The sequence below is a fragment of the Enterobacter sp. ENT02 genome (assembly GCF_019219165.1).
Classification (GTDB): domain Bacteria; phylum Pseudomonadota; class Gammaproteobacteria; order Enterobacterales; family Enterobacteriaceae; genus Enterobacter; species Enterobacter mori.
Map to the genome: position 1 here is coordinate 975572 of NZ_JAHUWD010000001.1, position 115343 is coordinate 1090914.

103 protein-coding genes and 1 tRNA gene (2 of these 104 running past the window's edge) are annotated in these 115343 nt (G+C 56.3%); 33 read left to right on the forward strand and 71 right to left on the reverse strand.

The features are described from left to right. On the forward strand, positions 1-568 hold the 3' portion of the coding sequence (locus KW829_RS04455; RefSeq protein WP_010433477.1) for an ABC transporter permease. The gene continues 458 nt to the left of window position 1, outside the view; only the last 568 of its 1026 coding nucleotides appear in the window; its start codon lies beyond the left edge, outside the window; it ends in the stop codon at positions 566-568. Continuing rightward, positions 569-2158: a microcin C ABC transporter ATP-binding protein YejF gene (gene yejF / locus KW829_RS04460; protein ID WP_218307687.1), complete on the forward strand. Its 1590-nt coding sequence runs from the start codon at positions 569-571 to the stop codon at positions 2156-2158. Positions 2159-2161: 3 nt separating this feature from the next. On the opposite strand, the gene KW829_RS04465 is transcribed toward yejF, so the two are convergent. From KW829_RS04465 to rsuA, 3 genes are all read right to left on the reverse strand, one after another. Then, positions 2162-2506 (reverse strand): YejG family protein, encoded by a 345-nt coding sequence (locus tag KW829_RS04465; RefSeq protein WP_010433471.1) that lies wholly within the window; start codon positions 2504-2506, stop codon positions 2162-2164. Positions 2507-2785: 279 nt separating this feature from the next. Continuing rightward, the gene (locus KW829_RS04470; RefSeq protein ID WP_042714271.1) at positions 2786-3982 is read right to left on the reverse strand and encodes a Bcr/CflA family multidrug efflux MFS transporter; all 1197 of its coding nucleotides are present in this window, start codon (positions 3980-3982) and stop codon (positions 2786-2788) included. A gap of 16 nt (positions 3983-3998) precedes the next feature. After that, the gene (gene rsuA, locus KW829_RS04475) at positions 3999-4706 is read right to left on the reverse strand and encodes a 16S rRNA pseudouridine(516) synthase RsuA (protein ID WP_108416614.1); all 708 of its coding nucleotides are present in this window, start codon (positions 4704-4706) and stop codon (positions 3999-4001) included. Positions 4707-4857: 151 nt separating this feature from the next. Here rsuA and KW829_RS04480 point away from each other — a divergent pair, with 151 nt between their 5' ends. After that, entirely contained in the window at positions 4858-6618 is a 1761-nt protein-coding gene (locus KW829_RS04480; protein ID WP_100165857.1) for a DEAD/DEAH box helicase, read from the forward strand. Between the two features lie 125 nt (positions 6619-6743). Beyond that, positions 6744-7028, forward strand: a complete 285-nt coding sequence (gene rplY, locus KW829_RS04485; protein WP_010433464.1) for a 50S ribosomal protein L25 — start codon at positions 6744-6746, stop codon at positions 7026-7028. A 52-nt stretch (positions 7029-7080) separates the two neighbouring features. Here the strand turns inward: rplY and yejK are convergent, their stop codons facing one another. Further along, on the reverse strand, positions 7081-8088 hold the full coding sequence (gene yejK, locus KW829_RS04490; protein WP_008500957.1) for a nucleoid-associated protein YejK: 1008 nt from the start codon (positions 8086-8088) through the stop codon (positions 7081-7083). Positions 8089-8222: 134 nt separating this feature from the next. On the opposite strand from yejK, the gene KW829_RS04495 reads away from it, so the two are divergent. The 3 genes from KW829_RS04495 (at position 8223) to KW829_RS04505 (ending at position 10377) form a co-directional block, all read left to right on the forward strand. Continuing rightward, complete coding sequence (locus tag KW829_RS04495; protein ID WP_001135586.1) at positions 8223-8450, forward strand: YejL family protein; 228 nt, start codon at positions 8223-8225, stop codon at positions 8448-8450. A gap of 19 nt (positions 8451-8469) precedes the next feature. Further along, entirely contained in the window at positions 8470-10227 is a 1758-nt protein-coding gene (gene yejM, locus KW829_RS04500; protein WP_010433458.1) for an LPS biosynthesis-modulating metalloenzyme YejM, read from the forward strand. Positions 10228-10300: 73 nt separating this feature from the next. Further along, a tRNA-Pro gene (locus KW829_RS04505) sits at positions 10301-10377 on the forward strand. 35 nt (positions 10378-10412) lie between these two features. On the opposite strand, the gene KW829_RS04510 is transcribed toward KW829_RS04505, so the two are convergent. Continuing rightward, positions 10413-11600: an MFS transporter gene (locus KW829_RS04510; protein ID WP_218307688.1), complete on the reverse strand. Its 1188-nt coding sequence runs from the start codon at positions 11598-11600 to the stop codon at positions 10413-10415. A 126-nt stretch (positions 11601-11726) separates the two neighbouring features. Beyond that, positions 11727-11987, reverse strand: coding sequence for a DUF2534 family protein (locus KW829_RS04515; protein ID WP_010433451.1), 261 nt, complete (start codon positions 11985-11987; stop codon positions 11727-11729). Positions 11988-12195: 208 nt separating this feature from the next. Here KW829_RS04515 and eco point away from each other — a divergent pair, with 208 nt between their 5' ends. Continuing rightward, entirely contained in the window at positions 12196-12696 is a 501-nt protein-coding gene (gene eco / locus KW829_RS04520) for a serine protease inhibitor ecotin (protein ID WP_218307689.1), read from the forward strand. A 135-nt stretch (positions 12697-12831) separates the two neighbouring features. On the opposite strand, the gene mqo is transcribed toward eco, so the two are convergent. Then, positions 12832-14481 carry a malate dehydrogenase (quinone) gene (mqo, locus tag KW829_RS04525; RefSeq protein WP_089597942.1) on the reverse strand — a complete coding sequence of 550 codons (1650 nt, stop codon included), beginning with the start codon at positions 14479-14481 and terminating at the stop codon, positions 12832-12834. A 187-nt stretch (positions 14482-14668) separates the two neighbouring features. On the opposite strand from mqo, the gene KW829_RS04530 reads away from it, so the two are divergent. Then, positions 14669-15958: a SulP family inorganic anion transporter gene (locus tag KW829_RS04530; RefSeq protein ID WP_010433440.1), complete on the forward strand. Its 1290-nt coding sequence runs from the start codon at positions 14669-14671 to the stop codon at positions 15956-15958. On the opposite strand, the gene mgtE is transcribed toward KW829_RS04530, so the two are convergent. The 6 genes from mgtE to KW829_RS04560 form a co-directional block, all read right to left on the reverse strand. Further along, positions 15921-17357 (reverse strand): magnesium transporter, encoded by a 1437-nt coding sequence (mgtE, locus tag KW829_RS04535; protein ID WP_218307690.1) that lies wholly within the window; start codon positions 17355-17357, stop codon positions 15921-15923. The two genes, KW829_RS04530 and mgtE, sit on opposite strands and share 38 nt — an antisense overlap. 148 nt (positions 17358-17505) lie before the next feature. Next, positions 17506-19149, reverse strand: coding sequence for a multidrug ABC transporter permease/ATP-binding protein (locus KW829_RS04540; RefSeq protein WP_218307691.1), 1644 nt, complete (start codon positions 19147-19149; stop codon positions 17506-17508). A gap of 75 nt (positions 19150-19224) precedes the next feature. Then, the gene (alkB, locus tag KW829_RS04545) at positions 19225-19875 is read right to left on the reverse strand and encodes a DNA oxidative demethylase AlkB (protein ID WP_218307692.1); all 651 of its coding nucleotides are present in this window, start codon (positions 19873-19875) and stop codon (positions 19225-19227) included. Then, the gene (gene ada / locus KW829_RS04550; protein WP_218307809.1) at positions 19875-20933 is read right to left on the reverse strand and encodes a bifunctional DNA-binding transcriptional regulator/O6-methylguanine-DNA methyltransferase Ada; all 1059 of its coding nucleotides are present in this window, start codon (positions 20931-20933) and stop codon (positions 19875-19877) included. The genes alkB and ada overlap by 1 nt, the downstream gene beginning before the upstream one ends. A gap of 72 nt (positions 20934-21005) precedes the next feature. Next, a complete protein-coding gene (gene apbE, locus KW829_RS04555) occupies positions 21006-22061 on the reverse strand; it encodes an FAD:protein FMN transferase ApbE (protein WP_218307693.1) in 1056 nt (351 codons plus the stop codon). Positions 22062-22165: 104 nt separating this feature from the next. Next, positions 22166-23257 (reverse strand): porin OmpC, encoded by a 1092-nt coding sequence (locus KW829_RS04560; protein ID WP_218307694.1) that lies wholly within the window; start codon positions 23255-23257, stop codon positions 22166-22168. A gap of 742 nt (positions 23258-23999) precedes the next feature. Here KW829_RS04560 and rcsD point away from each other — a divergent pair. Both rcsD and rcsB read left to right on the forward strand, forming a co-directional pair. Next, positions 24000-26672 carry a phosphotransferase RcsD gene (gene rcsD / locus KW829_RS04565; protein ID WP_218307695.1) on the forward strand — a complete coding sequence of 891 codons (2673 nt, stop codon included), beginning with the start codon at positions 24000-24002 and terminating at the stop codon, positions 26670-26672. Positions 26673-26688: 16 nt separating this feature from the next. After that, on the forward strand, positions 26689-27339 hold the full coding sequence (rcsB, locus tag KW829_RS04570) for a response regulator transcription factor RcsB (protein ID WP_003859405.1): 651 nt from the start codon (positions 26689-26691) through the stop codon (positions 27337-27339). A gap of 90 nt (positions 27340-27429) precedes the next feature. On the opposite strand, the gene rcsC is transcribed toward rcsB, so the two are convergent. Together rcsC and gyrA are read right to left on the reverse strand one after the other, a co-directional pair. Further along, positions 27430-30276: a two-component system sensor histidine kinase RcsC gene (gene rcsC, locus KW829_RS04575; protein ID WP_108416623.1), complete on the reverse strand. Its 2847-nt coding sequence runs from the start codon at positions 30274-30276 to the stop codon at positions 27430-27432. A 135-nt stretch (positions 30277-30411) separates the two neighbouring features. Continuing rightward, positions 30412-33048, reverse strand: a complete 2637-nt coding sequence (gyrA, locus tag KW829_RS04580) for a DNA topoisomerase (ATP-hydrolyzing) subunit A (protein WP_089597934.1) — start codon at positions 33046-33048, stop codon at positions 30412-30414. 146 nt (positions 33049-33194) lie between these two features. Between gyrA and ubiG the strand changes: the two genes are divergently transcribed. The 4 genes from ubiG (at position 33195) to yfaE (ending at position 38046) form a co-directional block, all read left to right on the forward strand. Beyond that, the gene (gene ubiG / locus KW829_RS04585; RefSeq protein WP_023336386.1) at positions 33195-33923 is read left to right on the forward strand and encodes a bifunctional 2-polyprenyl-6-hydroxyphenol methylase/3-demethylubiquinol 3-O-methyltransferase UbiG; all 729 of its coding nucleotides are present in this window, start codon (positions 33195-33197) and stop codon (positions 33921-33923) included. Between the two features lie 347 nt (positions 33924-34270). Further along, complete coding sequence (nrdA, locus tag KW829_RS04590; protein WP_023312513.1) at positions 34271-36556, forward strand: class 1a ribonucleoside-diphosphate reductase subunit alpha; 2286 nt, start codon at positions 34271-34273, stop codon at positions 36554-36556. Between the two features lie 105 nt (positions 36557-36661). Then, a complete protein-coding gene (gene nrdB, locus KW829_RS04595; RefSeq protein WP_010433416.1) occupies positions 36662-37792 on the forward strand; it encodes a class Ia ribonucleoside-diphosphate reductase subunit beta in 1131 nt (376 codons plus the stop codon). Continuing rightward, positions 37792-38046 carry a class I ribonucleotide reductase maintenance protein YfaE gene (gene yfaE / locus KW829_RS04600; RefSeq protein WP_218307696.1) on the forward strand — a complete coding sequence of 85 codons (255 nt, stop codon included), beginning with the start codon at positions 37792-37794 and terminating at the stop codon, positions 38044-38046. Before nrdB ends, yfaE begins: the two co-directional genes overlap by 1 nt. A gap of 102 nt (positions 38047-38148) precedes the next feature. Here the strand turns inward: yfaE and glpQ are convergent, their stop codons facing one another. Both glpQ and glpT read right to left on the reverse strand, forming a co-directional pair. Continuing rightward, positions 38149-39201: a glycerophosphodiester phosphodiesterase gene (gene glpQ / locus KW829_RS04605; RefSeq protein WP_218307697.1), complete on the reverse strand. Its 1053-nt coding sequence runs from the start codon at positions 39199-39201 to the stop codon at positions 38149-38151. A gap of 11 nt (positions 39202-39212) precedes the next feature. Then, entirely contained in the window at positions 39213-40565 is a 1353-nt protein-coding gene (gene glpT, locus KW829_RS04610; protein WP_089597932.1) for a glycerol-3-phosphate transporter, read from the reverse strand. A gap of 252 nt (positions 40566-40817) precedes the next feature. On the opposite strand from glpT, the gene glpA reads away from it, so the two are divergent. From glpA to glpC, 3 genes are read left to right on the forward strand one after another with little or no spacing between them, the layout of a single operon-like run. After that, on the forward strand, positions 40818-42446 hold the full coding sequence (gene glpA / locus KW829_RS04615; protein WP_218307698.1) for an anaerobic glycerol-3-phosphate dehydrogenase subunit A: 1629 nt from the start codon (positions 40818-40820) through the stop codon (positions 42444-42446). Then, the gene (gene glpB, locus KW829_RS04620) at positions 42436-43653 is read left to right on the forward strand and encodes a glycerol-3-phosphate dehydrogenase subunit GlpB (RefSeq protein WP_218307699.1); all 1218 of its coding nucleotides are present in this window, start codon (positions 42436-42438) and stop codon (positions 43651-43653) included. The genes glpA and glpB overlap by 11 nt, the downstream gene beginning before the upstream one ends. Next, positions 43650-44840, forward strand: coding sequence for an anaerobic glycerol-3-phosphate dehydrogenase subunit GlpC (gene glpC, locus KW829_RS04625; RefSeq protein ID WP_218307700.1), 1191 nt, complete (start codon positions 43650-43652; stop codon positions 44838-44840). Before glpB ends, glpC begins: the two co-directional genes overlap by 4 nt. 33 nt (positions 44841-44873) lie before the next feature. Here the strand turns inward: glpC and KW829_RS04630 are convergent, their stop codons facing one another. From KW829_RS04630 to tctD, 4 genes are all read right to left on the reverse strand, one after another. Then, complete coding sequence (locus tag KW829_RS04630; protein WP_089597928.1) at positions 44874-46073, reverse strand: nicotinamide mononucleotide deamidase-related protein YfaY; 1200 nt, start codon at positions 46071-46073, stop codon at positions 44874-44876. 94 nt (positions 46074-46167) lie between these two features. Beyond that, positions 46168-46707: a YfaZ family outer membrane protein gene (locus KW829_RS04635; RefSeq protein ID WP_218307701.1), complete on the reverse strand. Its 540-nt coding sequence runs from the start codon at positions 46705-46707 to the stop codon at positions 46168-46170. 129 nt (positions 46708-46836) lie between these two features. Further along, positions 46837-48246, reverse strand: a complete 1410-nt coding sequence (locus KW829_RS04640; RefSeq protein WP_218307702.1) for a sensor histidine kinase — start codon at positions 48244-48246, stop codon at positions 46837-46839. Beyond that, entirely contained in the window at positions 48233-48907 is a 675-nt protein-coding gene (gene tctD, locus KW829_RS04645) for a transcriptional regulator TctD (protein ID WP_042716616.1), read from the reverse strand. Before tctD ends, KW829_RS04640 begins: the two co-directional genes overlap by 14 nt. A 151-nt stretch (positions 48908-49058) precedes the next feature. On the opposite strand from tctD, the gene KW829_RS04650 reads away from it, so the two are divergent. Genes KW829_RS04650 through KW829_RS04660 form a run of 3 tightly spaced genes read left to right on the forward strand, consistent with a single transcriptional unit; the run spans position 49059 to position 52008 of the window. Then, a complete protein-coding gene (locus tag KW829_RS04650) occupies positions 49059-50039 on the forward strand; it encodes a tripartite tricarboxylate transporter substrate binding protein (RefSeq protein WP_089597926.1) in 981 nt (326 codons plus the stop codon). A gap of 11 nt (positions 50040-50050) precedes the next feature. Further along, on the forward strand, positions 50051-50482 hold the full coding sequence (locus KW829_RS04655; protein ID WP_218307703.1) for a tripartite tricarboxylate transporter TctB family protein: 432 nt from the start codon (positions 50051-50053) through the stop codon (positions 50480-50482). Positions 50483-50493: 11 nt separating this feature from the next. Beyond that, positions 50494-52008 carry a tripartite tricarboxylate transporter permease gene (locus KW829_RS04660; protein ID WP_174339878.1) on the forward strand — a complete coding sequence of 505 codons (1515 nt, stop codon included), beginning with the start codon at positions 50494-50496 and terminating at the stop codon, positions 52006-52008. On the opposite strand, the gene menE is transcribed toward KW829_RS04660, so the two are convergent. From menE to KW829_RS04700, 8 genes are all read right to left on the reverse strand, one after another. Beyond that, entirely contained in the window at positions 52009-53370 is a 1362-nt protein-coding gene (gene menE, locus KW829_RS04665; RefSeq protein WP_218307704.1) for an o-succinylbenzoate--CoA ligase, read from the reverse strand. After that, positions 53367-54332, reverse strand: a complete 966-nt coding sequence (gene menC / locus KW829_RS04670; protein WP_218307705.1) for an o-succinylbenzoate synthase — start codon at positions 54330-54332, stop codon at positions 53367-53369. The genes menE and menC overlap by 4 nt, the downstream gene beginning before the upstream one ends. Further along, positions 54332-55189: a 1,4-dihydroxy-2-naphthoyl-CoA synthase gene (menB, locus tag KW829_RS04675; protein ID WP_010433380.1), complete on the reverse strand. Its 858-nt coding sequence runs from the start codon at positions 55187-55189 to the stop codon at positions 54332-54334. The genes menC and menB overlap by 1 nt, the downstream gene beginning before the upstream one ends. Further along, positions 55186-55962, reverse strand: a complete 777-nt coding sequence (menH, locus tag KW829_RS04680) for a 2-succinyl-6-hydroxy-2,4-cyclohexadiene-1-carboxylate synthase (protein ID WP_089597921.1) — start codon at positions 55960-55962, stop codon at positions 55186-55188. The genes menB and menH overlap by 4 nt, the downstream gene beginning before the upstream one ends. Next, positions 55959-57629 (reverse strand): 2-succinyl-5-enolpyruvyl-6-hydroxy-3-cyclohexene-1-carboxylic-acid synthase, encoded by a 1671-nt coding sequence (menD, locus tag KW829_RS04685; RefSeq protein ID WP_218307706.1) that lies wholly within the window; start codon positions 57627-57629, stop codon positions 55959-55961. Before menD ends, menH begins: the two co-directional genes overlap by 4 nt. Before the next feature lie 88 nt (positions 57630-57717). Next, positions 57718-59013: an isochorismate synthase MenF gene (gene menF / locus KW829_RS04690; RefSeq protein WP_218307707.1), complete on the reverse strand. Its 1296-nt coding sequence runs from the start codon at positions 59011-59013 to the stop codon at positions 57718-57720. 95 nt (positions 59014-59108) lie between these two features. Continuing rightward, on the reverse strand, positions 59109-59414 hold the full coding sequence (gene elaB / locus KW829_RS04695) for a stress response protein ElaB (protein WP_029485146.1): 306 nt from the start codon (positions 59412-59414) through the stop codon (positions 59109-59111). A gap of 53 nt (positions 59415-59467) precedes the next feature. Next, positions 59468-59929, reverse strand: coding sequence for a GNAT family N-acetyltransferase (locus KW829_RS04700; RefSeq protein WP_218307708.1), 462 nt, complete (start codon positions 59927-59929; stop codon positions 59468-59470). Positions 59930-60000: 71 nt separating this feature from the next. Here KW829_RS04700 and rbn point away from each other — a divergent pair, with 71 nt between their 5' ends. Further along, positions 60001-60918, forward strand: a complete 918-nt coding sequence (rbn, locus tag KW829_RS04705; protein ID WP_218307709.1) for a ribonuclease BN — start codon at positions 60001-60003, stop codon at positions 60916-60918. A gap of 64 nt (positions 60919-60982) precedes the next feature. Further along, a complete protein-coding gene (locus KW829_RS04710) occupies positions 60983-61987 on the forward strand; it encodes a chemotaxis protein (RefSeq protein WP_218307710.1) in 1005 nt (334 codons plus the stop codon). Positions 61988-62096: 109 nt separating this feature from the next. Here KW829_RS04710 and nuoN read toward each other — a convergent pair whose 3' ends face one another. The 14 genes from nuoN to lrhA form a co-directional block, all read right to left on the reverse strand. Next, complete coding sequence (nuoN, locus tag KW829_RS04715) at positions 62097-63554, reverse strand: NADH-quinone oxidoreductase subunit NuoN (RefSeq protein WP_010433361.1); 1458 nt, start codon at positions 63552-63554, stop codon at positions 62097-62099. Positions 63555-63560: 6 nt separating this feature from the next. Further along, positions 63561-65090, reverse strand: a complete 1530-nt coding sequence (nuoM, locus tag KW829_RS04720) for an NADH-quinone oxidoreductase subunit M (protein WP_218307711.1) — start codon at positions 65088-65090, stop codon at positions 63561-63563. Positions 65091-65166: 76 nt separating this feature from the next. Next, positions 65167-67008 carry an NADH-quinone oxidoreductase subunit L gene (gene nuoL / locus KW829_RS04725; RefSeq protein ID WP_089597915.1) on the reverse strand — a complete coding sequence of 614 codons (1842 nt, stop codon included), beginning with the start codon at positions 67006-67008 and terminating at the stop codon, positions 65167-65169. Further along, the gene (gene nuoK, locus KW829_RS04730) at positions 67005-67307 is read right to left on the reverse strand and encodes an NADH-quinone oxidoreductase subunit NuoK (protein WP_006176506.1); all 303 of its coding nucleotides are present in this window, start codon (positions 67305-67307) and stop codon (positions 67005-67007) included. Before nuoK ends, nuoL begins: the two co-directional genes overlap by 4 nt. Then, positions 67304-67858, reverse strand: coding sequence for an NADH-quinone oxidoreductase subunit J (gene nuoJ / locus KW829_RS04735; RefSeq protein ID WP_010433354.1), 555 nt, complete (start codon positions 67856-67858; stop codon positions 67304-67306). Before nuoJ ends, nuoK begins: the two co-directional genes overlap by 4 nt. 10 nt (positions 67859-67868) lie before the next feature. Then, positions 67869-68411: an NADH-quinone oxidoreductase subunit NuoI gene (nuoI, locus tag KW829_RS04740; protein WP_010433353.1), complete on the reverse strand. Its 543-nt coding sequence runs from the start codon at positions 68409-68411 to the stop codon at positions 67869-67871. Positions 68412-68424: 13 nt separating this feature from the next. Continuing rightward, the gene (gene nuoH, locus KW829_RS04745; RefSeq protein ID WP_010433351.1) at positions 68425-69402 is read right to left on the reverse strand and encodes an NADH-quinone oxidoreductase subunit NuoH; all 978 of its coding nucleotides are present in this window, start codon (positions 69400-69402) and stop codon (positions 68425-68427) included. Then, positions 69399-72122: an NADH-quinone oxidoreductase subunit NuoG gene (nuoG, locus tag KW829_RS04750; RefSeq protein ID WP_126816631.1), complete on the reverse strand. Its 2724-nt coding sequence runs from the start codon at positions 72120-72122 to the stop codon at positions 69399-69401. Before nuoG ends, nuoH begins: the two co-directional genes overlap by 4 nt. A 54-nt stretch (positions 72123-72176) precedes the next feature. Continuing rightward, positions 72177-73514, reverse strand: coding sequence for an NADH-quinone oxidoreductase subunit NuoF (gene nuoF / locus KW829_RS04755; RefSeq protein ID WP_089597913.1), 1338 nt, complete (start codon positions 73512-73514; stop codon positions 72177-72179). Then, the gene (gene nuoE / locus KW829_RS04760) at positions 73511-74011 is read right to left on the reverse strand and encodes an NADH-quinone oxidoreductase subunit NuoE (RefSeq protein WP_006176513.1); all 501 of its coding nucleotides are present in this window, start codon (positions 74009-74011) and stop codon (positions 73511-73513) included. Before nuoE ends, nuoF begins: the two co-directional genes overlap by 4 nt. A gap of 2 nt (positions 74012-74013) precedes the next feature. Continuing rightward, positions 74014-75816, reverse strand: a complete 1803-nt coding sequence (gene nuoC, locus KW829_RS04765; RefSeq protein WP_089597912.1) for an NADH-quinone oxidoreductase subunit C/D — start codon at positions 75814-75816, stop codon at positions 74014-74016. 89 nt (positions 75817-75905) lie between these two features. After that, on the reverse strand, positions 75906-76580 hold the full coding sequence (nuoB, locus tag KW829_RS04770) for an NADH-quinone oxidoreductase subunit NuoB (protein ID WP_003861482.1): 675 nt from the start codon (positions 76578-76580) through the stop codon (positions 75906-75908). Positions 76581-76595: 15 nt separating this feature from the next. Further along, complete coding sequence (gene nuoA / locus KW829_RS04775; protein ID WP_010433335.1) at positions 76596-77036, reverse strand: NADH-quinone oxidoreductase subunit NuoA; 441 nt, start codon at positions 77034-77036, stop codon at positions 76596-76598. Positions 77037-77667: 631 nt separating this feature from the next. Beyond that, the gene (gene lrhA, locus KW829_RS04780; RefSeq protein ID WP_218307712.1) at positions 77668-78606 is read right to left on the reverse strand and encodes a transcriptional regulator LrhA; all 939 of its coding nucleotides are present in this window, start codon (positions 78604-78606) and stop codon (positions 77668-77670) included. A 938-nt stretch (positions 78607-79544) separates the two neighbouring features. Here lrhA and alaA point away from each other — a divergent pair. Both alaA and yfbR read left to right on the forward strand, forming a co-directional pair. After that, positions 79545-80759 (forward strand): alanine transaminase AlaA, encoded by a 1215-nt coding sequence (gene alaA / locus KW829_RS04785; RefSeq protein ID WP_008500204.1) that lies wholly within the window; start codon positions 79545-79547, stop codon positions 80757-80759. Between the two features lie 118 nt (positions 80760-80877). Continuing rightward, positions 80878-81477 carry a 5'-deoxynucleotidase gene (gene yfbR / locus KW829_RS04790; protein ID WP_010433329.1) on the forward strand — a complete coding sequence of 200 codons (600 nt, stop codon included), beginning with the start codon at positions 80878-80880 and terminating at the stop codon, positions 81475-81477. Positions 81478-81531: 54 nt separating this feature from the next. Here yfbR and KW829_RS04795 read toward each other — a convergent pair whose 3' ends face one another. The 4 genes from KW829_RS04795 to yfbV form a co-directional block, all read right to left on the reverse strand. Next, positions 81532-83364: an SLC13 family permease gene (locus KW829_RS04795; protein WP_010433326.1), complete on the reverse strand. Its 1833-nt coding sequence runs from the start codon at positions 83362-83364 to the stop codon at positions 81532-81534. Positions 83365-83439: 75 nt separating this feature from the next. After that, positions 83440-84099: a sugar phosphatase gene (locus KW829_RS04800; RefSeq protein ID WP_010433324.1), complete on the reverse strand. Its 660-nt coding sequence runs from the start codon at positions 84097-84099 to the stop codon at positions 83440-83442. Between the two features lie 11 nt (positions 84100-84110). Beyond that, positions 84111-84605 (reverse strand): YfbU family protein, encoded by a 495-nt coding sequence (locus tag KW829_RS04805; RefSeq protein ID WP_010433320.1) that lies wholly within the window; start codon positions 84603-84605, stop codon positions 84111-84113. A 92-nt stretch (positions 84606-84697) separates the two neighbouring features. Then, positions 84698-85153 carry a terminus macrodomain insulation protein YfbV gene (gene yfbV / locus KW829_RS04810; RefSeq protein WP_010433317.1) on the reverse strand — a complete coding sequence of 152 codons (456 nt, stop codon included), beginning with the start codon at positions 85151-85153 and terminating at the stop codon, positions 84698-84700. 337 nt (positions 85154-85490) lie between these two features. Between yfbV and ackA the strand changes: the two genes are divergently transcribed. Together ackA and pta are read left to right on the forward strand one after the other, a co-directional pair. Then, complete coding sequence (gene ackA / locus KW829_RS04815; protein WP_010433314.1) at positions 85491-86693, forward strand: acetate kinase; 1203 nt, start codon at positions 85491-85493, stop codon at positions 86691-86693. Positions 86694-86769: 76 nt separating this feature from the next. Beyond that, positions 86770-88911 (forward strand): phosphate acetyltransferase, encoded by a 2142-nt coding sequence (pta, locus tag KW829_RS04820; RefSeq protein WP_218307713.1) that lies wholly within the window; start codon positions 86770-86772, stop codon positions 88909-88911. Between the two features lie 112 nt (positions 88912-89023). On the opposite strand, the gene KW829_RS04825 is transcribed toward pta, so the two are convergent. The 5 genes from KW829_RS04825 to KW829_RS04845 all read right to left on the reverse strand — a co-directional run bounded on the left by KW829_RS04825 (position 89024) and on the right by KW829_RS04845 (position 93006). Then, the gene (locus KW829_RS04825) at positions 89024-89977 is read right to left on the reverse strand and encodes a transketolase family protein (RefSeq protein ID WP_089597910.1); all 954 of its coding nucleotides are present in this window, start codon (positions 89975-89977) and stop codon (positions 89024-89026) included. Next, positions 89970-90800: a transketolase gene (locus KW829_RS04830; protein WP_218307714.1), complete on the reverse strand. Its 831-nt coding sequence runs from the start codon at positions 90798-90800 to the stop codon at positions 89970-89972. Before KW829_RS04830 ends, KW829_RS04825 begins: the two co-directional genes overlap by 8 nt. After that, positions 90797-92188, reverse strand: coding sequence for a PTS ascorbate transporter subunit IIC (locus KW829_RS04835; protein WP_089597908.1), 1392 nt, complete (start codon positions 92186-92188; stop codon positions 90797-90799). The genes KW829_RS04830 and KW829_RS04835 overlap by 4 nt, the downstream gene beginning before the upstream one ends. A gap of 21 nt (positions 92189-92209) precedes the next feature. Further along, on the reverse strand, positions 92210-92482 hold the full coding sequence (locus KW829_RS04840) for a PTS sugar transporter subunit IIB (RefSeq protein WP_218307715.1): 273 nt from the start codon (positions 92480-92482) through the stop codon (positions 92210-92212). Positions 92483-92562: 80 nt separating this feature from the next. Continuing rightward, complete coding sequence (locus KW829_RS04845) at positions 92563-93006, reverse strand: PTS sugar transporter subunit IIA (RefSeq protein ID WP_010433295.1); 444 nt, start codon at positions 93004-93006, stop codon at positions 92563-92565. A 236-nt stretch (positions 93007-93242) separates the two neighbouring features. On the opposite strand from KW829_RS04845, the gene KW829_RS04850 reads away from it, so the two are divergent. Further along, positions 93243-94262: a LacI family DNA-binding transcriptional regulator gene (locus tag KW829_RS04850; protein WP_010433293.1), complete on the forward strand. Its 1020-nt coding sequence runs from the start codon at positions 93243-93245 to the stop codon at positions 94260-94262. Positions 94263-94265: 3 nt separating this feature from the next. Here KW829_RS04850 and yfcD read toward each other — a convergent pair whose 3' ends face one another. The 3 genes from yfcD to yfcF are packed head-to-tail and all read right to left on the reverse strand — an operon-like array spanning position 94266 to position 96140. Beyond that, positions 94266-94832 (reverse strand): NUDIX hydrolase YfcD, encoded by a 567-nt coding sequence (gene yfcD, locus KW829_RS04855; RefSeq protein WP_010433290.1) that lies wholly within the window; start codon positions 94830-94832, stop codon positions 94266-94268. Positions 94833-94887: 55 nt separating this feature from the next. Continuing rightward, positions 94888-95439 carry a phosphodiesterase gene (yfcE, locus tag KW829_RS04860; protein ID WP_010433287.1) on the reverse strand — a complete coding sequence of 184 codons (552 nt, stop codon included), beginning with the start codon at positions 95437-95439 and terminating at the stop codon, positions 94888-94890. 56 nt (positions 95440-95495) lie between these two features. Continuing rightward, complete coding sequence (gene yfcF / locus KW829_RS04865) at positions 95496-96140, reverse strand: glutathione transferase (protein ID WP_218307716.1); 645 nt, start codon at positions 96138-96140, stop codon at positions 95496-95498. 139 nt (positions 96141-96279) lie between these two features. On the opposite strand from yfcF, the gene yfcG reads away from it, so the two are divergent. The 4 genes from yfcG (at position 96280) to KW829_RS04885 (ending at position 98814) form a co-directional block, all read left to right on the forward strand. Continuing rightward, positions 96280-96909, forward strand: coding sequence for a GSH-dependent disulfide bond oxidoreductase (gene yfcG, locus KW829_RS04870; protein WP_010433282.1), 630 nt, complete (start codon positions 96280-96282; stop codon positions 96907-96909). A gap of 75 nt (positions 96910-96984) precedes the next feature. After that, positions 96985-97353 (forward strand): dihydroneopterin triphosphate 2'-epimerase, encoded by a 369-nt coding sequence (gene folX, locus KW829_RS04875; RefSeq protein WP_010433280.1) that lies wholly within the window; start codon positions 96985-96987, stop codon positions 97351-97353. Between the two features lie 13 nt (positions 97354-97366). After that, positions 97367-98260 carry a TIGR01777 family oxidoreductase gene (locus KW829_RS04880; RefSeq protein ID WP_218307717.1) on the forward strand — a complete coding sequence of 298 codons (894 nt, stop codon included), beginning with the start codon at positions 97367-97369 and terminating at the stop codon, positions 98258-98260. A gap of 44 nt (positions 98261-98304) precedes the next feature. Further along, entirely contained in the window at positions 98305-98814 is a 510-nt protein-coding gene (locus KW829_RS04885; RefSeq protein ID WP_218307718.1) for a GNAT family N-acetyltransferase, read from the forward strand. A gap of 119 nt (positions 98815-98933) precedes the next feature. Here the strand turns inward: KW829_RS04885 and hisP are convergent, their stop codons facing one another. The 15 genes from hisP to pdxB form a co-directional block, all read right to left on the reverse strand. Then, positions 98934-99707, reverse strand: a complete 774-nt coding sequence (hisP, locus tag KW829_RS04890; protein ID WP_010433274.1) for a histidine ABC transporter ATP-binding protein HisP — start codon at positions 99705-99707, stop codon at positions 98934-98936. A gap of 8 nt (positions 99708-99715) precedes the next feature. Further along, the gene (locus KW829_RS04895) at positions 99716-100429 is read right to left on the reverse strand and encodes an ABC transporter permease (RefSeq protein ID WP_218307719.1); all 714 of its coding nucleotides are present in this window, start codon (positions 100427-100429) and stop codon (positions 99716-99718) included. Then, on the reverse strand, positions 100426-101112 hold the full coding sequence (locus KW829_RS04900) for a histidine ABC transporter permease HisQ (protein ID WP_218307720.1): 687 nt from the start codon (positions 101110-101112) through the stop codon (positions 100426-100428). Before KW829_RS04900 ends, KW829_RS04895 begins: the two co-directional genes overlap by 4 nt. Before the next feature lie 88 nt (positions 101113-101200). Beyond that, the gene (gene hisJ / locus KW829_RS04905) at positions 101201-101983 is read right to left on the reverse strand and encodes a histidine ABC transporter substrate-binding protein HisJ (protein WP_218307721.1); all 783 of its coding nucleotides are present in this window, start codon (positions 101981-101983) and stop codon (positions 101201-101203) included. 225 nt (positions 101984-102208) lie between these two features. Next, positions 102209-102991 carry a lysine/arginine/ornithine ABC transporter substrate-binding protein ArgT gene (gene argT / locus KW829_RS04910; protein ID WP_014171026.1) on the reverse strand — a complete coding sequence of 261 codons (783 nt, stop codon included), beginning with the start codon at positions 102989-102991 and terminating at the stop codon, positions 102209-102211. Between the two features lie 290 nt (positions 102992-103281). Then, on the reverse strand, positions 103282-103851 hold the full coding sequence (locus KW829_RS04915; RefSeq protein ID WP_010433259.1) for a UbiX family flavin prenyltransferase: 570 nt from the start codon (positions 103849-103851) through the stop codon (positions 103282-103284). A gap of 88 nt (positions 103852-103939) precedes the next feature. Beyond that, complete coding sequence (gene purF / locus KW829_RS04920; protein WP_010433256.1) at positions 103940-105457, reverse strand: amidophosphoribosyltransferase; 1518 nt, start codon at positions 105455-105457, stop codon at positions 103940-103942. 33 nt (positions 105458-105490) lie between these two features. Further along, the gene (gene cvpA / locus KW829_RS04925) at positions 105491-105979 is read right to left on the reverse strand and encodes a colicin V production protein (RefSeq protein WP_000262116.1); all 489 of its coding nucleotides are present in this window, start codon (positions 105977-105979) and stop codon (positions 105491-105493) included. Positions 105980-106199: 220 nt separating this feature from the next. Further along, a complete protein-coding gene (gene dedD, locus KW829_RS04930) occupies positions 106200-106886 on the reverse strand; it encodes a cell division protein DedD (protein WP_010433250.1) in 687 nt (228 codons plus the stop codon). Then, positions 106876-108144, reverse strand: coding sequence for a bifunctional tetrahydrofolate synthase/dihydrofolate synthase (folC, locus tag KW829_RS04935; RefSeq protein WP_174339894.1), 1269 nt, complete (start codon positions 108142-108144; stop codon positions 106876-106878). The genes dedD and folC overlap by 11 nt, the downstream gene beginning before the upstream one ends. A 70-nt stretch (positions 108145-108214) precedes the next feature. Further along, the gene (accD, locus tag KW829_RS04940) at positions 108215-109120 is read right to left on the reverse strand and encodes an acetyl-CoA carboxylase, carboxyltransferase subunit beta (protein ID WP_218307722.1); all 906 of its coding nucleotides are present in this window, start codon (positions 109118-109120) and stop codon (positions 108215-108217) included. A 154-nt stretch (positions 109121-109274) separates the two neighbouring features. Then, positions 109275-109934: a DedA family protein gene (locus KW829_RS04945; RefSeq protein WP_003861406.1), complete on the reverse strand. Its 660-nt coding sequence runs from the start codon at positions 109932-109934 to the stop codon at positions 109275-109277. 28 nt (positions 109935-109962) lie between these two features. After that, the gene (gene truA, locus KW829_RS04950; protein WP_042716992.1) at positions 109963-110775 is read right to left on the reverse strand and encodes a tRNA pseudouridine(38-40) synthase TruA; all 813 of its coding nucleotides are present in this window, start codon (positions 110773-110775) and stop codon (positions 109963-109965) included. Then, on the reverse strand, positions 110775-111788 hold the full coding sequence (locus KW829_RS04955) for an aspartate-semialdehyde dehydrogenase (protein WP_148400461.1): 1014 nt from the start codon (positions 111786-111788) through the stop codon (positions 110775-110777). Before KW829_RS04955 ends, truA begins: the two co-directional genes overlap by 1 nt. A 67-nt stretch (positions 111789-111855) precedes the next feature. Then, the gene (gene pdxB / locus KW829_RS04960) at positions 111856-112992 is read right to left on the reverse strand and encodes a 4-phosphoerythronate dehydrogenase PdxB (protein ID WP_148400462.1); all 1137 of its coding nucleotides are present in this window, start codon (positions 112990-112992) and stop codon (positions 111856-111858) included. Between the two features lie 112 nt (positions 112993-113104). Between pdxB and flk the strand changes: the two genes are divergently transcribed. Then, entirely contained in the window at positions 113105-114112 is a 1008-nt protein-coding gene (gene flk / locus KW829_RS04965) for a flagella biosynthesis regulator Flk (protein ID WP_218307723.1), read from the forward strand. Between the two features lie 85 nt (positions 114113-114197). Here the strand turns inward: flk and KW829_RS04970 are convergent, their stop codons facing one another. Beyond that, positions 114198-115343, reverse strand: the 3' portion of a protein-coding gene (locus tag KW829_RS04970) for an MFS transporter (RefSeq protein WP_218307724.1). 33 nt of this gene lie beyond the right edge of the window; the window shows 1146 of its 1179 coding nt (coding positions 34-1179); the start codon falls outside the window, past its right edge; it ends in the stop codon at positions 114198-114200.

The following is a 115343-nucleotide window of genomic DNA, read 5'->3' on the forward strand; positions in this document are numbered from 1 at the left end:
TTCCAGCGTGATGGGTGTCGTCGCGGGTGCCGTTCAGGGCTATTACGGCGGAAAGCTCGATCTCTGGGGGCAACGCATCATTGAAGTCTGGTCGGGAATGCCAACGCTGTTTCTGATCATCCTGCTGTCCAGCGTAGTGCAACCTGGCTTCTGGTGGCTGCTGGGGATCACCGTCCTGTTTGGCTGGATGGCGCTGGTGGGCGTAGTGCGCGCGGAATTTCTGCGCACGCGGAACTTTGACTATATCCGTGCCGCACAGGCGCTGGGGGTCAGCGATCGGGCGATTATTTTCCGCCATATGCTCCCCAACGCCGTGGTCGCAACCCTGACCTTTCTGCCCTTTATTTTGTGCAGTTCCATCACCACCCTCACCTCGCTTGATTTCCTTGGTTTTGGGCTGCCGCTCGGCTCGCCATCGCTCGGCGAACTGTTGCTACAAGGCAAGAACAATCTTCAGGCGCCGTGGCTTGGCATCACTGCGTTTCTCTCAGTGGCCGTGCTGCTTTCGCTGCTGATCTTTATTGGCGAAGCCGTGCGCGATGCTTTTGATCCCGACAAGGCGGTATAGATGACGCAACCTCTTCTGAGCATTGAAAACCTGTCTATTGCCTTTTCGAAGCAGGGCGAGACCCGCACGGTGGTGAATGACCTGTCACTGCAGATCCAGCGCGGCGAAACGCTGGCGCTGGTGGGGGAATCGGGTTCCGGTAAGAGCGTTTCGGCCCTCTCCATCCTGCGTCTGCTCCCTTCCCCGCCGGTCAGCTATCCGCAGGGTGACATTCTGTTCCATGGTAGTTCGCTGCTGCATGCGGATGAGCAAACCCTGCTCGGGATCCGCGGCAATAAGATTGCCATGATTTTTCAGGAGCCGATGGTCTCGCTCAACCCGCTGCATACGCTGGAAAAACAGCTCTACGAAGTGCTGTCACTCCACCGGGGCATGCGCAAAGAGGCGGCGCGGGGTGAAATTCTCGATTGCCTTGAACGCACGGGCATTCGCAATGCCGCCAAACGGCTGACCGATTTTCCGCACCAGCTTTCCGGCGGAGAACGTCAGCGCGTGATGATCGCCATGGCGCTGTTGACGCGTCCTGAACTGCTGATCGCCGATGAACCGACGACGGCACTGGACGTGACGGTTCAGGCGCAGATATTGACGCTGCTGCGGGAACTGCGTGACGAGCTGAACATGAGTCTGCTGTTTATTACGCACAACCTGGGCATCGTAAGAAAGCTGGCTGACAGCGTGGCGGTGATGCAAAACGGACGATGTGTTGAGCAGAATACGGCAGCCTCGCTGCTGACGGCACCTCAACACCCCTATACGCAGCGCCTGCTCAACAGCGAACCCTCCGGCGATCCCGTTCCCCTGGATGCCGACAGCGAGCCGCTGCTGCGCGTTGAGGGACTGGGCGTTTCATTTCCCGTTCGTAAAGGCATTTTACGGCGCGTTGTCGAGCGGAACCCGGTTCTGAAAGATATCCGCTTCTCTCTGCGTCCTGGTGAATCGCTGGGGCTGGTTGGTGAGTCGGGTTCTGGCAAGAGCACCACCGGTCTGGCGCTGCTGCGCTTAATCGCCTCGCAGGGTGAGATCCTCTTTGACGGCATGCCGCTTCACACCCGGAACCGTCGCCAGATGTTGCCTGTGCGTCCACGCATGCAGGTTGTTTTTCAGGATCCCAACTCCTCCCTTAACCCAAGATTGAGTATTTTGCAGATTGTTGAAGAGGGTTTACGCGTTCATCGCCCCACGCTGAGCGCTCAGCAACGTGAAGAAGAGGTGATGCTTGTCATGGCTGAAGTGGGATTAGATCCCGCCACGCGCCACCGCTATCCTGCGGAATTTTCCGGCGGTCAGCGCCAGCGCATCGCGATTGCCCGCGCGTTGATCCTGAAACCTGAGTTGATCATTCTTGATGAACCCACCTCTTCACTGGACAGAACCGTACAGGCGCAGATCCTGACGCTGTTAAAAGGGTTACAGGAGAAGCATCGGCTGGCCTATATCTTTATCAGCCACGATTTACAGGTGGTGCGGGCGTTGTGCCATCAGGTGATTGTGTTGCGGCAGGGAGAAGTCGTCGAACAGGGAGAGTGCCAGCGCGTATTCACTGCGCCGACGCAGAGCTACACGCGCCAGCTACTGTCAGCAGACTAGCGCTCAGAAAGGATATTGACCAGAGAAAGGCTCGGCAATCGCCACGCCGAAGTTTTTCAGACGGCAGGTGGCAGCGAATTCATCCTGGCTGTTCACAAATAGGCAAGGCTCGCCTTCGCATTCCAGCACGGAGCTATCCACTTCGATATCCGTCAGCGCCTGACTGAGGCGCTCCATGACCGGCCATGCATTTTCGTCGCTCGGACTCAGCAGTTTGAGCGCAACCAGACAATTCTCGCACCCTGCGCCGCTTTGCGGAATCGGTTCAACTTTCGAACCTGCAAAACCCGCCGACCAGCGATAGCTCTGGGGCAAGCGATGGACAATGGAGAGTTGTAATGTATTCACGTTCGTTCCCCGGAAGCAAAAATTACTTCACAATTTATTTACATTTATAGTATCACATGATTGCAAACCTGCACTATTTAGCGGTTTTTATAGGCATTGCAGGCTCGCGTGGGCGCTATATGTACCCGTTTCTGCGATCTAACTCAACCTTTTTAAATACAATGATGTGACTTTTTACATAAATAGATTTTACATAAAAGAAACAAACACAGGGTAAACGAACAGCGCTTTGGTTGATATGCATCAACAAAAAGGCCCGAATCGGGCCTTCATTGTGCTTTAGTGAGCGGCTTTACGCGGCCGACTGGCATAAAGATAGAAGAGAATGGAGCTGGTTGCGCAGAAAGCGATAGCCCACAGCATCGGCCATGCAGTGTTAAACGTGGCCATCGAGAGCAGCGCCCCAACGACAGCGCCAATCCCAAAGCGGAACGTCCCCGCCAGTGACGACGCCGTGCCTGCCATATGCGGGAATTCGTCAAGGATGACCGCCATCGCGTTGGAAGAGATCATCGACACGCAGCCGACAAACGCCGCCACGCCCACCACCAGCGCCCAGAAGCCAATCCCCAGGAACGCGCTCACCACCATCCAGATAGCCATAACGAACTGGATCCACAGCCCGGCGCGGAACATATTGATCGCCCCTACCCGCCGTACAAAGCGGCTGTTGATGATGGTCATAACAAACAGGAACACGATGTTCAGCGCAAAGTAATAGCCAAAGTGTTGCGGCGAAACGTGGTTCAGTTCGATATAAACAAACGGCCCGGCGCTCAGGAAGGAGAACATCCCGGCAAAGCTGAATCCGCTCGCCAGCATGTAGCTCAGCACGCGCTTATGGCGAAACAGCGAGGCAAAATTCCCCATTGTGGTACGAATGTGGAACTTCTGCCGACGCTCGACGGGAAGCGTTTCATCAATAAAGAAGAAAATCATCGCCGAGGCCAGCAGCGCGGCAACCGCCAGGATCCAGAAAATGGCGTGCCAGCTGAACCATACCAGCACGGCACCACCGACCATCGGGGCCACCAGCGGCGCAATGGTGGTGACCAGCATGACGAACGACATCATGCGGGAGAACTCTTCTTTCGGGTAGACATCGCGCATCAGGGCGTTGATCACCACGCTCGCGGCGGCGGCGGCCAGACCGTGGAAAAAGCGCATGATAATCAGCTGATCGATACTCTGCGCCAGCGCACAGGCGACGGCTGCACCCGCAAAGACCAGCGTTCCGCCCAGGATAACAGGCTTGCGCCCAAGGCTATCCGCCATCGGCCCATACAGAAGCTGACCGATAGCAAAACCGAGAATATAGGTACTGAGCGTCATCTGCGCGCTGCCCGCCGGTACGCCAAACTGCGCGGAAATCACCGGCAACGCGGGCAGATACATATCGATAGAGAGCGGCATCAGCATCGCCAGCAGGCCAAGGATGAAAACGATTTTGAAAGACGAGTGTGGCCTGGTGGTCACAGAGTTCTCCTGAAATTTAGCGTGAAGGCAGACCGACGCTGGCGATCTCTTCTTCCGTTAACGGGCGGTATTCGCCCGGCTCGAGTTCCGGGTCAAGCTCAATCGCACCAATACGTTCACGATGCAGGCCCACAACGTGGTTGCCCACTGCGGCGAACATCCGTTTCACCTGGTGATAGCGACCTTCGCTGATGGTCAGACGCACTTCCGTCGGGGTGATGACTTCAAGCACCGCCGGTTTGGTCAGATCTTTTTCATTATGCAGCTGAACGCCTTTGGTGAATTGCTCTGCCGTGTCATCCGATACCGGCGACTCCAGCGTGACCAGATAGGTTTTCTCGCAGTGATGGCGCGGAGAGGTGATGCGGTGAGACCACTGACCGTCATCGGTCATCAGCACCAGACCGGTAGTATCGATATCCAGACGACCCGCGGCATGCAGCTTGTGCGCCACTGGCTCATCGAGGAAATAGAGCACCGTCGGGTGATCCGGATCGTCCGTTGAACAGACGTAGCCTTCCGGTTTATTGAGCATGAAATAGCGCGGACCGTGCTGCTGGGTCAGCGGATTGCCGTCATACTCTACCTGATGTTCAGGCTGGAGTTTGAAAGCGGTGTCTTTCACAATGTCGCCATCCACGGTAACGCGGCTGGCGCGAATTTCGCGCCCGGCAATAGCGCGGCTTACGCCGAGTTGCTGAGCGATAAACTTATCAAGTCGCATGAAATCTTTTTAGCCTTAATGGTGCTGGAAGTCGGACAACGCGCCCGAAAAAGAAGCAGTCAAGAACGGTTCAGTATAATGGTCTGGTTGCGCCACTCAAGGGAAAAAGTTTCGTGGCATACTATGTGCGGAATAACGAAACCGAGACCCTATGACTTTTACACTTCGCCCCTATCAGCAAGAAGCCGTCGACGCCACCCTCGCCTGGTTCCGTAAACATCGGGAACCGGCAGCCATCGTGCTCCCGACAGGTGCAGGCAAAAGCCTTGTCATCGCCGAGCTGGCGCGTCTGGCACGCGGGCGCGTGCTGGTGCTGGCGCACGTTAAAGAGCTGGTAGCGCAAAACCATGCCAAATATTGTGCGCTTGGACTTGAGGCCGATATTTTCGCCGCCGGGCTGAAGCGCAAAGAGAGTCACGGCAAAGTGGTGTTTGGCAGCGTGCAGTCGGTCGCCCGTAACCTGGACCTGTTTCGCAGCGAGTTTTCACTGTTGATTGTCGACGAGTGCCACCGCATCAGCGATGACGACGACAGCCAGTATCAGCAAATCCTGACGCATCTGAAGGAAGTGAACCCTCACATTCGCCTTCTCGGCCTGACGGCCACGCCGTTTCGTCTGGGGAAAGGCTGGATTTATCACTTCCATTATCACGGCATGGTGCGCGGGGATGCGAAAGCCCTGTTCAGCGACTGCATTTATGAGCTTCCGCTGCGCTACATGATCAAACATGGCTATCTGACGCCGCCGGAGCGGCTGGATATGCCGGTGGTGCAGTACGACTTCAGCCGCCTGCAGGCGCAAAGCAACGGGTTATTCAGCGAGGCCGATCTTAATCAGGAGCTGAAAAAACAAAAGCGCATTACCCCGCACATCATCAGCCAGATTGAAGAGTTTGCGCAGACGCGCAAAGGGGTGATGATCTTTGCGGCCACCGTTGAGCATGCCCGAGAAATTACCGGGTTGCTGCCCGCTGACGACGCGGCGTTGATCACTGGCGAAACGCCCGGTCCGGAGCGCGACAGCCTGATCGAGGCCTTCAAAGCGCAGCGGTTTCGCTATCTGGTCAACGTGTCGGTGTTAACCACCGGGTTTGATGCGCCGCACGTTGACCTGATTGCTATTTTACGCCCGACCGAATCGGTGAGTCTGTATCAGCAGATTGTGGGCCGCGGCCTGCGCCTCTCGCCGGGCAAAACCGACTGCCTGATTCTGGATTACGCCGGGAATCCGCACGATCTGTACTCCCCTGAGGTCGGCACACCGAAAGGCAAAAGTGACAACGTGCCGGTCCAGGTGTTTTGTCCCGCCTGCGGGTTTGCCAATACCTTTTGGGGGAAAACGACCGCTGACGGTACGCTGATCGAACACTTTGGCCGCCGCTGTCAGGGCTGGTTTGAAGACGATGAAGGCCATCGCGAGCAGTGCGATTTTCGTTTCCGCTTTAAAAATTGTCCGCAGTGCAATGCCGAAAACGATATTGCCGCCCGTCGCTGCCGGGAGTGTGACACGATCCTGGTCGACCCTGATGACATGCTTAAGGCTGCGCTGAAGCTGAAAGATGCCCTGGTGCTGCGTTGTTCCGGCATGGCGCTGCAGCCCGGTGCGGATGAAAAAGGCGAATGGCTGAAAATCACCTACTACGATGAGGATGGCGCAGACGTCAGCGAGCGTTTTCGGGTGCACACACCGGCGCAGCGAACGGCTTTTGAGCAGCTCTTTATCCGCCCGCACACCCGTACGCCGGGGGTGCCGTTGCGCTGGATAACCGTTGCCGATATCGTTCATCAGCAGGCGCTGCTGCGCCACCCGGATTTTGTTGTCGCCCGCAGGAAAGGCCAGTTCTGGCAGGTGCGTGAGAAGGTCTTCGACTACGAAGGACGCTTCCGCCGGGCAAATGAATTGCGCGGTTAACGGGACTTTTCGTTGATGTGAGGGGCATTTGAGTATAAAATGCCGCCCGCTTCACATCCGTGAGGCAGAACACTCACCTGCTGCTGGGTCGCCTGTAGTAGGGTTTTAAATACAGAGAGAAATCAATGTTCACTATCGAAGCAGAAGTACGTAACGTGCAGGGTAAGGGTGCGAGCCGCCGCCTGCGTAACGCCAACAAGTTCCCAGCTATCGTTTACGGTGGCGAAGCTGCTCCAGTTGCAATCGAACTGGACCACGACAAAGTATGGAACCTGCAGACCAAAGCTGAATTCTACAGCGAAGTTCTGACCATCGTTGTTGGCGGTAAAGAAGAAAAAGTGAAAGTTCAGGCTGTACAGCGTCACCCGTTCAAGCCAAAACTGTCTCACATCGACTTCGTTCGCGCGTAATCGCAAACTCGTCGAATAAAAACCCCGCTTCTGCGGGGTTTTTTTATGGCTGCTATTTACCGCCAGAGGTGCGGCGCTGCAGCTGATCGCGCAGGTTCGGCGGCGTGCCTTTGATGGTCAGCGTGTCGGTGGCCGGATCCCAGAAGATGCGTTCCCCCAACAGCATGGCGTCAAAGTTGATGGTTAATCCACCGCCGCTACCGGCAAATTTGGTGAGCTGACGCAGCGTACTGCGGTCCGCCGGGAAGCTCTCTTCCAGTTCATAGCCTTTTTCAGCCGTAAATTCCTGGAAGCTGACTTCACTCACACCTGCCAGCTCTTTTGACAGTGATTCCAGCTCAATCTCTTCGCCTGCCTGTAGCTGCTCGTTGCAGTAGCTGTAAACCTGCTGACGCACGGTCTGACGCTCGGATTTATCGAGTTGCGCTTCCGCCGTAAAATCATCAACCGCCTGCAGCAGACCTTTGTTCTGCGCTTTGGCATTCAGACCTTCGCTGGCGCCGAGGAAGTCCATAAAGAAATCGGCGACTTTGCGCCCCACGCGCCCTTTCAGGAAAGTCAGATAGCGGGTCGATTCCGGATTGGTTTCCCACTCGGTCAAATCAATACGCGCCACGATATCCGCATGGTTGATATCCAGATAGTGCGTCGAGCTGATGTCCAGCTGCTCATTCACGCGCATGCTGCTTAAGTTGTTCAGGACGGTCACCAGCAGGTATTCCACCGCCAGGTAACGGTAATGGCAGAACAGGACGATACCGCCATCGGCGAACGGATATTTTGCCAGCTCGTCACGCAGACGCCCGGTTGCGGCACGGCTGAATGCCAGGAAATCTTCTTCGCCCTGACGCTGAAGACGAAGGCTATCCGCCAGTTCGCTCTCTTCGCTGAACAAACCATAGGCTTTATTTTTAGCACTGTAGACGCGGTGCAACTCCGCCATCATTTCCACAACGGTCGCCGTGGGTTCAAGTAACGAATCGCGCAGCACCACTTCAAGGGTTTGCTCATCACGCTTGATAAGCTGGTGCAAGGCAATCTGGTTGATTTCCAGACTCATGATAAACTCTCCTTTTAGACCGGGCGGTATTCAACCACCACCAGCGCATGTGTGCAACAGAAGATAAAAAAGGGGAAAAAAAGCTGTTGCTACGGTAATATGTCGCCCTTCTCTCAACAAACTGATTTTGATTTATGCCACAACATTCCCGCTACAGTGACGAACACGTTGAACAACTGCTCAGTGAGCTTGTCAACGTACTGGAAAAACATAAAACGCCAACCGATCTCTCCCTGATGGTTTTGGGAAATATGGTTACCAACCTTATCAACACCAGCGTTGCTCCGGCTCAACGTCAGGCGATCGCCAAATCTTTCGCCCAGGCACTGCAGTCCTCGGTTAGCGACGACCAGGCACACTAAGGGAAACGAACAACAGTTTATGGTGACGAATCGTCAGCGCTACCGTGAAAAAGTCTCCCAGATGGTCAGCTGGGGGCACTGGTTTGCCCTGTTCAACATTCTGTTGGCGATGGTTCTCGGCTGCCGTTATCTGTTTGTGGCGGACTGGCCCACCACGCTTATCGGACGTGTTTACTCCTGGATAAGCCTGGTCGGTCACTTTAGCTTTCTGGTCTTCGCCACCTATCTGCTCATCCTGTTCCCTCTGACGTTTATCGTCATGTCGCAGCGTCTGATGCGGTTCTTGTCCGCCATCCTTGCGACCGCGGGCATGACGCTTTTGCTGATCGACAGCGAAGTCTTTACCCGTTTCCACCTGCATCTCAACCCTATTGTCTGGGAGCTGGTCATTAACCCCGATCAGAACGAGACCGCACGTGACTGGCAGCTGATGTTTATCAGCGTGCCCATTATTCTTCTGATTGAGATGCTGTTTGCCACCTGGAGCTGGCAGAAGCTGCGAAGCCTCACCCGGCGGCGCCATTACGCGAAGCCCGTTGCCGCGCTCTTTTTCATCTCATTCATCAGTTCGCACCTCATGTATATCTGGGCGGATGCGAACTTCTATCGTCCTATCACCATGCAGCGCGCCAACCTGCCGCTCTCGTATCCGATGACGGCACGCCGTTTCCTTGAGAAACACGGTCTGCTGGATGCGCAGGAGTATCAGCGCCGCCTGGTCGAGCAAGGTAATCCGGAAGCGGTCAGCGTGCAGTATCCGCTGAGCGATTTGCGCTATCGCGACATGGGCCGCGGGCAAAACGTTCTGCTGATCACCGTTGATGGTCTGAACTATTCGCGCTACGAGAAGCAGATGCCCGCACTGGCGGCGTTCGCGGATAAGAACATCACCTTTACGCAGCATATGAGCTCGGGCAACTCAACCGACGCGGGTATTTTCGGCCTGTTCTATGGGATATCGCCGAGCTACATGGATGGCGTACTGTCTTCACGCACGCCAGCAGCATTGATTACCGGGCTTAACCAGCAAGGTTATCAGCTGGGGCTGTTCGCGTCCGATGGCTTCAACAGTTCGCTGTACCGTCAGGCTCTGCTCTCTGATTTCTCTCTGCCTGCCGCGCAGAGCCAGTCTGACACCCAGACGGCAAACCAGTGGATTAACTGGCTGCAGCGCTACGCTCAGGAAGATAACCGCTGGTTCTCCTGGGTTGCGTTTAACGGCACTACGGATGACAGCAATCAGAAAGGCTTCACCCGTCGTTACACTCGTGCGGCAGGTGATGTTGATGCACAAATTGCGCGCGTGCTGACCGCTCTGAACGACTCGGGCAAGCTGGACAATACGGTAGTGATTATCACTGCGGGCCATGGCGTGCCACTGGGCGACGATATGGAGAGCATGGCCTGGTCACGTCCGAACCTGCATGTGCCACTGATCGTTCACTGGCCGGGTACCCCTGCGCAGCGCATCAATATGCTTACCGATCATAAAGATGTGATGACCACATTGATGCAGCGCCTGTTGCACGTCAGCACGCCGGCTAACGAGTACTCTCAGGGACAAGATCTCTTTAGCGCCACTCGTCGTCACAACTGGGTGACTGCCGCAGGTGGCAATACGCTGGCGGTCACGACGCCTGAGCTGACGCTGGTACTGAACAGTAACGGGAGTTATCAGACCTATAACCTGAAGGGCGAGAAGCTGAAGGACCAAAAACCACAGCTCAGCCTGCTGTTGCAGGTCCTGACGGACGAGAAACGGTTTATCGCTAACTGATTAATAATAAACCAGTTAGCGCGTTCTTCCCCTTGCATTCAAAAAGGAATCGAGTAGTATTCTTTTCATGCGTCGGCACGTAGCGCAGCCTGGTAGCGCACCGTCATGGGGTGTCGGGGGTCGGAGGTTCAAATCCTCTCGTGCCGACCAAAACTTTTAAAACCAGCCTTTCACGGCTGGTTTTTTTATTGCAGCGCGTCCGGCGTTTTACGCAAGTAAACCAGCGTAGCCAGGCAAATCACCGCCCCGGCATAAAACGTATATTCTGCGCCTGCCGCTTCCCAGATCGCTCCTGCCCCCACGCTGGCAATAAGCAAGCCAACGCCACTGACCATGCTGAAAATGCCGTAGGCGGTGCCGCGTAAATCCGCTGGTGCAGTTTTCGCAATCATTGCCGCCAACAGTCCCTGCGTCATCCCCATGTGCAAGCCCCACAGCGCGACGCCTAAAAGAATCCCGCCCCAGTGGGAACTCAGCGCCAGCACAACGTCGGCACCTATCAATACCACCAACCCCCACTGCAGCAGCCGGGTGTGGCTCATTGAGTCTGAGAGCTTGCCAAAAGGATAGGCTGAAAGGAAATAGAGCAGGTTCATAGCCACCATCACCAGTGGGATCAACGCCAGCGGGACGCCCGACTGCTGCGCGCGAAGCACCAGAAACGCTTCACTAAAGCGAGCCAGATTGAAGACGGCCCCCAGTCCAATGACCCACCAGCAGCCTTTGCCCAGCCGCTTCAGGTTCTCTTTTTTAATCGGATTGGTTCGCTTATGTTCGACAGGGGTTTTCGGTTCACGAAGTCCGAAGAAAAGTAACGCTACGGCGAGCACGCCGGGGATCACAGCGATCCAGAATATGGTGCGAAAATCGTCGTTCCACAGCAGCATTAACCCGACGGCCAGCAAGGGGCCAAGAAATGCACCGATGGTATCCATAGACTGGCGCAGACCGAACGCCGCACCGCGCAGTTCGGGCGGCGTCACGTCAGCGACCAGCGCGTCCCGCGGTGCGCCGCGGATGCCCTTCCCCACCCGGTCGATGAGTCGTGCCCCCAGAATCATGCCGGACGACGAGGCGGTGGCGAACAGCGGTTTGCTCAGCGCGCCCAGCCCGTAGCCCAACACCGCCAGCCCTTTTCGCTTGCCGAGGTAGTCGCTGATTGCACCGGAAAAGACTTTAATAAACAGCGCCGTGGCTTCTGCCAAACCTTCAATAAGACCGATGAAAATCACGCTGGCACCGAGCGTTGTGACCATAAACAACGGCAGCAGGCTGTGAATGATCTCCGAGGAGATATCCATCAACATGCTAACTCCACCTACAACCCAGACTCCTTTCGGGATCCGGCTGAGCGTTGCAAACCGGGATAACATTGAGCATCTCCTGCTTTCTGTAGAACAATCTCGTTCGACACAGAATATCCTGGAAATGCGAATAAATATCATCAGACATAAAAAAAGCCAGCCCGGGAGGCTGGCTTGATTCTCGCCGATAAACGATCAGTGCTTATCGCGTCCGCCCAGGAAGAAAATGCCCAGCGGAATGGCAAGCAGAACGGTGAACACCAGGCTGTAAACAAAGATCATCGCCGATTGCAGAACGTACATGCTGGTCGTCCATGCAGAGAGGGGAATGTTGTACTGTTCAATGACGCCAACAATGGTTGCCCGTCCAACGCATGCAGCAGCAATCATAAACACAACCAGCAGCGCCAGCAGGAATTTACGGCCTTCAGGTGTTTTCAGTTTTGCGCGAACCATCTCTCTTCCCTTTACAGATGAATAACATTATCTGAGGCTTAAAATAACACGATCTCCCCACCGACTCCATACCAGCATTAAAAACCATTTTTAATGCAAAAATGCAGTTTATTACACTGCACTCAATGAAAATATAAGTAAATCACTCCAATCATTCATGGTGGTTATGTTAATCTCGGCAGGATCGTTTTGACTGAAAGGAATGACTGTGAAAAACGCACCTAAATTTGCTATCGCTCTTATCGCCGCCTGTGTCAGCACCGGGGCTTTCGCCAGTAACACGCAAAGTGAACAGCCGCTTGAAAAAGTCGCACCGTATCCGCAAGCGGAAAAAGGGATGAAACGTCAGGTAATTCAGTTACCGGCGCAGCAGGAAGAAGCGAACTTTAAAGTCGAGCTGTTAATCGGCAAGACGCTGGAAGTGGACTGCAACCAGCACCGTCTGGGCGGTCAGCTGGAAAGCAAAACCCTGGAAGGCTGGGGTTACGACTACTATGTCTTCGACAAAGTGACGTCGCCGGTTTCCACCATGATGGCGTGCCCGGACGGCAAAAAAGAGAAGAAATTTGTCACCGCGTATCTGGGTGATAACAGCCTGCTGCGCTATAACAGCAAGTTGCCGATCGTGGTCTATACGCCTGAAAACGTGGAAGTGAAGTATCGCGTGTGGAAGGCAGATGAGAACATTGGACAAGCCGTAGTACGTTAAATATAAGTCGGGTGGCGGCTTCGCCTTACCCGACCCGGAAAGGGTGCGTTCTGATGCCCTCACCCCAACCCTCTCCCACAGGGAGAGGGGGGAAATACCAAAAACGGCAACGTATGTTGCCGTTTTGCTTTTATCTTACAGCGCGATATCCGCAACCGGTTTGTTTTCCGCCTGAGGCTTCAGCTCCGCTTTTGGCGCAGCATCCGCCGCCTGTGGCTTCACGTATTGCAACTGCAGTACACGGCTGGTGTACTCCAGCTCCTGCTCCGTCGCATCCACGTTACCGTTCAGCTTCGTACCGTATGATGGAATAATGGTTTTCAGCTTCGCCTGCCATTCCGGGCTGGCGACTTTATCTTTAAACACTTTTTCCATCAGGTGCAGCATGATTGGCGCAGCGGTAGACGCACCCGGTGACGCACCCAGCAGCGCGGCAATGGTGCCATCTTTATCGCTCACCACTTCGGTACCCAGACGCAGCACGCCGCCTTCTTTAGGATCGCGCTTGATGATTTGTACGCGCTGACCCGCCTGCCATAAACGCCAGTCTTCTTTCTTCGCCTGCGGATAGTACTCTTTCAGCGCCTCGAAACGATCGTCATCAGAGAGCATCACCTGGCTAATCAGGTATTTCACCAGATCGAAGTTATCCAGCCCCACGTCCATCATTGGCTTCACGTTAGAGGTGGTGGTTGCGCTGAGCAGATCCCACAGGGAGCCATTTTTCAGGAACTTGGTGGAGAACGTCGCGAACGGCCCGAACAGTACGACGCGTTTACCATCAAGCATACGGGTGTCGATGTGCGGAACGGACATCGGTGGCGCGCCCACGGAAGCCTGACCGTACACTTTCGCCAGATGACGGTTCACCACTTCCGGGTTTTCAGAGACCAGGAACTGGCCGCCGACCGGGAAGCCCGCATAGTCGTCAGCTTCAGGAATACCGGACTCCTGCAGCAGCTTCAGCGCCGCACCGCCGGCACCGATGAAGACAAATTTCGCCTTGATCACGTGTTCGGCTTCATTGTTTTTCAGATCGGCAACGGTCACGCTCCAGCTGTTGTCCGCGTTGCGCTTAAAGCCGCGCACTTCGGTGCTGAGCTGCAGATTGAAGTTCTCTTTTTTCTTCAGAGACGCGACCAGCTGACGGGTAATTTCACCGTAGTTGACGTCAGTACCAATTTCGGTACGGGTCGCCGCCACTTTCTGATTCGGGTCACGACCTTCCATCACCAGCGGCGCCCACTCCTTGATCTGGGCATGATCTTCAGAGTATTTCATCCCGCGGAACAAGGTGCTCTGCTGCAGAGCGGCATAGCGCGCGCGCAGGAAGTTGACGTTCTGGTCGCCCCACACAAAGCTCATGTGCGGTACGGTGTTAATGAAGGAGTGCGGATCGTGCATCACGCCGCTGTTGACCTGGTGTGACCAGAACTGGCGTGAGATCTGGAACGCTTCGTTGATCTCTACCGCCTTCTCGATACTAATGGAACCGTCCTTTTTCTGCGGCGTATAGTTCAGTTCCATGAGTGCCGAGTGTCCGGTACCGGCGTTGTTCCAGCCGTTAGAGCTCTCCTGCGCCACGCCATCGAGGCGTTCAACCATGGTCATGGACCAGTCCGGCTGCAGTTCGTGCAGATAAGTTCCCAGCGTGGCGCTCATGATACCGCCACCAATTAATAGGACGTCCGTTTCCTGCTCTTTTGGTGCGTCTGCTTTCGCCGCCATTGAGACGGTGTTAAGCCCCACGGCCAGAGAAAAGAGCATGGCAGTCATTTTTTTCATAATTTATGCCTTAGTGTAAAAGTGCTTGATGCGTGGAAATTGCAGGTGAAAAAAGCTGCGGGGGCACGGTAACAACTTTTAAATATTGTTTAAAGGTTACGAAATTATTGTAATTGTGAAATTTAATGATGGATTGTTTGTAGGGGATTACGCTGGCAACTGGCAATCACTGAATTTTGTGGATACTATGCTGCACTTTGTGATCGCGCGCACGGAAGCCTGCCCTAACCAGCGAACTGTTATGTCCTTACCTCATTCAGCTGTATCCCCCGAAGACCGCGTAGCCAACGTGCTGCGTTCCCCTAAGCTGCTGACGCGTGAAATGCTGGCGGGCGTGATCACTGCTCTGGCGCTGATCCCCGAGGTCATCTCATTTTCCGTGGTGGCGGGCGTTGACCCGAAGGTCAGCCTGATCGCCTCCGTGGTGCTGTGTCTTGCCCTATCTGTGCTCGGTGGTCGTCCGGCAATGGTCACGGCCGCGGCCGGTTCCGTGGCGCTGGTCATTGGCCCAATGGTGCATCAGCATGGTGTACAGTACATTCTTCCCGCCGTGCTGATGGCTGGCGTGATTCAGATTCTGTTTGGCGTACTGGGCATGGCAAGACTGATGCGCTTTATTCCCCAGTCGGTCATGACCGGGTTTGTTAACGCCCTGGGCATTTTGATCTTCTTCGCACAGGTGCCGCATTTCTGGAGCCGAAGCCCGCTGATTGTGGGCCTGTTCGTGCTGACGCTGCTGATCGTGCTGTGGGTGCCGCGCTATATCAAAAGCATCCCTTCCCCGCTGATTGCGATTGTGCTGTTAACCTTGTTCACCGTTTCAACCGGCCAAATCCTGCCGACCGTGGGCGATGAAGGCTCCATGAGCGGCGGTTTGCCGGGGCTTACCGAGCTGTTGGTTCCGCTCAATGTGCAGACGCTGAGCATTATCTGGCCGTGCGCGTTGAGCATCGCGTTTGTCGGCCTGCTGGAATCCCTGCTGACGGCAAAGCTGGTGGATGAGCTGACCGCAACGCCGTCAAGTAAACGCCGCGAAAGCATTGGATTAGGCGTCGGCAATATTCTGTCTGGTTTTTATGGCGGCATTGCGGGCTGCGCGATGATCGGACAAACCATCGTCAACGTGGAGATGGGCAAGGGCCGAAGCCGTATTTCAACGCTTGCGGCGGGCATCGTGCTGCTGATCCTGGTGACGGCGCTCAGCGAAGTGATGGCCAAAATCCCGATGGCGGTGCTCGCGGGAATCATGGCGATTGTCGCCGTTAAAACCTTCAGCTGGCACAGCCTTCAGCCTGCAACGGTAAAAAATGCCCCGATAGCGGAAACGGTGGTCATGCTGGTCACCGTTGCCGCCACGGTATCAACCGGGAATCTGGCGATTGGCGTACTGGGCGGGATTATCGTCATGGCACTGCTTCCCGCCCGCATTAAACGTCGGGCTACAGAAGAAAAATCGTCGCCAGCCCAAGAAAAATAAAGAAACCACCGGTATCGGTGATGGCGGTAATCATCACGCTCGACCCCACCGCGGGGTCGCGCCCCAGTTTGGTCATGGTCAGCGGGATAATCACGCCCATTATCGACGCCACCAGCAGGTTCAGCACCATCGCCAGCATCATTACGCCGCCCAGCGCCATATCGTCGTATAACCACCAGGTGATGCCGCCCATAATCCCGCCCCACACCAGGCCGTTAATAAGCGCGACGCCCATCTCTCTAAAAATGAGCCACGAAAAGTTACCCGGCTGAATATTTTCCAGCGCCAGGGCGCGAACGATCATGGTTATCGTCTGGTTTCCGGTGTTACCACCAATCCCTGCGACGATCGGCATCAGCGAGGCGAGCGCCACCAGCTGTGAAATGGTGTGCTCAAAGCCGTCAATCACCCGAGAGGCGATAAACGCGGTACAGAGGTTAATGGCCAGCCACGCCCAGCGGGTTTTGACCGCTTTGCCCACAGACGCATGGACGTCATCTTCCGCGCTGATCCCACCGAGAGCACGTAAATCGTTATCGGTCTCTTCATAAACCACGTCAATGATTTCATCGATGGTCAGACGCCCCATCAGCTTGCCGACGGAATCCACTACCGCCGCGCTCACAAGGTCGTCACGTTCGAAGGTTCGTGCCGCTTTTTCCGCATCGTCTTCCGGGGAGAAGACCATCGGCTCGGTTTCCATCACCTCGCTCACCCGCCGCTGGGTACTGTTCAGCAGGATGGTTTTCAGCTCCAGCTCGCCGAGCAGAGTTTTGTCCCGGGAGGTAACGAACAGTTTATCGGTGTTGTCCGGCATGTTGCCCAGACGTCGCAAATAGCGCTGCACCGTACCGAGCGTGACGTCAGGACGCACCATGATGACGCCGAACTCCATGATCGCGCCGACGCTGTTTTTCTCGTAGTGCATCACCTGACGCACGCGCGCCCGCTCCTCCGCAGGCAGTGACGCCAGCAGGCGACCGGTCAGGTTTCGCGGCAGGTGCTGAACGAGGTAAATCTGCTCGTCGATATCCAGCGTTTGCAGGGCATCCAGGATATCGCGGTCGCTCATCTCATCGATCAGGTCGTCCCAGACGTTTTCCGACGCCTCAAGCAGCACCTGTCCGCGCTCGTGATCCTGCACCAGCCGCCACAGGGCGTGACGTTCTTCCGAGGGAAGCGCTTCGAGAGTATCCGCCAGATCCGGCGGGGGTAAATGAGCAACCAGCGCACCTACCTCAGCAATATCGTCGGCTAAGGTGCCGACATCATATTGCTCAGCCAGGGTCAGTTTGCCTAATAACGCAGAAGTGACCGCTTTATCGGTCGTGAGAAGCCAGATAAGTCGCGCACGCTCCTGGTCACGCTGTCTGGCGCTGTTTTTCTTTAATACCGACATCAATCATAAATCCATTAAATGAGTTGGCATTAAGCATAGCGCGGGGATATGTAAATAAGAATAAACAACGGGGTAGGATGGAGAAAAAATCGCCACTACGGCCACGATCTATCCCCTCTCCCTGTGGGAGAGGGTTAGGGTGAGGGCATCAGGCCGTGCGCGCCACCGCGTCACGCGATGCTGCATCGCGTTCTTCACCGGTCAGCTCGCTCAGCGTGCCGTCGCGCATCTCCAGCAGACGGTCGGCGTGAATGAAGTAATGATCGTCGTGGCTGATGGCGAAAATGGTTTTGCCCATCTCCTGCATCAGCGGCAGCAGCACCTGATAAAACTCGCGGCGGAAATGCGGGTCCTGATCGGCCGCCCATTCATCCAGCAGGATGATGTCACGCTCTTCCGCCAGGGCCAGCAGCAGCGCCACGCGCTTTTTCTGCCCTTTCGAGAGCTTAAGGTTCAGGATCTTGCCGTCCTGAAGCTCAAGCTTGTGCGACATCTGCAGATGCCCAAGCCACTTCTCCACCAGCGCCGGATTGGCCTGCTGGCCTTCCGGCCCCAGCAGCCGATCAAACAGCCATACGTCGGTAAATACCGCCGAGAAAAGCTTGCGGTAATCCTCCGGTTTCTCTGCACTCAGCGGCTTACCGTCCAGCAAAATCTCGCCCGACTGCGGTTGATAAAGCCCGGTCAGCAACATCGCCAGCGTGGATTTACCGCTGCCGTTGCCGCCAATCAGGAACAGCAACTCACCACGGTGAATCGTCAGGTTAACCGGCCCCACGGAGAAGGCGTTATCCTGATAGCGGAACGTGACGTTACGCAGTTCCAGCGTCTGCCAGTTCGGGAAGGCCTGCGGACGCGGGAATTCAGCCTTAAACGGCGCGAGATCGAATTTTTTGAGCTTGTTAAACGCCACCTGCGCACTCAGCAAGGTGGGCAACGCGCCGACGGCCGAGAGCAGTGGCGTGCGCAAAAACAGCAGCGTCAGCGAGTAGGTTGCCGCCACGTTGGTGTCCGCCCAGCCCAGGCTGTTCGCCATCCAGAACACCAGGCCAATGGCACCCAGCATCATAATGTTCGACCAGTTCACCGCGCTCAGGTGGAAGGTATCGGCGCGAATGATGTGATGCCGGTATTCGCGCGCGTCCGGGATATAGAGATTATTGAAAATATGCTCGGCGCGCTCGCGGTTAAGGGTCAGCTCTTTGCGCCCTTCCAGCACCGTCTGGTAATCGTTGTAAAGTTTATCTTCGGTTTCGCGAAGTACCGCCATGTGTTTGTAGACGCGCGACACCAGCAGGAACCCGCCCCAGATGGTGATGACAATCCACAGCGCGGTAACCGCCAGCATTTTAGTGGAGAGCCAGGCAAGGTAGGCCGCCGAACCGAAGGTCAAAATGATACCTTGCACCAGCTCCGGCAGACGCACAAAGGCGATGGTTATGGCGCGCACGTCGCTGGTCAGCCCTGCAAGCAGGGAGGCACTGCCGAGTTGCTCCACGCGCTCAACCTGCGTGTCGAGGATCCGCTTGATAAATTCGCTGCGCAGACGGAAAACGAAGTGGTGGCCGAGCGCGGTCAGGGCCAGCTGTGAACCCAGCGTGACCGCCATCAGCAGCAGCAATAAACCCAGGAATTCCGGCAGAACGGCCAGCGAGGAGTCGACCATTTCAATCAAACGGACGTTGATAAAGGCGATCAGGCCGATACCCAGCGCGGCGCTGGCAAGGCTTAACGCCATCACCGCAATAAAAGGCCAGCGATACTGACGCCAGACAAGAAGAAGTAGTTGCATGCAGAGCAATCCGGACAAGAAAATCAGCCCGCAGTGTAAACTGCCTTGCGTTTACATCAAGAATAATTCTTATTTTTATTCGCCATAAGCCGCCTGACGGAACGTCAGGTTAAAGCGAAACGCCCCCGTTTGCGGGTGAACACCAGGTTTAAGCGGTTGAATGCCGTGATAAAAGAGCCTCGACTCGCCGCCCCAGACCACCACATCACCGTGCTCCAGCATCAGACGCTTAAGCGGATCGTTACGACGTAATCCACCAAACTGAAAGACAGCGGGCAGACCCAGAGAGACCGAAACGATTGGCGCGCGCAGATCCGGCTCATCCTTATCCTGATGCAGCGACAGTTTTGCCCCGACGGCATAGCGGTTGATCAGACAGGCATCCGGCTGAAAATCGGCATACCCGGCGGCAACCGCAGCCTCGTGGCAGAGTCGCTGAAACGCATCCGGCATCAGCGGCCACGGCTTGCCGGTGGTGGGATCATTGGGCGCATACAGATAGCCGCGTTCGTTGGTCGCCCAGCCGAGTTGACCGCAGTTGGTCATCGCCACCGACATGGTATACCCGCCCGGCGTCACCATATGGCGAAATGGCGAGACGGCCGCCACCTCATCAATGCCAGTCAGTAACGCCGCTGCGCGGGAAAGCGCAAAGCGGCGCAGGATCACCGCCCCCGGCGCGAGCGGCTCCTGCCAGGGCTCTGCATCGGCAAAAAGATCGAGCATTATTCCTCCCGGTGACTCGCCTCACGTTTAAGCAATATCGCTTTTCGTGCCGTCCCCCAACGATAACCCGAAAGCGTCCCGTCGTTTCGCACTACGCGATGGCAGGGAATGACGATCGCCAGTTTGTTTGCGGCGCAGGCACCTGCCACGGCGCGTACGGCATTGGGTTTACCCATCGCCTTTGCCACCTGTTGGTAGCTTGCTGTTTCACCACAGGGAATGTTGCGAAGGGCCTGCCAGACCTGCTGCTGAAAAGCCGTTCCGCGGATATCCAGCGGAAGCGCCAGCGGCACCGAGCGGCTGTCAATACTGCTCATCACCTGCTGGATGCGCTGCGCGAACGGACCTTCAAGCACTTCTCGCTCCGCGCGGGGAAACAGCGTCAACAGTTCCCCTTCTAAAGTCGCATCGTCGTCACCCAGCAGGATTGCGCAGATCCCGCGCTCGCTTTCGCCAACCAGACAACGCCCCAGGGAACAGTCGCTGATGGCGTAACGAACCGCGACATCCCCGCTGCGGTACTGCTTCGCCGTCATCCCCAACGCCTCATCGGCTTTCCGGTAATAACTGCTGCTGTCGGGAAACCCTGCCGCCAGTACAGCGTCGGTAATTTTATCCCCCTGCGCCAGCGCGCTGCGCAGACGGTGTTCCCGCGCGGCCTGCTGCCAGGCTTTAGGTGTCATGCCGGTCACGGATTTAAACAGACGGTGGAAATGGAAAGGACTGCTGGCGACCTTCTGCGCCAACGCCTCCAGCGTTAACGCCGGATCCTGCTCCAGCAGGCGGCAGGCCTGTTCAACTTTCGCCAGCGTCTGCTGATGTGGGTTGAGCTTGTCCGGCATACAGCGTTTGCAGGGGCGAAAGCCGTCCTGAACAGCGTGCTGAGCATCAGGATAGAAGCGGACATTTTTACGCAGCGCATGGCGGGCACGACAGGACGGACGGCAATAAATCCCCGTCGTCTGAACCGCAAAGACAAACTGATTATCGGCGCGAGGATCGCGGCCAAGCACGGCTTGCCAGCGATCTTCATCGGTAGTAAAGGTTACGTTTTTCATCATCAGCTCCTCTTACAAGCATAATCCTACCTTGCCCGAGTGCCACCGAACAAAAACCCGCAACCTTGCTTTTTAATTTTTTTCGCTCACCAGGAAGCCTGTAAACTGCGGCGAGCACCAGGTTTTGAACCCGTCGCCCTCTTTGGTGATCATATAGACCGCGAGCTGTTCCTGCCGCGCCACCTCTTTGGCCTTTTCCGGGCCGAGTACCATCAGGCCGGTATCCCAGGCATCCGCTTCCAGTGCCGTCGGCGCGATCACCGTAACGGAAACAAGATTATGGGTAATCGGACGGCCGGTCTGCGGATCGATGACATGCGAAATGCGTTTGCCGTCGAGCTCATAATAGTTGCGATAGCTTCCCGAGGTGCTGATCCCGTGGCCGTTGATATCCACAATAGCCTGCACCGCGTTTTGCCGATCGGTGGGTTTTTGAATGGCCACCCGCCACGGTTTGCCACTGGCGTTCATCCCCCGGCTGACGAGCGCACCGCCCACCGAGACCAGATAGCGGGAAATGCCTTCACGCTCCATCAGCGCCGCAAGATGATCTGCCGCATACCCCTCGCCTACCGTTGAGAGATCGACAAAGAGATCGGGAATGTCTTTTTGCAGATATTGTTGACCGTACTGGTTAATGACCGTCAGGTGTTGCAGCCCGGTGCGCGCGCGGGCGTCATCAATCGCCGCCTGGTCAGGCGTGGTCACCGGCTGCTTGTTGGGGCCAAATCCCCACAGATTCACCAGCGGCCCGACGGTCACGTCCATCGCGCCGTTGGTTTTATACCCCACGCGCATTGACTCCGTCACAATATCGGCCATGGCTTCACTCACCGGCCACAGAGAGGTGCTGGTTGAGAGGTTAAAACGCATGAGCGCGGAGTCGTTTTTATAGGTTGAAAGCAGCTGGTCGTCAGCGTCGAGCTGGGACTGAATTTTGCCGCGAAGTTCGTCAGCCCGCGCCGTGTCGAGATGCATGACGCTCACGCGCCAGAAGGTGCCCATCGTTTTCCCTTCCAGCACCGTCGCCGCTGGCGCGTCAGTTTGTGCTGAGGGTGCAGGCGCGTCACACGCTGTCAGGAAAAAAAGCGTAGCCAGAACGCTGGCGCGTAAAAAAGTCATATCCATTCATTATTATCCTCATGCCAGGGCGGCAAGAGTACACCAAAATGGTCTCGTTGTAAGACCCAAAAAAAGGGGCCAGAAGGCCCCTTAGTCACGCAATGAAGCGATTAGAACTGGTAAACCAGACCCAGCGCGACGACATCGTCAGTGCTGATGCCAGCGTTACGAGTGAAGTCGTTCTCGTCCAGCAGGTTGATTTTGTAATCAACATAGGTGGACATGTTTTTGTTGAAGTAGTAGGTCGCGCCCACGTCAACGTATTTCAGGATATCCTGGTCGCCGTAGCCGTTTTCCAGATCCTTACCTTTAGACTGCAGGTAAGCCACGGATGGACGCAGACCGAAGTCGAACTGGTACTGTGCAACCACTTCGAAGTTCTGTGCTTTGTTAGCCCAGCCCAGATCGCCCGCGCGGGTCGCGTTGTAGGTCTGGGTGTACTGTGCAGCCAGGTAGAGGTTGTTCGCGTCGTATTTCAGACCACCGGTGTAGGTGTCAGCACGATCGCCGGTACCGAAATCCATGTCGTTCTGGGAGCTGGTACGTTTAGAACTGGTGAGAGCAGTACCGATACCGAAGCCTTCGCCCAGATCGTAAGTGATAGAACCACCGTAGCCATCACCGTTCTGACGGAGTGCAGAACGACCGTTGTTGGTCTGATCTTCACCGCTTACGCTACCGTTTTTACCCTGATACTGCAGCGCGAAGTTCAGGCCATCAACCAGACCGAAGAAGTCCTGGTTACGGTAGGTCGCGAAGCCATTACCACGCTGCTGCATGAAGTTGTCAGAACCGTAGGTGTCGCCGCCGAATTCTGGCAGTACGTCAGTCCAGGAGGTGACATCGTAAACAACACCGTAGTTACGACCGTAATCGAAAGAACCCGCGTCAGCAAATTTCAGACCCGCGAACGCCACACGCGTCCAGGAGTTGTTTTCGTTTTCGCCGGAGTTACCCTGAATCTGGTATTCCCACTGGCCGTAACCGGTCAGCTGGTCATTAACCTGCGTTTCGCCCTTGAAGCCAAGACGCATGTAGGTCTGGTCGCCGTCAACGCTGTCGTCATCAGAGAAATAGTGCAGACCATCAACTTTACCGTACAGATCTAATTTGTTGCCGTCTTTGTTATAAATTTCAGCCGCATTTGCTGCGCCTGCTACCAGCAGTGCTGGTACCAGGAGGGACAGTACTTTAACTTTCATTTTATTAACCCTCTGTTATATGCCTTATTATTACCACTGCTTACTGATTAACCCTCTTAACCAGTCGGCAACTTCATTCTCCTCAAAAATACAGAATAATCCAACGGGAATATGATACGAAAACTTTTAAGATGTTTCATTTATCTATCAAGATGTTTCAATTTGTAAATATCAAGGAACTTTTACAAAGCACGCAGGGGTCAAAAATATAGCACCAATAATCAAAATGAAAAAAAAGAAGCTTAAAATCATACTATTACATAAAAACCCATGACAGCACTGAATGATAAAACAAAACAAGCCAATATCACTAAAATAACTCTCGCTATCATCATTAACTTTATTTATTACCGTCATTCAGTTTTGAATGTCTGTTTATCCCTAATTGAACCGAATGCCGAGCGTTCGGTTTTTTTTTACCTTTCTTTACGCAATTATATTTTTCTTGTGCTACCGCCCCGAAATCGTAACGACTATTAACTAAATCGCCCCCTGCCCCTCCGCGGACCCGCATCATTTCTACAAAACTCAATTTCTTGTTTATTCGTGCTATTCCTGAAGAGATGTTGACTTATATTTATACATCCCGCTGTCATTTGTACATATTTTACGCACCGAGCGCTGTGGACATTCTCAGTGGAAAAAGTCCGTCATTCTCAGACCATGACGCTGGAAATTCAGGTTTTACCCTTTATACTGCCGTATCCCCTTAAAGCACGGCCATCACGGGTTAAAGATATCAATGAGTCAGACTGAAACTACCGCCCTGAGCAAATTCTCCCTCCTTCCGGGGAGCATCACCCGTTTCTTTCTACTATTGATCGTTGTGCTGTTGGTCACGATGGGGGTCATGGTTCAAAGTGCGGTCAATGCCTGGCTGAAGGACAAGAGTTACCAGATCGTTGATATCACTCATGCGGTCCACAAACGGATCGACACATGGCGCTATGCGACCTGGCAGATCTACGACAACATTGCCGCCGCGCCCGCAACCACCACCGGGGAAGGATTACAGGAGACACGCCTTAAGCAGGATGTGTATTACCTGGAAAAACCTCAGCGTAAGACAGAAGCCCTGATTTTCGGTTCGCATGACAGCGCGACGCTTGAGATGACGCAGCGCATTTCAACCTATCTTGATACTCTCTGGGGCGCAGAGACCGTGCCCTGGTCGATGTACTATCTGAACGGTCAGGACAACAGCATGATCCTGATCTCTACCCTGCCGCTCAAAGACCTCTCATCCGGATTTAAAGAGACGACGGTAGGCAGCATTGTGGATTCACGCCGCGCAGAAATGTTGCAGCAAGCCAACGCCCTGGATGAGCGCGAGAGTTTCTCCTCATTGCGCCGTCTGGCCTGGCAAAATGGGCATTACTTTACGCTGCGCACGACGTTTAACCAGCCGGGACATCTCGCAACCGTGGTGGCGTTCGATCTGCCGATCAATGACCTGATCCCGCCGGACATGCCGCTGGACAGCTTCCGCCTGGAGCCTGACAACAGCACGCAAAACCTGCGCAACCCGCCGGATAAAGAAGGGACAGAGAGTGTCTCTATTTCATTTAACGGCTCAAAAATAGAAATTGCGTCATCGTTAAATTCAACCGGCATGCGTCTGGTGTGGCAGGTGCCGTTTGGCACCTTGCTGCTTGATACATTGCAAAACATCCTGCTGCCGCTGCTGCTGAACATCGGTTTGCTGGCACTGGCGCTGTTTGGCTATAGCACGTTCCGCTTCCAGCCGGGACGTCAGAGTGACGCCTCTGCCGTATCTGCGGGCACCAGTAATGAACTTCGCGTATTGCGCGCCCTGAATGAAGAGATTATTTCGGTGCTGCCGCTCGGGGTGCTTGTTCACGATCAGGAAGCCAACCGCACGGTGATGAGCAACAAGATTGCCGATCACCTTCTGCCCCACCTCAACCTGCAGAACATCACGACGATGGCGGATCAGCACCAGGGGGTAATTCAGGCAACCATTAATAACGAGCTGTATGAGATCCGTCAGTTCAGCAGCCAGGTTGCATCCCGTACGCAAATCTTTGTTATTCGCGATCAGGACCGTGAAGTGCTGGTCAACAAAAAGCTCAAGCAGGCGCAGCGGCTTTACGAGAAAAACCAGCATGGCCGCACGGCGTTTATGCAAAATATTGGTGATGCGTTCAAACAACCGTTAAAAACGCTGGCTGCTCAGGCTGCGGGTCTGAATACGCCAGAAGGCCAGCAGTTGACGAGCCAGGCCGAGTCGCTGGTGCGTATGGTCGACGAAATCCAGCTTGCAAACATGCTGGAAAATGACATCTGGAAAGGCACTCCAACGCTCTTTTCTATCCAGGATCTGATCGATGAAGTGGTTCCGGAGGTGCTCCCGGTCATTAAGCGCAAAGGGCTGCAGCTGCTGATCAACAACCACCTCCCGGCGAATGACGAGCGCCATGGCGATCGCGAAGCGCTGCGTCGGATCCTGCTGATGCTGATCCAGTATTCGGTCACCACCACCCAGATCGGGAAGATTACTCTCGAAGTCAGCACTGACGAATCGACGGAGGATCGCCTGACGTTCCGTATTCTGGACACGGGTGAAGGCGTCACCGTAAGTGAAATTGATAATCTGCACTTCCCGTTCCTGAACGATACCCAGAGTGACCACTACGGCAAAGCGAACGCCCTCACCTTCTGGCTGTGCGATCAGCTGGCACGTAAACTGGGCGGTCACCTGAATATTAAGGCGCGTGAATCCCTCGGCACACGCTACTCGCTGCATGTCAAAATGGCGGCGAATCCACAGGAAGAAGATGAAGAACGTCTGCTGGATGATGTGGTGGTGATGGTCGATGTGACCTCAAACGAGATCCGCAATATCGTGGTTCGCCAGTTAGAAAACTGGGGTGCGGCCTGCATCACGCCGGACGAAAGGCTTGCGAGTCAAGAATTTGATCTATTTTTAACTGATAATCCGTCTAATCTTACTGCCACAGGCTTGCTTTTAAGCGATGATGAGTCAGGCGTGCGAAAAATCGGCCCAGGCCAGCTGCGCGTCAACTTTAATATAAGCAATGCGATGCAGGAAGCTGTACTACAACTTATAGAAGAGCAACTGGCGCAGGAAGAGATAGCGGAATCACCGTTAGGCGGCAATGAAAATGCCGAGCTCCACGCCAGCGGATACTATTCACTCTTTGTTGATACAGTACCAGATGATGTTAAGCGGTTGTATACTGAGTCCGCTGCGAATGATTTTGCAGCGCTGGCACAGACAGCACACCGGCTTAAAGGGGTGTTTGCCATGCTTAATCTGGTTCCCGGCAAGCAGTTATGTGAAACGCTGGAACATCTAATTCGTGAGAAAGATGCCTCTGGCATTGAAAAATACATCAGCGACATTGACACCTATGTCAAGAGCTTGCTGTAGCAAGGTAGCCTTATACATGAACAATATGAACGTAATTATTGCCGATGACCATCCGATTGTACTGTTCGGTATTCGCAAATCACTTGAACAGATCGAGTGGGTGAATGTAGTCGGTGAATTTGAAGACTCTACAGCACTGATCAATAACCTTCCTAAACTTGATGCACACGTGCTCATTACCGACCTGTCCATGCCTGGAGACAAATACGGTGATGGGATCACGCTCATCAAATACATTAAACGTCACTTCCCGGACATCTCGATCATCGTTCTGACCATGAACAACAACCCGGCGATCCTGAGCGCAGTGTTGGATCTGGATATCGAAGGGATTGTGCTGAAGCAAGGTGCACCAACCGACCTGCCAAAAGCGCTGGCAGCGCTGCAGAAAGGCAAGAAATTCACGCCTGAAAGCGTCTCCCGCCTGCTGGAGAAAATCAGCGCGGGTGGCTATGGCGACAAGCGCCTGTCTCCAAAAGAGAGCGAAGTTCTGCGTCTCTTCGCAGAAGGTTTCCTGGTAACCGAGATTGCCAAGAAGCTGAACCGCAGTATTAAAACCATCAGCAGCCAGAAGAAATCAGCAATGATGAAGCTGGGTGTGGACAATGATATTGCGCTGCTCAACTATCTCTCCTCCGTGACGCTGAGCGCAACGGATAAGGATTGATCCCGGGCAGGTGTGCGGCCTGATGCCCTCACCCCGCCCCTCTCCCACAGGGAGAGGGTGAAAAACGTAAAAGGCCCTCGCGGGCCTTTTTTATATTCTGGTTTTTCTCACGCGATCCGCATAGACGGACAACGTCTGCTTCAATACGTCCAGCGTCACCGGCTTCGACAGGCAGCTGTCCATGCCAGACTCCAGGCAGCGCTGCTTCTCTTCCGCCAGGGCGTTAGCCGTCACGCCAACGACCGGCAGCGTCAGGCCAAGCTGGCGAATACGCTGCGTCAGACGGTAGCCGTCCATGTTTGGCATATTCACGTCGCTCAGCACGATATCAATATGGTTTTTACTCAGCACGTTCAGCGCATCAACGCCGTCGTTGGCGGTTTTACACTGATATCCGAGCGAGCCAAGCTGGTCGGCCAGCAGGCGGCGGTTGATCGGATGGTCGTCCACCACCAGAATCATCATGTCGTCATTCACCGACGCCAGCGCATCCGGTGACGGCAGTGCCGTTGCGCCATCGCTGTCTTCAAGCTGTACGCTGTAAATGCGCGCCAGTAGCCCTAACAGCTCATGCGGGGTTGCCACGCTGTGCACCCATTCCCCCGGCGCGCGCTCCAGCGGAATACCAATGTGGCGACGGCAGAACATGATCACCCCTCTTCCCGGCCACGCCTGTTCCGGCATGTCGTCAGCGATCAGCATATCGTCCACGTCCGGAGTCTGCCCTTCATATCGGCATACCCGTACGCCACTGTGGTTAAGCAGCGCCGTCAGATAATCATTGAGCGAAGCGTTATGCACCGCCAGCCAGCAGCGCTTGTCGCTCAGCCCATCGACCGTCGTTTTAGCCGGATACTGCGCCGAGTAGAGCGGAATACGGATGGTGAACTGGCTTCCCATGCCCGGCTCGGTGTCAACCGAGATATCCCCGTCCATCATGCTGATGAGCTTTTCACAAATCGCCAGCCCCAGCCCGGTCCCCTGGAAGTTGCGCTGCACGCCCGTCCCGACCTGGAAGAACGGGTCGAACAGACGGACCACCTCCTTCGCCGGGATGCCCACGCCCGTATCACGCACGCGGATAGTCAGATAGTCCCCTACGCGGCACACGTGCAGCACAATACAGCCGATATCGGTAAATTTGATAGCGTTGCTCAGCAGGTTGGATATGACCTGCTGCAGGCGCATCGGATCGCCGTGCAGCGTCAGCGGCACGTCCGGTTCGATAAAGCAGTACAGTCCCAGCTGTTTACGCACCACCAGCGGCAGATAGTTGGCGCTAATATGGTTCATGACCTCGCGCGGGGAAAACTCGCGCGGCTCGATTTTCAGCTGCTCTGACTCAATTTTTGAGAAATCGAGAATATCGCTGATGATTTTCAGCAGCAGGCTCGAAGAGTTGTTCATCGCCGTGACCAGGCGATCAACCCCTTTCGGCAGCTCTTTCGTCTGCAGCAGATCGAGGTTACCGATGATCCCGTAAAGCGGCGTGCGCAGCTCGTGGCTGACGGTAGCAAGGAACATCGATTTCGACTGGCTGGCCTGCTCGGCCGCCTGCGCCATCTCCTGAAGCGACTCTTCCATTTTCACGCGCGCGGAGACATCCACCAGCACGCAAATGGCCACGTTTTCATTGCGATAGCGCGAATGCACGAAGCTGATTTGCAGGTTGGTGTGGGTGCTGGTCAGCACGTCCACAAAGTTAACCTGCTGCCCGCAGATAATCTGCGTCAGCCGCTGCCTGTCCTCATGCGTCAGCATGTTCAGGTAGTTATGCGCCAGCTCGTTACTGAGGATATTGGTGCCGTCCTGGGTGCGCAGGATACAGATCCCCACCGGCGCAGAGGCGACAATCTTACGGTTAAACTGCTCATGTTCTTCGAGACGCTGGGCGTCTGCCTCTGCCGGAATAAATATCCGGCGCTCATACATGCGCGCCAGCATAAACAGTGCCACGCCCACCGCGATATTCAGCAAAATGGCGTTGAGGATCAGGATGCGAATGCGTTCAAGCACCATATCCACCGGCACCGAATAGACAATGCTGAGCGACGAAGGCGGCAGACTTTTCTTCAACACCAGCTCGCGGAAACCGGAGGTGTAGCCAAACCACGACCGCTCCTGCATCCAGTGTGGATCAACGTTCAAACGGTTATCCGGCCCGGCGAGGGAGATCAGGGAATGACCGTTTTCATCGAGAATGGTCACCCCCATCGGCAGGCTGCCCGGCGTGAAGAAATTTTCCATGCGGATGGTTTGTTCAATGCCCAGCAGCGCCTGCAGGCGGTTGCCCAGATACACCGGCGTCAGGGCATAGAAGTAGCCCACGCCCGTGCGCGGGCCCTGGCTAATCCAGAAGATGTTATTCCCGCGCTCGTCCTGCGGCGCATTGCGGTATTTCACAATACGCTCATGCAGGCTTTTCAGCGCGTCATCACGCTCTACGGGCATGTCGCGCAGGCCAAAATCGGCCATGCAGAGATTTTCGCTGCCAATAAGATAGACGCGGTTCAGGTCATAGGCCGCGGAGAAGTTGTCACGCCAGTAGCGCATAAACCACGCCAGCGATTCCAGCGAGCCGCGCCAGGTGCTGCCCATTGCGGAGCAGTCAGAGTCCGGGAACAGGGGCTCAAAGTCGGGCACTTCGGTTTTATCATTGCGCCCACGAATGGCAAGAATACCGTTTTCCGCCGTCAGGCGATTCTCGGCAATGTACTTCAGCTCCTTCATGACGTCAGAGGTGCGCTGAATGTAGCGCTGGGCCTGATCGGAGCTGAGATTAAACTCCTGGCGGATCTCCGCTTCTTTCTGGTGTAGCGCATTAACGATGAAAAACACCGAGAACAGAGCCACCAGCAACCAAAGCAGTAGCGCCAGCGCCCGGAACAGATAGCGAGAGACTTTCAGCGTGGTACGAAAGGAGACGAGGTATTTCAAAGGGGCGAGGCTCCGCCATCGGGGTCAAAAAGAATGTGGTTAAGGTAGCGGTAAACGCGGCTTGTCGCAACGTTCACTTGTCTGCTTGTGCAAAAGAAAAGGGCCGGAAACCGGCCCTTTTTGCGTCAGGAGACATTACTCGTCAGCGTCATCCGCTGCATCTTCGTCGGTGTCCGCTTCCGGCGCGATTTCATCATCGCCTTCCGCTACCGTACCATCGATGGAGTCGAGTTCTTCGTCATCCACAGGCTCAGCAACGCGCTGCAGACCCACCACGTTTTCATCTTCCGCTGTACGGATGAGGATCACGCCCTGGGTGTTACGACCCACCACGCTGATCTCAGATACGCGAGTACGCACCAGCGTACCGGCATCGGTGATCATCATGATCTGGTCGGCGTCGTCCACCTGCACCGCGCCGACAACGGAACCGTTGCGCTCGGTCACTTTGATAGAGATAACGCCCTGCGTACCACGGGACTTAGTCGGATATTCGCTTTCCGCCGTACGTTTACCGTAGCCGTTCTGCGTGACGGTCAGGATAGCCCCTTCGCCGCGTGGAACGATCAGGGAAACAACGGAGTCTTCACCCGCCAGTTTGATCCCACGAACGCCTGTTGCCGTACGGCCCATTGCGCGGACCGCGTTCTCTTTGAAACGCACCACTTTACCGGCGGCGGAGAACAGCATCACTTCATCGGAACCGGAGGTCAGATCCACACCGATCAGTTCGTCGCCTTCGTTCAGGTTCACGGCGATAATACCGGCCGAACGCGGACGGCTGAATTCGGTCAGCGCGGTTTTCTTCACGGTACCGCTCGCAGTCGCCATAAAGACGTTCACGCCCTCTTCGTACTCGCGTACCGGCAGGATAGCGGTGATACGTTCATTCGCTTCCAGCGGCAGCAGGTTGACGATTGGACGGCCACGCGCGCCACGGCTTGCTTCCGGCAGCTGATAGACTTTCATCCAGTAGAGACGACCACGGCTTGAGAAGCAGAGGATCGTGTCATGGGTGTTCGCCACCAGCAGACGGTCAATAAAGTCTTCTTCTTTAATACGTGCCGCAGATTTCCCTTTACCGCCACGACGCTGTGCTTCGTAGTCGGTCAGCGGCTGATACTTCACATAGCCCTGGTGAGACAGGGTGACCACCACGTCTTCGCGGTTGATCAGATCTTCAATGTTGATATCAGAGCTGTTTGCGGTGATTTCAGTGCGTCGCGCATCGCCGAACTGATCGCGGACCAGCTCCAGCTCTTCGCGGATCACTTCCATCAGGCGGTCTGCGCTACCCAGGATATGCAGCAGCTCAGCAATCTGTTCCAGCAGCTCTTTGTATTCGTCGAGCAGTTTTTCATGCTCAAGGCCGGTCAGTTTCTGCAAGCGCAGATCCAGAATCGCCTGTGCCTGCTGCTCGGTCAGATAGTACTGACCGTCGCGCACGCCGAATTCAGGCTCCAGCCACTCAGGACGTGCCGCGTCGTCGCCAGCGCGTTCGAGCATCGCAGAAACGTTACCCAGCGCCCAAGGACGGGCCACTAATGCCGCTTTCGCTTCCGCCGGCGTCGGCGCACGGCGAATCAGCTCAATGATCGGGTCAATGTTTGCCAGGGCAACGGCCAGCGCTTCAAGGATGTGGGCACGGTCGCGCGCTTTACGCAGCTCGAAGATTGTACGGCGGGTCACCACTTCACGGCGGTGACGCACGAACGCGCTCAGGATCTCTTTCAGGTTCATGATCTTCGGCTGACCATGGTGCAGTGCAACCATGTTGATACCGAAGGAAACCTGGAGCTGAGTCTGGGAGTACAGGTTGTTCAGCACAACCTCACCCACCGCGTCACGTTTGATCTCAATCACGATACGCATACCGTCTTTGTCAGACTCGTCACGCAGCGCGCTGATACCTTCAACACGTTTTTCTTTTACCAGCTCGGCGATTTTTTCAATCAGACGCGCTTTGTTCACCTGATACGGGATCTCGTGAACAATAATGGTTTCACGACCCGTTTTGGCGTCCGCTTCCACTTCGGCGCGGGCACGGATGTAAATCTTGCCACGACCGGTGCGGTAGGCTTCTTCAATACCACGACGACCGTTGATGATCGCCGCCGTCGGGAAGTCCGGGCCCGGGATGTGTTCCATCAGCCCTTCAATGCTGATCTCTTCATCGTCGATATAGGCCAGGCAGCCGTTGATCACCTCGGTGATGTTGTGTGGCGGAATGTTGGTTGCCATACCGACCGCGATACCGGACGAACCGTTCACTAACAGGTTCGGGATCTTGGTTGGCATAACATCAGGAATGCGCTCGGTGCCGTCGTAGTTATCGACGAAATCAACGGTCTCTTTTTCCAGGTCGGCCATCAGCTCGTGGGCGATTTTCGACATACGGATTTCCGTATAACGCATCGCCGCTGCGGAGTCGCCGTCAACAGAACCAAAGTTACCCTGACCATCTACCAGCATGTAGCGCAAGGAGAATGGCTGCGCCATACGGACGATGGTGTCATAAACGGCGGTATCACCATGCGGGTGATATTTACCGATGACGTCACCCACGACGCGGGCAGATTTTTTATAGGCTTTATTCCAGTCATTGCCCAATACGTTCATGGCGTATAGTACGCGACGGTGTACCGGCTTAAGGCCATCGCGGACGTCCGGCAGCGCACGGCCAACAATGACCGACATCGCATAGTCCAGATAGGAGCTCTTCAGCTCTTCCTCGATGTTAACCGGTGTAATTTCTCTCGCAAGGTCGCTCATCTAACCGCTATCCCTCTACTGTATCCCGGATTCAAAGGTCGCAAATTATAACACAGCCGCGGTGATTGAGGTAAACCAATAAGCTTTATTCACCCGCGCGGGCTGATATACTCCTTTGTCTTGCTAAATAAGGAGTAAAAGCGCCCATGAATGCCGAAAAATCCCCGGTGGCTCACAACGTTGACCACGAAGAGATTGCCAAATTTGAAGCGGTGGCGTCCCGCTGGTGGGATCTCGAAGGTGAGTTCAAACCTCTGCATCGCATTAACCCGCTGCGTCTGGGCTATATCGCGGAGCGTTCCGGCGGTCTGTTCGGTAAGAAAGTGCTCGACGTCGGCTGCGGCGGCGGCATCCTGGCTGAAAGCATGGCGCGCGAAGGGGCCACCGTTACCGGCCTGGATATGGGCTTTGAACCGCTGCAGGTTGCCCGCCTTCACGCGCTGGAGTCCGGCATTCAGGTGGAATACGTGCAGGAAACCGTGGAAGAGCACGCGGCAAAACATGCTCATCAGTACGATGTGGTGACCTGCATGGAGATGCTGGAGCACGTTCCCGATCCGCAGTCCGTGGTGCACGCCTGTGCAAAACTGGTGAAACCGGGTGGACAGGTCTTCTTCTCGACCATCAACCGTAACGGTAAAGCCTGGCTGATGGCCGTTGTTGGCGCAGAATATGTGCTGCGCATGGTGCCGAAAGGCACGCACGACGTGAAGAAATTCATCAAGCCTGCGGAGTTGTTAAGCTGGGTTGACCAGACGTGGCTCAAAGAGCAGCACATCACCGGCCTGCACTACAATCCGCTGACCGATAAATTCAAGCTCGCACCGGGCGTAGATGTTAACTATATGTTGCATACCACCGCCAAAAACGACTAACGTCATTCGTTATTCTTATAAAGATTGCGCGACATCATGTTGCGCAATTCTGACCTCCCGTTGAAGAAATCAGCACTCGATCAAATTTTGAATTTTTTTTCTTAATTATTGACATGTCTTCCAGGCCTTACGGTACGAGGACTTAGCCTTTTTTACCCTTTCACAACCTCAATTTAACGTCAAAATCAACCCTTGTGCTGAAAAGATTCGATACTAGAATACTCACCATATAGCGTTTTTCTTATCGCAAACCCCCTATATGTAGTATTTATCCACAGAGTTAGTCACAAGACGGATCTGTGGATAAGCGGGGGATATTTTTTATTTCACGGACAGGTAAACCCCACATGAATCAGAGTCTGCTGGTGACAAAGCGCGACGGTACCACCGAGCGTATCAATCTGGACAAAATCCATCGAGTTCTCGACTGGGCAGCAGAAGGACTGAACAACGTATCTATCTCCCAGGTTGAACTGCGTTCCCACATCCAGTTCTACGACGGCATCAAAACGTCTGATATCCATGAAACCATCATCAAGGCAGCGGCGGATCTGATCTCCCGTGAAGCACCGGATTATCAGTACCTCGCTGCACGTCTGGCGATTTTCCACCTGCGTAAAAAAGCCTACGGCCAGTTTGAGCCGCCTAAGCTGTACGATCACGTGGTGAAAATGGTCGAGCTGGGCAAATACGACACGCATCTGCTGGAAGACTATACGGAAGAAGAGTTCGAGCAGATGAACGGGTTTATCGATCACTGGCGCGACATGAACTTCTCCTATGCGGCGGTGAAGCAGCTCGAAGGCAAATACCTGGTTCAGAACCGCGTAACCGGTGAGATCTACGAAAGCGCCCAGTTCCTCTATATTCTGGTGGCTGCCTGCCTGTTCTCTAACTACCCACGCGACACCCGTCTGGAATACGTGAAGCGTTTCTACGATGCGGTATCGACGTTCAAGATTTCTCTGCCGACGCCAATCATGTCTGGCGTGCGTACCCCAACCCGTCAGTTCAGCTCCTGCGTACTGATTGAGTGTGGTGACAGCCTGGATTCCATCAACGCCACCTCCAGCGCCATCGTGAAATACGTTTCCCAGCGCGCCGGTATCGGTATCAACGCCGGTCGCATCCGTGCGCTGGGCAGCCCGATTCGCGGCGGTGAAGCGTTCCACACTGGCTGTATTCCGTTCTATAAGCACTTCCAGACGGCAGTGAAATCCTGCTCTCAAGGCGGCGTGCGCGGCGGTGCAGCGACCCTGTTCTACCCAATGTGGCACCTGGAAGTGGAAAGCCTGCTTGTTCTGAAAAACAACCGCGGCGTGGAAGGCAACCGCGTGCGTCACATGGACTACGGCGTGCAGATCAACAAGCTGATGTACACCCGGCTGCTGAAGGGCGAAGACATCACCCTGTTCAGCCCGTCCGACGTCCCGGGCCTGTATGACGCGTTCTTCGCCGATCAGGACGAGTTCGAGCGTCTGTACACCAAATACGAAAAAGACGACAGCATCCGCAAACAGCGCGTGAAGGCGGTAGACCTGTTCTCCCTGATGATGCAGGAACGTGCCTCTACCGGTCGTATCTACATCCAGAACGTGGACCACTGCAACACCCACAGCCCGTTTGACCCGGTTGTTGCACCAGTGCGCCAGTCGAACCTGTGCCTGGAGATCGCCCTGCCGACCAAACCGCTGGAAGACGTGAACGACGAAAACGGTGAAATCGCGCTGTGTACGCTGTCCGCGTTCAACCTGGGTGCGATTAAGAGCCTGGACGAGCTGGAAGAGCTGGCCGTGCTGGCCGTACGTGCCCTCGACGCCCTGCTGGATTACCAGGATTACCCAATCCCGGCCGCTAAACGCGGTGCAATGGGCCGTCGTACTCTGGGTATCGGCGTGATCAACTTCGCCTACTGGCTGGCGAAAAACGGCAAGCGTTACTCTGACGGCAGCGCCAACAACCTGACGCACCAGACGTTTGAAGCCATTCAGTACTACCTGATGAAAGCCTCTAACGAGTTGGCGAAAGAGCAAGGCGCGTGCCCGTGGTTCAACGAAACCACCTACGCGAAAGGCATTCTGCCAATCGACACCTACAAGAAAGACCTGGACGCGATTGTCAGCGAGCCGCTGCACCTCGACTGGGAAGGCCTGCGCGAGTCCATCAAGACCCACGGCCTGCGTAACTCCACGCTCTCTGCCCTGATGCCGTCCGAGACCTCTTCGCAGATCTCCAACGCCACCAACGGTATTGAACCACCGCGCGGCCACGTCAGCATTAAAGCGTCGAAAGATGGCGTGCTGCGTCAGGTCGTACCGGATTACGAGACGCTGGGTAACAACTACGAGCTGCTGTGGGAAATGCCTAACAACGACGGCTACCTGCAACTGGTGGGTATCATGCAGAAGTTTATCGACCAGTCGATCTCTGCCAATACCAACTATGACCCGACGCGCTTCCCGTCCGGCAAGGTTCCGATGCAGCAGCTGCTGAAAGACCTGCTTACCGCGTATAAGTTTGGCGTGAAAACCCTGTACTATCACAACACCCGTGACGGTGCGGAAGACGCGCAGGACGACATGGTGCCGTCAATTCAGGACGATGGCTGCGAAAGCGGCGCATGTAAGATCTAATAAATCCCCTCACCCTAACCCTCTCCCACAGGGAGAGGGAACTCTTTCCCCCTCTCCCTGTGGGAGAGGGCCGGGGTGAGGGAAATAACACCACAGGACACATTCATGGCATATACCACCTTTTCACAGACGAAAAACGACCAGCTCAAAGAGCCGATGTTCTTCGGCCAGCCGGTCAACGTGGCACGCTACGATCAGCAAAAATATGACATCTTCGAAAAGCTGATTGAAAAGCAACTCTCCTTCTTCTGGCGCCCGGAAGAAGTGGACGTTTCCCGCGACCGTATCGATTTCCAGGCGTTGCCAGATCACGAAAAACATATCTTCCTCAGCAACCTGAAGTACCAGACGCTGCTGGACTCCATTCAGGGTCGTAGCCCGAACGTGGCGCTGCTGCCGCTGATCTCGATTCCTGAGCTGGAAACCTGGGTAGAAACTTGGGCGTTCTCCGAGACGATCCACTCCCGCTCTTACACCCACATCATCCGCAACATCGTGAACGATCCGGCGGTGGTGTTTGACGATATCGTCACCAACGAGCAGATCCAGAAGCGCGCGGAAGGCATTGCGCACTACTACGACGAGCTGATCGAGATGACCAGCTACTGGCATCTGCTGGGCGAAGGCACGCATAACGTGAACGGCAAAACCATTACCGTGAACTTGCGCGCGCTGAAAAAGCAGCTGTACCTGTGTCTGATGAGCGTTAACGCGCTGGAAGCGATCCGCTTCTACGTGAGCTTCGCCTGCTCCTTCGCCTTTGCCGAGCGCAAGCTGATGGAAGGCAACGCCAAAATCATCCGTCTGATCGCCCGTGACGAAGCCCTGCACCTGACCGGGACTCAGCACATGCTGAACCTGCTGCGCAGCGGCGCGGACGACCCGGAAATGGCTGCGATTGCCGAAGAGTGCAAGCAGGAATGCTACGATCTGTTCGTGCTGGCGGCCCAGCAGGAGAAAGAGTGGGCAGACTACCTGTTCCGCGACGGCTCCATGATTGGCCTGAACAAAGACATCCTGTGCCAGTACGTTGAGTACATCACCAACATCCGCATGCAGGCGGTCGGTCTCGACCTGCCGTTCCAGACGCGCTCTAACCCAATCCCGTGGATCAACACCTGGCTGGTGTCCGATAACGTGCAGGTGGCGCCGCAGGAAGTGGAAGTAAGTTCTTATCTGGTCGGTCAGATTGATTCTGAAGTCAACACTGACGACCTGAGCGACTTCCAGCTCTGATGACGCGCGTAACGCTGAGCCTTTCGGGCACAGAAGTGCTGTGCCGGGAAGAGCACCCTTCCCTGCTGGTGGCGCTAGAAGCGCATCAGGTGGAGGTAGAGTACCAGTGTCGTGAAGGCTATTGCGGCTCCTGCCGCTGCCGTCTGGTCGCAGGCCAGGTGGACTGGCTGACCGAACCGCTGGCCTTTATCAGTGAAGGAGAAATTTTGCCCTGCTGCTGCAGGGCAAGAGGCGATATTGAGATCGAGATGTGATTGCCCTGTTTCCCTCTCCCGGTGGGAGAGGGTTAGGGTGAGGGCATCAGGCCACAGAGCCTGATTGTCGGGTGGCGGCTTCGCCTTACCCGACCTACAAAACTATTTTAAGAACGTCACAGCTTTATCCGGGAAATCCGTAAACAGTCCGTCCACGCCCGCCTGGTTATACAGCACGTCGTAAAGCTGATTCACGTCCGTGGCATACTCCGGCAACTGGTCTGCACGCACCGTGTACGGATGCACCTGCATCTTGCTGGCATGCGCCTCTTTCACCATCGCCGTCAGCTTCACGTGGCCCGGCGTGGAGCCTTCCGCCACCAGCATGTGGTAATCCGGCCCGATGCCGTCGGCGTACTGCGCAATCTGCTTCATCGCGCCCGGCTTAAACATCCAGTCGTAGTTGTAGTTCACCCACTTCCCGTCCGGCTGCTTCTCCTGGGTTTCATTCCAGTCGGTATAGGCAATCAGCTGTACCAGATTGAGATCCATCCCCATCTTCGGCTCCAGCTCGGTTTTGATGCGCTTCAGCTCGGCGGCGTCAAAACACTGCAGGTAAACTTTGTCCTTCTTGCTGGTGTAGCCGTACTGTTTCAGCACCTCCAGCGTCTTCGCGGCAATGTCTTTCCCTTCCTGATGGTGGAACCACGGCGCTTTGATCTCCGGGTAGATACCGATGTTTTTACCGGTGGAGTGGTTCAGCCCCTGAACAAACTCAATCTCCTCCTGGAAGGTATGGATGCGGAAGTCGGACTTGCCCATCGGGAAACGTCCCGGATAGACCTGCACCTTCTTGCCGTTTTCAATCTCGAAGCCTTCGGTAAACTTCAGCGAGCGGATCTCCGCCAGCGTGAAGTCGATGGCGTAGTAGCGCCCATCTTTTCGCGCGCGGTCCGGGAAACGCTCCGCCACGTCCGTTACGCGGTCAAGATAATGGTCATGCAGGACAACCAGCTGGTCATCCTTGGTCATCACCAAATCCTGCTCAAGATAATCCGCGCCTTGCGCATAGGCCATCGCTTTCGCCGGGAGCGTATGCTCCGGCAGATAGCCGCTGGCACCGCGGTGGGCAATCACAATCTTATCAGCAGCCAGCGCGGAGCCGGTCATTAAACCAGCCAGCAGCAGGCCGGTTGCAAGTTGGGTTAATTTCATCGCATTGCTCCTTATTGACGACGCGCCAGCACTTCCGCGTGGTGACGTTTTTCACCGATCATGACGACAATCAGCAGCAGTACAGCCAGCACGCTACCGCCAATCATCACCATAAAACCGCCGTCCCAGCCGAAGAAGTCAACGGTGTAGCCCACAATGGCGCTCGCCGCGACCGAACCGCCGAGATAGCCGAACAGACCGGTAAAGCCCGCCGCCGTGCCTGCCGCTTTTTTCGGGGCCAGCTCCAGGGCATGCAGGCCAATCAGCATCACCGGACCGTAAATCAGGAAACCGATAACGATCATGCAGGCCATATCTACTGACGGGTTGCCCGGCGGGTTGAGCCAGTAAACGACGGTGGCAATGGTCACCAGGGTCATAAAGAACACGCCCGTCGCACCGCGGTTGCCCTTGAACACTTTGTCTGACATCCAGCCGCAAAGCAGCGTGCCCGGGATCCCAGCATATTCATACAGGAAATAGGCCCAGGAGGATTTATCCAGCGCGAAGTGCTTCACCTCTTTCAGGTAGGTTGGCGACCAGTCGAGGATGCCGTAGCGCAGCAGGTAAACGAACACGTTGGCAACCGCGATGTACCACAGCAGCTTATTGGGCAGCACGTACTTCATGAAGATCTGTTTTGCGGTCAGCTCTTCTTCGTGCTCCTTGCTGTAATCATCCGGATAGTCGTTTTTGTACTCTTCAATCGGCGGCAGGCCGCAGGACTGCGGCGTGTCGCGCATCAGCGCGAAAGCAATAATTGCCACCACGATGGCGCCAAAGGCGGGCATATACAGCGCGGCTTTCCAGTCGTTGAACCAGGCCATACCGAGCAGGAACAGCAGAGGCGGAAGCCCGCCGCCGACGTTATGGGCACAGTTCCACACCGACACGATGCCGCCGCGCTCTTTCTGCGACCACCAGTGCACCATGGTACGTCCGCACGGCGGCCACCCCATTCCCTGGAACCAGCCGCAGAGGAACAGCAGCACGAACATAATCGCAATACTGGACGTCGCCCACGGCACGAAGCCCATGAACAACATCACCGCAGCGGCCAGAATCAGGCCGGCAGGCAGGAACACGCGCGGATTCGAGCGATCCGACACCGAACCCATAATGAATTTGGAAAAACCGTAGGCGATGGAGATCCCCGACAGCGCGAACCCCAGGTCGCCGCGGGAGAAGCCCTGCTCCACCAGATACGGCATGGCGAGCGCAAAGTTTTTACGCACAAGGTAGTACGCCGCGTACCCGAAGAAGATCCCCAGGAAGATTTGCCAACGCAGACGGCGGTAAAGCGGATCAATTTCTGCCTCTGGCAGACGCGCACGATGCGGCGCGGGTTTGAAGATACTGAGCATGACAGCCTCCGTGGCCTTGAATTAAATGGGCAGGTGGCTCGCACCTGAATTCCAGTGGCGGGGATGTTAAGAAATCACGGTGATTGTTACTGTGAATCAACGCACAGATTGTTACAGAAATATGACAGAATGCGCAAAAAAGCGCATGAAATCACGTTTCACTTTCGAATTTCGCGCGTTTATGTTCGAAATCAAACAAACCACACGATTGATATGGCTAAATGATAAAAAAACGAACATAGAGGGTAAACAATGACCATTCACGATCCTCGTTATAGCGATGTGATAATCATTGGTGGTGGTGCAACCGGCGCCGGGATCGCACGCGACTGCGCCCTGCGCGGCCTCAGCGTAACGCTTCTGGAGCGTCATGACATTGCCACAGGCGCAACCGGGCGTAACCACGGCCTGCTGCACAGCGGCGCGCGGTATGCGGTGACCGACGGTGAATCCGCGCGCGAATGTATTGCTGAAAACCAAATCCTCAAGCGTATCGCCCGCCACTGCATTGAGCCGACTGACGGCCTCTTTATTACCCTGCCCGAAGATGACCTCGCCTTTCAGAAGACCTTTATTACCGCCTGCACCGCGGCGGGCATTCAGGCGGAGGCCATGGACCCGGCGCTGGCGAGGCGGTTGGAACCGTCGGTTAACCCGGCGCTTATCGGCGCGGTGAAGGTGCCTGACGGCACCGTCGACCCCTTCCGCCTGACGGCCGCCAATATGCTGGACGCCCGCGAGCATGGCGCGCGCATTCTGACCGGGCACGAAGTGACCGGGCTTATCCGCGAAGGTCATCGCATCTGCGGCGTGCGGCTCCTTGATACGCAGTACAACGAACACAGCGAGCTGTATGCCGCCGTAGTGGTCAACGCGGCGGGGATCTGGGGGCAGCGCATTGCGGAATACGCCGACCTGTCGGTGCGCATGTTCCCGGCGAAAGGATCGCTGCTGATCCTCGACCACCGCATCAACAACCACGTGATCAACCGCTGCCGCAAACCGTCCGACGCCGATATCCTCGTCCCGGGCGACACCATTTCGTTAATCGGTACCACCTCAACCCATGTCGACTACAGCGAAATTGACTACAACCGCGTGACCGCTGAAGAGGTCGACATTCTGCTGCGGGAAGGGGAAAAACTGGCCCCGGTAATGGCGCAGACGCGTATTCTGCGCGCCTACGCGGGCGTACGTCCGCTGGTCGCCAGCGACAACGACCCGAGCGGACGCAACGTCAGCCGGGGCATCGTGCTGCTCGATCACGCCGGGCGCGACGGCATGGACGGATTTATCACCATCACAGGCGGCAAGCTGATGACCTACCGCCTGATGGCCGAGTGGGCGACCGATGCCGTCTGCCGCAAGCTGGGGAATACCGAAGCCTGCGTGACGGCAGACCAGCCACTGCCCGGCTCGCGGCAGTCCACCGAAAAAACCCTGCAAAAAATCATCTCCCTGCCCGCGCCGCTGCGCGGATCCGCGATTTACCGCCACGGCGACAGAACGCCACAGTGGCTCGGTGAAGGACGGCTGAGCCGCAGCCTGGTGTGCGAGTGCGAAGCCGTCACCGCCGGTGAGGTGCAATACGCGGTGGAGAGCCTGACGGTCAATAGCCTGCTCGACCTCCGCCGCCGCACCCGCGTGGGCATGGGCACCTGCCAGGGCGAGCTGTGCGCCTGTCGTGCCGCCGGCCTGCTGCAGCGTTTTCACACCACCACTGCCACCCAGTCACTCGATCAGCTCAGCGCGTTTTTAAACGAGCGCTGGAAAGGCATTCAACCTGTCGCCTGGGGGGACGCCCTGCGCGAAAGCGAATTTACCCGCTGGGTCTACCAGGGACTTTGCGGTCTTGAGAAGGAGCAACACGATGAAATTTGATACCGTGATTGTCGGCGGCGGCCTGGCAGGCTTGCTCTGCGGCATCAAACTCACGAAGCGGGGGCTGCGCTGCGCCATTATCACCCGCGGCCAGAGCGCCCTGCACTTCTCGTCAGGATCGCTGGATCTGGTGGATGAAACGTACCGCGATACGCTGCCGCCGGAGCACCCGTATCACCTGATTGGCGCCCACAACGTTGATCGTTTTGCCCTGGAAACCGAAGCGCTGCTGGCGGACTGCGGCGCGCGTCTGAAGGGAAGCGCCAGGCAAAACCACCAGCGCGTCACGCCGCTCGGCACCCTGCGCTCCGCATGGCTCAGCCCGGAAGAGGTGCCCGTCGCCCCCATTCACGCCGCGCGCGTGCGGGTGGTGGGCATTAGCGGCTTTCTGGATTTTCAGCCCCATCTCGCGGCGGCGTCACTTTGCCGCCAGGGCGTTAACGCCGAGACGGCAGAGATAGAACTGCCTGAACTGGATGTCCTGCGCGATAGCCCGAGCGAGTTTCGCGCGGTGAATATCGCCCGTTTTCTGGATAACGAGGACAAATGGCCGCTGCTGTATGACGCGCTCAGGCCGCTCGGCGAAAACTGCGATGCCCTGTTGATGCCCGCCTGCTTTGGTTTAAACGACAACCGACTCTGGCGCTGGCTGTCCGATCGTCTGCCCTGCTCGCTCGGCCTGCTGCCTACGCTTCCCCCTTCCGTGCCGGGCATTCGTCTGCACACCCAGCTTCAGCGCCAGTTTGTTGCGCAGGGCGGCGTGTGGATGGCGGGTGATGAGGTGAAAAAAATTACCCTGACCGACGGCGCGGTGAGCGAAATCTGGACGCGGAACCATGATGATATTCCGCTCCGCGCGCGCTACGCGGTACTGGCAAGCGGCAGTTTCTTCAGCAACGGGCTGCTGAGCACACGCGACGGCATTCGGGAAGCCATTATGGGGCTGGATGTCCGGCAGAGCGCTTCCCGCGCGGACTGGTATCAGAGTGATTTCTTCACGCCGCAGCCCTGGCAGCAGTTCGGCGTCATTGCCGATACGCATCTGCACCCGCAGCTTTCCGGTAAATCGATCGGCAATCTCTTCGCCATCGGCTCCGTACTGGGCGGATACGATCCCATCGCACAGGGCTGCGGCGGCGGGGTTTGCGCCGTCACGGCGCTCCACGTTGCAGAGCAGATTATTCAGCGCACGGAGGTTGCACAATGAACGACACCCGTTTCGAAAGCTGCATCAAATGCACGGTCTGCACCACCGTCTGCCCGGTCAGCGGCGTGAACCCGCGCTACCCCGGTCCGAAGCAGGCCGGGCCGGACGGTGAGCGTCTTCGTCTGAAGGACGGCAAGCTGTACGACGAGGCGCTGAAATACTGCATCAACTGCAAACGCTGCGAAGTCGCCTGTCCGTCGGATGTTAAAATCGGCGATATCATCCAGCGCGCCCGCGCGCGCTACAGCACGCAGAAACCCACACTGCGCGATGCGATCCTGAGCCATACCGATCTGATGGGCAGCGTCTCGACGCCCTTTGCCCCGCTGGTGAATGCCGCGACCTCACTCAAGCCGGTGCGTCAGCTGCTGGATGCCACGCTTAAAATCGACCATCACCGCAGCCTGCCGAAATATTCTCACGGCACCTTCCGCCGCTGGTACAGGTCCGTCGCGGCGGAACAGGCCCGGTACGCCGACCAGGTGGCCTTTTTCCACGGCTGCTATGTGAATTACAACCACCCGCAGCTGGGTAAAGATCTGCTGAAAGTGCTGAACGCCATGGGTACCGGCGTACAGCTCCTTAGCAAGGAGAAGTGCTGCGGCGTCCCGCTGATTGCCAACGGATTTACCGATAAAGCGCGTAAGCAGGCGAAAAGTAACGTCTCGTCGCTGCGCGAGGCCATCGTCGACAAGGGGATCCCGGTCCTGGCCACCTCGTCCACCTGTACCTTTACGCTGCGCGATGAGTATCCGCACCTGCTGGATGTCGATAATACCGGACTGCGCGAGCATATTGAGCTGGCGACGCGCTTCCTGTGGCGCAAGCTGGACGACGGACAGACGCTGCCGCTGAAGACATTACCGCTGAAGGTGGTCTATCACACGCCGTGTCATATGGAAAAAATGGGCTGGTCGCTCTATACGCTGGAGCTATTGCGGCTTATACCGGGGCTGGAGCTGACGGTGCTGGACTCACGCTGCTGCGGGATTGCGGGCACCTACGGCTTTAAGCGTGAAAACTACGAAACGTCACAGGCGATTGGCGCCCCGCTGTTCCGCCAGATTGAAGAGAGCGGCGCGGATATCGTGGTAACGGACTGTGAAACCTGCAAGTGGCAGATTGAGATGTCCACCAGCAAACGCTGCGAACATCCCATTACCCTGCTGGCGAAAGCGCTGGGGTAAGCATTGCCGGGGCGAGAGGCCCCGGCAAACGCATCATTCGATGAACAGCGACTCCACGACGTTAATCCAGCCGTGCTCGCTGGCGACTTCTTTACCGTTCAGCCAGCGGCGCAGCATGTTCAGCGCCATCATCGCGCAGACCTCCTGACGCACCGCCAGGCTGTGGCGCGTGATGCTCATTTTCACCCGCAGCGCATGCGTGCCTTCCGGCGTTGCCAGCGCAAAATTGAGATGTTCCTCATCCAGCCCGCCCACAAACATCGCCAGACCGGCAAAGTGTTTCACCCTGCGCTCTGACGCCCAGCGCGCGGTCTGCGCCAGCGTCTCCTGCTGGAACGGCACCACTTCACTGGCGAGCAGCGGCGCATTCACGCGGGAAAGCTGCAGCGCCAGCAGGCCGCCGGTGAACTGTTCGCTGAGGGTGACGCTCAGCTGACGGGATTGAAGGCTCTGGGCAATCTGTGCGGGCAGCCCTTCCGTGCCTTCAAAGATCAGGCTTTCGCCCGCGACGCGTTGCACTTCAGGCCACAGCGCCAGCATGGCGGCTTTTTCCGTCGCCGGGCCGGTCAGCTTGAGTTCGATAATGGGCATCGATGAGCGATAGCCCATCGAGACGCCCGGCGGCAGTTGGAGATGATCCAGGCTCTGGGCCAGATCGCTTTCCGAGCGGCCAAAGGTGGTCAGGCGCAGACACAGCGGCGGCTCTGGCAGCGTAAAGCGCGCCCGCAGGCGCGGCAGGATTTGCTGCTCGACCATCACTTTAAATTCAGAAGGCACGCCGGGGGTGAAGAACATCAGGCAGCGGTTGAGCTGTACGGCAAACCCGCAGGCGGTACCGACCGGGTTATCGACCAGCTCTGCGCTGGCGGGTATTTCAGCCTGCTTGCGGTTGCTGGGTGCCATCACGCGACCACGATCGGAGAAGAAGCGTTCCATCTGCGCCAGCCACGCCTCGTGCAATACCAGCCCCTCGCCTTTCGCGGTGGCGGCAGCCAGCGCGCTGAGATCGTCGCTGGTGGGGCCGAGTCCACCGTTCACAATCAACACGTCGCAGTGCTCGCTGCGCTCGCGAAGAACGTTCACCAGTGACTCAAGATTGTCGCCCACGGTGTTGCGGCGCGTTAACGGTAATCCTTGCTCAAAGAATAAATCGGCAAGCCAGGCGGCATTGGTGTCAATAATTTGCCCATGCAGCACTTCGTCGCCGGTGGATAACATCTCCACGTTAATCATTGTGTTCTCCCGCTTATATGGTCGAAACACTATAGCGCAATTGAATGGGGGGAGCAGAGAGAAACTGGCGCGACAGGACGCCGCGCCGAAGAGATTAGAAGCCTGCGCTCACGCCCACGTAAGGGCCATCAGCCAGCGCGTTGTCGCGGTTGCCGTCTTTACCTGCCAGGTTCAGATAGCGATAACCCGCTTCGATAGTGATCGGACGCATGATAGTCCAGCGCGCACCGACGTTGGCTTCTTCGTAGCTTTCGATACCGCTGGAGAGCGAATCCGGAGAGTAGTAGTACTCGCCGAACAGACCGAAGCTGTCGCCAATTTTCCACTGCAGGCCGCCGCCGACCGCCGCCGCGTAGCCTTCGTCGCCGTCGTTCGGGTTGGTGTAGATCCCTTTGCCGCCGACGGTCGCCAGGAATGGACCAAGAGGAACGTTGAAGCCGAGCCCAAGGCTTGCCGCATCGCCGTCGTCATCGTTATGCGTCCAGCCGCCGGTCATTGCCAGACCGGCGCTATCCGTACCAAGACCAAAGCCCAGATGGGTGTAATCCTCACCCGCCGAGCCGTTGAAGCTAATGGCGTTAGCCGCCGAAGAGATAACCATCAGGCCTAAGCCCATTAATGCCACTTTTTTCATTGTCGTGATCCCGCACAATTTATAGATAATAAGTCCCAAAACCGCGAGATTTTAACCTGCCTCACTGCGGGATCAAGCACTCTGCGTGCGTCAGACAATTAGTTTGTAACGATTTGATAATATCTGCCTTTACCCCATCAGCAGAAAACGCATTTTCACACTCAGCCCGCCTAAGTGTTCACTGCGGGAAAGTTTAAGATGGCTGCGGTGCAGCCGGGCAATATCGCTCGCCAGCGCCAGCCCGATGCCGGATCCTGCCGCGTCGCCGACGTTATCCAGACGGCGAAACGGCAGCATCGCCTGCGGGATCAGATTTTCCGCAATCCCCGGCCCGCTGTCTTCCACGCTCAGGTCAACCGCGCCGTTATCCACGCGCAGGTAAACCGTTACGATCCCCTGCTCCGGCGTGTATTTGATGGCGTTCTCCAGCAGGTTTGCGCATAGCTCGCCCAGCAAAACCTCATCGCCTTCGATGATCGTCGGCTGCAGCTCACCGTCGTACCCCAGGTCAATCGCTTTGCTGCGCGCCTGCGCCAGCCGTGAAAAGCAACAATTCTGCACGACCTGCACCAGATCCACCGGGATAAACTGCCGCTCCCCCTCCTCTTTTCGCTTCACCGCCGAAAGCTGAAGCAGGCGTTCAGTCAGCACAATGGTGTTATCCAGTGTCACATTCATCGCCCGTAAACTCTCCTGCCACAGCGCCGGATCGTCCCGCGTCAGGGCCACGGAGACCTGCGTTTTCAGCACCGCCAGCGGAGTTTTAAGCTGGTGAGAGGCATCGGCATTAAAGCGCTCCTGCCGCGACAGCACTCCACGCAGCCGGTCAATATAGCGGTTGAAGGCCACAATCAGCAGGCGCGTTTCTGACCAGGGCAGCAGCTCGGGCAGCGGAGACAGCAGCCCCGGCTCCCGGCGCACCATGAGCGAGGACAACTGGCGCATCGGACGCAGCACGCGACGCAACAGCCAGGCGGTTAAGATCAGCGTCAGCAGGACCAGCAGCCCCTGAGATACCCAGGACGAAAAAAGCAGCTGGCTGGCAAGATAGCGACGGGACTGCAGCGTTTCAGCGACATAGATCTCCGCCATCCCGACGACGTTATCTTCGTTGATGGGCTGAAGCAGCTTCGCCACGCGAATCGCCTGCCCGCGATACTCGGTGTGATAAAACCAGGCCAGCGCCGGGTAGAGCGTGGTGCGCGAGGTTGAAGGGGGCATCTTCGGCAGGTCGTCGTAGCCGGAAATCACCCGCCCGGTGGGGTCGACCACCTTGTAATACAGCCTGTCATTCATGTTGAGCTCAAAACTGTCGAGCACCACCCAGGGCACATTCACCTGCAGCTTGCCGTTATGCACTTCAAGCCGCTCAGAGACCGTACGCGCCGACGATAACAGCGTGCGGTCGTAAGCCTGCGTCGCCGCTTGCAGGGCGCTGACGTAGCTATTAAACGCTGATAATCCCCATAACAGCAGCAGCGGTAACCCCAGAAACAGCAGAAGTTGCAGATAAAGGGACTGCGGTTTAGCCCACTTCATCGCCACACTCCAGCACGTAACCCAGCCCGCGCAGGGTGGTAATCTTCACCCCACTGCCGCTCAATTTCTTGCGCAAGCGGTGAATGTAGAGATCGATGCTCTCCGGGCTCACGTCGTCGTTCAGGCTAAACACCTGGTCGAACAGCTGCTGGCGGGAGACGGGCCGGGTACGGCGGTGCATCAGCACCTTCAGCAGGGAAAGCTCGCGCGGCGTCAGGGAGAGCGGTTCATCGTGCAGCAGAAAAAAACCGTCATCGTCGTATTCCAGCTCGCCCAAAAGCTGACGCTCCTGGGTTCGCCCTTCGCTTCTGCGCAGCAGCGCGCGCAAGCGAGCATCAAGTTCTTCCAGCTCAAACGGCTTAGGCAGATAGTCATCCGCCCCAGCGTTCAGTCCTTTCACCCTGTCCGCCACGTTGCTGCGGGCGGTGAGAAACAGCACCGGGAGCGTCTGCCCGCGCTTTCTCAAACGATGGACGACCTCAAGGCCGTCGAAACCGGGCATACCGATGTCCAGAATAGCGACGGCATAGTTTTCACCCTGTAACAGATGGTCGGCTGCCCGCCCGTCGTTAACGCAGTCCACGGCAAAGCCTCCCTGCACCAGCGCTTTCTCCAGCCAGTGAGCCAGCTCACGATTATCTTCCGCGAGTAAGAGACGCATATCACATCCTGTAAAGTTCGTGTCGCAGTGAAAGGGAAATGAAAGGTTAATGTTTTAACAATCACGCAACGGAACCGCTACAAGGTGGTTCACATAATCAGAAAAAAAGCCCCGTACCCGTACTCCCGGTTCTCCGGCGTGAGGATAAACGATGAAAAAACAATTACTTTCGACCCTTGCTGCAAGCGTATTGATGTTGAGTGCCTCTGTCGTCCAGGCGCAGGATGTCCCGTCCCGCACCGAATGTATCGCCCCGGCCAAACCGGGCGGCGGCTTTGACCTGACCTGTAAGCTGATTCAGGTCAGCCTGCTGGAGACAAAGGCTATCGAAAAACCGATGCGCGTCACCTACATGCCGGGCGGCGTGGGTGCGGTAGCGTATAACGCCATTGTGGCGCAGCGTCCCGCCGAAGCGGGTACCGTGGTGGCCTTCTCCGGCGGCTCGCTGCTGAACCTGTCGCAGGGCAAGTTTGGCCGCTACGGCGTGGATGACGTGCGCTGGCTCGCGACCGTTGGAACGGATTACGGCATGATCGCCGTTCGCGCTGATTCCCCCTGGAAATCGCTGAAAGACCTGCTGACTGCGATGGAAAAAGACCCGAACAGCGTGGTGATTGGCGCCGGCGCGTCGATCGGAAGCCAGGACTGGATGAAAGCCGCCCTTCTGGCGCAGCAGGCAAAAGTGGACCCACACAAGATGCGCTACGTCGCCTTTGAAGGCGGCGGCGAGCCGGTCACGGCGCTGATGGGCAATCACGTGCAGGCCGTCTCCGGCGACCTCAGTGAAATGGTGCCTTACCTGAGCGGGGATAAAATCCGGGTGCTGGCGGTATTCTCGGAAAACCGTCTGCCGGGCCAGCTGGCGAACGTCCCTACCGCCAAAGAGCAAGGCTACAACCTGGTCTGGCCGATTATTCGCGGCTTCTTCGTTGGGCCGAAAGTGACCGACGCCGAATACCAGTGGTGGGTGGATGCCTTCGCCAAACTCCAGCAAACCGATGAGTTCAAAAAGCAGCGCGATCTGCGTGGCCTGTTTGAGTTCAACCTCAACGGTAAGCAGCTGGACGAGTATGTCAAAAAACAGGTGAATGATTACCGCGAACAGGCGAAAGCCTTCGGTCTGGCGAAGTAAACGGAGGCGCTATGAGCGATCGTATTTTTGCCGGGATATGGCTGCTGCTCTGCATTGGCGGGTTGTTCGTCGCCTGGCAGATCCACAGCGAATACAGCTATGAACCGGTGGGGCCACGCCCCTTCCCGATGGGTATCGTCGGCCTGATGCTGCTCTGCTCAGTGGCCCTGCTGCTGCGCCATCCTGACACCGTGGAATGGCCGCCCAGACGCATTCTGCAACGTCTGCTGGTAATGGTAATTGTGTTGCTGATGTACGCGTGGGGCTTTGAGTGGCTCGGCTTCCCGATTGCCACCGCTATCCTGACGATGGTGATCGGCATGTTGTTCAACGCCACGCTGCCCACAGCGGGGCTCTCGGGTGCGGTACTGGGCATTTTGCTCTGGTACGCCTTCGACCGCCTGCTGGACGTGACCTTACCCCTTGGCGCATGGTTTAACTAACGGAGCACGCTATGGATACCTGGATTTACCTCTCGCAGGGGTTCGCGGTAGCGATGACCCCGGAAAACCTGGTGATCGCCCTAATCGGCTGCTTCGTGGGCACGATCGTCGGCCTGCTGCCCGGTCTTGGCCCGATTAACGGCGTGGCGATACTTCTGCCGCTGGCCTTTGCCCTGCACCTGCCGGCTGAATCCGCCCTGATCTTACTGGCGACGGTGTATATCGGCTGCGAGTATGGCGGACGCATCTCCTCCATACTGCTGAACGTGCCCGGCGATGCCGCCGCCATTATGACCGCGCTCGACGGTTATCCCATGGCGCAACAGGGACGCGGCGGCGTGGCGCTCTCCATTTCTGCCGTCAGCTCGTTCTTCGGTTCGCTGATTGCCATTGGCGGTATCATTCTATTCGCCCCTGCGCTGGCCCAGTGGTCGCTGGCGTTTGGCCCGGCGGAGTATTTTGCACTGATGGTGTTCGCTATCGCCTGCCTCGGCAGCATGATGGCGCAAAACCCGCTCAAATCGTTTTTGTCTGCGCTGATTGGCTTAGGGTTAGCCACCGTCGGTGTGGATGCCAACACCGGGGTTTATCGCTTTACCTTCGACAGCGTTCACCTGTCCGACGGCGTGCAGTTTATCGTCGTCGTGATTGGCCTGTTCTCTGTCTCAGAAATCTTATTGATGTTGGAACATACCAGCAGCGGGCAGACGCTGGTGCGCAAAACCGGCCGTATGCTCTTTAATGCCAAAGAGGGGGCACAGTGTGTGGGTGCTACCCTGCGTTCGTCGGTGATTGGTTTCTTCGTCGGTATCCTGCCCGGCGCGGGGGCGACCATCGCCAGCGCCATCACCTACATGACCGAGAAAAAGCTAAGCGGCAACAGCGACAGCTTCGGTAAGGGCGATATACGCGGCGTGGCGGCGCCAGAGGCGGCCAATAACGCCTCGGCCTGCGGCTCGTTTATCCCGATGCTGACGCTCGGCGTGCCGGGCTCCGGCACCACGGCGGTGATGATGGGCGCGCTGACGCTCTATAACATCACCCCGGGTCCGGCGATGTTCACCGAGCAGCCGGACATCGTGTGGGGGCTGATTGCGGCACTGCTGATCGCCAACGTGATGCTGCTGGTGATGAACATCCCGTTGATCGGTCTGTTTACCCGCATGCTGACCATTCCCCTGTGGTTCCTGGTGCCCGCCATTGCGGCGGTCTCTGCGGTTGGGGTGTACGCGGTGCACAGCACCACCTTCGACCTGGTGCTGATGGTGCTGCTTGGCGTGCTGGGGTACATCTTACGCAAGATGCACTTCCCGATGTCGCCGCTGATTTTGGGCTTTGTGCTGGGTGAGATGCTGGAGCAGAACCTGCGCCGCGCCCTCTCCATTAGCAACGGCAATATGTCGATACTGTGGGAGAGCAGCGTAACGAAGATCCTGCTGGCCATGGCGATCATGGTGATTGTGGTGCCGCCGGTCCTGCGCCTGCTGCGTCGGCGCCAGCGCAAGCCCGAGCCGGACGTCGGCTGATTAGCCCCTCAGCAGGGCATTGACCCACTGTTTTAACGCCTGGCGGGAGATTTTTATCCCGCCATTTTTTAGCTCTGCGGGCAGCACAAGCCAGTGTACCGGCTGTTCAAAACGCGCCAGCCTGCCCTGGATCCAGTCAGGGAATTGCGCGATATCCGTTCCAGGCTCGCACTCCACCACCGCCACCGGACGCTGTCCGAACTCGGCGTCGTCCAGCGGGACGATAAACACCTGGCTTATCTGCGGATGCGTGGCGATAACACGCTCCAGCGATTCGGGTTGGATCCCCTCTCCTCCGCTGAAAAAGAGGTTGTCCATACGGCCTAAAATCGTCAGACGACCGTTGCGCCATTCCCCGCGATCGCGGGTGGCAAACCAGCCCTGCGCGTTAGTGAGCGGAAGAAGCGCACCGTCTCGCCAGTAGCCCGCCGCCATGCTTTGCGCTTTGATCCAGATTTCCCCCTCGACCAGCTTCACTTCCCGACCCGGAAGGGCAGTTCCCACATCCGGCTGGCCGTCCGCCGCTTTCGCGCAAACGGTAGAGGCGAACTCCGTCAGGCCGTAACCGCAGAAGGTACGAATGCCCTGCTCCCGCGCCTTCTCGGTCAGTTCAACGGGAATTGCCGCTCCGCCGAGCAGAACGGCTTTCAGCGCAACGTGGTGTTGAGTATGAAGCAAACGCCACAGCTGGGTCGGCACCAGCGACGCGTGCGTGCAGCCCTCCAGCGCCTGCTCCAGCGGCTGCTTCTTGCGCACGGTCAAGCGCCCGCCCGCCAGCAGCCAGCGCCACAGAATCCCCTGACCAGAAACGTGAAACAGCGGCAGCGACAGCAGCCAGTCGTCGTCCCCACCGTAGGGCATCAGCGCCAGCACGCCCTGCGCGCTCGCAAGATGCGCCGCGCAGGTGTGAACCGCCGCTTTTGGCAACCCCGTCGAGCCAGAGGTTAACGTCATGGAAGCCAGGCGATCCGGCTGCCACGCGACCGCATATTCCCCTGCGTGTTCTGACAGGCTAAGGGCAGAGAGCCCGTCAAACGCGCCGTCCAGCACCAGCGCATGGCGCAGCGTCATCTGCGGGAGCAGGACGTCCAGCAAGGGGCGCGGAAGCTGGGGATTGACCGGCAGAATGCGCGCACCGCACTGCAGCAGCGCAAGCCACGCCAGCAGCGTTTGCGGGTGGTTATGGGCGAGCAGCATAACGCCATCGCCCTCCTGCACGTCCTGACGATGGAACCCGGCGGCAAGGCTATCGATGCGTGCACAGAGTTGTTGCCAGGTGAGAACATCGTCGTCCAGGCGCAGCGCGGGTTTTTCCACACGTTGCGTGCGCCAGTGCCGCCACGGCCAGTCGGTAAAACTCATAGCAGCGGCTCCAGCGCCTCAACGTCGAGGCACGGCAGTATGCTGTCCGGCCACTGACGAATAAGCTGCGTTTGCATCAAGCTTAACGTGTCGAGGCCAGGGATGGTCTGCGGTGTGAGCCAGGCCGCAATGCGCGCCAGCTGCGTCAGCCCGAGGCTGGACTCAATGGACGAACTGATCACCGCCGTCAGCCCCAGGGCGTGCGCAGCCGCGACCTGCTCACGCACCTTGTCCAGGCTGCCGGTCAGCGTCGGCTTAATGACCACCGCACTCACGCCCTGCTCGGCGACAAATTCAAAATCGGCTTCGCGAAGGCTTTCATCCCAGGCAATCGCGATGCCCGTTTCACGGGCAAAGGCGCGGGAATCATCCCGCGTTTTGCACGGTTCTTCCAGAAACGCGATGCGGTTGCGGTAGGCTGGGTTGACGTACTTCGCGAACTGCTGCGCCTTAAGCGGCGTCCAGGCGCGGTTGGCATCCAGCCGCAGGCGCAGATCCGGAATCGCTTCCAGCAGCAGATTCGCCACCATCCCGTCACGCACCGCTTCGTACAGGCCAACTTTGATTTTCGCCACTTTCTCGCCGGGCATGGCGGAGAGCAGCGCGAACAGTTCGTCCGGATCGCCGGTACAGAGCGGCGCCGCGCGGTAGTTGGCTTCCTGAGGCAAGCTGCCGTCAAGCTCCGCCAGCGCACAGCTGATGCCGAATGCAGCGGAAGGCAGGTCCGGCAGGGCCGGATTAGCGCCTTCCCGCCACGCGCGCGCCCAAGCCATCAGCGCCGACTGCGCATCATCCAGCGACTCCAGGCTAAAGCCCGGCAGAGGTGAAATCTCGCCCCAGCCTTCCCGCTCGCCCTGCCGGAGTTGCACGAAGAGTCCGTCACGGGTTTTTAACCGCCGCTCGCGCAGCACCACGCCCGCGTCCATCGGTATCTGCCAGCGGTAAACCTGCGCGCGACGCATTACGGGTTCCGTTTGTATTTGCTGAAGTCCGGCTGGCGTTTTTCGTTAAACGCGTTGCGTCCTTCCTGCCCCTCTTCGGTCATGTAGAACAGCATGGTGGCGTTACCCGCCAGCTCCTGCAGACCCGCCTGCCCGTCACAGTCGGCGTTGAGGGCCGCCTTCAGGCAGCGCAGCGCCATCGGGCTGTTTTGCAGCATTTCGCGGCACCAGCGCACGGTCTCTTTTTCAAGATCGGCAATTGGCACCACGGTATTCACCAGGCCCATATCCAGCGCTTCCTGCGCGTTGTACTGACGGCACAGGAACCAGATTTCACGCGCTTTTTTCTGCCCAACGATGCGTGCCATGTAGGACGCACCCCAGCCGCCGTCGAAGGAGCCGACTTTCGGGCCAGTCTGGCCGAAGATAGCGTTTTCAGCGGCAATGGTCAGGTCGCACATCATGTGCAGCACGTGGCCGCCGCCGATGGAGTAACCCGCCACCATCGCGACAACCGGTTTTGGACAGGTACGGATCTGGCGCTGGAAATCGAGGACATTAAGGTGGTGCGTACCCGCATCATCCTGGTATCCGCCGTAGTCGCCACGCACTTTCTGATCGCCGCCGGAGCAGAACGCTTTGTCACCTTCACCGGTCAGGACAATCACACCGATGTTGTCGTCATAGCGCGCGTCGGCCAGCGCCTGAATCATCTCTTTCACGGTCAGCGGACGGAACGCGTTGCGTACCTGCGGACGATTGATGGTGATTTTGGCGATGCCGTCAGTGGACTTGTGGTAACGAATGTCGGTGTAGCCTTCGGAGCAGTCCTGCCATTCAACCGGGGCGTAGAGCATGTGTTCATCAGGATAGATCATAGAGTGTCCTTTGTTCGAAGACGCAGTATCTGAGCCAGACTCGCGGCAACCGCGCCGGGGTTTTCCCGGTGGGCGTTGTGTCCGGCGTGAGGAATAACGTGGCGTTCGGCGTTCAGTTCGGCGGCGATGGCCGCAAACTTCTCGTCACGTTCGCCATAGAGATAATAAAAAGGGGCGTTGTACGCGCTCAGCGCAGAACGCAGGTCGGGCTGCACGGCCAGCGACGTGGCCTCAAGCATTGCCGCCAGATTCGCGCCGTTGTTCCGGCTACGCAGGGCAATCAGTTCGCCGCGCTGCGCATCCGTAAGAGAGGCAAACACCGGCTGCTGATACCAGTCGGCAAAGACGTCAGGGAGCGGTTCAGCATAAAAACGCGTCGCCCAGCGGCGATCGGACGCCAGCCGCGCCTCTCGCGAGCCCGCATCCTGCAGCCCAGGATGACCGCCTTCAACGACAATGCCGCATAAGCCCTTGGGCTGCTGGCAAGCCTGAAACATCGCAATGCGGCCGCCGAGAGAGTACCCCACCAGCCAGTAGTTAAGTATGTTGTAACTAAGTAAGGTGCTGGCAAGCAAATTGCTGAGATCGTTAAACCCGGCGACGCTGACACTGGCTGATTCGCCGTGTCCCGGCAGGTCGAGATACAGCCGGGGATAATCGCGCAATGACTCCCCGACAGCCTGCCACTCGCGGCAATCGCCGGAAAACCCGTGCAGAAAGACCAGCCAGGGGTAACCCGGCTTACCGTTATGCTGCACGCCAGCCAGGGTCACAGGTGGCTCACCTGCGCCAGCAGATTTTGCAGCTTCTGCGCGCCGTCAGCATCGTTCACCACCAGCTCAATAAGCGTGGTGCCCGGCTGCCGCCAGGCGCTGCTTAACGCCGTATCCAGCTGTTCCCAGTTTTCAGGACGATGATACTTGAGGCTGAACATGGCGGCGGCATGCTCGAACTGCACGTTTTGCGGCATCAGGTAGAAGCGTTCGCGCTCGCTCTGCGGCGTCGGCAGCAGGGAGAAAATCTGCCCGCCGTTGTTGTTCACCACAATCAGCACAAAGGGCGCGGAGACCTGACGCAGCAGCGCCAGCGCGTTGAGGTCATACAGTGCAGAGAGGTCGCCCACAATCGCCAGCGTCGATTTCGCACTGGCGCGCTGCACGCCTGCCGCCGTGGAAATCAGCCCGTCGATGCCGCTGGCTCCGCGGTTGCTGTAAACCGGATAGCCTGCAGGCAGCTTAGACAAGGCATCAATGAGGCGGACTACCAGGCTGTTGCCGACAAAGAGCTGCCCCTGCTCGGGCAGATAGTGGCGAATACGGTGCGCAAGCTCGGCTTCACCAAAACCTTCGCACTGCGCACTGGTGAGCTCCCACGCCTGGCGCGAGAGTTCCGGGATCGTCACCGCCCAGGGTTTACGCTTTTCTGCCGGATGCAGTTCCAGCCAGCTATCAATCTCGCTCACCAGACGACGACCGCGATGGTGCGCCGGGTCGAGCCGCCCCTCCAGCGGATCCACCAGCCAGTACTCTTCCGGTGTGCAGGTAGCCTGCCACTGCAACAGACGCTTCCCGGTGAGGCTGGAACCGATCTGGACCACAATCTGCGCCTGCGCCAGTTCGGTGACCGCTTTGGCATTACCCAGCCAGAAATCGGCGCACGGCAGCGGCTGACCGGTCTGGGAAAGCACGTCGCCAATCAACGGCCAGCCGAGAGTTTGCGCCCATTCGGCGACCAGCTTGCCTTCAGCCGCGCTCATGCGACCGGCAATCACCACGCCGCGCTTCTGTCGCCAGAAGAACCAGTCGCGCTGTTTCGCGCTTTCCAGGTGCGTCTGCTCGCGCAGCCAGGGTTTCTCGCTCTGCCACCAGTCGCCGAGCTGCTGCTGCCAGGCCAAACCGGTGTCATTCAGTTCACCGTAGAGCGGCTCGGCAAACGGGCAGTTGATATGCAGCGCGCCGCTGCGCAGCGAGCCCATCGCGTGGTCAAGGGTCGAAACCAGCCAGCTTGCCGGAATATCCTGAGTTGGACGCGGCAACGAGACCGTCTGCGAAGGATGAGATGCGAAAATACCCGGCTGGCGGATCGCCTGATTGGCGCCGCAGTCAATAAGTTCAGGGGGACGATCGGCCGTCAGCAGGATCAATTTTTCACCGGTTAACCCGGCTTCAATCAGAGCCGGATAGAGGTTCGCTACCGCGGTTCCGGAGGTGACAATCACCGCGACGGGGGCGCTGCTGGCTTTCGCCAGCCCTAGCGCCAGATGACCCAGACCGCGCTCGTCAAAATGGGTGTGGTGAATAAAAGCCCGGTTTTCAGCCGCCGCCAGCGTCAGCGGCGTGGAGCGGGAGCCCGGTGCAATACACACGTGCCTGACGCCATGGCGGGTCAGGGCTTCGAGGATCACCGTCGCCCAGCGTCGATTAAAAGAACTTACTGACATGAGTTTGTCCGGTATCAAGAATACGACACAGTATAAATAATAGAAAAATTTGGAATTTTGATATGAATCGGGAATGCGCGAATCAGTATTAATCCCTAAGGAGCAGAGAGCGCAGCCCGGCGGCTTTGTTTTCTATCTCCTGCCACTCCTGTTCCGGGTCAGATCCGCTGACGATCCCCGCCCCGGCGTAGAGCCGCAGCGCTGCGCCCTGGACGCGTGCAGAGCGCAGCGCCACGCAGAATTCACTTTGCTCAGGCGATAAATAACCGGCCGATCCGGCATACCACTCGCGGTCAAAAGGTTCCACATTCTGGATAAACGCACGCGCCGCCTGGCGCGGTAGCCCGGCCACCGCCGCCGTCGGCTGCAGAACATGCAGACACTGTTCATCGTCAGCGTGTTTGAGCTCGGTCCAGATGCAGCGCCGCAGATGCTGCACCTTCCGCAACCGCACGACCTGCGCGGGCAGCACCTCCAGGGTTTGAGTGTGATGCTGCAAGCGTTCGCAGATGTCCTCTACAACCAGCATATTCTCACGCTGATTTTTATCGTCTTTCATCAGCCAGTCGCCCAGACGCCGGGCCTGAGCGTCATCCGCGTGGCTGGCGACGGTGCCTGCCAGTGCTTCGGTGCGCAGCAACGTGCCGCGCCGACGCCACAGACGCTCGGGCGTAGAGCCCAGAAACGCGTTGCTGGCATCGAAAACCATGCAGAAGTGGTAGCAGTTCAGGTTGAGCGCGCGGCTGGCTGCCATCAGGGCTACGGCATTTACCGGCTGATGGCATTGCAGATCGGTGGCGCGGGCGAGAACCACTTTTTCAAACTCACCGTGCGCGATAGTCTCCGTTGCCTGCCGTATAAGGCGCAACCATTCCGGTTTTTGCGGCTGGTGCGTTTCGCGTTCCACCTGAACGGACAGCGGGCGGATCGGTTTGGCGTCCTGAAGACTGCCTAAAAAACGCAGTGCCACCTGTGCATCGTCCTGAAGGGAACACTCACTCCACAGCTGCAGGCGCAGGGTGGCAACGCCGCCTGAACGTCGCCAGAGCAGGCGCGGTAAAAACAGGCTGCCCTTTTCCGGGGAAAAGGCGTTCAGGCCGCAAATGCGGGTGTCACTGGCTGCATGCTGCGTATGCAAAAACTGCGAGGCCAACGCGAGAGAAGAAAAATGGATAACGGCACCCAGCGCGGCTAGCTCTTCATCGCCGCTACGCTGCTGCCAGTAAAATTGGGGATAGCATTGCTGAGCACCCAGCCAGGCCAGGGGATCGAATGCGTCGTTTAACGGGAAAGAGACGTCGAAATGACGTAAACCGGGTGTTGCGGGTAACGCTTGCGCCAGCCGTGTGCGCAATTGCTCCAGCGCGAGGAATATCGAATGCACGCGAACCTCTCCCTGTTAAAACCTCGTATTATACGGGGTACCATAAGAAATATCAGTACCCACGTATAGGGAGTGGTTAACCGTTTAAAACGCTGTTAACGACGGGCTAAGAGCAGCCCCAGTACCAGCCCGACGGCAGCACCGGCGCCAATGCCTTGCCACGGTTTTTCATGCACGTAATCATCGGCACGATAAACCGCTTTTTTCGCGCGGTAGTAGTAATTATCAGACGCATGGCTGACGCGGTTTTTCACTTCATGCAGTGCCTTTTCGGCACGCGCTTTAAGCTCGATATATTTCTGATCGGCAGGGTCGCCGGACGAACGTAACACCTCTTCCAGCGTCTCGCTCAGCAAGGCCAGGTCGTCGTCGATACGGGTATCCCAGGATTGAAATGACATATTTTTCTCCATGTTGTTACACCAGTCCGCTAACTATAGCCAACGACTCGCCATTACGCCTGCTTCGTTTCCCTCGCCATCCCGATATGCGGAATGCCATCTTCGTCATACACATCCGTCACTGGCGCAAAGCCAAAGTGCCCGTAAAAGGATTGAAGATGCGCCTGCGCGCCGAGGTATAACGCCTTGTATGGCCACTGTTTTTCGCACGATACCAGGGTTTTCTCCATCAGCTGATAGCCCAGTTTTTCACCGCGCGCTTTATCGCTGATGATGACGCGGCCAATCACCACCGGCTCGAAATCGTCGTCGCTTTTCAGAATCCTCGCATACGCCACCAGCTCGTTTTCGCGCCAGCCGAGGATATGACGGTTCTCGCCGACGAGGTCATCGCCATCAATGTCCTGATACGGGCAGGTTTGCTCAACAACAAAGACTTCGCAACGCAGCTTCAACAGGGCATACAGAGAATGAACGGTGAGTTCGCTATGGTGTAAATCTTGCCACTGGATCATGTCTGTCTCCTTACTGGGGTTCATCACGTTATACTAAACCCCTCCCCGTTCGGCAAAGGGCTGATTGCGTTATGGAACTGATTTTTTTGGGTACGTCCGCTGGCGTGCCAACCCGCTCACGAAACGTGACGGCGATCCTGCTGGATCTTCATCACCCCACCCGCGGCGGTCTATGGCTGTTTGACTGCGGTGAAGGCACGCAGCACCAGCTGCTGCGTACCGCTTATCATCCGGGCAAGCTGGATAAAATTTTTATTACCCATCTTCACGGTGACCACCTTTTCGGCTTGCCCGGCCTGCTCTGCAGCCGTTCGATGGCCGGTAATGCCAACCCGCTGACGATTTACGGGCCGGCGGGTATCCGGGAATTTGTTGAAACGACGCTGCGCCTGAGCGGCTCGTGGACGGATTATCCGCTCGACGTGGTGGAGATCGCCGAAGGTCTGGTCTTCGACGATGGCGCGTATACCGTCACCGCTCAGCCGCTTAATCACCCGGTTGAGTGTTACGGCTATCGCGTTGAAGAGCACGACAAACCCGGCGCGCTCGACGCCGCGGCTCTCATCGCTGACGGCATAAAGCCCGGCCCGCTGTTCCAGCGTCTTAAGCTGGGAGAGACCGTCACGCTGGAAGACGGGCGCGTGGTGAACGGTCAGGACTACCTCGCGGCGCCGCAGCCGGGGAAAAAGCTGGCGATCTTTGGCGATACCGCGCCGTGCCCTTCCGCCCATCTGCTTGCACAGGGCGTAGATGTGATGGTGCATGAAGCGACGCTTGAAACGGCGATGGAAGAGAAAGCCAACAGCCGGGGCCATAGCTCGACGCGTCAGGCGGCGCAGCTTGCCCGTGACGCGGGCGTCGGGAGATTGATCGTCACTCACGTTAGCTCGCGCTACGACGCGCGGGGATGTGCAAGCCTGCTGGCAGAGTGCCGTCACCTGTTCCCGGCATGTGAGCTGGCGGAAGATTTCACTCAGGTCAGCGTTTAGTCCTTCATTTTTCCCTCAGGATGCCGATAACGATTAAAAGGTCAGCATTTCTCTTGAGGGTAGAATGGATAATTTCCAGAAAGATATTGATGACAGGGCGAATCTGACCCTGTCGAACCGTTTTGAACTGTTGCTGTTCCGTCTTGGCACCTCTCTGAACGAAAATAAATCCGAGCTGTTTGGCATTAACGTGTTCAAGCTGCGCGAAATCGTGCCGATGCCGGCGTTCACCAAACCCGCAGGCATGAAGTCTCCGCTGATGGGGATGGTGAACATTCGCGACCAGGTGATCCCGGTGATTGACCTGGCCGCCGTGGCCGGATGCAAGCCGACGACCGGACTGAACATTCTGCTGATCACCGAATACGCCCGCAGCGTGCAGGCGTTTGCCGTGGAGTCCGTTGAGAACATTATGCGTCTCGACTGGAAGCAGGTACACGCGGCCGAAACCGCCGTCAGCGGGCGCTATATCACCAGCATCGCCTGTCTGGACGAGAAGACCGATACCAACGATCTGGCGATGGTGCTGGACGTTGAGCAGATCCTGTACGACATCACCCCGGCTGACCACGATCTGCACGCGACCAATCTGAAAACCACCAAATTCAATATCAAGCCGGGCTCGGTCGCGATTGTTGCGGAAGATTCCAAAGTGGCGCGCTCGATGCTGGAGAAAGGCCTGCAGGCGATGGAAATTCCCGCGCAGCTGCACATTACTGGTAAAGACGCATGGGAGAAAATTGGCGTACTGGCGGCACAGGCGCAGGCTGAAGGGGCTCCCATCACCGATAAAATTGCACTGGTGCTGACCGACCTCGAAATGCCGGAGATGGACGGCTTTACGCTGACGCGCAAAATCAAAACCGATCCGTTCCTGAAGGATATTCCGGTGGTGATCCACTCGTCTCTGTCCGGCAACGCCAACGAAGACCATATTCGCAAGGTGAAGGCCGACGGGTATGTGGCGAAGTTTGAGCTGAACGAGCTGTCGTCAGTGATTGAGGAAGTGCTGGACCGCTCGATGAAGAAGATTGACGGGCCGTTGATTAGCCGGAAGCAGCTGGCTTAGTCGGTTTTTTTCGTTACGTGCGGGCTGGTGCCCTCACCCCAACCCTCTCCCACGGGGAGAGGGCGCAAACATTAAAAAAGGCAACTTTCGTTGCCTTTTTGCTTTTACCTTACATCAGCGGCATCGCTCGCTGCACGATATCAATCAGCGGCTGCGGATAGATACCGAAGATCAGCACCAGCAGCGCAGAGATAAGCACCACGATACCACCGGCGCTGTACTGCCAGTTGGTCGGTGCATCGCGGTTAAGCTGCTGAGGCGCGCTCAGGTACAGGCTCACGGCCACGCGCAGGTAGTAGTAAAGACCAATCGCGGAGCCGATAACGACACCCGCCGTCAGCCACCACAGACCCGCATGAACACCGACTGCCAGCACGTAGAACTTACCGATAAAGCCCAGCGTCATCGGGATACCCGCCAGCGAGAGCATCATTACGGTCATCACAGCAGACAGAATCGGACGGTGCCAGAACAGACCACGGTAGGAGAACAGTGAATCCGCATCCGGACCACGGTACGGGCTCGACATCAGGCTCACCACGCCGAACGCGCCGAGGCTGCTGAACAGGTAACCCGCCAGATACACGCCCACGGCTTCCATCGACATCTCGCCGCTCTGCAGCGCAATCAGCGCCACCAGCAGGTAACCCAGGTGTGAGATAGACGAGTAGCCCAGCAGACGCTTGATGTTGGTCTGGCTCAGCGCCATCAGGTTACCGAAGATGATAGAGACGAACGCGATAATGCCCAGCACCACGCGAACCGCTTCGCTGTCACCTACCGGTGCGTACAGGAACAGACGCATCACCACACCGAAGATAGCGATTTTGCTCGCTGTCGCCAGGAAGGTCGACACCGGAGCCGGTGCGCCCTGGTATACGTCTGGCGTCCACAGGTGGAACGGCACCAGAGAGAGCTTGAAGCCGAGGCCAACAATCATCATGCCCAGACCCGCCAGCAGCAGCGGCTCGTGCAGCATGCCGTCGCCGAGGCTCTTGCCGATGGCCAGGAAGGAGAGATTACCCGTCTGTGCGTACAGCAGCGCGATACCGAACAGCAGGAACGACGAGGCAGCAGCGGACAAGATGGTGTACTTGATCGCCGCTTCCAGAGAACGTTTCTGGCGGAAGGCGTAACCAATCAGGCCGAACAGCGGGAGTGAGATCAGCTCAATACCGAGGAACAGCGCGGCCAGGTGGTTCGCGTTCGCCAGCAGAATGCCGCCCAGTGCGGCAATCAGTACCAGCAGGTAAAACTCTTCTTTGTTGTCGTTGTAGCCTTCAAGCCACGGGTACGCAAAGGTGCAGGTTGCCAGGCTCGCCAGCAGAACCAGACCGGTGTACAGCATGGCGTAACCGTCAACGCGCATCAGCGGCGTGACATCCATCGCGCCCGCCTGGCCAACAAACCAGAGGGAGACTAACGCAGCGTTCAGACCCAAAACGGACAGGGTCGCATTCAGGAAGTGATTGCGTCGCCACGCAATGGAGAGCATCACAACCACCACCGTCAATCCGACGATCAGCAGCGGTAGCAGCGCGATCAGTTGTTGTGGAGTTATTGTCATGGCGAATTACGGCCTTGTAGTAGAAGCAGAATTAACAAACCACTGCTGGATGTTGCCCATCGCGCTATGCGAGGTATCCAGAATCGGCTGCGGATAGAAGCCCAACAGCACCAGCAGTACGACCAGCAGCAGGATGATGAACAGCTCACGCAGCGACATCCCCGGCAGTTCTTGTGCAGCAATTTCGCTCTTCGCTTTACCGAAGTAAGCGCGGTGCAGCATCGCCAGCGAGTACACGGAAGCGAACACCAGACCAAAGGTGGAGATGACGGTAATCATCGGAACCACTTTGAAGCTGCCGAACAGAATCATAAATTCGCCGACGAAGTTACCGGTGCCCGGCATACCCAGGGTGGCAACCGCGAAGAACATGGAGAGCGCTGGCAGCCATTTCATTTTGCCCCACAGGCCGCCCATTATACGCATGTCGCGAGTATGCAGACGTTCGTACAGCTGACCGCACAGGATGAAGAGACCCGCGGCGGACAGGCCGTGCGCAATCATCTGAATGACCGCGCCCTGGTACGCCAGCTGGCTGCCGGTGTAGATCGCAATCAGCACGAAGCCCATGTGGGAAACGGAGGTGTAGGCAATCAGACGCTTGATGTCGTACTGCGTGAAGGCCATCCACGCGCCGTAGAAGATACCGATCACGCCGAGCCACATGGCAATGGGTGCGAATTCAGCGGAGGCATTCGGGAACAGCGGCAGTGCGAAACGCAGCAGACCGTAGGCCGCCGTTTTAAGCAAGATGCCCGCCAGGTCAACGGAACCCGCCGTCGGTGCCTGAGAGTGCGCGTCTGGCAGCCAGCCGTGCAGCGGAACCACCGGCATTTTCACCGCGAAGGCGATGAAGAAGCCCAGCATCAGCAGGTATTCCACGCCGTGAGACATCGGGGTCTTCAGCAGCTCTTCATAGTTGAAGGTCCAAACACCGGTCGCATTGTAATGCACGAACACCAGCGCCAGGATGGCAATCAGCATCACCAGACCGCTCGCCTGGGTATAGATGAAGAACTTGGTTGCCGCCGTGATACGCGTTTTACCGTCGGACGCCTTATGGCCCCACAGCGCGATCAGGAAATACATCGGCACCAGCATCATCTCCCAGAAGAAGAAGAACAGGAACATGTCGATGGCAAGGAACACGCCGATCACGCCGCCCAGGATCCACATCAGGTTCAGGTGGAAGAAGCCCTGGTATTTTTCGATTTCTCGCCAGGAGCAAAGTACCGCCAGAACGCCGAGCAGGCCGGTCAGCACCACCATCAGCAGCGACAAACCGTCAATCGCGAGGTGGATCGTAATGCCGAAACGCGGGATCCACGGCAGGATAAACTCAGACTGCCACTGCGGAATGCCCGCAGACTGGGTCAGAGAGTAGCCACCCTGCAACCAGAGTTGCAGGCCAAGTGCGAGCGTTAATCCCATGGTGATCAGCGCGATCCAGCGCGGCATCTTCACGCCAAAGCGTTCAGTCTGCCAGCACAGGAAGCCGCCGATGAAGGGAATTAATATTAGCCAGGGTAGTAACATGGCGATTTACATTCCTTTTTAAGGCCCCCAGCAGGGGCCTGATTTTCAACGAATTCGAATAAAATTCACTTAACGATCAACGCAACACCATCAGCAGCGCCAGCACGACAACCGCACCGATGCTCATGGATGCCACATACCAGCGCAGATAACCGTTCTCACTGTACAGCAGGCCTTTACCTGCAAAGCGGGAGAGGATCGCCGGGATATTCATCAGGCTGTTCAGCGGGTCGCGTTTTACCAGCCACGCAATGCCCAGGAACGGCTTAACGAAGATCATGTCGTACAGCCAGTCGAAGCCCCACGCGTTGTACCACCAGGTGCCCAGCAGACGGCCCGGCGCACTGTTGGCAACGGCAGTTACCAGCGTACGTTTACCCAGCCACAGCCATGCAGCAATCAGGATGCCCGCGATAGCAACTACGCCGGAGGTGATTTCAAGCGTCAGAACGCGACCGTGCTCAAGCTCGGTTGTCGCCGGGAGTACGCCCTGCAGCGGTGGCACAATCATCGCGCCAACGAAGGTGGAGAGTACCAGCAGCACAATCAGCGGCAGGTGATGGGTGATCCCCTTCCCTGCGTGAGCGTGAATTTGTTCTTTACCGTGGAATACGATGAAAATCATACGGAAGGTATACAGGGAGGTCATGAACGCACCGACCAGACCCGCAACCATCAGATTGATATGACCATTCGCCATGGCACCCGCAAGGATTTCGTCCTTACTGAAGAAGCCCGCGGTGATCAGCGGCAGTGCCGCCAGCGCCGCGCCGCCCACCAGGAAGCAGACATACACCAGCGGGATAGACTTACGCAGTCCTCCCATCTTGAAGATGTTCTGCTCGTGGTGGCAGGCCAGGATCACCGAACCGGATGAAAGGAACAGCAGCGCTTTAAAGAACGCGTGCGTCATCAGGTGGAAAATGGCGGCGTCCCACGCCTGAACGCCCAGCGCCAGGAACATGTAACCAATCTGGCTCATGGTGGAGTACGCGAGAACGCGTTTGATGTCGGTCTGTACCAGTGCGGCAAAGCCTGCCAGCACCAGCGTGACCGCACCGACGATACCCACCAGATGCAGAATTTCCGGGGTCATCAGGAACAGGCCATGGGTACGCGCAATCAGGTAGACACCCGCTGTTACCATGGTCGCGGCGTGGATCAGCGCGGAGACAGGCGTTGGACCCGCCATCGCATCTGCCAGCCATGTCTGCAGCGGCAGCTGCGCGGATTTACCCACAGCGCCACCCAGCAGCATCAGCGTTGCCCACCACAGCATGTTGTTGCCTGCTTCGAAGTGTGCCGGCGCCAGTTCCACCATTTCGCGGAAGTTCAGCGTGCCCAGTTCGTTATAGAGAATGAACAGCGCGAAAGCGAGGAACACGTCACCCACGCGGGTCACGACGAACGCTTTCATGGCCGCTGCGCCATTCTTCGGATCGGTGTAGTAGAAACCGATCAGCAGGTAAGAACACAGACCCACGCCTTCCCAGCCCAGGTACATCAGCAGCAGGTTATCGGCCAGCACCAGAACCACCATGCTGGCGATAAACAGGTTGGTGTAGGCGAAGAAGCGGGAGTAGCCCTCTTCACCGCGCATATACCAGGAGGCGAACATGTGGATCAGGAAGCCCACGCCGGTGACAACGGAGAGCATGGTCAGAGACAGACCATCCAGCACCAGGTTGAAACCGATGTTGAAATCACCGACCGACATCCACGTCCACAGCGGCACGCTGAAAGGCTGACGTCCGTTGTTAAAGAAGTCGATACCCGCATACGCTGTAACCAGCGCAGCCAGACCGATTGAGCCGATACCCACGGTCGCAGACAGATTCTCAGACCAGCGGCCGCGAGAAAACGCCAGCAGCACGAAGCCAATCAGCGGAAAAATAATGGTTAAGGCAAGCATGTTCATCCACGCAACTCACTTACTGAATCGATGTTCAGGTTCTGGCGGCGACGATGGAGCTGCAGCAACAGCGCCAGGCCAATACTCGCTTCGGCAGCCGCAAGGCTGATGGCGAGAATGTACATCACCTGACCGTCGGCCTGGCCCCAGTAGCTCCCGGCGACCACGAAGGCCAGCGCGGAGGCGTTAATCATGATTTCCAGACCAATCAGCATAAACAGCAGATTGCGGCGGATAACCAGACCGGTTAAGCCCAGAACGAACAAAATCGCAGCGAGGATCAGTCCATGTGTTAAGGGGATCATGCGCGCTCCTCCGTTTTTCTTTTCGCGCGGTCATCAGTGCGGTTGCTCAGCACCTCGCCAACACGCTCTTCGCGGCCGACGTGGAAGGCAACAACCAGACCTGCCAGCAGCAGCATTGACGCCAGTTCAACCGCCAGAACGTAAGGGCCAAACAGAGCAATACCCACTGTCTTAGCGCTGATTGGCGTACCGTCGATGCCCTGATCGTTCACGCCCAGAATGGCGTAAACAATCACCACCAGCATGATGGCCGACAGAATTGCCGGACCAATCCACACCTGCGGTTTTAACCACTGACGTTCCTGCTCAATTTCAGAGCCGCCCAGGTTCAGCATCATCACCACGAACACGAACAGCACCATGATGGCACCGGCGTAGACGATGATTTCCAGCGCACCGGCGAAGTGCGCGCCCAGCGCAAAGAACACCCCGGAAATGGCCAGCAGCGAAATGATTAAGTACAGCAGCGCATGCACCGGATTGGTGTGCGTGATCACTCGCAGCGTAGCCAGGATGGCGATAAGGCCACAGATATAAAAAGCGAATTCCATTGCCCTCTCCTTACGGTAACAGGCTCTTGACGTCGATAGGCTTAGCTTCGTTCTCTGCTTCGCCCTTATCTTTGCCGTCGATTGCCATACCCGCCATCCGGTAGAAGTTATATTCCGGGTATTTGCCCGGACCGGAAATCAGCAGATCCTCTTTCTCGTACACCAGGTCCTGACGCTTGTACTCACCCAGTTCGAAGTCTGGAGTCAGCTGAATCGCCGTGGTTGGGCACGCTTCTTCACACAGACCGCAGAAGATGCAGCGTGAGAAGTTGATGCGGAAGAACTCAGGGTACCAGCGGCCATCTACCGTCTCGGCTTTTTGCAGAGAGATACAGCCTACCGGGCACGCTACCGCACACAGGTTACAGGCAACGCAGCGCTCAGAACCGTCCGGATCGCGCGTCAGCACGATACGGCCACGGTAGCGCGGCGGCAGATATACCGGCTCTTCCGGGTACATCTGGGTTTCGCGTTTGGCAAACGCGTGCAGGCCGATCATCCAGATACTGCGTACCTGGGTGCCGAAACCTACTAATAATTCTTTTAAGGTCATGGTCTAAAGCCCCTTATGGCTGCTGCCAGAGAATGACAGCCGCCGTTACCAACAAGTTGACGAGCGTCAGCGGCAGGCACACTTTCCAGCCGAAGGACATTACCTGGTCATAACGCGGACGCGGTAAGGACGCACGAATCAAAATGAACATCATCATAAAGAACGCGGTTTTCAACGCGAACCAGATGAACGGCGGTAAGAACGGGCCATGCCAGCCACCAAAGAACAGCGTTACCATCAACGCGGAAATGGTGACGATACCGATGTACTCGCCCACGAAGAACAGACCGAATTTCATACCGGAATATTCAATGTGGTAACCGTCGGCCAGTTCCTGTTCGGCTTCTGGCTGGTCAAACGGGTGACGGTGACACACCGCCACACCCGCGATAGCAAAGGTAATAAACCCAAAGAACTGCGGGATAACGTTCCAGATGTCGGCCTGGTTGTTGACAATGTCGGTCATGTTAAATGAACCGGCCTGCGCCACCACGCCCATCAGGGAAAGACCCAGGAACACTTCGTAGCTCAGCGTCTGCGCGGAAGCACGCATCGCACCCAGCAGCGAGTATTTGTTGTTACTGGACCAGCCTGCGAACAGCACCGCGTAAACCGCGAGGCCTGCCATCATCAGGAAGAACAGAATGCCGATGTTCAGGTCAGCGACCACCCAGGTCGGGCTGACCGGAACGATAGCAAACGCCAACAGCAGCGAGGTGAAGGCGATCATCGGTGCCAGAGTAAAGATCACGCGGTCCGAGAAGCGCGGGATCCAGTCCTCTTTAAAGAACATCTTGATCATGTCCGCCACAAGCTGGAGTGAACCACCCCAGCCCACGCGGTTCGGTCCGTAACGGTTCTGGAACAGACCGAGCAGACGACGTTCACCAAAGCTCATGAACGCGCCGCAGGTGACCACCACCAGCAGAATCACAACCGCTTTCAGAATGCTCAGCAGGATGTCGATAAGATCCGGCGTTAACCAACTCATGCTTTTGCCTCCTGCAGGTTATCAAGACGCGCACCCGCCAGTACCGGCGCGATGCCAGGCATACCCATTGGCAGACCCACCTGCCCTGCTGTCAGACCCTCAGAGATAATCAGCGGCAGGCTGATTGTCTGGCCGTCATAGCTAAAGGCAATGTTTGCGCCCGCGTTAACGCCAAGCTTCGCGGCATCCGCCGGGTTGAGCTTGATGTACGGCTGCGGCATGCGGGTCTGGAAGACCGGTGAACGCTGGGACAGCTCGTCGCTACCGAACAGATGGTAGTAAGGCGCGATACGCCAGTTGCCATCCTGGGCCTGGAAGCTCGCCGGTACGGTGGTGAAGAAGTCCAGACCGGTTTCGGAGGCTTCAATCAGACGCACGCCCGGATCGCCGTGGCGCAGGGAGCCACCCACTTCAGCCTGGAACTTGTTCCATGCCTGCGGGGAGTTCCAGCCTGGCGCCCATGCGAATGGGATTTGCGAACGCGGCGCAGACGGCTGGTTGTTCCCTTCCATTGAGAAGGCGAACATCGTGTCTTTATCCTGCGGCTGGCGCGGTTCGTGCACGCTGATATTGGCGCGCATTGCGGTACGACCGCTGTAACGGTGCGGTTCGCGCGCCAGTTTCTGGCCGCGAATGCGGAAGCTTGCTTCAGGCGCGGCATCTTTAATGCCTGCCAGCTGAGGCAGTTTTTCGACTACCGCGTCGATAACGTGGTCGAGCTGCGTCCAGTCCACTTCACGGCTCTGCACGGTGCTGTGCAGGGAGTGCAGCCAGCGCCAGCTTTCCAGCATCACGGTGTTGCTGTCGTAGTACGCCGGGTCATAAACCTGGAAGAAACGCTGTGCGCGGCCTTCGTTGTTGATAACGGTACCGTCGCTTTCTGCGAAGCTTGCCGCAGAGAGCACCAGGTGCGCTTTATCCATAATCGCCGTGCGCTGATGGTCAATCACCATCACCAACGGCGCTTTGGAGAGCGCGGCGTCAACGCGAGCAGCAGAGGCATGGCGATGCAGATCGTTTTCCAGCACCACAACGGCGTCAGCAGAACCGGATTCCAGTTCGCTTAACGCTGCTTCCAGCGAGCCGCCGCCAATCATACCCAGACCGATGCTGTTCACCGCACGGGCAATCATGGTCACACCGACGTCCGCACCGCGGCCTTTCAGGGCTTTGGCAACGTTGGCTGCCGCCTGAATGATCTCGGCGCTACCGGCGTTGGTCCCGGAAATAATCAGCGGTTTTTTCGCACCGGCCAGGGCCTGAACAATCACGTCGACCTTGTTCTGCAGGTCGCGATCCAGCTCAACGGCCGGAGAGTTGCTGTCCAGCGCGTGGGCAATCGCAAAGCCAAGACGCGCCTGATCTTCAACCGGTGCGCAGTAGGTCCACGCCGCGATGTCGTCCAGACGGGTATTGTCAACGTTGGTCACAAACAGAGGATGCTTCGCGCGCTGACCGATGTTCAGGATTGCCGCAATCTGCCAGTCGGCCACTTTCTGCGCCGCTGCCATTTCACGTGCTTTCCCCTTCACCGCCTGACGAACCGCCAGAGCCGCGCGTGCGCCGGTCTGCGTCAGGTCTTCACCCAGCACCAGAACCGCATCATAAGATTCAATTTCGCGCAGCGCAGGGGTGTGGACACCGCCTTCACGCAGCACTTTCAGTACCAGCTGCAGACGTTCCTGCTCGCCCTGAGCGATACCGGTATAGAAGTTTTCCGCCCCAACCAGCTCGCGCAACGCGAAGTTGCTTTCGATACTGGCGCGCGGGGAGCCGATACCGATCACTTTCTTCGACTGGCGCAGAATATCTGCCGCGCCCTGCATCGCCTGTTCAGCGTTCAGGGTAATGAAGTCGTCGCCACGGCGCTGAACCGGCTGACGCGGACGGTCTTTCAGGTTGACATAGCCATAGCCGAAACGACCGCGGTCGCAGAGGAAGTAGTGGTTAACGGTACCGTTGTAACGGTTTTCGATACGGCGCAGTTCGCCATAACGCTCACCCGGGCTGGTGTTACAGCCGAGGGAACACTGCTGGCAGATGCTTGGCGCAAACTGCATGTCCCATTTACGGTTGTAACGCTCGGAGTGGGTTTTATCCGTGAATACGCCGGTCGGGCAGATTTCTACCAGGTTACCGGAGAATTCGCTTTCAAGCGTACCGTCTTCCGGACGACCGAAGTAGACGTTGTCATGTGCGCCATACACGCCCAGATCCTGACCGTCTGCGTAGTCTTTGTAGTAACGCACGCAGCGGTAGCAGGCGATGCAGCGGTTCATTTCGTGAGAGATGAAAGGCCCCAGGTCCTGGTTACGGTGGGTACGCTTGGTAAAGCGATAGCGACGGAAGCTGTGACCGGTCATGACGGTCATATCCTGAAGATGGCAGTTACCGCCCTCTTCACAAACCGGACAGTCGTGCGGGTGGTTGGTCATCAACCATTCCACCACGCTTTCGCGGAACTGTTTGGCTTCTTCGTCATCAATCGAAATAAAGGTGCCTTCGGTGGCTGGCGTCATACAGGACATCACCAGGCGACCACGCGTGTCTTCCGCGTTTTGATATTGCTTCACCGCACACTGGCGGCAAGCACCGACGCTGCCCAGCGCCGGATGCCAGCAAAAGTACGGAATATCGAGGCCAAGAGACAGACAAGCTTCCAGCAGGTTGTCCGCCCCGTTGACTTCGTATTCTTTGCCGTCTACATGAATCGTAGCCATTAGCATGCTTCCAGTTGTCTCGGTCGAAACCGAGCGTTAATCAAAATTCTGTTTTTACCAGCGCGCTTTCAGCAGGTTCGGCTGAATCCCATTGATTGAATGGGTATTGCTGAACGGCTGCTTGATGCCTGCTTCGAATTCGTCGCGGAAATATTTAATCGCGCTCTGCAGCGGCTCGACAGCACCAGGTGCGTGGGCACAGAAGGTTTTGCCTGGGCCTAAGAATCGACACAGTTGCTCAAGTGTCTCGATATCGCCAGGCTGGCCTTCGCCACGTTCGATTGCACGCAGGATCTTCACGCTCCACGGCAGACCGTCACGGCACGGTGTACACCAGCCGCAGGACTCGCGGGCGAAGAACTCTTCCAGGTTACGCACCAGCGAGACCATGCCGATCTCGTGGTCGACGGCCATCGCCAGCGCCGTACCCAGACGGCTGCCTGCTTTACCAATGCTTTCGAATTCCATCGGCAGATCGAGGTGGGCTTCGGTCAGGAAGTCAGTCCCTGCCCCACCCGGCTGCCAGGCTTTGAATTTCAGTCCATCGCGCATGCCGCCCGCGTAGTCTTCAAGAATTTCGCGTGCGGTGGTACCGAACGGCAGTTCCCAGACGCCAGGATTTTTAACGCGACCGGAGAAGCCCATCAGCTTGGTACCGGCATCTTTACTTGAGGAGATGCCCTGATACCACTCCACGCCGTTGGCGAGGATAGCCGGAACGTTACACAGGGTTTCGACGTTGTTTACGCAGGTCGGTTTACCCCATACGCCGGAGCTTGCCGGGAACGGTGGCTTGGAACGCGGGTTCGCACGGCGACCTTCCAGGGAGTTAATCAGCGCGGTTTCTTCACCGCAGATGTAACGCCCGGCACCGGTGTGCACGAACAGTTCGAAGTCAAACCCGGTGCCCAGGATGTTTTTCCCAAGCAGGCCCGCTTCGGTGGCTTCCGCAATCGCGCGACGCAGGTTTTCTGCCGCTTCGATGTACTCACCGCGCAGGAAGATGTAGCCACGGTACGCTTTCAGCGCAAACGCGGAGATCAGCATGCCTTCCACCAGCAGGTGCGGCAGCTGCTCCATCAGCAGGCGGTCTTTATAGGTGCCCGGCTCCATTTCATCGGCGTTACACAGCAGGTAACGGATGTTCATGGATTCGTCTTTCGGCATCAGGCTCCACTTCAGACCGGTGGAGAAGCCCGCACCGCCACGCCCTTTCAGGCCAGAATCTTTTACCGCGTTAACGATGTCGTCCGGCGCCATGCCGCCAAGGGCTTTACGCGCACCGGCATAGCCGTTTTTGCTTTCGTATTCTTCAAGCCATACCGGCTGTTTATCATCGCGCAGACGCCAGGTCAGCGGATGCGTCTCAGCAGTACGAATTACAGTTTTCATTTGTACTGCTCCAGCAGGTCAGGAATCGCTTCCGGCGTCAGATGGCTGTGAGTATCCTCATCAATCATCATGGTCGGCCCCTTGTCGCAGTTACCCAGGCAGCAGGTCGGCAGCAGAGTAAAGCGTCCATCGAACGTGGTCTGGCCCGGCTTGATATTGAGCTTCTTCTCAATCGCAGCCTGAATGCCCTGATAACCGGTGATGTGGCAGACAACGCTGTCACAGTAGCGGATCACATGGCGGCCAACCGGCTGACGGAAGATCTGGCTGTAGAACGTGGCTACGCCTTCTACGTCACTTGCCGGAATACCCAGCACTTTTGCGATCTCGTAGATCGCCCCATCCGGCACCCAGCCACGCTGTTTCTGTACGATTTTCAGCGCTTCAATGGACGCCGCACGCGGGTCTTCGTAGTGGTGCATCTCGTGCTCAATGGCGGCACGTTCTGCTTCACTCAGCTCAAAAGCCTCGGTCTGTGGTTGTTGATTCTCGTGCATAATTAGCGGTCCACATCTGACATAACAAAATCGATACTACCCAGATACACAATCAGGTCGGAGACCAGACTGCCGCGAATGGCGGCCGGGATCTGCTGCAGGTGCGCGAAGCTTGGCGTACGCACGCGGGTACGGTAGCTCATGGTGCTGCCGTCGCTGGTCAGGTAGTAACTGTTGATACCCTTGGTCGCTTCAATCATCTGGAAGGATTCTTGCGCCGGCATGACCGGACCCCAGGAAACCTGCAGGAAGTGGGTGATCAGGGTTTCGATATGTTGCAGCGTGCGCTCTTTCGGCGGCGGCGTCGTCAGCGGGTGATCCGCTTTGAACGGGCCTTCCGGCATGTTGTTGAGGCACTGCTCAAGGATGCGCAGACTCTGGCGCAGCTCTTCCACTTTCAGCATCACGCGGGTATAGCAGTCGGAAACACCGCCGCCCACCGGGACTTCAAAGTCGAAGTTCTCGTAGCCAGAGTAAGGACGGGCTTTACGCACGTCGAAATCAATACCGGTCGCACGCAGACCTGCACCTGTCGTCCCCCACTCCAGCGCTTCTTTCGCGCCGTAGGCAGCAACGCCCTGAGAACGACCTTTCAGGATGGTGTTACGCAGCGCGGCTTTCTCGTAAGACGCCAGACGTTTTGGCATCCAGTCAAGGAATTCACGCAGCAGACGGTCCCAGCCGCGCGGCAGATCGTGTGCCACACCGCCGATACGGAACCAGGCCGGGTGCATACGGAAACCGGTAATCGCTTCCACCAGATCGTAGATTTTCTGACGGTCGGTAAAGGCGAAGAATACTGGGGTCATCGCGCCGACGTCCTGAATGAACGTGGAGATGTACAGCAGGTGGCTGTTGATACGGAACAGTTCTGACAGCATGACGCGAATCACGTTAACGCGATCCGGCGTGGTGATACCCGCCAGTTTCTCAACAGCCAGCACGTATGGCATTTCGTTGACGCAGCCGCCGAGGTACTCGATACGGTCGGTATACGGAATGTAGCTGTGCCAGGACTGACGCTCGCCCATCTTCTCAGCACCACGGTGGTGGTAGCCGATATCAGGCACGCAGTCGACAATCTCTTCGCCGTCAAGCTGAAGAATGATACGGAATGCACCGTGCGCAGACGGGTGGTTCGGACCGAGGTTGAGGAACATGAAGTCCTCGTTTTCGGTACCGCGCTTCATGCCCCAGTCTTCCGGCTTGAAGGTCAGCGCTTCCATCTCCAGATCCTGCTTGGCTTTGGTCAGCTCAAACGGGTCGAATTCGGTGGCACGTGCCGGATAGTCTTTACGCAGCGGGTGGCCGGTCCAGGTCTGCGGCATCATGATGCGCGTCAGGTGCGGGTGGCCGTCAAAGGTCATGCCGAACATTTCCCAGGTTTCACGCTCGTACCAGTTCGCGTTCGGGAAAAGTTTGGTGATCGTCGGCAGATGCATGTCGTTTTCAGACAATGCCACCTTGAGCATGATATCCGTATTACGGTCTATTGAGATCAGGTGGTAGAAAACGGAAAAATCCGCAGCAGGGAGACCCTGGCGGTGAGTACGCAGACGTTCATCCATGCCGTGTAAGTCAAACAGCATGACGTAAGGTTTCGGCAATTTCTTGAGGAAATCGACCACTTCCAGTAATTGTTCACGCTTCACCCAAACAACGGGTACCCCGGTGCGGGTGGCCTGAACAGTAAAGGCATCCGGCCCAAAACGGTTGCGCAGTTCGCCAACGACTGGGTCATCGAGATGATCCCGTGTCTGCCAGGCGGCTTCTTGCGCGGTTAAGTCGGTCATATTGTTCACCATTGCAAATGGTCCGTGGTGACTGTTAAGCCTGGCTTCGCGCTATTTGAGTAGTGATATGCGAAGGTGTTCTCCAGGCCCACAGGCGCAAATTAAATTTCGTCAGGCGTACGCAAGTTGGTGACGGCAATACGTTCACCACGTTTACGCTCGCGCTCGGACTGCATGTTCGCGCGATACACACCCTGATCGCCAACAACCCACGACAGTGGGCGACGTTCTTTACCGATAGACTCCTGCAGCAGCATCAGCGCCTGCATGTAAGCTTCCGGACGCGGCGGGCAGCCCGGAATGTAGACATCCACCGGGATAAACTTATCTACGCCCTGCACGACGGAATAAATGTCGTACATACCGCCGGAGTTTGCACATGCGCCCATGGAGATAACCCATTTTGGCTCCAGCATCTGGTCATAAAGACGCTGAATAACCGGGGCCATCTTGGTAAAGCACGTACCGGCCACCACCATCAGGTCAGCCTGACGTGGGGAAGCACGCAGTACCTCTGCCCCAAAACGCGCAACGTCATGCACCGCAGTGAATGACGTCACCATTTCAACGTAGCAGCAAGAAAGGCCAAAGTTGTAAGGCCAGATGGAGTTCTTACGACCCCAGTTGACCATATCGTGCATGGCATGTTCGAGCTTGCCCATGTACACGCTTTTATTGACTTCTTGCTCCAGGGGGTCGGTTACGATCTCCTGTTTTTGCAGGGGGTAACGGTCATTCTCACCGTTAGGATCTATGCGGGTGAGCGTATAATCCATCTTATTGCCTCGCTGTTACTGCTGACGATTAGAGATACTGTTTTCCGGGTTGATCTGCTCACGGCGTGAACGCGCAGGCGTCCAGTCCAGCGCGCCAATACGCACCAGATAAACCAGACCGGCCAGTAACACTAAAATGAAAATTGCGGCCTCGACAAAGCCCACCCAACCACTTTCGCGAATGGAGGTCGACCATGCGAAAAGGTAAAGCGCTTCCACGTCGAAGATGACGAAGAACATGGCTACCAGGTAGAACTTGGCAGACAGGCGTAAGCGAGCGGTACCTACGGAATCAATACCTGATTCGAAAGGTGTGTTTTTGTGCCTTGCGCGGGCGCGACCGCCCAGGAACCAGCCGCCGACTAACATCAGGCAGCACAGGCCAATGGCTACAATAAGAAAGATTGCGAATGCCCAGTGATGAGCGATGACTTCTGTGGATGTTGACATACTCATTGCTTACTCATCAAAAGTGATACCGACGACACTGCTCTTGCTGGCAGATGGGCATCACATCGATTCATGGGGAGGAACAAATAACCTTACACTAACTGTCAGAAATGAGACATAGACAGCAAAATGATGGGGTTTTTTACTCCTTTCTATAACCTTTTGTCAACTTTAACAAAGGTTTCTTCACATTAAATGACATCAAGCGATTCTCATTAACATTTCATGCCCTTTTAACCCTGGTGGGTACCTGACTTTACGTCAAATGCATGTTGTTGAATCGTGTCCGTTTTGGAAGTAAAAAAAATAACCCTCCTATTTTGACAGGATTTGCCAACGATTCCTCCCCCCAAATAGGAGTATTTTCTTGATCTGAGACACGCTTTTGTTAATTCAATCAAGAAACCGGCAACATATTTCCTGTTTTTTTAACATTGAACGTGGAAGCGGCCAGTTAGAACGCAAAACGAACACGATTTGACCAAAACAATCTATCTCACTGATATTTAAAGCTTACATGATCTAACCCTGTATTCGGAAAGGGTATTTTTACCAAAAAAAAACCACTTCACGCGAAAATCGCGCGAGTGGCTCTTTTTTACACTTACAATTTGTTACGAGAATTTTGAGTGTTTGATCACTCAAAGTTCCCTTCAACGATCAGGGAGTCATCCCCCCCTTCCGGAGTAACATGCTCGTATTGCCAGGGGTTATGGTAGTTTTCCATCGCCTCAAACACGACTTTCGCCAGCTCGTTATTGCTGGTTGCGTTGTGGCATAACAGATACTCCGTATCCGGCAACGCAGGAAGACCATCACTTTTACCCAACACACGGAGATCCGGACTCATCATTTCCACCGGACGCGCTGTTACGCCGAGCCCCGCTTTCACGGCAGCTCGAACAGCGGGTAGCGTTGAGGCCACATAGGCCAAACGCCACGGAATGTTGGCCTCGTTGAGCGCCGACAGCACCATATCCCGGAACGGACTTGGATCATCCAGTAAGACCAATGGAATGGGCTCACCTTGTTGCAGTACATATTCAGCCGCGCAATACCAATGCGTTGGAGAAGTCCGCAGCGTCAGACAATCAAATTGCCCAGGACGATGCGTCGTGACCACCAGATCCACTTCATTCTCTTTGAGCATCTCAATCATAAAAGCATTACGCTTTACGCTAACATCCAGCGCAAGCTTCGGATAAACCGAACTGATACGATTGAGAAGAAACGGCAATATCGTATCCGCTGACTCATCAGATGCGCCTAATGTTAACACCCCCTGGAGGTTGCTAAACATTAAAGACATACATGCTTCATCATTAAAGCGAAGTATTTTCCTGGCATAACCCAGTAGCTGGATACCGTGTTCCGTTAAGAGCTTATTACGTCCATGACGTGCAAAAAGCTCTTTACCGACCAGTTGCTCCAGCCGCTGCATTTGCTGGCTAACGGCAGACTGGGTTCGGCAAACTGCGGCAGCAGCTGCTGCAAAAGTGTTGAGATCGGCGACCGCAACAAACGTTCTCAGCAGATCGAGGTCGAGATTCATTATCGGACGATTTGCATTTATCATATCTATTCACTTTCAGGTTGCTCGTGCGGAGCTGCCCGGGTTGAAGCTGTGTGTAACAGTTAAGCAATTCCCTCTGAAGGTTTCCCTCGCATCCCGGCCCGGCAGACTGCCTGACAGATAGTTATTGTGCTGCTGTATATCAACAGTCAGAAAGCACGTTTCATGACGTTATTTTTATTCTCTTAAACGTTCAGAATATTTAGATGTTCGCAGGTTTCTGTAAATTACATTAAAGGTATGACACCTTTACGGCCATCTTTATCGCAGCGCGGTTAACGTAGCAGGATGTGTTCGGCACACACCAGCCAGAGATAAATCCAACAATAACAATCAATTAATTTAGAAAAGCGGATCCAGATATACAAAACATAGGGCTCTGGCGCCTGCTTTCCTGAAAGACATCTTAACCCAAATCCACTTTATTTATAAGTCTTATTGCAATATTAAGGATTAAGAGGGACTGTTAAGCCTCTCAACTAATTTTATTAAAATTAACTAAAGTTGCATTTTGTTGGTTAATAATAAATAAATTTTAATTTAGATTAAGACCATTCATTAATAACACTTAACATTAATTTCACATGAGTAACTTTTAGCCTAAGCATACTATTCCAACAGTCTGTCTCGAAGCATCTGATTTTACGAAAAGTCACTTAGAGGAACTTCTTACTGCGTATTGGGCATGTTTTTTATTTTTATCAGCACGATATGAAATAAAACCAACAATAAACAGCACAATAAACTTCAGAACATACTTATCACATTACTTTAGCACGACAGAACTCGCTGCAAGCAGTGAAATAGATTCCACAGGAATTGACGCATTGTACAAAATCTTCTCCTGTACACCCTTCAAAACGAAGCGAGGGGGGAGTACATTGTTCCGTGCAGACTTCCACGGCAGGGAGTGGCAATACTAGCGAAAAGGTTAAAGGTTCATGTCCCCTATCGAAAAATCCAGCAAACTAGATAACGTCTGTTACGACATCCGCGGCCCGGTTCTGAAAGAGGCCAAACGCCTTGAAGAGGAAGGCAATAAGGTTCTGAAACTCAACATTGGTAACCCTGCGCCATTTGGTTTTGAAGCGCCGGATGAAATTCTGGTTGATGTGATCCGCAACCTTCCTACTGCACAAGGCTACTGCGATTCAAAAGGACTCTATTCCGCGCGTAAAGCCATCATGCAGCACTATCAGGCGCGCGGTATGCGTGACGTTACCGTTGAAGATATCTATATCGGCAACGGCGTCTCTGAACTGATTGTGCAGGCGATGCAGGCGCTGCTGAATAGCGGCGATGAAATGCTGGTACCTGCGCCTGACTACCCGCTGTGGACGGCGGCCGTGTCGCTGTCGAGCGGTAAAGCCGTTCATTATCTCTGTGACGAGTCCTCTGACTGGTTCCCGGACCTTGATGATATTCGCGCGAAAATTACACCTCGCACGCGTGGCATCGTGATCATTAACCCGAACAACCCGACGGGTGCGGTCTATTCGAAAGAACTGTTGATGGAGATCGTCGAACTCGCCCGCCAGCACAACCTGATCATTTTTGCCGACGAAATCTACGACAAAATCCTGTACGACGCGGCACAACACCACTCGATCGCCGCGCTGGCCCCGGATCTGCTGACCGTCACTTTTAACGGCCTGTCTAAAACCTATCGCGTAGCCGGTTTCCGTCAGGGTTGGATGGTACTGAACGGTCCGAAAAAGCACGCCAAAGGCTACATTGAAGGGCTGGAAATGCTGGCGTCGATGCGTTTATGTGCCAACGTTCCTGCACAGCACGCGATCCAGACGGCGCTCGGCGGCTACCAAAGCATTAGCGAGTTTATCGTTCCCGGTGGTCGCCTGTATGAACAGCGTAACCGCGCGTGGGAATTGATCAACGATATTCCTGGCGTCTCCTGCGTGAAACCTAACGGCGCGCTCTATATGTTCCCGAAAATTGACGCTAAGCGCTTCAATATTCACGACGACCAGAAGATGGTGCTCGACTTCCTGCTGCAGGAAAAAGTGCTGCTGGTTCAGGGTACGGCCTTTAACTGGCCGTGGCCGGATCACGTACGCATTGTGACCCTGCCGCGCGAAGATGACCTCGAAATGGCCATCAGCCGCTTCGGGCGCTTCCTCTCTGGCTACCATCAGTAACGTTGCCTCTCTGCCGGGTGGCGCAGCGCTTGCCCGGCCTACAAAATCCGCAAATTTGCATCTTGCCTCCCCTCCCCGCACAATGAATGCCTGTCGCAGTAAAGACAAAAGGTAACCTATGAGTCAGAGTCATTTCTTTGCCCACCTCTCCCGCCTGAAGCTGATCAACCGCTGGCCGCTGATGCGCAACGTCCGCACGGAAAATGTTTCAGAGCACAGCCTGCAGGTTGCGATGGTCGCTCACGCACTGGCCGCCATAAAGAACCGCAAATTTAACGGGCAGGTCAACGCTGAACGTATTGCCCTGCTGGCGATGTACCATGATGCCTCGGAAGTGCTGACCGGCGATCTGCCAACGCCAGTGAAATATTTCAACTCGCAGATTGCGCAGGAATACAAGGCAATTGAGAAGATTGCTCAGCAGAAGCTGATCGATATGGTGCCGGATGAATTACGCGATATCTTTGAGCCGCTTATCGATGAACATCAGTACACGGAAGATGAAAAGTCGCTGGTGAAGCAGGCCGACGCGCTGTGTGCCTACCTGAAATGTCTGGAAGAGCTGTCTGCGGGGAATAACGAGTTTTTACTGGCGAAAACGCGTCTGGAAAAAACGCTGGAGTCCCGCCGCAGCGAAGAGATGGATTATTTTATGCAGGTATTTGTACCGAGCTTCCATCTGTCGCTGGATGAGATTAGCCAGGATTCACCGTTGTAATTTTTTCGCCGGGTGGCGGCTTCGCCTTACCCGGCCTACGTTTCTGCGCTCACGCTAAAACGGGAATAAAACCGGAATTAACACCACGCACACCACCATTACCAGCACGGTGAACGGCACGCCAATCTTAACGAAATCGCTGAATCTATAATTCCCGGGCCCCAGCACCAGCGTATTCACTGGTGAAGATACCGGTGTCATAAATGCCGCGGAGGCCGCCATCGCCACCATCATCGCGAACGGATACGGCGACACGCCCATGGATTTCGCCATCGCCAGCGCAATAGGCGCCATCAGTACCGCCGTCGCGGTATTGGAAATAAACAGGCCGATGGAGGCGCACATGATAAACAGACAGACCATCATCATGTACGGCCCATACCCGCCGCCAACGTCCATTAAGCCCTTAACGATCAAATCCACCCCGCCGGTTTTTTGCAACGCCAGCGCAAAGGGCATCATCCCGACAATCAGAATAATGCTCGGCCAGTGAATGGCTTTATACGCGCTTTCGGCGTCAATGCAGCGGAATTTCCCCATCAGCAGGCAGGCGATGATGGCCGCGACCGGATTGGGGATTTCATCGGTCAGCATGAGTGCGACCATCAGCACCAGACAGAAAATCGCGTGAGGTGCCTGGCTGTGCGCCGGGGACGCATCGCTCTCTTCAACCGGCATATTGAGCACCACAAAATCACGCCCTTTTTGCCCGAGTTGGCTAATCAGCTTCCAGTTACCGACGACGAGAAAAATGTCACCCAGCAGGATCGGCTCATCCACCACTGCGCCTTCCATCGCCACGCCATCGCGCTTCAGTCCCACGACGTTCAAACCATAGCGGGTGCGGAAGCCGACTTCGCGCACGGTTTTCCCCAACAGCTCCGATTCCGGGATCAGCGATACTTCGGCCATACCGACGTCCAGCGCCTGGTCGGAGAAATACTCGCCGCGGAGCACCATCGGCTCCAGCAGCTGTTCGCTGCAAAACTCACGCAGGTCTACCTCTGCGGTGGACATATCAATCAGCAGAACGTCCCGCGCGCGGAATTCCGACACCCCGTTAACGTTGACAATCACCCGGCGGAAACGACGCCAGCGCTCCACGCCGATGACGTTCGCACCGTAGCGTTCACGGAGCTTAAGATCGTCCAGCCGCTGGCCAATCATCGGTGAGCCGGGGCGAATAGCCAGACGTCGTGCACGCCCGGTGAGACGGTACTCTTTAATCAAATCGCGAAAGGTGCGTCGCTTCCAGCCCTCTTTGCTTTTATCCTGATTTTCGCCTTTCAGGGCAAAACGGGTCAGCAACATGTAGACCACGCCCATCACCAGAACGACCAGCCCAATCGGGGTAACGCTGAAAAAACTGAAGCCCTGGAATCCTTCGCGGATCAGTTCACTGTTGACGACCAGGTTTGGCGGCGTCGCCACCAGCGTCATCATGCCGCTGATCAAACCGGCAAAGCTCAGGGGCATCATCAGACGGGAAGGTGAGATCTGCATCCGCATGGAGACGCTCAGCACCACCGGAATAAAGATGGCGACCACGCCCGTTGAGCTCATAAACGCCCCCAGTCCGGCAACCGTCACCATCAGGTAGATCAGCATTTTGGTTTCACTGCTGCCCGCCACCTTCACCAGCCACGTTCCCATAATGGTCGCTACGCCGGTGCGCACCAGCCCGTCACCAATGATAAACAGGGCGGCGATAAGAATAACGTTGGGGTCGCTAAACCCGGAGAATGCCTCGGGTAGCGTGAGCGTGCCGCTCAGCACAAACGCGACGATGACAAACAGGGCGACGGCATCCATGCGCACCTTGCCTGTAGCGAAAAGAATGATGGCGATTAACAGCAGGCTCAGGACCCAAATCAGTTCACCGTTCACAACCTGTCCTTGTCAGTGGAAGATAAAGAATTCTGCCATAAAAAAGCCCCAACAATGTGGGGCTATATCATGGGATTACATTTTTAGCGAGACGGTTACAACTCCGCCGGGTCCCTTCGTGACGTTAATCGCGGTCAGTGTATTCAGCACAAAATCCGCCTCACTCAACCGGGGAGAGTCCGCCGGGACGTTAACGGCGATCACGTGGCTCCCTGCGTTAAGCCCGGCCAGCACGCCGGCTGCTGCATCTTCCACTACCACGCAGTCCGCCGGTGCAAGGCCCAGCAGCTCTGCCCCAAGCAAGAACGCATCCGGCTCTGGCTTGCCGCGCTTGACGCGCTCTGCAGTAATGAACACCTCTGGCTTCGGTAAACCCGCCGCCTTATGGCGAGCATGGGCTACGGGAATGGAGCCGGAGGTCACAATGGCCCACGGAATATGTGCTTCGTTCAGATGTTCAAGCAGCTCGCGCGCGCCCGGCAGCGCGGTGATGCCTTCCGTATCGGTAGCCTCAATGTTCTCGAGGTATTTGAACTCTGCCTGAATCTCTTCCTCAGTACGTCCCGCTAAGAAGTGTCGCAAGGAGGTAATGGCCTGTTTGCCATGGATGAAATTCAGTACGTCCTGATGGTCGATGCCGTGCCTGTCGGCCCAATGGCACCATGAACGCTCTACTACCGGCAGCGAATCCACCAGCGTACCGTCCAGATCAAACAGAAAACCTTTACACTGCACACACACCTCCGTCAGGCATTAATGATTTGTTGAATTTCGTTGCTGCTTAAATGGTACTGGCGCGGGCAGGAATGCCATACGCCCAGCATGCGCTGGTATTTTTCCCACATTGGGGTTTGCGCGTTAAAGCCGTGAGTACCCGCATCAAAATGGGTATAGCGCCCTTCGGTGTTCACCATAAAGCGAACGTAGCTCAGGTAGCGCGCTTCCGTTGCGGCATCAAAGCCTAAGAAGGTTACGCGGCGCTCGTCAATAGACTGGCGATCTTTGAGATTCGTCCAGGACACATGCAGCGCATGATACATCTCCATGATGTCGATCACGATGCGGCAGGTCTCTTCTTTCAGTTCGCCAAACTCGCGATCCAGTTCGCGCATCTGTAAACCAAACCCGCGTTCGACGATAGTTTGCAAGCGGCTGTAGCGTTCTGCGTTATCGGGATCAAGCATAGTCATCATCTTGTACTGGTTAGACAAAATCAGACGTTGGGCATGGGTCATTTCCATCTTTCGACTCCTGTAGCGCATTGCACTTTAAAAAAAAGACACGGTAACTGTTTGTTACTGTGCCTTCTTTTATTAGTCGTTTCGATGATCAATCACAAGTCATCAAGGAATGTTTTATCAAGTTGCTTAAAAGCGCGCTTGAGCGTGTCAGCCAGCGCCTGGTAATCCGGCTTGCCTTCGACCGGTGCCAACGCCTGTCCGGCTTCCTCAAGTTTTCCACGGACTTCATAAAACCAGTGTAAAATTGTAGGCGGCAGCGGCGTAATTGAGCGTTTCCCCAGCCACCATAGCCCCTGCATCGGCAGGCTCAGCGCAAAGAGCGCGGTGGCGACGGCGGGTCCAAGCTGGCCGCCGAGGGCAATTTGCCAGCACAGGGTAAAGATGGCAACAGGGGGCATAAAGCGAATCGCAAAGCGCGTGGCGCGGATAGTGCGGTTCTCTATAAACATCGGCGCGAGGCGCTTTTCCAGTGGCCACGTCTTCGCGTAATGCTGCCCCCGACGAAACAGACTAAAGAAATTCACGGATGGGTTTTCGGGTGTCGACATGGCTGTACCTCAACTTCACATATAAAAATTAAAATTTTTGTGCAAAACCACAACAGGCTATGACAACGTTCAAAATATTTTGTCATCGCTACCCCGTATCGGGTATCCTGTGCCAGCCTGATAAGGCCGTAGACGAGAACCGTTAACTCGTCAAATTATCGCATATTATGCCATTGTCTGAAAAATGTTCAAAATGGCATAAAATCATAGGTATTTCTTTCATCATGCCGGAATGTTCGCCTGGCATGATGTTAATCATAAATGTCTGGGTCATCATGCGTTACGCTTTTAGACTCACTGACGTTTTTTTAGCCACGTATCAATAATAGGTACTTCCATGTCGAGTAAGTTAGTACTGGTTCTGAACTGCGGTAGCTCCTCACTGAAATTCGCCATCATCGATGCGCTCAACGGTGACGAATACCTCTCTGGTTTGGCCGAATGTTTCCATCTGCCTGAAGCACGTATCAAGTGGAAGATGGACGGCAGCAAACAAGAAGCGGCTTTAGGTGCAGGCGCCGCTCACAGTGAAGCGCTGAACTTTATCGTTAACACTATTCTGGCACAAAAACCAGAACTGTCTGCTCAGCTGACTGCGATTGGTCACCGTATCGTCCATGGCGGCGAAAAATACACCAGTTCCGTCGTGATCGACGAATCTGTGATTCAGGGCATCAAGGACTCTGCGTCCTTCGCGCCGCTGCACAACCCGGCTCACCTGATCGGTATCGCTGAAGCGCTGAAATCCTTCCCGAATCTGAAAGACAAAAACGTGGCCGTGTTTGACACCGCGTTCCATCAGACCATGCCGGAAGAGTCTTACCTGTATGCCCTGCCGTACAGCCTGTACAAAGAGCATGGCGTTCGTCGTTACGGCGCACACGGCACCAGCCACTTCTATGTGACTCAGGAAGCCGCAAAAGTTCTGAACAAGCCGGTTGAAGAAGTCAACATTATCACCTGTCACCTGGGCAACGGTGGTTCTGTTTCTGCTATCCGCAACGGTAAATGTGTTGATACCTCTATGGGTCTGACCCCGCTGGAAGGTCTGGTGATGGGTACCCGTTCCGGTGACATCGACCCGGCGATCATCTTCCACCTGCACGACACCCTGGGTATGAGCGTTGACGACATCAACAAAATGCTGACCAAAGAGTCTGGCCTGCTGGGTCTGACCGAAGTGACCAGCGACTGCCGTTACGTTGAAGACAACTACGCAGAGAAAGCAGACGCTAAACGTGCAATGGACGTTTACTGCCACCGTCTGGCGAAGTACATCGGTTCTTACACTGCACTGATGGAAGGCCGTCTGGACGCGGTAATCTTCACCGGTGGTATTGGTGAGAACGCGGCTATGGTTCGTGAACTGTCCCTGGGCAAACTGGGCGTTCTGGGCTTCGAGGTTGATCACGAGCGTAACCTGGCTGCCCGCTTCGGCAAGTCTGGCTTCATCAACAAAGAAGGTACCCGCCCTGCTATCGTTATTCCAACTAACGAAGAGCTGGTCATCGCGCAAGACGCGAACCGTCTGACTGCCTGATTCCACACCGCCAGCAATGCTGGCGGTGCTGTTTTGTAACCCGCCCAATCGCGGCGGTAACGAAAGAGGATAAACCGTGTCCCGTACTATTATGCTGATCCCTACCGGAACCAGCGTCGGCCTGACCAGCGTCAGCCTTGGCGTGATCCGTGCTATGGAACGCAAAGGCGTTCGTCTGAGCGTCTTTAAGCCAATCGCCCAGCCGCGTGCCGGTGGCGATGCGCCAGACCAGACCACCACCATCGTTCGCAAGAACTCCAATCTGCCAGCGGCTGAACCGCTGAAGATGAGCCACGTTGAATCTCTGCTGTCAAGCAACCAGAAAGACGTGCTGATGGAAGAGATCATCGCCAACTACCACGCTAACGCGCAAGACGCGGAAGTGGTGCTGGTTGAAGGTCTGGTCCCGACGCGCAAACACCAGTTTGCCCAGTCTCTGAACTTTGAAATCGCGAAAACCCTGAACGCAGAGATCGTTTTCGTGATGTCTCAGGGCACTGACACCCCAGAGCAGCTGAACGAGCGTATCGAACTGACGCGCAGCAGCTTCGGCGGCGCGAAAAACACCAACATCACCGGCGTGATCGTGAACAAACTGAATGCGCCAGTGGATGAACAGGGCCGTACTCGCCCTGACCTGTCCGAAATCTTCGACGACTCTTCCAAAGCGAAAGTCATCAAAGTTGATCCGGCTCAGCTGCAGGACTCCAGCCCGCTGCCAGTACTGGGCGCGGTGCCGTGGAGCTTCGATCTGATTGCCACCCGTGCAATCGACATGGCGCGTCACCTGAACGCCACCGTGGTTAACGAAGGCGACATCAACACCCGCCGCGTGAAGTCCGTGACCTTCTGTGCGCGCAGCATTCCGCACATGCTGGAGCACTTCCGCGCAGGTTCCCTGCTGGTGACCTCCGCAGACCGTCCAGACGTGCTGGTTGCAGCGTGCCTGGCCGCGATGAACGGCGTGGAAATCGGTGCGATCCTGCTGACCGGTGCCTACGAGATGGACCCACGTGTCAGCAAGCTGTGCGAACGCGCGTTCGCCACCGGCCTGCCGGTCTTCATGGTGAACACCAACACCTGGCAGACCTCCCTGAGCCTGCAGAGCTTCAACCTGGAAGTACCGGTTGATGACCACGAGCGTATCGAGAAAGTTCAGGAATACGTTGCGGGCTACATCAACGCAGACTGGATCGAATCCCTGACGGCGACCTCCGAGCGCAGCCGCCGTCTGTCTCCTCCAGCATTCCGTTACCAGCTGACCGAGCTGGCGCGTAAAGCGGGCAAACGCGTTGTTCTGCCAGAAGGCGACGAACCACGTACCGTTAAAGCCGCGGCTATCTGTGCAGAACGCGGCATCGCGACCTGTGTGCTGCTGGGTAACCCGGATGAGATCACCCGCGTGGCGGCGTCTCAGGGCGTTGAGCTGGGCGCTGGCATCGAAATCGTTGACCCTGAAGTGGTTCGCGAAAGCTACGTAGCCCGTCTGGTTGAGCTGCGTAAGAGCAAAGGCATGACCGAAGCCGTTGCGCGCGAACAGCTGGAAGACAACGTGGTGCTGGGCACGCTGATGCTGGAGCAGGACGAAGTTGACGGTCTGGTTTCCGGTGCGGTTCACACCACGGCGAACACCATCCGTCCACCGCTGCAGCTGATCAAAACTGCACCGGGCAGCTCTCTGGTTTCTTCCGTATTCTTCATGCTGCTGCCTGAACAGGTTTACGTTTACGGCGACTGCGCGATCAACCCGGATCCAACCGCAGAACAGCTGGCGGAAATCGCTATCCAGTCCGCGGACTCTGCGATTGCCTTCGGTATCGAACCGCGCGTTGCGATGCTCTCCTACTCCACCGGTACCTCTGGTGCAGGTAGCGACGTAGAGAAAGTGCGTGAAGCGACCCGTCTGGCGCAGGAAAAACGTCCTGACCTGATGATCGACGGCCCGCTGCAGTACGATGCTGCGGTAATGGCTGACGTTGCGAAATCCAAAGCGCCGAACTCGCCGGTTGCAGGTCGCGCTACCGTGTTCATCTTCCCGGATCTGAACACCGGTAACACCACCTACAAAGCAGTACAGCGTTCTGCAGACCTGATCTCCATCGGGCCAATGCTGCAGGGTATGCGCAAACCTGTGAACGACCTGTCCCGTGGCGCGCTGGTTGACGATATCGTCTACACCATCGCTCTGACCGCGATCCAGTCTTCGCAGCAGCAGTAAGCTAAAAAGCCCGGTGGCGCTAGCGCTTTCCGGGCCTATGGTTTTGTAGGCCGGATAAGCGAAGCGCCATCCGGCAAGAAAGGCGACCACTCATCTGGTCGCCTTTTTTTATTTACAGCAGCTCTCTCGCCGCCGACACAATGTCATGTGCCGTCAGGCCATACTCCTTCTGCAGGAAATCCTGCGTACCCACCTGGCCGTAACGCTCCTTGACGCCCACCCGCCGCATCGGTACCGGGCAGGTTTCCACCAGCACTTCCGCCACCGCCGATCCCAGCCCGTTGTGAATGCTGTGGTTTTCACAGGTGACGATGCGCCCGGTTTTCTCGGCGTAGTTTTTCACCAGCATCCGGTCGATGGGCTTCAGGGTAAACATGTCGATAACCGCCGCGCTTACGCCCTCCTGCTCCAGCTGGCGAGCCGCCTCCAGCGCTTCCGCCACCATGATGCCGTTGGCAATCAGGGTAATATCGCTTCCTTCGCGCAGCACGTTGCCTTTGCCAATGGTGAAGGTTGAGCCCGGGGCGTAGACGCTCGGCGCCTGTTTACGAATGGTCCGCACCCAGTAGAAGCCTTCGAGGTCGATAAGCTGGCGCAGCACGTCCTCGAACATCACCGCGTCGGTCACCTCCAGCACCACCGAGTGCGCCAGGCCGCGTACGATGCCCATATCCTCAAATGACATATGTGTCCCGCCGTTGTGGCAGGCCGTCACGCCCGCGTCCGACGCAATCACCTTCACGTTGTTACGCTGGTAGTCCAGGGACATAAACAGCTGATCGAAGCAGCGGCGGCTGGCAAACGCGGTAAAGGTGTGCACGAACGGCTTACGTCCGGTAAGCGATAGCCCCGCCGCGGTGCCGATGACGTTGGCCTCCATAATCCCGCAGTTAATCACGTGCTGCGGATAATCGCGCGCCACGCCGTCCATCGCCATTGAGCTCATCAGATCCGCTTCCAGGGCGATAATCTCGCTTCCTGCCTCAATCTGCTTTGCCACAAAGCCCGCGTAGACCTTACGCATCTCAACGGCGTCTTTCTCTCCTGCCGGTGCAACCTTAATCATGTGAAGCCTCCAGTTGGCGAATCGTCTCGTTGAGGGCCGCTTTGCTCTCCGCGGTCAATCGCAGGTGGTGCGAGTTGCTGAGCTGCTCCAGATACGGCACCCCCTGCCCTTTGATGCTGTCGAGGATGACAACGAATGGACGCGCTTCGGCCTCGGGGACCCGCGACGTTACCGCCAGCAGACCCGGAATGTCGTCGCCCTTCACCGTCGCGACGTCAAAGCCAAAGGCGCGGAATTTCCCCTCCAGGTCGAACGCGCTGATGATCTCGTCCAGCTCGCCGTCGAGTTGCTGCTTGTTCCAGTCCACGAACACCGTCAGGTTGTTCAGGCGATGATGGGCGATAAACTGGAATGCTTCCCAGCATTGTCCCTCGTTCAGCTCGCCGTCACCGACGATGCAAAACACCCGATTCGGTCGCCCCGCCAGCTTGTGCGACAGCGCCATACCGCCCGCAATGGAGATACCCTGTCCCAGCGAGCCGGTGGTGGCATCCACGCCGCGCGTTTTCAGGCGGTCCGGGTGGCTTGGCAGCCGCGTACCGTTTTGGTTGAGCGTGCTCAGCTCTTCAACGGGGAAGTAGCCCTTGATCGCCAGCGTGCTGTAGAGCGCCGGGCCCGCGTGTCCTTTCGACAGGATAAAATAGTCTCGCTCTGGCCAGTCCGGATCCGCCGGGTCGATTTTCATCACCGCGCCGTACAGCACGGCCAGGGTTTCAACCACCGACATACTGCCGCCGTAGTGGCCAAAGCCCAGCTGCGTCAGGGATTTCAACGTCTCAAGACGGATCTGACGCGCGAGTTCGGTTATCTCTTTCTCATTCATGATTTAGCTCCGGTGTTTTCCTGCGCGTTACCGCCTGCAGGTTTGTTTTTCGCGAAGACGTTGTACGCCACCAGCAGCGCGAACAACGCCACAACCAGCCCGGTGATGGCAAGCGGCGACAGGAAGCGGGCCAGGTTGCCGAGGACAATCCCGACCGCGCCGAAGTCGGCGTCCGAGAAGGTGGTGTTGGCAAAACCAATTGCGCCCAGCACCGGCAGCAGCAGAACCGGCAGGAAGGTGATCAGCAGGCCGTTAGCAAAGGCGCCAATCATTGCCCCGCGACGTCCGCCGGTGGCATTACCGAACACGCCCGCCGTTGCGCCGGTGAAGAAGTGCGGTACCACGCCCGGGAGGATCAGCACCCAGCTGAACTGGCCGCAGATGAACAACCCCACAATCCCGCCGAGGAAGCTGAACAGGAAGCCAATCAGCACCGCGTTTGGCGCATACGGATACACCACCGGGCAGTCCAGCGCGGGGCGCGCGTTGGGCACCAGTTTTTCCGAGAAGCCGGTAAAGGCCGGGACGATTTCCGCCAGTATCAGGCGTACGCCCTGCAGGATGATGAACACACCTGCCGCAAAGGTTATCGCCATGATGATGGCGTAGACCAGGTAGTTCTGGCCGCCGCTGAAGGTCGCCTCTACGTACTCACGTCCGGCGCTCACCGCCAGGATGAGGTAGATAATCATCATGGTCAGGGAGATGGAGATCGAACTGTCGCGCAGGAAGCTTAGGTTCTTCGGCAGGTTCATCTCTTCCGTTGAGCGGGAGCCCTTACCGACCTTGCTGCCAATCCAGCCGGACAGCACGTAGCCCAGCGTGCCGAAGTGGCCGAAGGCAATCTCATCGTTGCCGGTTATGCGCTTCATGTAGCGCTGCGCAATCGCCGGGAAGAAGGCCATGATCAGGCCGAGGATCAGCGAGCCGGTAAAGACCAGACCCACGCCCTCAAAGCCCGCCACCGTCAGGATCACGCCAATCATGCACGCCATGTAAAAAGTGTGGTGACCTGTCAGGAAGATGTATTTCAGGCGGGTAAAGCGCGCGACGATAATATTCGCCACCATCCCAAAGGCCATAATCAGCGCGGTCGAGGCACCGTATTTTTCCAGCGCAATCGACACAATCGCTTCATTGTTTGGAATAATGCCCTGAATAGTAAAGGCGTGCTCAAACATTCCGCCCAAAGGATTTAACGACCCCACCAGCACCGTGGCGCCGCCGCCCAGCACAATAAAGCCGAGAATAGTTTTAATTGTTCCTTTCACCACGTCTGAAAACGCTTTTTTTTGCGCAACCAGACCGATTAAGGCAATTAATCCCACCAGCACCGAAGGGACTTTTAAAATATCAACAACGAAATTCAGCGTTTCAAGGATAAACATATCCACCTCGCCTAATCAGGGTTATTGTCTTTCGAACCAGGCACGCAGCTGCGCTTCAAGTTCGTTGATGTCGATGATGTTGTTGATCACCACCAGCTGGCTTTCCGGCACGCTGGCACTGGCCGCGATATCTTTTGCCATCACGAACAGGTCGGCTGCGCCAGGCGTGGCAGACGAGAGATCGGAGTGTTCAACCTCTGCCTCAATATCCAGCTTTTTAAGTACCTTTTTGATATTCATTTCGACCATAAAACTGCTGCCAAGGCCGGACCCGCAAATAGCCATGATTTTCATTGTTGTTCCCTTATTTTGAGTAGAGTACGCCCCACCACGCTGACGCGTAATGTTGTGAATAATCGGATTAAAGAATTAAATCAGAAGCGGTCAATAATGGTTTTTATCTCCTCCCGCGTATTCGCCTGATGTAATTCAGCCATATCCTCATCGCTGGAAAATAATTCTGCTAGCGCCGAGATCATTTCGATATGGCTATGTTTGTCCGGTGCCGCCAGCATGACTATCACGTCGACGGGGTCAAACTCACCGGCACCGAAAGAGACGCCTTTTTTCAGTTTTAATAATGACAGGCCAAGTCCTTTCGCCCCTTCTTCCGGCCGCGCATGCGGCATCGCCAGCCCTGGTGCCAGCACGTAATAAGGACCCAAAGTATGATGCTGCTCGATGATGGCCGTGATGTATTCCGGCGAAATCACCTGCAAATCCAGCAGCGGCTTCGCGCACAGCTCCAGCGCCTGAGGCCAGTCCTCTACGCTCTCCTGCAGCGTGATGGTTGTATCATATATCCATTTTTTGAGCACTTTGCCCTCCGGCTACAACGCTAAAGATGAGCAAACTTTATTCAACACCTCAACGAATGACTGCGATCAGGATCACAAAGATAGCGCTACCAATAGTTAACATGCAGAAATGTGATAGCGCTATCAAATTGCAATCACGGTGCTAAATCACAGCAAAAAAAGGGATTTAAGGCGTATACTGCCTTTCACGTGAAGCGAAGGATGAAAGTAGTCGCGTCCTGTTAGCAGGAAGGTGTATGTCTCTAACCCGAAAACGACGCAGTACCGGTAAGGTGACGCTGGCCGATGTCGCACTGCTTGCCGGTGTGGGCACAATGACCGTGTCCCGTGCGCTCCGCACGCCCGAACAGGTTTCCGATAAACTGCGAGAAAAAATAGACGCTGCGGTGCAGGAGCTGGGCTACATGCCTAATCTTGCGGCCAGCGCGCTGGCGTCAGCCTCTTCATGGACGATCGCAATGGTTGTTCCTAACCTCTCCGAAGCCGGTTGCTCAGAGATGTTCGCCGGGCTACAGCAGGTGCTGCAACCCGCCGGATATCAGATCATGCTGGCAGAGTCCCAGCACCGTCTTGAGCAGGAAGAGAAATTACTGGAAACGCTGCTGGCGTCAAATATCGCCGCCGCCATTTTGCTCAGCGTCGAGCACACGGATACCGTGCGCCACTGGCTGAAAAATGCCTCCATTCCGGTGATGGAAATGGGGGCGATGCGCGCCGATCCGATTGATATGAATATCGGCATTGATAACGTCGCCGCCATGTACGAACTGACGGAGATGGTGATTCAGCGCGGCTATCAAAATATCGGCCTGCTGTGCGCAAACCAGGAGCAGTGGATTTTCCAGCAGCATTTGCAGGGCTGGTACAAAGCCATGCTTCGCCACCATTTGTCGCCGAACAGAGTGATTAACGCCGCCATGCCGCCAAATTTCTCCACGGGCGCGGCACAGTTGCCGGAATTCCTGCTGGCCTGGCCGGAGCTGGATGCGCTGGTGTGCGTCTCGGACGAACTGGCCTGCGGGGCACTCTACGAATGCCAGCGTCGACGCATTAAAGTGCCGGACGATCTAGCAGTGGTAGGCTTTGGCGATAGCGACGTGAGCCGCGTCTGTCAGCCGCCGCTGACGACCATGGCGGTACCGCATCGTAAGATTGGAATTGAGGCCGGGAAAGCGTTGCTGGAACGTCTGAATGATGGAGACTGGCGCGACCATAAACCTATCGCGTCCAGCCTCTGTCTGCGGGAAAGTTGTTAAGGCTTACTCAGCCTCTTCCTCTTTTTCCGCTTTGCTTTCTGGCTTAGCGGATTCGTTTTTGGCGTTGCGGGTCATCCACAGCGCCAGTGCTTTTAAGGAGTCCGGGGTGAACTCGTCGCAACGCGCGGTGATCTCTTCCGGCGTCATCCAGCAGACTTCGCTCACTTCCTCTTCCTGCAGGGCGAAAGGCCCGTGAGAGACACAGCTAAACAGCCCGCCCCAGACGCGACAGTTTTCGTCCTCGAAATAGAACTGGCCGTGCTCGGCAAACGGCACACCGGCGATACCTAACTCTTCTTCTGCTTCGCGACGCGCGGAATCCAGCAGCACTTCATCTGCCTGCACAACGCCGCCCGCCGTGGCATCCAGCATACCGGGGAGAAAATCTTTGGTGTCCGTGCGGCGCTGGACCAGAATCTTGCCCATGCCGTCATGCACAACGATGTATGTTGCACGGTGACGCAGACGCTCCGCGCGCATTTGTTCGCGGCTGGCCTGCGCGATCACTTCGTTCTCTTCGCTGACAATGTCAACCCACTCAGTACTTGCCAAATGATTCTGCTCCACCATCGGGAAACCTTCTCGTCTAAGCGCTCTTTCGGCGCGTTTGCAGTTGAGGTGTAACTTACGGATTAATCGCTATCTGCGCAATAACTTGCTGATCATTAAGTGCGATAACGCTCAGGGTATTTCCGTCCAGCATGCCATAGCTCGCCGGATAACCGCCTTTCGGAATGCTGACCGAACCGGGGTTAAAGTGATAAATCTCACCGCGTTTTTCCGCTACCGGAATATGAGTATGACCATAAACCAGGACATCGCCAGCGGCGAGTGCCGGAAGGTTATCCGGGCTAAAAAGATGACCGTGAGTCAAAAAAAGACGGCTCTTTTCCAGCAGGACCTGCTGCCAGGGCGCGGTGATGGGAAAATGCAGCAGCATCTGGTCAACTTCACTGTCGCAGTTACCGCGCACCGCGATAATATGCGAGGCATGCTCATTCAGTTTTTCCGCCACCTGCGCGGGTGCATACCCTTCCGGCAACGCATTTCGCGGGCCATGGTTTAACACATCGCCCAGCACCACCAGCCACTGTGCCCCGCTTTCGGCAAACAGAGAAAGAACGCGCTCGGTTGCGGGCAGCGATCCATGGATATCCGACGCAAACATCAGTTTCATCAGTCACTCCTCAGGAAAACAGACTGCCCCTATCATACCTGAAGCGCCAGGCCTTATCAGCCCGCGCGCTTAGCGGAGAGTGCCACATAGCGCTGTACGGAAGCGCGCTGCCACTGGAATGCAGCATAATCCACCAGCAGTTGCGGAACCTCGTCGCCATTGAGGATCAGACGGTTCAGCATCAGCGCCAGATCGGTATCCGCAATGCACCACTCGCCGAAGAGATTCGGGTTACCGTGCGCCAGCAATGCAGACGCGGTCTCAATCAGCTTTTGCGCACTGGCGCTGCCCTCCGCGCTCAATGCGGGCTTTTTCACGGCGGCGAAAACCACGTCGGTGGAACGTTCAACGCGGATCGGTACCAGATCGCTACGCAACCACGCCTGGATCTGCCGTGCACGGGCACGCTTTTGCAGATCGTGAGGATAAATGCGCTCCCACTCCGGCGGCGCAAAGCGATCTTCAAGGTATTCATCGATCGCCGAGGATTCGCTCAATGCAAAACCGTCAATCTCCAGCACCGGCACGCGTCGGGTCAGGTCGTAACCCTGCCACTGCGGTTTCAGGTGTTCGCCACTGTCCAGATCGATGGTCTTCAGGGTGAAAGACAATCCTTTTTCCGCCAGAGCGACGTAAACGCTCATCACATAGGGTGAAAAATAACAGGCATCGGACCACAACGTTATCGCAGGCTGGTTCATAACTTCCTCATAGGCTGAACGGTTTTCACTCAACATATAATCTCTTTGGCTCGCTGTCACTTGATGAAAACTCACGATTTACAACAGGCACCTATACTGATTTTTATGGCATCACTTTTCACACTAACAGGAGTTGAGAATGATCGACCTTTACTATGCCCCTACCCCAAACGGCCATAAAATCACCCTTTTTCTGGAAGAAGCCGAACTGGAGTACCGGATCATTCGCGTGGATATCAGCAAAGGCGATCAGTTCAGGCCGGTCTTTCTGGCGATATCGCCCAACAATAAAATTCCGGCCATTATTGATAATCTTCCTGCCGACGGCGGCAGACCGTTAAGTCTGTTTGAATCCGGGGAGATTTTGCTCTATCTGGCGGAGAAATCCGGCAAGCTGCTTAGCGGTGAACTGCGTGAGCGTCACCACACCCTGCAATGGCTTTTCTGGCAGTCGAGCGGTCTCGGGCCGATGCTCGGGCAAAATCATCACTTTACCGCCTACGCCCCGCAGCCCATTCCTTATGCTATAGAACGTTATCAGGTTGAAACCCAGCGGTTATATGGCGTGCTAAATCGTCGGCTGGAGAAAACGCCGTGGCTTGGCGGCGATCATTACAGCATTGCCGACATCGCCTGCTGGCCGTGGATCAACACCCATGAAAAACACCGAATTGACCTGGCGACATACCCTGCCGTGAATAACTGGTTTGAACGGATTCGGACCCGCCCTGCGACCGAGCGCGCCATGCAAATAATCCAGCAGATTTAGACCACTGCCCCGTTGGGTGCATGACGCGCTCTCATGTATTATGGGCAGCAAATACTGACACGGAGAAGACCTGCAATGTCACAGCATGACGCGATTATACGTATAAAAAATTTACGCTTACGGACGTTCATCGGTATCAAAGAGGAAGAGATTGCCAACCGGCAGGACATTGTCATCAATGTGGTTATTCACTACCCCGCAGACAAAGCGCGGGCCAGCGAAGATATCAATGACGCGCTGAACTATCGCACAATCACCAAAAACATTATCCAGTACGTGGAGAACAACCGCTTCTCTTTGCTGGAAAAATTAACTCAGGATGTGCTCGACATCGCACGCGAACATCACTGGGTCACTTATGCTGAAGTCGAGATCGATAAACTTCACGCCCTGCGTTACGCCGACTCCGTTTCCATGACGTTAAGCTGGCGACGCCAGGCATAAACCTGGAGGTTGTATGAAGATTCTGCTGACCGGCGGTACGGGCCTGATTGGCCGTCATCTCATTCCCCGTCTGCACGCGCTGCATCATGAGATTACCGTGGTGACGCGCAGCCCGGAGAAAGCACGTCAGGTGCTGGGGGCAGGTGTCGACATCTGGAAAGGTCTGGCTGAGCAGCAGAATTTGGACGGCTTTGACGCCGTCATCAACCTCGCGGGTGAACCCATTGCCGACAAGCGCTGGACCGAAGAGCAGAAGCAGCGGTTGTGCAGCAGCCGCTGGACTATCACCGAGAGGCTGGTCGAGCTGATTCGCAACAGCCATACGCCGCCATCGGTGCTCATTTCAGGCTCTGCGACGGGCTATTACGGCGATCTCGGCGAAGTGGTGGTGACCGAAGAGGAGCCGCCGCATAATGAATTTACCCATAAACTCTGCGCCCAGTGGGAGCGTATCGCCTGCGCGGCGCAGAGCGATCGTACCCGCGTCTGCCTGCTGCGTACCGGCGTAGTACTTGCGCCGAGAGGCGGCATTCTGGGTAAAATGCTTCCTCCCTTCAAGCTGGGGCTCGGCGGGCCAATTGGCAACGGGCGTCAGTATCTGGCGTGGATCCACATCGACGATATGGTGAATGGCATTATCTGGCTGCTGGATAACGATCTGCGTGGGCCGTTTAACATGGTTGCGCCCTATCCGGTGCGTAATGAACAGTTTGCCCACGCGCTGGGGCATGCCCTGCATCGTCCGGCGATTTTACGCGTGCCTGCGACGGCGATCCGGCTGTTGATGGGAGAATCATCGGTGCTGGTGCTGGGCGGGCAGCGCGCGCTGCCAAAACGTCTGGAAGCGGCCGGGTTTGCCTTCCGCTGGTATGATTTAGAAGAGGCGCTGGGGGATGTGGTGCGCTGAATATGTTACAGTGATACGCCATGTTCCGATGAAATGGCGTAACAATGGCAACCATCACCACTCCCCGGCTTCACCTCACCCCTTTCGAACCCTCTGACTGGGCGTTCTTCCGCTCGCTGCGCGAAAACCGCGACGTCATGCGCTATATGGCCGCTATTGCACCCGAAAAAGAGACCCGACGCGTGTTTGCCGCACGCCTGATGGCGGAGTATGTTTTCGTTATTCGTTTTCAGGATGACGATACGCCGCTGGGCGATATCGGCCTGCAAATCAGCCCTGAGAACCGTGAAGAGGCGGATATCGGCTACACGGTTGTGCCTGCCGCGCAGGGAAAAGGCATCGCCAGCGAGGCGCTGCGCGCGGTATGTGACTATGCGTTTAGCCAGACCAGCGTAAAAGCGATTAACGCGTACGTGCTGGCGGACAACGGCGGATCTGTGCGGGTGCTAGAGAAAGCGGGGTTTGTGCGTACGCTGGTGCTGGAAAAGGCGTATGAGATTGACGGCGTACGGTATGACGACTGGGTGTATCGGCTGGAGTGTGCTGCGGTTTGATGCCCTCACCCCGGCCCTCTCCCACAGGGAGAGGGGGAACACGCGGTCGATTGGGCTGCACTGCTGTCTGATGCCCTCACCCCGACCCTCTCCCACACGGAGAGGGAGAAGGGCAAAATCTACTTCAACGATCCCTTCAGGAACTGCTGCAAACGCGGGCTTTGCGGGTTCGCTAACACTTCATCCGGATGCCCCTGCTCTTCAATTTTCCCCTGATGCAGGAAAATAACGTGGTTGGAGACGTTACGGGCAAAGCCCATCTCGTGCGTCACCACCACCATCGTTTTGCCCTCTTCGGCCAGTTTCTGCATGATGCGCAGCACTTCGCCAACGAGTTCCGGGTCCAGCGCGGAGGTCGGTTCGTCGAACAGCAGCACTTCTGGCTCCATCGCCAGCGCGCGGGCGATGGAGACACGCTGCTGCTGACCGCCGGAGAGATGCACCGGGTACTTCATCTGCTGGCGCTCGTCGATACCCACTTTCGCAAGGTATTTCACCGCGCGTTCGCGGGCTTCCTGCTTGCTCAGCCCCAGTACCTGAACCGGCGCTTCCATCACGTTCTCCAGCACCGTCATGTGGCTCCAGAGGTTGAAGTGCTGGAACACCATCGTCAGGCGCGTACGCAGCAGGCGCAACTGATGCTTATCTGCTACCTTCAACTGGCCGTCTTTATCGCGCACCAGATTGATATTCTGTCCGCTCACCACGATCGAGCCTTCGCTCGGCTTTTCGAGGAAGTTTATGCAGCGCAGGAAGGTACTTTTACCCGAACCGGATGAGCCGATAATACTGATCACATCGCCTGCGTTAGCCTGCAGCGACACCCCTTTCAGCACTTCATGTTCGCCGTAGCGTTTGTGCAAATCAATAACGTTTAATTTGTTCTCAGCCATCATCTTTCTCAGTGCGTCGAAGGTTTTATATGCTGCAACCAGCGTTTTTCAGCCTTACGGAACAGGCTAATCAGAACATAAGAGATAATTAAATAGAGCACGGCCGCAATGCCAAACGCAGTAAACGGCTGATAGGTCGCGGAGTTAATATCGCGCGCAATTTTGAGCAAGTCCGGCACCGTCGCGGTAAAGGCTAGCGCGGTGGAGTGCAGCATCAGAATCACTTCGTTGCTGTACGCAGGCAGCGCAATGCGCAGCGCCGACGGCAGAATGATGCAGCGATAGAGCTTCACCGACGAAAAGCCGTACGCCCGCGCCGCTTCGATTTCACCGTAAGGGACAGAGCGGATCGCCCCCGCAAAGATCTCAGTGGTATAGGCGCAGGTATTGAGCGTCAACGCCAGCACCGTACAGTTCAGACCGCTGCGGAAGAACGCATTGAGCATCTCTGTGCCTTTCACGATCTCCAGCGTGTATATTCCCGAATAGAACACCAGCAGTTGCACGTACAGGGGCGTACCGCGAAACACATAGGTGAACAGCCAGATCGGGAACTGGATAAATTTGTTGTTCGACACGCGGCCAATGGCGAGAAACACCGCCAGAATACCGCCCATCACCACGGAAGAAATCAACAGCCAGAGCGTAATCGCCACGCCGGTAAAGCGGTAGCCATCCGTCCACAGCAGGGATTTCCAGTATTCCTGAATAATCTCAATCACAGGTCAGCCCTCTTCACACCCACGGAGTAGCGACGCTCGAGCAGAAGCAGCACACCATTGGAGACCGTCGTAAACACCAGATAAATCACGCCACAGACTACCGCAAAGTAGAAGGGCTCCCAGGTACTCTTGCCCGCCAGCTGAGTCGCTTTGACGACGTCTTCCAGACCAAGCAGCGAGACCAGCGCTGTCGCTTTGAGGATAACCTGCCAGTTGTTTCCGATGCCCGGAAGCGCATAGCGCATCATGGCCGGGAACATGATCCGGCGAAACGTTTGTGAGGAGGTAAAACCAAATGCGGTTGCCGCTTCAATGTGCCCTCTCGGGACGGCCATGTAAGCGCCACGGAAGGTTTCCGTGAAGTAAGCACCGTAGATAAAGCCGAGGGTAATAATACCGGCTACCATCGGGTCGATATCGATCTGTTCCATGCCGACGGCGTCGGTAATACCGTTCAGCGCGATCTGCAGTCCGTAAAAAATCAGCAGCATCAGCACCAGATCGGGTACGCCGCGAATAAGCGTGGTATAGCCTTCGAATATGAGCGCCAGGGGTTTATTCGCCGACAGCTTTGCCCCTGCGCCCGCCAGACCTATCAGCACCGCCAGTACCACGGAGCTGATAGCCAGCTCAAGGGTGACAAGCGAGCCTTGTAAAATAACGCCAGAAAATCCGTACAGCATACCGCGTGCCCTGTCGTGTCGTGAGTAGTGGAACCGTGTCTTTTCCCCTCCCTGAGTGGGAGGGGCCGCACGTTATTTGACGGGGCGATTAGCCGCCGTAAACATTAAAATCAAAGTACTTTTTCGCCAGCTTGTCATAGGTGCCATCAGCACGCATTTCGGCGAAGGCTTTGTTCAGCGCTTCACGCAGCTCGTTGTCTTCTTTGCGCAGGCCCATACCGGTGCCCACACCAAACAGCTTCACGTCCTTAATGGACGGGCCGCCAAATTTGTAATCTTTACCCACCGGCGTTTTCAGGAAGCCTTCGCTTGCCGCGACTTCATCCTGGAATGCCGCATCAATTCGGCCTGCCGTCAGGTCTGCGTAGATATTTTCCTGGCCCTGATAAGAGACGATTTCGATCCCCTTCGGCGCCCAGTGTTCGTTGCCGTAGGTTTCCTGCGTGGTGCCCTGCAGCACGCCGACGCGTTTGCCCTTCAGCGACTCAAGGGTAGGCTGAATGTCTGAAGACTTAGCCACCACCAGACGAGAATCCGCTGCGTAGAGTTTGTCGGTGAAGGCAATCTCCTGCTGGCGTTTTTCAGTGATGGAAAGAGAGGACATGATGACGTCGATTTTTTTCGCTTTCAGCGACGGGATCAGGGCATCCAGCGGGTTCTCAACGTAGGTACATTGCGCTTTAATACGTTTGCACAGCTCATTGGCCAGCTCGATGTCAAAACCCACCAGTTCACCCTTCGCATTTTTCGATTCAAAGGGGGCATAGGTAGGGTCAGTACCAATACGAATTTTTTGCGGAACGGCTGCGAAAGCCGCGGTGGCGCTGGAAAAGGCCAGTACCAGAGAGAGTGACAACACGAGTTTTTTCATATCTATCCTCAACAAACTGTCTTCATACGGTTTTTTACGACGACGGGGTGCGGTTAATGTGCCATTAATCCACGCTGTCAGGCAAAGAATAATGCCTTTGGGGCGGGATTTTTTGCATTATAAATGCGTAAGTATGCACACGACGACCCAATATGGTGCACAAGCTGCACCATATTGGATCACCCACACCAGCGACGCACCAGGTCAGTGCATCACCGTTATGCGTCAGTCACCGTAGACGTTGAAGTCGAAGTATTTCTTCGCCAGTTTGTCATAGGTACCGTCTTTACGCAGCTCAGCGAAGGCTTTGTCAAAGGCGGCTTTCAGCTCGGTATCGTCCTTACGCAGGCCGATACCGGTGCCGTCACCAAAGTATTTTTTGTCTTTCACGGACGGGCCCGCAAAGGCGTACTCTTTACCGGCTGGCTGCTTCAGGAAGCCTTCGCTCGCGGCGACTTCATCCTGGAATGCGGCATCCAGACGGCCTGCTGCCAGGTCAGAGTAAATCAGATCCTGGTTCTGGTAAGCCACCACATCTACGCCCTTCTCACGCCAGTTGGCATTAGCAAAACCTTCCTGCGTCGATCCCTGAAGCACGCCGACATGCTTGCCTTTCAGCGAGTCGATGGTTGGTTGAATCGGGGAGCCTTTGGCGGCAATCAGACGAGAATCCGCAGCGTAGAGCTTGTCAGAGAAGGCGATCTCCTGCTGACGTTTTTCGGTGATGGAGAGAGAAGAGATAATGGCGTCGATTTTTTTGGCTTTCAGCGACGGGATCAATGCGTCAAAGTCGCTACCCACCCATGTGCATTTCACCGCAATGCGTTTGCACATTTCATTTCCCAGATCGATATCAAACCCCACGAAATCGCCTTTCGCATCCTTGGAAGAGAATGGCGCGTAGGTTGCGTCTGTACCGATACGAACCGTCTGTGGCAGTGCTGCATAGCTACCTGCTGCTGCACTTAACCCCACGAGCAAAGACAGAGCCAGAACCGTCTTCTTCATACATTTACCCTCAAGTACCGTGATTTTATTATGTATTGTGTAGTGTGTTGTGTTGCAGGCTTCTCTTGCAGGTCTTATGCCACATTCCCGTCTGGTCAAAAATTCGACGTTAAATATGTTAATAAAACGTTGCGATATTGCCTTAGTGGTGAAAGATAGCAGGTCTGCCGAACGAACCGGAGAGGGAAGAAGGGAAAAAACGAATTAAATGTCGAGGATATGATCGCCGTTGCATAATTGCCCTGAAACAGGGCAACTTGTCTTTTCATGCACCTTGTTTGTGCACAAATTCAGGCCCCCTGCCAGCGGGTGAAGAGGTCTTCCGGCAGGTCTATATCAAACTGATCCAACACGCGGTTAACGGTCTGGTTGATGATGTCATCCAGCGTTTGCGGGCGATGGTAGAACGCGGGGACCGGTGGCATGATGACAGCCCCAAGTTCAGCCGCCTGCGTCATTAAGCGTAGATGCCCCAGATGCAGCGGTGTTTCCCGCACGCAGAGTACCAGAGGACGACGCTCTTTCAGCACCACATCCGCCGCACGCGTCACCAGGGTATCGGTATAGCTGTTCACAATGCCGGAGAGCGTTTTTATTGAACAGGGCAGGATAACCATACCCGCCGTTTTAAACGAGCCTGAAGAGATACTGGCCGCGATATCGCGGGCATCGTGGACGACATCCGCCAGCGCCTGAACATCACGCAGGGAAAGGTCGGTTTCAAGGGAGAGGGTCTGGCGCGCCGCCTGGCTCATCACCAGATGGGTTTCCACATCCGCTACGTCACGCAGCACCTGCAACAGACGTACGCCGTAAATCGCGCCACTGGCACCGCTGATCCCAATAATGAGTCGTTTCATGATTTTTGCCCTTACTGATTCAGGGCAGACTGTGCAGGATTTTGCGGGGAGTTGCAAGTGAGGGCGTCTGCCCTCACCTGCAGAAACATCAACCTTCGTTGTGCATCTCTAAGCTCTCAAGATCGTTCTGCAGCTGGACGGCTTTCGCATCGTCGTTACGCAGGGAATCCAGGTAGTCGAGATACTGCTGGTCAACGTCTTTGGTCACGTACACGCCGTTAAACACTGAGCATTCGAACTGCTGAATGTCCGGGTTCTCAGCACGCACCGCGTCGATCAGATCGTTCAGATCCTGGAAAATCAGACCGTCAGCACCGATGATCTGGCGAATTTCGTCCACTTCACGACCGTGAGCGATCAGCTCCGTCGCGGTTGGCATGTCGATGCCGTACACGTTCGGGAAGCGAATTTCTGGCGCCGCAGACGCCAGGTACACTTTCTTCGCACCGGCTTCGCGTGCCATTTCGATAATCTGCTCAGACGTCGTACCGCGAACGATGGAATCATCCACCAGCAGTACATTCTTGTCGCGGAACTCGGCGCGGTTGGCGTTCAGCTTACGACGTACGGACTTACGGCGCAGATGCTGGCCCGGCATGATAAAGGTGCGGCCAACGTAGCGGTTCTTCACGAAGCCCTGGCGGTAAGGCTTATCCAGAATACGCGCGATTTCCAGCGCGATATCACAGGAGGTTTCCGGAATAGGGATCACGACGTCGATATCGAGATCGTCCCACTCGCGGGCAATCTTCTCGCCGAGCTTCGTACCCATGTTCACGCGCGCGCTGTAGACGGAAATCTTGTCGATGAAGGAATCCGGACGGGCGAAGTAAACGTATTCGAACAGGCACGGGTTGCTGACCGGATTGTCAGCACACTGGCGGGTAAACAGCTGGCCCTTCTCAGTGATGTAGACCGCTTCACCGGGCGCAACGTCACGCAGGAATTCAAAGCCCAGCGTGTCCAGCGCCACGCTTTCAGAGGCGACCATATACTCCGTACGACCATCGCCGAGCTCACGTTTGCCAAGCACCAGAGGACGAATGCCGTTTGGATCGCGGAAGGCGACCATGCCGTGACCGATAATCATCGCCACGCAGGCATACGCGCCGCGGATCTGACGATTTGTTGCGGCAATGGCAGCAAAGATGTTGTCTGCTTCCAGCGGGTAGTGACGGAAGTTATCCAGCTCGCTGGCGAACACATTGAGCAGGATTTCAGAATCAGAGGTGGTGTTAATGTGGCGACGTTTCTCTTCGAACAGCTTTTTACGCAGCTCGTGCGCGTTGGTCAGGTTGCCGTTATGAGCAAGGGTGATGCCATACGGTGAGTTGACGTAGAAAGGCTGTGCCTCAGAGGCGCTGGAACTGCCAGCAGTAGGATAACGAACGTGACCGATCCCCATATTACCTTGCAGACGCTGCATATGGCGGGCTTCAAACACATCGTTTACCAGGCCATTCGCCTTGCGTAAACGGAAGCAGTTGTTTGCATCAATGGTGATGATACCCGCAGCATCCTGCCCACGGTGCTGAAGCACCGTTAACGCGTCATAAATCGACTGGTTTACCGGCATGAAACCGGCGATACCGACAATACCGCACATTCGTCTTTTCCTCGTTAAGCCACATCTCAGGGTTTATGCCCTGGGCAAAAAACTCGACGAGCTTTGCAGATAGTCAAAGAACCATCTGATGATGAAGCTGAACTCTGGAATGAGCTGCGATTTCTGCCAGTCTTCGCTTTTGGAGAACCCGGTGAAGGTATCCAGGAAGAACAGTATCGCGGCCACAATCAGCACGCCTCGCAACGCGCCGAAACAGATCCCGAGCACCCTGTCCGTTCCTGACAGACCGGTTTTCTCGACCAGCTGACCTATCACGTAATTGACGATAGCGCCAACAATCAGCGTCGCGATAAACAGCACCGCGATGGCGATTCCGTTTCGGACCAGTTCATCTTCAAAGCCCGTGAACCAGACAGACAGGTAAGTGTAGTAATGACTGGCAACAAAGAAAGCACAACCCCATGTCACCAGCGATAACGCTTCACGAACAAAGCCACGGATCAGGCTAACCAGACAGGAAAAACCAATCACCGCAATGATGGCGTAATCAATCCAGACCATATGTGTCCCACGATTTAACGCCCTGTCATCCAGTTCGGGGCGAATTCTAACAGAAAAAGAAAACGTTTGCGTAGGGATTTCCTTCCCGCGCGTAAATAAAAAAGGCGCTGAAAAAACGCTCAACGCCATGGGCCTTTTGACGCCTCTGTGGACGTCTGTTCCCCCTCACCCCGGCCCTCCCCCCTTTAGGGAGAGGGTTAGGGTGAGGGGCAAGATCGTGTCAGTTCGCGCTGTAGTTCATCACCACACCGCTCAGCCCGGAGATCTGCTTCAGCTCACCCAGCGACCCTTTCAGCTTATCTTTCGACGCTTCAGGCCCCACCAGGATACGGGTAATTTTACCCTGCACCGGCGTGGAAGGTGAAGTGTAAACACGGTATCCCGCACCGCGCAGTTTACTCACCACTTCGTTGACCTTATCGGCGTTTTTCAATGCGCCAAGCTGAACAACGTAGGCTTTACCGGTCGGTGCCGCGTCTTGTTTCGCCGGTGGTGGAGTTTCTGACGTTGCAGCCAGCTGCTCTGTCGCTTTATCCCGCTGCGGCTTCGGCTGCGGTTTCTCGACAGGCTTCGGTTTCTCAACAGCCTTAGGCTGTTCCACCGGCACCGGATCGATTTCGATATTGTTATTCGCAGCCAGGCGAGAAGGATCGAGCGATGGTGCAGCAGCATCGCCTGCGCGCACCTCTTCTGCCGCGCCCTCTGGCGGCTGAGCAGGTAGCGCCTGCGTCGCGGCGGGCAGCATGTCTGGCTCATCGCGATCGCCCGGTTTCGGCACCAGCGGAATGGCCGCAAATTCGTCCTGATAATGCTTTTTCTGCCCGTCGAGCAGCCCCGGAAGAATAATCACTCCGAGCGCGACCAGCACAATGGTTCCTGTTAAACGGTTCTGAAACTTACTCGCCACCGGTTCTCCCCGCGTCCATCACTTCCATGACATGTGCCACCGTGTGGAATGAACCACACACCAGCACGGTATCTTCTGGTTTAGCATCCGCCATCGCAGCATGCCAGGCCTGAGCCACGCTACTATAGATTGCGCCTGTGCCGAGATGTTCCATCAACTGCTCAGCCGTCGCGCCGCGCGGCCCCTCCAGAGGAGCACAATACCAGCTATCGACCACACTCTCCATGCAGGCCAGCGTCCCGCCGATATCTTTATCATGAAGCATACCGATAACCGCCAGCACGCGCCCGGTTTTTGGTAACGATTTGAGACGTCCTGCCAGATACGCCGCCGCGTGCGGGTTGTGGGCCACGTCCAGAATAAGACGCGGCGACTCGCTGACAATCTGGAAACGCCCCGGCAGGATCGCGTTCTGGATACCATCGCGGATCGCCTGCTCGCTCACCGTCAATCCACTGGCACGCAGTGCCGCCAGCGCGGTGGCGGCGTTCGGCTGCGGTACCTGCGGCAGCGGCAGGTCGTCCAGCGCACCCTGCGCATCGCTAAAGCGCCAGCCGTTGTCCTGAACCTCATAGTGCCAGTCCACGTCGCGGCGCATTAAATGAGCGCCCTTCTCATTCGCCACGTCGGCGATGGTATGCGGCATGTCCGGCTCGCCGACTACGGCGGGCTTATTCGCCCGGAAGATACCGGCCTTTTCACGGCCAATGCTTTCACGGTCTGGCCCCAGCCAGTCGGTATGATCCAGCGCGATGCTGGTGACGACGGCAACATCCGCATCCACCATATTGGTGGCGTCAAGACGACCACCGAGCCCAACTTCCAGAATTACCACGTCAAGCTGCGCCTGTTTGAACAGCCACAGCGCTGAAAGCGTACCGTATTCGAAATAGGTTAATGAGATCTCACCGCGTGCAGCTTCAATTTCCGCGAATGACGCCGTATGGGCAGATTCCGGCAGTTCGCGGTTCTGCACGCGCACCCGCTCGGTGTAGCGCACCAGGTGTGGAGAGCTGTAAACACCTACCTTGTAACCCGCCGCCATCAGGACAGATTCCAGCGTGCGGCAGGTTGTGCCCTTCCCGTTGGTGCCCGCGACGGTGAACACGAACGGAGCCGGTTTGAGCACATCAAGACGCGCAGCGACCTGGCTTACGCGTTCAAGCCCCATATCGATGGTTTTACTGTGCAGGTTTTCCAGATAAGAAAGCCACGCGGCCAGGGGCGACGTGGCTTGGGGAATGCTTTTATTTTCCATAATGCCCGGTTGTCATTAACAGATTAGAAAGCAAAAGGGCAGCGCCAACCGGCCCTGCCCTTTTCAGTTATCAGGCCTCGAGTTCCTGATCCGGTACGATCACGCCTTCGCGTGGCTCATCCGGGTTCGGCGCGGGTAGATTCATCAGCTTCGCCAGGACGCTTGCCAGTTTCAGGCGCATTTCCGGGCGGCGAACGATCATGTCGATAGCGCCTTTCTCGATGAGGAACTCACTGCGCTGGAAGCCCGGCGGCAGTTTTTCACGTACGGTTTGTTCGATAACGCGAGGACCGGCAAAGCCAATCAGCGCTTTTGGCTCAGCGATGTTCAGATCGCCCAGCATCGCGAAGCTTGCAGAAACGCCGCCCATGGTTGGGTCAGTCAGTACAGAAATGTACGGCAGACCGCGCTCCTGCATTTTCGCCAGCGCTGCAGAGGTTTTCGCCATCTGCATCAGGGACATCAGCGCTTCCTGCATACGTGCACCACCTGAAGCGGAGAAGCAGATCAGCGGGCAGTTGTCTTCCAGCGCCTGCTCAACGGCACGCACGAAGCGCGCACCGACCACAGAGCCCATTGAGCCGCCCATAAAGGCGAACTCAAATGCGGCGGCAACAACCGGCATCTCATGCAGGGTGCCCTTCATGACGATCAGCGCGTCTTTCTCGCCGGTCTCTTTCTGTGCAGAGGCCAGACGATCTTTATATTTTTTGGAATCGCGGAACTTCAGCACGTCTTTTGGCTCAAGTTCGCTGCCCAGTTCTACCAGAGAACCTTCGTCCAGCAGGCTATGCAGGCGGTTGCGCGCCGACATACGCATGTGGTGGTCACATTTCGGACACACTTCAAGATTGCGTTCCAGTTCTGCACGATACAGAACCTGGCCGCAGCTATCACACTTCGTCCATACCCCTTCAGGAATGCTCGCTTTACGCGTTGGGGTAATGTTGCTTTTAATTCGTTCAATCCAGCTCATTGATAACCTTTCTGCCTGAACCTGGTCGTATGCCAGTTTTGCTATAAGAGGCGAATAATGCCATTTTTGCCTCCAACAGACCATGAATGTTGCACATTAAAACATAACAGCCCGAAACTTTGGATAAAAAAGTGGTCGAACCGCCAGCGTGCATTTACTTCGCTTGTTTAGCTGCCGCCCGTTTGTGACGGATGATTTCGATAACGCCCGGCAGTACGGAAAGCACAATAATCGCTACAATCAGCAACTTAAGGTTTTCCTGAACCACTGGCAGATCGCCAAACAGGTAGCCTGCGTAAGTAAAGAGCAGTACCCACAGCAGCGCACCGACAACGTTATACATCGCAAAATGACGATAGGACATATGCCCCATTCCTGCCACAAACGGTGCAAAGGTACGAACGATGGGGACAAAACGGGCAAGAATAATGGTTTTGCCGCCGTGACGCTCGTAGAAGGCATGCGTTTTATCTAAATAGCTGCGGCGGAAAATTTTGGAATCCGGATTACTAAATAACCGTTCTCCAAACACGCGTCCGATGGTGTAATTGACCGCGTCTCCCACAATGGCGGCGATGATCATCAGCACAACCATTAGATGGACGTTCAGGTCATTGGTCGGCAGAGCGGACAACGCACCGGCCACAAACAGCAGCGAATCTCCGGGCAAGAACGGCGTCACCACCAGACCGGTTTCACAGAACAAGATCAGGAACAGAATGGCATATACCCAGACGCCATACTGCGCGACCAGTTCCGCCAGGTGAACATCAATATGCAGAATGAAATCAATCAGAAAACGTATTACGTCCATATTGTCTAAGCCTTAATTGCACCTTTGTTTAGTCCGCTAAAAACAGCGGGCCCATTGGCGGTTTTGGCAGGTCAAACCGATCCGGATAATCCACCGAGACCAGATACAGCCCTTCCGCTTTCGCCGTTGCTGCCGCAAGCGTTCTGTCCTTCGCTGCCAGCAGTTCTGCAATCCAGCTCTCCGGCTGGTGTCCGGCACCCACTTCCATCAGGCTGCCAACAATATTCCGCACCATATGATGTACAAAGGCATTGGCTTTGATATCGACCACCACATACGCGCCATAACGACTGACGTTAATGTGCATGACGTTACGCCACGGCGTACGGGACTGACACTGCACCGCACGAAACGACGTAAAGTCATTTTCTCCAATCAGACACTGCGCCGCACGCTGCATACGTTCTGCATCAAGCGGCTCATAAAAATGCGTCACGCCCTGGCTTAACACTGCCGGACGCAGACGCTGGTTGTAGATGACGTAGCGGTAACGGCGCGCAGTGGCGCTGAAACGCGCATGAAAATCATCCGGCACAGCTTTCACCCAACGCACGGCAATGTCACCAGGTAAATTCGCATTTACACCCAGCGTCCAGGCAGCATCCTTGCGCACGGCGGTGGTTTCAAAGTGCACTACCTGCCCTGTGCCGTGAACACCGGCGTCGGTTCGGCCTGCGCATAAGACGTTAATCGGCTCATTCGCTACCTGAGAAAGCGCTTTCTCCAGCTTTTCCTGAACGCTGCGCACTTCGTTCTGACGCTGCCAGCCATAATATTTACTGCCATCGTACTCAATGCCGAGAGCAATTCTATGGACCGGCTTTTGTTCCACTTCTGACATCAGTACAGGTACTCCTGCACCAGCTTCTCGGCGATTTTAACTGCCATCAGCGCGCCGCCAAAGCGTACGTTATCGGCAACGGACCAGAACTGAACCTGCTCCGGCATGCCGTAATCGTTGCGCACGCAGCCAACGGAAAGATGCGCGCTACCGGTGGCATCGCCCACCTGGGTCGGGAATTCACTCTCTTCAGAAAGCACGATATCTTCACCGCGGCTAAACGCATCGCGCGCTTCTTCTGCCGCCAGCGGGCGCAGGGCTTCAAAGCCAACCATCTGCGCGTGGCCGTAGAAGACAGGCGACTGCACAACGTTGGCGGAGATCATCAGTCCTTCATCCTGCAGCACTTTGCGTACTTCATCGACGATTCGACGCTCTTCGCGCACGGAACCTTCACGATCCGGCAGCAGTGGCAGCATGTTGAACGCCAGCTGGCGACCAAAGAAATCATCTTCATCAATCGGAATACCGTTCAGCAGCTTGGCGCTCTGTCCGGCCAGCGCATCGACCGCTTTTTTACCGTTAGCGGAGGCCGACAGCAGACTGGTCACATTAATACGAGACAGGCCGCCGTCGTCGATCAGCGGTTTCAGCGCAGTCAACAGCTGGCTGGTCAGGCTGTTCGGTACCGCGATGACGTTGCGGTTGCGGTAGTCAGCCAGCACGAACGGGTTCACGTCCGGCACCACCAGCGGCACATCCGGCTCCATTGAGAACAGGCCGCTCAGGTCGATCACCAGGCAGCCTGCGTTAGTCGCCTCTTCAACGTACGCAGCAGTCGCTTCAGCGCCCGCGGCGAAAAATGCCAGCTGCGCCTGCGTCCAGTCAAACGCTACCGCGTCCTGGACCATGACGGATTTACCGTTAAAACGCAGATGCTCACCTGCGCTGTCGGTACGCGCCAGCGCATAGATGTCGCCCACCGGGAACTGACGCTCAGCAAGGGTTTCGAGCAGGGCTTCGCCCACGGCACCCGTGGCACCTAAAATGGCAATGTTCCAGCCTTCAGACATGGTGGTTTACTCCAGAAATAAAAAAGCGTCCCTGTCGGAGTATCCGACAGGGAGCATTAAGAAGACATTAACGTGCCGGGTGATGTACGGCGTTAAACCCGAGTTTATGCAGCAGCGTCGCCGCCGACGCATCGTCGCACATCACATACAGGGAAGACCATTCACGGCGCTCAACATAGTTTTTGCGCAGCTTATCAAACTCACCCGGCAAACCCGCTGATTTACGCAGCAGCGCGTCATCGCGGCGCACATCATACACCAAATGCACCAGCCTTTTCAGCGTTGCCTGATCGAGCGGGCCGTGCAGAGTGATGCGACCAAATTCTGGCGCGGGGAGTAAGGTATCCAGCGCTACCTGCTGCGGATGACCGATAAAGGCGCTGTAGGCTTCAAACACCTGCGTCGTGCCGCGCGCTTTGCCTTCAAGCGTGTAGCCAGCGATATGCGCGGTGCCCACGTCCACCTTGTTGAGTAGCTCAACGTTGAGTTCCGGCTCGGGTTCCCAGACGTCCAGCACCACTCTGAGGTTTTGTCCTTCGTTCAGACATGTCAGCAGCGCGGCGTTGTCCACGACCGGGCCACGGCAGGCATTTATCAGAATAGTGCCAGCCTTCAGACGGCGGATCAGCGTTTCATCGGCCAGATGAAGAGACTTATACGGCCCCTCTTTAAACAGCGGCGTGTGGAAGGTGATCACATCACACTGTTCAACCAGCTCATCCAGCGAGCGGAAGTCGCCTTCATCGCCGTTATCTTTGCGCGGCGGGTCGCACAGCAGTGTGCGGATCCCTAATGCTTCAAAACGCTTTTGCAGGCGACCGCCCACGTTGCCCACGCCGACAATCCCCACGGTGCGGTCATTCAGCGCAAAACCATCGCGCTCGGCCAGCATCAGCAGCGAGGAGAAAACGTATTCCACAACGGCAATGGCGTTACAGCCCGGCGCGGCGGAAAAACCAATCCCCGCCTGCTTGAGCCACTTGTCATCCACATGATCGGTCCCTGCCGTTGCGGTCCCGACAAATTTCACCGTTTTGCCGGAGAGCAACGTCTCATTTACTTTGGTCACCGAGCGCACCATCAGGGCATCGGCATCATCCAGTTCGTTCACCGGAATCGGGCGACCAGGGACAGCCTTAACATCGCCAAGGCGGCTAAACAGCTCGCGGGCGTAAGGCATATTTTCATCAACGAGGATTTTCACGTCTGAGTACCTGTTTGAGAGGAAGAAAACCTGCCAAGTGTGCCATAATCTCGCCGCCAGGCATATATGTCCGCCGGGTTAACGCTGAGTTTTGACTTTAAGGATTCCGACGATGCAGCCTATTTCAGGTACGCCGCCGCGCCCTCCGGGTGAAGGCCCCTTAACGCCGCCGAGTGTCGCAGGCGAACAGCCGCTCTCCACGCAACAGCGCACCGTGCTGGAGCGACTGATCACGCGCCTGATTGCGCTGACGTCGCAACAAAACGCGGAAGTCTGGGCCGGGGTGAAGCATGACCTGGGCGTGAAGAACGACGTACCGCTGCAGTCGCGCCATTTCCCTGCCGCCGAGCAGAACCTGAACCAGCGAATCAACGCTGCGCAACAAAATCACACCACTCGACAGATTGTGTCGCAGTTGACCGAGCTACTGGGCCAGGGGAACAATCGCCAGGCGGTCAGTGATTTTATTCGCCAACAGTATGGCCAGACAGCCCTAAGCCAGCTCACGCCCGATCAGCTCAAAACGGTGCTGACGCTGTTGCAAACCAATCAGCTGTCGATTCCACAGCCTCAGCAGCGCCCGGCGACCGAACGCCCGCTGCTGCCTGCTGAGCACAACACGCTTAATCAGATGGTGACCAAACTGGCCGCCGCCACCGGCGAGTCGACAAAGCTCATCTGGCAATCCATGCTGGAGCTGTCCGACGTGAAAAGCGGCGAGTTGATCCCGGCCAGACAGTTTACGCATCTGGTCACCTGGCTGCAGGCGCGCCAGACGCTCAGCACGCAAACTACCCCGACCCTGCACACGGTTCAGGCAGCACTGAAGCAGCCGCTCGAACCGCACGAGTTTGAGGCGGTGCGGGATTATGCCCAGCAGACCTGGCAGGCCACGCCGCAAACGGTGCTGACCACCGCGCAGGTGCAGGATATATTGAATCAGATCTTTGTTCGTCGCGCCGAGCGCGAAGGCGGCATTCCTGAAGCACGGAACATTCAGCCGATTTACAGTCCGCTGTTTGCGCCCGTCGTGGAAACTTTCAAAACGCTGTCCGCCCGTCCGGGGCTGATGTTCATTGCGCTGCTGATTGCGCTGGCGATTTTCTGGCTGGTTGCTTAAAACTGCCGGGTGGCGGCTGCGCCTTACCCGGCCTACGGTTCGTACGGTTGTAGGCCCGGTAAGCGAAGCGCCACCGGGCACAAAACTACGATCTGCGAAACGCCACCAGCGTCACCACAATTCCCACCACCGCTGAAACGGCCCCGGCAAGAAATACGGACGGATAGCCAAAGGATGTCGCCAACAGCCCCGCCAGCGGCGCAGTAACCCCGTAGGAGATATCCTGAAACGCGGCATACCCACCGAGCGCCGTGCCGCGAACCTGCGGGGCCACGCGTTTCACCACCTCAACACCCAGCGCCGGGAAGATCAGCGAGCAACCGCAGCCGGTCAGCGCCGCCCCCAGCAGCGCAACGTAGGCATTGGGTGCCTGCCAGAGCAGCAGCAGACCAATGGTCTCAATAACCAGCGAGGCCACCGCCACCTTCACGACGCCTAAGCGATCCGGCATCCAGCCAAAAAACACGCGCATCAGTACGAACGCGCCGCCAAACGCGGTGAGCGTAAAGCCCGCCATTGCCCAGCCACGGCTCATAAAGTACAGGGAGACGAAGGTACCTATCACCGCGAAGCCAACGCCCTGTAGCGCCAGGCCGAGACCAGGCTGCCAGATTTGACCGACGACGCTCCACAGGGATGGGCGTTCGCCTTTATGGGCCGGGACTTTTCGCACCGAACCATTAAATGCCCACGCCAGCAGCGGCAGCACCATGGTGGTACCCGCCAGTACCGCAAAACCAAACTGGCTGTGGATCAGCAGACCCAGCGGAGCACCCGCTGCCAGGGCCCCGTAGATGGCCATCCCGTTCCAGGACATGACCTTTCCCGAACGCGCAGGGCCAACCAGCCCCATCCCCCAGGTCAGGGTCCCAGTCAGCAGCTGACTTTCACCGAATCCAAGGATTAAACGCCCCACCACCAGCAGCGCAAATTTATACACGGCGTCTACCGGCAGCAGCGCGGCCAGCAGCCATGCGCCGCCCGCCAGACCGCAGGCAAACATGCCCTGCAAAGCTGACCGTTTTGCACCGTGCTGATCCGCCAGGCGTCCGGCATAGCCACGCGTTAACACCGTCGCTAAAAACTGAATACCCACGGCGATGCCAACCAGGGTATTGCCATAGCCTAACTCCTGGTGAACAAACAGCGGGATCACCGGCAGCGGCAGGCCGACGGTCATGTAGGTAAGAAATACTGCAAAAGCGATGCGGAACAGCGAGGTGTTCCCGGA

Excerpts from the sequence above, each read along its gene's own strand:
- rcsB (WP_003859405.1), top strand. The coding sequence starts at position 26,689 with ATGAACAATATGAACGTAATTATTGCCGATGACCATCCGATTGTACTG.
- glpB (WP_218307699.1), top strand. The coding sequence starts at position 42,436 with ATGAAATTTGATACCGTGATTGTCGGCGGCGGCCTGGCAGGCTTGCTC.
- KW829_RS04635 (WP_218307701.1), bottom strand. The coding sequence starts at position 46,707 with ATGAAAAAAGTGGCATTAATGGGCTTAGGCCTGATGGTTATCTCTTCG.
- KW829_RS04835 (WP_089597908.1), bottom strand. The coding sequence starts at position 92,188 with ATGTTTATCCTTGAAACGCTGAATTTCGTTGTTGATATTTTAAAAGTC.
- nuoG (WP_126816631.1), bottom strand. The coding sequence starts at position 72,122 with ATGGCTACGATTCATGTAGACGGCAAAGAATACGAAGTCAACGGGGCG.
- KW829_RS04700 (WP_218307708.1), bottom strand. The coding sequence starts at position 59,929 with ATGATCCAGTGGCAAGATTTACACCATAGCGAACTCACCGTTCATTCT.
- menE (WP_218307704.1), bottom strand. The coding sequence starts at position 53,370 with ATGAGTTTTACCGACTGGCCGTGGCGGCACTGGCGCACGCAACGTGTG.
- nuoC (WP_089597912.1), bottom strand. The coding sequence starts at position 75,816 with ATGGTGAACAATATGACCGACTTAACCGCGCAAGAAGCCGCCTGGCAG.
- nuoE (WP_006176513.1), bottom strand. The coding sequence starts at position 74,011 with ATGCACGAGAATCAACAACCACAGACCGAGGCTTTTGAGCTGAGTGAA.
- nuoA (WP_010433335.1), bottom strand. The coding sequence starts at position 77,036 with ATGAGTATGTCAACATCCACAGAAGTCATCGCTCATCACTGGGCATTC.
- KW829_RS04480 (WP_100165857.1), top strand. The coding sequence starts at position 4,858 with ATGACTTTTACACTTCGCCCCTATCAGCAAGAAGCCGTCGACGCCACC.
- KW829_RS04840 (WP_218307715.1), bottom strand. The coding sequence starts at position 92,482 with ATGAAAATCATGGCTATTTGCGGGTCCGGCCTTGGCAGCAGTTTTATG.
- yfaE (WP_218307696.1), top strand. The coding sequence starts at position 37,792 with ATGACGCGCGTAACGCTGAGCCTTTCGGGCACAGAAGTGCTGTGCCGG.
- rsuA (WP_108416614.1), bottom strand. The coding sequence starts at position 4,706 with ATGCGACTTGATAAGTTTATCGCTCAGCAACTCGGCGTAAGCCGCGCT.
- KW829_RS04805 (WP_010433320.1), bottom strand. The coding sequence starts at position 84,605 with ATGGAAATGACCCATGCCCAACGTCTGATTTTGTCTAACCAGTACAAG.
- accD (WP_218307722.1), bottom strand. The coding sequence starts at position 109,120 with ATGAGCTGGATTGAACGAATTAAAAGCAACATTACCCCAACGCGTAAA.
- yfcF (WP_218307716.1), bottom strand. The coding sequence starts at position 96,140 with ATGAACCAGCCTGCGATAACGTTGTGGTCCGATGCCTGTTATTTTTCA.
- mgtE (WP_218307690.1), bottom strand. The coding sequence starts at position 17,357 with ATGTCGGTATTAAAGAAAAACAGCGCCAGACAGCGTGACCAGGAGCGT.
- KW829_RS04955 (WP_148400461.1), bottom strand. The coding sequence starts at position 111,788 with ATGTCTGAAGGCTGGAACATTGCCATTTTAGGTGCCACGGGTGCCGTG.
- mqo (WP_089597942.1), bottom strand. The coding sequence starts at position 14,481 with ATGAAAAAAATGACTGCCATGCTCTTTTCTCTGGCCGTGGGGCTTAAC.
- nuoB (WP_003861482.1), bottom strand. The coding sequence starts at position 76,580 with ATGGATTATACGCTCACCCGCATAGATCCTAACGGTGAGAATGACCGT.
- gyrA (WP_089597934.1), bottom strand. The coding sequence starts at position 33,048 with ATGAGCGACCTTGCGAGAGAAATTACACCGGTTAACATCGAGGAAGAG.
- ackA (WP_010433314.1), top strand. The coding sequence starts at position 85,491 with ATGTCGAGTAAGTTAGTACTGGTTCTGAACTGCGGTAGCTCCTCACTG.
- nrdB (WP_010433416.1), top strand. The coding sequence starts at position 36,662 with ATGGCATATACCACCTTTTCACAGACGAAAAACGACCAGCTCAAAGAG.
- yfcE (WP_010433287.1), bottom strand. The coding sequence starts at position 95,439 with ATGAAACTGATGTTTGCGTCGGATATCCATGGATCGCTGCCCGCAACC.
- KW829_RS04510 (WP_218307688.1), bottom strand. The coding sequence starts at position 11,600 with ATGTTATCCCGGTTTGCAACGCTCAGCCGGATCCCGAAAGGAGTCTGG.
- glpT (WP_089597932.1), bottom strand. The coding sequence starts at position 40,565 with ATGCTCAGTATCTTCAAACCCGCGCCGCATCGTGCGCGTCTGCCAGAG.
- nrdA (WP_023312513.1), top strand. The coding sequence starts at position 34,271 with ATGAATCAGAGTCTGCTGGTGACAAAGCGCGACGGTACCACCGAGCGT.
- glpA (WP_218307698.1), top strand. The coding sequence starts at position 40,818 with ATGACCATTCACGATCCTCGTTATAGCGATGTGATAATCATTGGTGGT.
- folC (WP_174339894.1), bottom strand. The coding sequence starts at position 108,144 with ATGGAAAATAAAAGCATTCCCCAAGCCACGTCGCCCCTGGCCGCGTGG.
- yfcD (WP_010433290.1), bottom strand. The coding sequence starts at position 94,832 with ATGGTGGAGCAGAATCATTTGGCAAGTACTGAGTGGGTTGACATTGTC.
- KW829_RS04915 (WP_010433259.1), bottom strand. The coding sequence starts at position 103,851 with ATGAAACGACTCATTATTGGGATCAGCGGTGCCAGTGGCGCGATTTAC.
- apbE (WP_218307693.1), bottom strand. The coding sequence starts at position 22,061 with ATGGATATGACTTTTTTACGCGCCAGCGTTCTGGCTACGCTTTTTTTC.
- tctD (WP_042716616.1), bottom strand. The coding sequence starts at position 48,907 with ATGCGTCTCTTACTCGCGGAAGATAATCGTGAGCTGGCTCACTGGCTG.
- nuoK (WP_006176506.1), bottom strand. The coding sequence starts at position 67,307 with ATGATCCCCTTAACACATGGACTGATCCTCGCTGCGATTTTGTTCGTT.
- KW829_RS04825 (WP_089597910.1), bottom strand. The coding sequence starts at position 89,977 with ATGATTAAGGTTGCACCGGCAGGAGAGAAAGACGCCGTTGAGATGCGT.
- KW829_RS04830 (WP_218307714.1), bottom strand. The coding sequence starts at position 90,800 with ATGAATGAGAAAGAGATAACCGAACTCGCGCGTCAGATCCGTCTTGAG.
- KW829_RS04880 (WP_218307717.1), top strand. The coding sequence starts at position 97,367 with ATGAAGATTCTGCTGACCGGCGGTACGGGCCTGATTGGCCGTCATCTC.
- ubiG (WP_023336386.1), top strand. The coding sequence starts at position 33,195 with ATGAATGCCGAAAAATCCCCGGTGGCTCACAACGTTGACCACGAAGAG.
- nuoM (WP_218307711.1), bottom strand. The coding sequence starts at position 65,090 with ATGTTACTACCCTGGCTAATATTAATTCCCTTCATCGGCGGCTTCCTG.
- KW829_RS04660 (WP_174339878.1), top strand. The coding sequence starts at position 50,494 with ATGGATACCTGGATTTACCTCTCGCAGGGGTTCGCGGTAGCGATGACC.
- purF (WP_010433256.1), bottom strand. The coding sequence starts at position 105,457 with ATGTGCGGTATTGTCGGTATCGCCGGTTTCATGCCGGTAAACCAGTCG.
- KW829_RS04530 (WP_010433440.1), top strand. The coding sequence starts at position 14,669 with ATGCTGCACTTTGTGATCGCGCGCACGGAAGCCTGCCCTAACCAGCGA.
- KW829_RS04540 (WP_218307691.1), bottom strand. The coding sequence starts at position 19,149 with ATGCAACTACTTCTTCTTGTCTGGCGTCAGTATCGCTGGCCTTTTATT.
- menC (WP_218307705.1), bottom strand. The coding sequence starts at position 54,332 with ATGCGTCGCGCGCAGGTTTACCGCTGGCAGATACCGATGGACGCGGGC.
- truA (WP_042716992.1), bottom strand. The coding sequence starts at position 110,775 with ATGTCAGAAGTGGAACAAAAGCCGGTCCATAGAATTGCTCTCGGCATT.
- KW829_RS04560 (WP_218307694.1), bottom strand. The coding sequence starts at position 23,257 with ATGAAAGTTAAAGTACTGTCCCTCCTGGTACCAGCACTGCTGGTAGCA.
- cvpA (WP_000262116.1), bottom strand. The coding sequence starts at position 105,979 with ATGGTCTGGATTGATTACGCCATCATTGCGGTGATTGGTTTTTCCTGT.
- KW829_RS04650 (WP_089597926.1), top strand. The coding sequence starts at position 49,059 with ATGAAAAAACAATTACTTTCGACCCTTGCTGCAAGCGTATTGATGTTG.
- KW829_RS04630 (WP_089597928.1), bottom strand. The coding sequence starts at position 46,073 with ATGATTAACGTGGAGATGTTATCCACCGGCGACGAAGTGCTGCATGGG.
- KW829_RS04850 (WP_010433293.1), top strand. The coding sequence starts at position 93,243 with ATGTCTCTAACCCGAAAACGACGCAGTACCGGTAAGGTGACGCTGGCC.
- yfbV (WP_010433317.1), bottom strand. The coding sequence starts at position 85,153 with ATGTCGACACCCGAAAACCCATCCGTGAATTTCTTTAGTCTGTTTCGT.
- rbn (WP_218307709.1), top strand. The coding sequence starts at position 60,001 with ATGGAACTGATTTTTTTGGGTACGTCCGCTGGCGTGCCAACCCGCTCA.
- KW829_RS04495 (WP_001135586.1), top strand. The coding sequence starts at position 8,223 with ATGCCACAACATTCCCGCTACAGTGACGAACACGTTGAACAACTGCTC.
- flk (WP_218307723.1), top strand. The coding sequence starts at position 113,105 with ATGCAGCCTATTTCAGGTACGCCGCCGCGCCCTCCGGGTGAAGGCCCC.
- nuoF (WP_089597913.1), bottom strand. The coding sequence starts at position 73,514 with ATGAAAACTGTAATTCGTACTGCTGAGACGCATCCGCTGACCTGGCGT.
- KW829_RS04885 (WP_218307718.1), top strand. The coding sequence starts at position 98,305 with ATGGCAACCATCACCACTCCCCGGCTTCACCTCACCCCTTTCGAACCC.
- hisP (WP_010433274.1), bottom strand. The coding sequence starts at position 99,707 with ATGGCTGAGAACAAATTAAACGTTATTGATTTGCACAAACGCTACGGC.
- yfbR (WP_010433329.1), top strand. The coding sequence starts at position 80,878 with ATGAGTCAGAGTCATTTCTTTGCCCACCTCTCCCGCCTGAAGCTGATC.
- nuoJ (WP_010433354.1), bottom strand. The coding sequence starts at position 67,858 with ATGGAATTCGCTTTTTATATCTGTGGCCTTATCGCCATCCTGGCTACG.
- alkB (WP_218307692.1), bottom strand. The coding sequence starts at position 19,875 with ATGCTCGATCTTTTTGCCGATGCAGAGCCCTGGCAGGAGCCGCTCGCG.
- rplY (WP_010433464.1), top strand. The coding sequence starts at position 6,744 with ATGTTCACTATCGAAGCAGAAGTACGTAACGTGCAGGGTAAGGGTGCG.
- glpQ (WP_218307697.1), bottom strand. The coding sequence starts at position 39,201 with ATGAAATTAACCCAACTTGCAACCGGCCTGCTGCTGGCTGGTTTAATG.
- nuoL (WP_089597915.1), bottom strand. The coding sequence starts at position 67,008 with ATGAACATGCTTGCCTTAACCATTATTTTTCCGCTGATTGGCTTCGTG.
- ada (WP_218307809.1), bottom strand. The coding sequence starts at position 20,933 with ATGAAAAACGTAACCTTTACTACCGATGAAGATCGCTGGCAAGCCGTG.
- menB (WP_010433380.1), bottom strand. The coding sequence starts at position 55,189 with ATGATCTATCCTGATGAACACATGCTCTACGCCCCGGTTGAATGGCAG.
- nuoI (WP_010433353.1), bottom strand. The coding sequence starts at position 68,411 with ATGACCTTAAAAGAATTATTAGTAGGTTTCGGCACCCAGGTACGCAGT.
- rcsD (WP_218307695.1), top strand. The coding sequence starts at position 24,000 with ATGAGTCAGACTGAAACTACCGCCCTGAGCAAATTCTCCCTCCTTCCG.
- argT (WP_014171026.1), bottom strand. The coding sequence starts at position 102,991 with ATGAAGAAGACGGTTCTGGCTCTGTCTTTGCTCGTGGGGTTAAGTGCA.
- KW829_RS04515 (WP_010433451.1), bottom strand. The coding sequence starts at position 11,987 with ATGGTTCGCGCAAAACTGAAAACACCTGAAGGCCGTAAATTCCTGCTG.
- menD (WP_218307706.1), bottom strand. The coding sequence starts at position 57,629 with ATGTCAGTAAGTTCTTTTAATCGACGCTGGGCGACGGTGATCCTCGAA.
- yejK (WP_008500957.1), bottom strand. The coding sequence starts at position 8,088 with ATGAGTCTGGAAATCAACCAGATTGCCTTGCACCAGCTTATCAAGCGT.
- nuoH (WP_010433351.1), bottom strand. The coding sequence starts at position 69,402 with ATGAGTTGGTTAACGCCGGATCTTATCGACATCCTGCTGAGCATTCTG.
- alaA (WP_008500204.1), top strand. The coding sequence starts at position 79,545 with ATGTCCCCTATCGAAAAATCCAGCAAACTAGATAACGTCTGTTACGAC.
- glpC (WP_218307700.1), top strand. The coding sequence starts at position 43,650 with ATGAACGACACCCGTTTCGAAAGCTGCATCAAATGCACGGTCTGCACC.
- hisJ (WP_218307721.1), bottom strand. The coding sequence starts at position 101,983 with ATGAAAAAACTCGTGTTGTCACTCTCTCTGGTACTGGCCTTTTCCAGC.
- yejM (WP_010433458.1), top strand. The coding sequence starts at position 8,470 with ATGGTGACGAATCGTCAGCGCTACCGTGAAAAAGTCTCCCAGATGGTC.
- yejF (WP_218307687.1), top strand. The coding sequence starts at position 569 with ATGACGCAACCTCTTCTGAGCATTGAAAACCTGTCTATTGCCTTTTCG.
- yfcG (WP_010433282.1), top strand. The coding sequence starts at position 96,280 with ATGATCGACCTTTACTATGCCCCTACCCCAAACGGCCATAAAATCACC.
- folX (WP_010433280.1), top strand. The coding sequence starts at position 96,985 with ATGTCACAGCATGACGCGATTATACGTATAAAAAATTTACGCTTACGG.
- lrhA (WP_218307712.1), bottom strand. The coding sequence starts at position 78,606 with ATGATAAATGCAAATCGTCCGATAATGAATCTCGACCTCGATCTGCTG.
- KW829_RS04900 (WP_218307720.1), bottom strand. The coding sequence starts at position 101,112 with ATGCTGTACGGATTTTCTGGCGTTATTTTACAAGGCTCGCTTGTCACC.
- KW829_RS04945 (WP_003861406.1), bottom strand. The coding sequence starts at position 109,934 with ATGGACGTAATACGTTTTCTGATTGATTTCATTCTGCATATTGATGTT.
- nuoN (WP_010433361.1), bottom strand. The coding sequence starts at position 63,554 with ATGACAATAACTCCACAACAACTGATCGCGCTGCTACCGCTGCTGATC.
- elaB (WP_029485146.1), bottom strand. The coding sequence starts at position 59,414 with ATGTCATTTCAATCCTGGGATACCCGTATCGACGACGACCTGGCCTTG.
- KW829_RS04640 (WP_218307702.1), bottom strand. The coding sequence starts at position 48,246 with ATGAAGTGGGCTAAACCGCAGTCCCTTTATCTGCAACTTCTGCTGTTT.
- KW829_RS04655 (WP_218307703.1), top strand. The coding sequence starts at position 50,051 with ATGAGCGATCGTATTTTTGCCGGGATATGGCTGCTGCTCTGCATTGGC.
- KW829_RS04710 (WP_218307710.1), top strand. The coding sequence starts at position 60,983 with ATGGATAATTTCCAGAAAGATATTGATGACAGGGCGAATCTGACCCTG.